This is a genomic window from Arthrobacter sp. MYb23 (assembly GCF_002979775.1).
Taxonomy (GTDB): Bacteria; Actinomycetota; Actinomycetes; order Actinomycetales; family Micrococcaceae; genus Arthrobacter.
Genome location: NZ_PCPR01000004.1, coordinates 1 through 111397, shown reverse-complemented (window position 1 = coordinate 111397; position 111397 = coordinate 1). Strand labels below are relative to the sequence as shown.

Here is a 111397-nt window from a genome sequence, read left to right as displayed (position 1 = left end):
CAAAGCGCCTAGCCATCGCCTGAAAGGCAAAACCCATGTCAACTGCACCAAAGACGGTCCAGTCGAAAGAAACTCCAGGCCTGAGTGAAAAGGGACTGAAGGCCGGATCGGTGGGCCTGATCGGCGCCGTCGTGATCGGTGTTTCCTGCATCGCACCCGCCTACACACTCACTGCGGCCCTTGGCCCCACCGTGTCCGAGGTGGGCGTGCACCTTCCCGCCATCTTCCTGGTGGGTTTCATCCCGATGCTGCTGGTGGCGCTCGGCTACCGCGAGCTCAACAACGCAATGCCCGACGCCGGTACTTCCTTCACGTGGGCGACGCGCGCCTTTGGTCCGTGGATCGGTTGGATGGGTGGCTGGGGGCTGATCGCGGCAACCATCATTGTGCTATCCAACCTTGCCGCCGTCGCCGTGGACTTCTTCTACCTGATGCTGGCGCAGATTTTCAGCAACCCGGCATTGGGGGAGTTGAGCAAGATCCTGCCCCTGAACATCGCTACTACGCTGGTGTTCATCGCGTTGGCCTGTTGGATTTCTTACCGCGGCATGGAAACCACCAAGGGCGTTCAGTACGTGTTGGTGGCCTTCCAGTTGCTGGTTCTGGGCTGGTTCGCGGTCTCCGCGTTCGCGCATGTGGCGAACGGCACGGCCTTTGATGCCACCACTATTTCACCCGACTGGTTCAACCCGTTCGCCGTGGACTCCTTCTCGCAATTCGCTGCGGGGGTGTCCCTCTCGATCTTCATTTACTGGGGTTGGGACGTCACCCTCACCATGAACGAGGAAACCAAAAATCCAGAGAAAACCCCGGGCCGTGCAGCCACCATCACTGTGCTGGTCATCGTGATCATCTACATGACTGTTGCACTGGCTACCTTGTCCTTCGCAGGCGTTGGCGAGACCGGGTTGGGGGCCGGCAACCCGGAGAACCAGTCCAGCATCTTCGCCGTTTTGGCTGGTCCGGTGATGGGCCCGTTCGCGATCCTCATGTCCTTGGCCATCCTGAGCAGCTCCGCCGCCTCGTTGCAGTCGACATTCGTTTCGCCCGCCCGGACCATGCTGGCCATGGGTCACTACCGCGCGATCTCGCCCAAGTTCGGCAAGATCAGCCCCACCTACAAGTCGCCCAGCTTCGCGACCATTGCGGCCGCGATCGCCGCTGCCGCGTTCTATGTCATCACCCGGACGGTGTCAGAGAATGCGTTGTGGGACACCATCACCGCCTTGGGCATGATGATCTGTTTCTACTACGGAATCACGGCGCTGGCTTGCGTCTGGTTCTTCCGGGCATCGGCGTTTAGCGGTGTCCGTCCGTTCTTCTTCAAGTTCCTGGCGCCCCTTGTGGGCGGCGTGATCCTGCTGGTCATGTTCGTCAAGACGGCCATGGACTCGATGGACCCGGAGTATGGCTCGGGCTCATCCGTTGGCGGTGTGGGCCTGGTGTTCGTGCTTGGAATGGGCGTGATTCTGCTCGGCGTGGTGGTGATGCTGGTGATGTACCGGCTGCGGCCCGAGTTCTTCAAGGGCAAGGTCCTGACCCGGGCCTAGGCGCTCCACCCGCTCCGCCTCTGCCCGCTCCGCCTCCGCCGAGGTGGCACAGGTATTAACTGTCATCTCGGCGCGGGGAGAGCTGGCGCGGGGACTCCTGCCGCCCGTTCGGCCACTGCGAGGGCTTCCGCGAGACGCTCGACGGCGGCACGGTAGTCGGTCCCGGCTGTCACCTTGCAGTACTCGGCCTCCCGCATGGCCCGCGTCAGCGCCGCTGTTTCGGCAGTCCTGACGTCCGTCATTGCCGGAAAGTCGATGGTCCGCGCAGGGTCGAGTTCGTAGCAGCGCCACTGTTCCAGAATGTGCTCGTGGCGGGCAGCATCGTCTGAAAAACCAGCACGACGGCGCGGCTCAGCTGCGTGGATCCGCTCCACTTTGCGGAGGCTCACCAGCGTCGCTGCTGCCGTGGCCATGCCGACGAAAACCATGATGAGCCCGGCCGGAGACCATTGCACTGTGGGGACGAGGATGGCCGGCACTATGACAACGAGCCCCCCGAAAACGTCCCAGAAGACGCCGTCAGGCTCCGGCCCACGCCCATAGGTGAGTTTCCTGTGCAGGACATACGTGGTTGCTGCGGTTGCAAGAACCAGAGCTGCACCCCACAGGAGCATCATGGCGGGCATCGGACCACCTCCAGGCGAATTCGCTGCTTTGCCTTCAGTATGCGCCAGAGCCTGCGTGGGCGACACCTTCCGCGAGACAATTCACCACCGCGCGCACAGGTGAATTGTCCGGATGAGGGTGAATGCTGCCCGGGACTCTGTCCGCCCCTGGGCGTAGCCTAGGCACCATGAGACTGAAAATGTGCAGCATCCACGTCAAGGACCCCGCAGCGGCCCATGTTTTCTATACCGAGACACTCGGATTCGAGACCTTGATGGCCATGCCCGAGTACAACTTGTTCATCATCAAGGATCCCGGCGCGGACAACAGCACTTCGCCCGGGCTTCTGTTGGAGCCCAGCGACAACCCCATCGCATCCAACTACATGAATGCCCTGCATGAGTCCGGCCTGGCTGCCGTTACCTTCGGTGTCCCCGACGTCCAGGCGGAATATGAGCGTTTGCTCGCCGCCGGTGTGAAGTTCCAAGGCGAACCCTCAGAGGATCCCTCCGGCGTCAGTGCAGTTTTCGACGACGGCTGCGGCAACTTCATCCAACTCCACCAGGACTAGCTCGTCTTAAACACCTGTGGCCGGGACATAGGTCCCGGCCACAGTCAGTGAAAGCTACGCGTGATCGCGCTTGGAGGTCTTCGGAGCATCGCGCTTGGCGGCCGCGTTGTCCCGGGCTTCCTTGGTGGCGGCCTTCTTTGCGGCTTCGTCCTTGACGCGCTGCGCTTCGGAGCGGACAGCAGCGTGCGTGGCGCGCTCGGTGACCAGCCACTGCGGCGGAGCCTGCAGCAGCTCGGCGATGTCCGCCGTCGTGAGCGCATCCTCAACACCGCCGCGGGCGAGGCCGCTGATGGAGATGTTGAGCTTGTGCGCGACTACAGGCCGCGGGTGCGGGCCGTTGCGGCGCAGTTCGGCGAGCCACTCCGGCGGGTTGGCCTGGAGTTCCGCGAATTCCTCGCGGGAGACGGACGAATCCTGGAACTCCTGGGGTGTCGCGGGCAGGTAGATGCCGAGTTTCTTGGCAACTGTTGCCGGCTTCATGGACTGGGAGTTCGAGGACGTCATGCTTCAAGGGTATCTGGCCGGTACTGTGAGTGTGTGCCAGACGCTGAAGATTCCGCCGAAACAACCGAACCCCTAGCAGGCCTCCGCTTTGCCTATGTGGCGGGTGTGACTCCTGGGAAATGGATCCGGCGTTGGGAAGAGCGGATGCCCAACTACCCGTTGCACTCGTTCATGTCCGACGACGCCGCCCAGGTTTCGGTGTTGCGTGACGGTTCCGCTGACCTGAGCTTTGTTCGCTTGCCCGTGGACCGGGAAGGCCTGAACGTCATCCCCCTTTATGAAGAGCAGCCTGTGGTGGTGGCTCCCAAAGGGCACGAGATCTCGGTGTTTGAGGAAGTCGCGCTGGACGACCTCGCCGAGGAGAACTTCCTTGACATCGATGAAATGGGTGGGCCGGACATGGCCCTCCAGGTGGTTGCATCCGGTGCTGGGCTGGCGATCCTGCCCATGTCCGTTGCGCGTCACCTGAACGTAAAAGACACTGTGATGCGTCGCCTGACCGGTGCCCCCGTGACGCAGATCGGCCTGGCTTGGCTGGTGGGAACGGACAGTCCCGTGATCGAGGAATTCATAGGGATCGTGCGCGGGCGGACGGCTCAGAGTTCACGCCAGCCTTCTGCCAAGCAGGAAGCGCCTAAGAAAGAACCCAAGCCCGACCGCCGTGGTGGTGGGCCCAAGAAGCCCGCAGTCGCGCAGCGTTACGCCCCGAATCCTGACAAGGGCCGTGGCAAGGGTTCACGCAAGAAGGGCAAACGCTGACCGCTGACGCTCCTGCCCAGTTAGTGGGGCGGACATGCCGGATGTTGCGGGCAGGTCGCTGGTTTTTTTGCTCTTTAGTGTGAGGCAACCGGGGAGGAACGCGGCCTATTCCGGGCCTACTCGCCGTGGATAGCGCTTTGCTGCTGCTCTGAACGGTTGAGGTAGGCCAGGAGAAGGTCCCCGGCGCGCTCGAGCTCGCCAGCTTCCAAGGCTGAGCAGATCTGCTCATTTTCCTTCAACCAGTCGCTGTAGAAGTGCGCGTTCATGGTGGCTTTGTGGAAGTAGAGCCGCATCTCAGCCAGGATCTGCGCCATGATCGTGTTCAACCGGTTGCTCTCGGCCAGGGCGACGATTGCACCGTGGAAATGCTGGTTTGCGCTGCCCAGGCCTTCGTTGTCGTTGGCTTCTGCTGCCCGCTTGCCTTCCTCGACGGCGGCCCTGACGGCGGCTATGCGGTCCGGCGAGCCACCCGCGCGGATGGAGCTGACCTCGATTGCGCGGCGAACCGTGTAGACGTCGTGGATGTCGCCTGCTTCAAGGGTGGCCACAAAGACGCCCTTATTGGGCTGGCGGAGGAGTAGGCGTTCACCGGCAAGCTCGGCGAAAGCTTCGCGGACGGTGTTCCGGGAAACTCCCAGATCCTCGGCAATGGTGGCTTCGGTGAGTTTGGCGCCCGGGACCAGGAATCCTTCGGCCAGTTGGTAGCGCAGTTCCTCGGCGACTCTCTCGGCCACGGACGGAACTTTCATCCGGACCCTGGCCCGCGCACCATCAATGCCAGCGTGTTCGCTCTTTTCCTGATCTGCACTGGCCATGACACCAAAAGTACACGATTGCCGAAAATCAGGATCGCTGGATCGTTGAACAATCCAGCGAAATAGTGCATGCTGGATGTAACGCACATCACGAGGCAGGGATCACATCATGGCAATCATCGATCTGAACAGCGACGTCGGAGAGTCTTTCGGGCGCTGGACGCTCGGTGATGACGCGGCCATGTTTGAGTCCGTGTCCAGTGCCAACGTTGCGTGTGGATTCCACGCTGGCGACCCCAGCGTCATCCGCAGCACCTGCGAAAAGGCGGTTGAGGCCGGCGTCGTTATTGGCGCCCATGTTGGCTACCGTGACCTCGCTGGATTTGGCCGCCGCTTCATGGACATCGATCCCGGTGAACTGGCCGATGACGTGGTTTATCAGATCGGTGCGCTTCAAGCTCTGGCGGCCACTACGGGAGCCCGTGTCCAGTACGTCAAACCGCACGGCGGCCTCTATAACGCGATTGTGAAGCACACCGCCCAGGCACGCGCCGTCGTCGATGCTGTGAAATCGGTTGACCCCAACCTTCCGATCCTTGGCCTCCCCGGCTCCGAGGTCCTGCGCCTCGCTGAGGAAGCCGGCCTTCGGGGCGTCTCCGAAGCGTTCGCAGACCGTGCCTACAACCCGGACGGCACGCTGGTTTCCCGCTCACAACCGGGCGCCGTTCTCCATGACCCTTCGGACGTGGCTCAGCACGTCCTGCGCATGGCTACCGAACAGACCGTCAGGACCATTGACGGTTCCATCCTGAAAATCCGCGCAGAGAGCATCTGCGTGCATGGTGACTCACCCGGAGCCGTGGCAATGGCTACCGCAGTGAAGTCCGCTCTGGGCGATGCCGGCGTAACTGTCGGCTCGTTCCTCTAGCCCACCCCGGGCGCCCCGCACCATCCCTCATCCCCCCGGAGGACATCATGACCAGCACCAACAACGCAGCCAAGGCAGTGACAAGGAAGCCACCGCCCGGTGCCATCAAGGCGTACGTCGCAAGTCTCACCGGAACTTCGCTTGAGTACTATGACTTCGCTATCTACTCGGTGGCCTCGGCCCTCGTGTTCCCCAAGATCTTCTTCCCCGGCAACGACGAATTCGTGGCGTTGCTCCTCTCCTTCTCAGCATTTGCAGTTGGTTACTTGGCCCGGCCGATTGGTGGCGTGATCTTCGGTCGCCTGGGAGACAAGATTGGCCGTAAGTACGTCCTGGTCTTCACGCTCGTCCTGATCGGCGTTGCTACGGTCCTCATTGGAGCGCTGCCTGACTACTCAGTGATCGGCGTCGCAGCCCCCACCATTCTTGTGTTGCTGCGTTTGGCGCAGGGCATTGGCGTTGGTGGCGAATGGGGCGGTGCAGTGCTGCTGTCCAGCGAATTCGGCGACCCCAACAAGCGCGGCTTCTGGTCTTCCGCGGCCCAGATCGGCCCGCCCGCCGGCAACCTCATGGCCAACGGTGTTCTCGCCATTCTCGCTGCCTCCCTGAGTGAAGAAGCCTTCCTCTCCTGGGGCTGGCGTGTAGCCTTCCTGGCATCCGCACTCTTGGTTGGCTTCGGCCTGATCATCCGGCTGAAGCTTGAAGAAACCCCCGTATTCAAGGCTATCCAGGCCCAGGGTGACCGTCCCAAGGCTCCCATCAAGGAAGTCTTCACCACGCAACCCAAGGCGTTGGTGGCCGCGGCTCTCTCCCGTGTTTGCCCTGACATCCTCTATGCGCTGTTCACCGTCTTCGTGGCCGTTTACGCCACCAAGGAACTGGGCATGACCACAGGCAACGTACTGTCCGCCATCTTGATCGGCTCTGCATTCCAGCTCTTCCTGATCCCCGCGGCCGGTGCGCTGACGGACCGTTTCAACCGTCGATGGGTCTACGGCATCGCCGCAGCTGCAACAGCGGCTTACATTCCCCTGTTCTTCCTGATGATCCAGGGCAAGTCCGTAGCCATGCTGACAGTCGGCACCGTGATCGGCCTGGCACTCCACGCCTTCATGTACGGACCGCAGGCGGCATTCATCACCGAGCAGTTCCCGGCCAGGCTCCGCTACGCCGGCAGCTCGCTGGCCTACACCCTGGCGGGTGTCATTGGTGGAGCCGTTGCTCCCATCATCTTCACCGCGCTGTACGGCGCGGCAGGTGGCGGCTGGTACCTGATCGCCGTTTACATCCTGGTGGCCGCTGTTGTCACCATCGTCGGCATGCTCCTCGGCCGCGACCCCGAGCCGGAAGAAGATGTCCGACTGATGCAGGGGACGCACGCTCAGCCGGCGGCGTAACGAAAAATGGAAACCGTGATGCACACAGCTACAGCCAAGAGGGTTCGCTCCGTCAGGCCCGTCGGCACCCGCGCCGTGCTGGCCGAACTGGACGGGTTGCAGGACGTCCTCGCCCTGCAGGACCTGCTCAACAAGTCCCCGCTGCCCGGGCAGGTGGACGTTCTCGCCGCCGCAGAAACGGTGATGGTGGTGGGTGAGTCTGCGGCCGCCACCCGCGCCATCGGTGCACGACTCATGGAATTGGAATTGTTTGCTCCGGAGGTCACTGACTCCGGGCTGGTGGTCATCGATACTGTGTACGACGGCGACGACCTCGCCGATGTCGCGGAGCTCACCGGACTGAGCAAGGAGGGCGTCGTCGCGGCGCACACGGGCCAGGTCTGGACCGTAGCCTTCGCTGGCTTCGCGCCCGGGTTTGGATACATGGTGGGCGAAAACGAGGTCCTCACGGTTCCACGGCGCTCTTCCCCAAGGACTGCCGTTCCCGCTGGATCGGTGGCTCTGGGTGGACAGTATTCCGCGGTCTACCCCCGCAGGTCTCCGGGCGGTTGGCAGTTGATTGGCCGTACCGGGGCGCGGATGTGGGATCTGGACCGAGCCCAGCCAGCGCTTGTCAGACCCGGCGATCGGGTTCAGTACCGCGCGGTCCGCGAGGTTGTGACGGCTGGAGCTTCGGAGGCCCGCGAGCCCGAGAAGGAGCGCCACGCTGAGTCCGGTCTTCGGATTCTCCATCCAGGTGCGCAGAGCCTGATCCAGGACCTCGGGCGTCGGGGTTACGGTCCGCTGGGTGTCTCTGCCGCCGGGGCCCTGGACAGGGCATCCCTGCGGCGGGCCAACCGGCTGGTGGGGAACGCTTCTTCAGCTGCGGCCATCGAGTCGGTCAATGGCGGGCTCACCGTTGAGGCCGTCGGAGACCAGGTGATTGCCGTGGCAGGTGCGCCGGCAGCGCTGACTATCGAGTCGCCGTCGTGGGTTGGGTCCGACGACGGCGACGTCCAGCCGGGTGCGACGCGGACCGTCCCCATGGCCGCACCGTTCGCGTTGCTCGACGGCGAAGTGCTCACCCTGGGTGCTCCCGAGTCGGGATTCCGGAACTACGTGGCGATCCGTGGCGGGGTGGACGTGCCGGAGGTGCTGGGTAGCCGTTCGGCGGACACTATGAGCGGAATTGGGCCAGCCCCGTTGGTCATCAGGCAGGTCCTCGCTGCAGGCGATCACACCGCGTCCACTGTGGTTGGTGCGCCCGAGTTGCAGCCCGAGTTCCCCGGTACTGGCGTCACGGTGCTGGACGTTATCCCCGGGCCGCGTGCTGACTGGTTCGACCAGAAAGCGCTCGATTCCCTCTGCGACCAGGAATGGCTGGTGACGCCGCAGTCCAACCGCGTGGGCATGCGCCTGGATGGCACACCGCTGAAGCGCACGCGGGAGGGCGAACTGCCCAGCGAGGGCACCATGGCCGGCGCCCTCCAGATTCCGCCTGCTGGACTGCCCGTCCTGTTCCTGGCAGACCACCCCATCACCGGCGGTTATCCGGTGATTGGCGTGGTGCGCGATGAACATCTCGATCTCGCCGCGCAAGTGCCCATCGGCGGAAAGATCCGCTTCCGGCTGGTTCCGGATTCCCCAGACTTCACCACAACGAAGACCCCAGAGAAGTGAGTATTTGATGCGCAAGGTCCTGATCGCGAACCGTGGCGAAATCGCCGTCCGCGTCGCCCGAGCATGTGACGACGCCGGCATCCTGTCCGTGGCTGTCTACGCAGACATCGATGCCGATGCCATGCACGTTGGCGCTGCCGACGAAGCCTTCAGCCTGGGCGGAAATTCGCCGGCTGACACGTACTTGAACATTGGAAAGCTGCTCGCCGTTGCGGAGAAGTCCGGCGCGGACGCCGTCCACCCCGGGTACGGTTTCCTGTCCGAGAACGCCGAGTTTGCACAAGCAGTGCTCGACGCCGGTCTTGAGTGGATCGGTCCGTCACCGGAGTCGATTCGTCAGTTGGGCAACAAGATCACGGCCCGCGAAATCGCCGTCCGCGCGGGAGCTCCGTTGGTTGCCGGCAGCGACGGTCCCGTCTCCTCTGCGGCGGAAGCGCGTTCCTTTGCCGAGGAACATGGTCTTCCGCTTGCCATCAAGGCTGCCTTCGGCGGAGGTGGACGCGGACTGAAGGTGGTCCGCGAACTCGCCGAAGTTGAGGAAGCGTTCGATTCCGCGGTCCGCGAAGCTGTAGCTGCCTTTGGTCGTGGCGAATGCTTCGTGGAGCAGTACCTTGACCGGCCGCGGCATGTGGAAGCACAGATCATCGCGGACAAACTCGGCAACGTGGTTGTGGTGGGCACGCGCGATTGCTCGCTTCAACGCCGTCACCAGAAACTCGTGGAAGAGGCTCCGGCTCCGTTCTTGAGCGATGATCAGCGGCAGCAAATCTATGAGGGCTCCAAAGCCATTATTCGCGAAGCCGGTTACTACGGGGCCGGGACGGTGGAGTTCCTGGTCTCAGCCGATGGCGCAGTGGCCTTCCTCGAGGTCAACACACGCCTCCAGGTTGAGCATCCCATCACCGAGGAAACTGCCGGGATTGACCTCGTGCAGGAGCAATTCCGGATTGCCGCCGGACTGCCGTTGAGCATCACGGAGGATCCCGTAGCGCGGGGACACTCGTTCGAGTTCCGTATCAACGCTGAGGATGTGGGCCGCGGGTTCTTGCCGTCCCCAGGCACAGTGGCTTCCTTTGAGGCGCCCACTGGTCCTGGCATCCGCTTAGACACCGGAGTCCGGTCCGGCTCGTTCGTGGCGCCGCAATTCGACTCCCTGTTGGCCAAACTGATCGTCACCGGGGCTGACAGGCAGCAGGCCCTGCGCCGTGCCCGGCGTGCCCTGGCCGAAATCAACATCACGGGCCTGGCCACCGTTCTACCATTCCACCGCGCCGTTTTGGAATCTGAGGACTTCACCTCCGTAGCCGGCCTTCGCATCCACACCCGGTGGATCGAAACCGACTTCGCAGACCAGATCCCCGTGGATCCTGGCTACACCGTGGTGGCCCCGGAAGGGGAGCGGCGGACCATCACCATCGATGTGGACGGCAAACGGCTGGCTGTGGGCCTTCCGGCTGACCTTTTGGATGGCTGGGCTCGTTCCGGCCAGGGATTGCCGGCCGCCTCCGACGTGACCGGGCTGCCGGGCTCAGGTACGGGTGACTCACCAGCCGAGTCAGCCCTCGTCTCCAGCATGGCCGGCACTGTTGTGAAGTGGCTCGTTGAACCTGGCGCTGACGTAGCTGCCGGTGACCCTTTGGTGGTCCTGGAAGCCATGAAGATGGAAACGCAGGTGTCCGCGCACCGCTCAGGTACGCTCTCCGAAGTCCTCTCGGCACCCGGTGGCGTGGTCACGGCTGGGGCAGTCCTGGCTCACATCTCGTAAAACCCGCTCATCCGTTGCCAACCCTCTCTTCCGTTGCTGCCCAGCGACGGAACAGCGGGTTGGCAACGTGATTGAGGGCTAGGACGTAACGGCAACGCCCATAACGCTGTCCAGCAGCTCATTCCGGAATTTACCCGAAGGATCGTTGGCCTGAACCAAAGACCGGAAGTCCTCGAACCGCGGGTAGAGCGCAGCGAAGTCGTACTGTCCAGGCGTGAAGAGCTTGCCCCAATGTGGACGCGCACCGAACTGACGCAAGGCCTCCTCGAGCTCGGGCAGCACTGCTTCCACCTCGGGCTGCATCGGCTTCCAGGTGAAGTGGAGTGCCACGCTTTGCTGCTGATAGAACGGGCTGAGCCAAAACTCATCTGCTGCCACAGTGCGGATTTCCGAGACGAACAGGAGCGGCGCAAGTTTGTGGGCGAGATCCCGCACAGCCTGAAGTGCGGCCGGAGCCTGGTCCAGTGGCAGGAGGAATTCGCTTTGCAGTTCCTCGCCGTTGCTCGGCGTGAACTCGTGACGGAAGTGCGGCAAGCGGTCCAGCCACTTCCCTGCGACGTCCAGCTGCTCGGTGCAGTTCTCCGCAGACATGTCCGGCAGGGGATGCATGGCTGCCGTCGCAGGGGTTGCTCCGAACAGGTCCGGCAAGGGGGCCTCGGTGTCCAGTGCTTTGAGCCAGACCTGGGGAATGGTATCGCCGGTGTAGTTGGTGAAGAAGCTGACGCTGTAGGCACTGGACGCGATGGCCTGGAAGTTCGCCAAAGCATGCTCCCACGACAGGTTGGTGAGCACGCGCTGCCGCACCTCGTAGCTCGGCCGGACCGCGAGTTCCAGCCCTGTGACGATGCCAAGTGCGCCCATACCCACAACGCTGGCGAGGAATTCGTCGTCGTCCGCTGTAAGGGTCACCAGCTCGCCGGAGGCCCGCACCAGGTCAACGCTGACGACGGCGGCAGCCAGCGAGGGGTTGTTGACTCCACTGCCGTGCGTGCCGGTTTGGATAGCGCCCGCAACGGAGATGTGCGGGAGGGAGGCGAGGTTGTGGATCGCGAAGCCCTGGTCCTCAAGTGCGCGGCCCAGAGCCCCGTAGCTGATGCCACCACTAACCTTGACCGTGCTTTTCGCGTTGTCCAACACCACCTCCTGGGGGAGGGCATCAAGGAGGATGTGAGTTCCGTCGGTGTCTGCAACGGTGTTGAAGGAGTGCCGGGAACCCAGGGCCTTGATCCGGGTCGCATGAGTTACGAGTTCGCGCAGCTGATCCACGGTGGTGGGCCGCTGGACGTCCGCTGACGAGTACTCAAGATTTCCTGCCCAGTTCTTCATCGAATGATCTCCCGCTTGTATTTGTAGACTCCCGCAATTGTTAACGTTCACAACTAATTGCGTCAAGAGGAGTCCAGCCCGGCAGTCCATCCGGCAGCGGATAGAGTTCAAGAAATCCGCTGTCTACCAGGAGTTGCGACGTGAGCAAGGGATCCAAGCCCACCATTCGGGATGTGGCGAAGGCAGCGGACGTCTCGCTGACCACTGTGTCCTATGTGCTCTCCGGTCGCCATGGCGGCACCACCCGGATCAGCCAGCCCACGCAGGACCGCGTTTTGGCAGCGGTCAAAGAACTAGGCTATGTGCCGAATCAAGCCGCGCGAGGGATGCGTCGGGGCAAGACGGACGTAGTGGCTGTGGCCATCGGAAACCTCGAATGGCCCTGGGACCGTGCCCTCGCCACCGCCGCAGCGAGCATCCTGCCCCAGCACGGCTACCAGCCCGTGATTCTGTTGGGCGACGACTGGCGGAAGTTCATGATGTCCGGCGGCGCCGATGGCGTCATCATCGGATACTTCCCGGAAGCAACGTCCGAGGACCAGACAGTCACCGAGCTGGCCCGGCGAGGCGTTGCCCAAGTAGTGATCTCAGGGACCATGAAGCCTGCTGGATTCGACGTCCTTGCTCCTGAGGCCGACTCCGGGCTTGCCGAGGGCATGGATTTCCTCACGGCGTCGCACCGCAGAATCGGCTGCATCAGGAGAGCTGACCCCACCGGCCGGCCGAAAAGCCGCTTTGCGGCCTACGCAGCTGGGCTGGAGAAGGCGGGGATTCCCTTGGACGAGGCCCTGGTCAGGACGTCGCATCACCGCCCGGCCGCTGCGTATCAGTCCGCTCTTGAACTGCTCCAGCTGGGGGACAGGCCCACGGCCATCCTATGCACCGACGACATGGAGGCGCTGCAGACGATCCGTGCCGCCTACCGCCTTGGGCTTCGCGTGCCCGAGGATGTCCAGATTGTGGGCGTCGGGAATTCCACTGAGGGGCAGGACTACGATCCCGCCCTGACTACCGTTGGTCCGGACCCGATCTTCGAGCAGGTTGTCCGCATGTTGCTGGATCGACTCGCTGGAACCACCCCAGCTTCGGGCATCCGGGTGGCGTCGCCGTGGAAGTTGCACAGGCGCGGCACAACTCTGAGTGGCTAGTCCTTCAACGGACGGCGCGCCAGCCAGGCAGCCACGATCGCACCCGAGATGTTGTGCCACAGCGAGAAAACGGCCGAGGGCAGCGCCGCCAAGGGACTGAAGTGTGCCGTGGCAAGGGTCGCTGCAAGTCCTGAGTTCTGCATGCCCACCTCGAATGCCAGGGCGCGGCGTGCTTTGTCATCCAGACGGCCGAGCTTGCCGGCAAGGTATCCAAGGCCCAAACCGAAGCCGTTGTGGAGGACTACGGCCAGGAACACGATGCCCCCCGCGGCGACGATCTTGCTGGCGCTTCCTGCCACGACGATCGCGACAATCAGGGAAATCACGACGGCGGAGGCCCAGGGAAGTGCCGGAAGCACCTTCGCGACGAGCTTCGAGAGGAAGAGCCTCGCCAGGAGGCCTGCAATCACCGGCAGCAACACAGTCTTCACGATGTCCAGCACCATGGCACCGGCATCGATGTGCAGGAAGGATCCGGCGAGGAAGAGCGTCAGTGCGGGGGTCACAAGAGGTGCGATCAGCGTGGAAACCGAGGCCACGGCCACAGAAAGGGCAACGTCACCCTTGGCCAGGAACGCCATGACGTTGGAGGCGGTCCCGGAAGGAGCGCAGCCAACGAGGATCAGGCCGACCGCCAGTTCCGGTGGAAGCTGCAGGAGGACCGCAATGAGCCAGCCTGCGCCGGGCATGATCACGTAGTGCGCCACGATTCCCAACGCCACAGCCCATGGACGGCGGGCCACAGAGGCGAAGTCAGGCGGGGTCAGCGTGAGGCCCATGCAGAACATGATGACGCCCAGCAGGTAAGGAACAGCGACTCCCATGGGCTTGAAAAGATCGGGAATCAGGAAGCCCAGAACACCGGCAACCACCACCAGAAGCGGGAACACTGTGACGGCAATACGCGCGATCTTGGCTTCAGCGGCCAGCGCGGGATTGACGGGGGCAGCGGGCTCTTCGGTTTTCGAGGGGGAATTGGTTGCCTCAAGCATTCATCCATGCTCACATCCGGCGCCCAGGAGGAGCGAATTCGTTACATTCGCGGGAGTGTATATGTCAGACAACCGCTGTTCTCACCCAACTGGGTAGCAGCTCACGTCGTTTTGAGGGCTCAGAACGACCTGAACTGCTACCTAGTTGGGGGAGGAGGAGGGGGCTAGGAGTTGAGCTTCCCGGCCAGCCGCTCGCGCATTCGAACACTGGCCTCATTGAGCCCGATGAACTCGACTTCGCGCCCGTGATTCCGGTACTTCTCCGTCACCGAGTCCAGCACAGCAACTGTGGAAGCATCCCAGATGTGCGAGCCGTGCAGATCGATAATCACCCGATCTATGCCGTCTGAGGAATCTTTCGCGTAGTCGAACTGCGTGTACAGATCATTGGAGGAAGCGAAGAACAATTCGCCGTCCACGGTGTACGTGGCAACAACTTCACCGTTGAGTTCGAGTTCCGTCCGCTCAACGGTCGCGAAATGGGCCACCCGCCGAGCAAAGAGCACCATGGCGGTCAAGACGCCGACGCCGACACCCACCGCAAGGTTATGCGTCACCACCACAGCGGCAACGGTAATGATCATGACGACGGTTTCAGATTTTGGTAGCCGTTTGAGGGTGGAGATCCGGACGGAGTGCCAGTCGAAGGTGATCAGTGAAACGAAGATCATCACGGCCACCAACGCCGCCATGGGGATCATCCCCACAACATCGCCCAGGACCACCACCAGTACCAGCAGGAAAACGCCGGCCAGGAACGTGGAAAGCCGGCTTCGAGCCCCTGAGCCCTTGACGTTGATCATGGTCTGGCCAATCACCGCGCAACCACCCAGGCCACCAAGGAAACCAGTGACGATGTTCGCGGCACCCTGGCCCCAGGAGACGCGGGTCTTATTGGAACGGGTGTCAGTGATGTCATCCACCAGCTTGGCGGTCATCAGGGATTCCAGCAGGCCCACCAGCGCCATGGACAACGCGAAGGGTGCAATGATCTGGAACGTCTCCAGATTCAACGGAACGTTGGGCAGGAAGAAACCGGGGAGGCTGTCCGGGAGTTCGCCCTTATCGCTGACAGTCGGAACGTCGATGCCGCCCACCACTGTCACCAAGGTGATGAAGACAATGGCCACCAGTGGCGCGGGTATGGCCGAGGTCAAGCGGGGCAGCCCGAACACGATCACCAAGCCCACAACCACAATGGGGTAGACCATCCATGGCACGTTGAAGAGCTCCGGCATCTGGGACATGAACACCAGGATTGCCAAGGCATTCACGAAGCCGATCATCACGGACCGCGGGATGAAACGCATCAGCTTGGTGACGCCCAGAACGGCCAGGATGATCTGGAAGACGCCCGCGAGGATGATGGTGGCAATGAGGTAGTCGAGCCCGTGTTCCTTCATCACCGGTGCGATGACCAAAGCAACAGCACCGGTGGCCGCGGAGATCATGGCGGGACGCCCGCCCACTATTGCAGTGACCACGCCCATGGTGAAGGAAGCGAACAGTCCGATCCGGGGATCCACTCCGGCAATCACTGAGAATGCGATGGCCTCGGGGATCAGCGCCAAGGCCACCACAAGCCCCGCAAGGGATTCCGTCAGCAGGCGGCGGGGCGAGCGGAAGGTCGCCCGCAGTGACATGAGTTGCTCGGGTGCCATGGGTCCTTACAGTGCGGGCTTTACAAAGCAGTCTGGCGGTAGCGCTCAATCTGCTTAAGACGCCGCAGGAGGCTGTCGCGCCGCGGGTGCGGGACGACGTCGGGCGCCTCAGCGGTGAGATCAAGGTGTTCGGTCCCGTATTGCCACAGCAGGAGGTCATCCAGGAGGCGGTCCGGGCCGGGGGAGTAGCGGTGGTCCAGGGCTTTTCGGACCTCGGTGATCCGGTTGGCGCTGAGCAGTCCTGCAAGCTCCACGGTCTTGGTGAGTCCGTGGGCGGCGAGCAGTTCGGCAGCCCATCCCCAGTCATCATCAACTTTACGGTCAACGTGTGGCAGAAGCGTACGCCAGACGTCGCGGACCCGGTTGGGCGTCAGGGGCAGACCGCCATCGCCTTCGAGATCCCAGTAGCCGCGGACTTCCTCGTACCGTTCGTGAAGATCGGCGAAGGCACTTTCCACGGTTTCCAACATGGCCGCGGTGGCTGTGAACTGGCGGTCAAAATGCGGTGTCCAAGCGCGCGGGTCTTCGGCCTTGAAACGGATGTCGTGCTCGATCTCGCTCCAGGCGTGCGCAAACACGGTACGGATCTGGCATTCGAAGAAGTAGCTGCCATTGGCGGGCATGTCCGGGTTGAAGACGTGTTGGTATTCCTTCACGGCCTCGTTCTGGATGGTCCGCAGAATCAGGTGGCGGCTGGAATATCCGTAGGTTCCGGACTCGATGGAGCCGATGTCCTTCTCGCGGTCCCCGCGGCAATCAAAGAGTTGGCGCTGCCGCTTGATGATGTTGGCCACCGCCGCGTTTTCCGCCGGCAGTTTGGTGATGACGCGGATGCCCACCATGTCATTCAACGTGCGGAACGGGTCCGGGAACTTCAGCACCCGCGGACCGCCCGGCTCCAAGGGATCATCCGTGCGGGAAATCTTTTCGCGGAAAGACTCCACGGTTTTGGTCCGTCCCGTGACAAACAGGGGAGTGACCTCGGCGTCGTTCAACATGTCCCGCAAAGTGAGCAGAACATCCCGTGTGACCCGCTTCAATGCAGGGCGAACACGCTCATAGAGCGCCACGTTCGCATCCACAGCGTCGCGCTGAGCCTGGTCCAGGCTGTCCCAATTGCTTGCCATGCCCCCAGCTTACGGGGCGGGTCCGACACTGAACCGAGCCACCCGCCGTCGGGGTGCCTCTAGCCAAACTTGTGAAACGTCACGATAGGCTCAGTACAAAGGAGGGCGCAATGTTGCGGCACAAGTACAGCTACGGCGAACACCCCAGCCAATGGGGCGAACTCTTCATACCTGAACCGTCCAACGGAAACCATCGCGGCGCGTCCAGCGTGGCCGGTGGAATCGCTGTTGTGATCCATGGCGGCTACTGGCGCTCACAGTATGGCGCTGAGCTCGGGGAGCCCCTTGCCCGGGACCTTGCAGCGCATGGAATCACCGCGTGGAACCTCGAGTACCGGCGGGCCGGCAATGGTGGTGGTTGGCCCCATACTTTCGAGGACATCCTCGCCGGAATCGACCACCTGTCCCACATCGCCGGCGACCATGACCTCCAACTCGGCAAAGTAGTGGCACTGGGCCATTCGGCCGGAGGCCACTTGGCCGTCTGGGCTGCCGGGCGGCAGAAGCTATCCTCCATTGGAACGCCCGACGCCGACCGTCAACTTCAGCGCGGATCGGAGGACAACGCCGTGCACCTGACCGGTGTGGTCAGTCAGTCGGGCCTCCTGAACCTTGCTGCGGCGGAGAAACTCAACCTCAGCAACGGTGCCGTCTGTAACCTCATGGGCGGCGATTCCCATAGATTCCCTAAACGGCATAAATATGCGGACCCCATGAGTTCGTTGCCCATCAACGTCCCCGTTTATGCCGTTCATGCCACGGATGACGAGGACGTTCCTGCAAGCCAGTCCGAGGCGTACGTGGCGGCTGCAACGGCGGCCGGAAGTGCCGCCCAGTTGCTGCGCGTCCCCGGCGATCATTTCGACCTCATCGACCCCAAGGCCGTGGCTTACAAGAAATGCCGCGAGCTGGTGCAACGGCTGCTCTCGTAATCTGTGGTTGGTAAGGGCCTGCCTCTGGCAGAGTGGTCCCCATGCTGACAGTCATTGGTGAAGCCTTGGTGGACGTCGTTCAACGCTCCTCGGGAATTGAGGCGCACGTGGGCGGGAGTCCACTGAACGTTGCCGTCGGCTTGGCACGGCTGGACCACCCGGTCCAGTTCATCGGACGCTACGGTCGGGACGCGTATGGCGATTCCATTGCTGCGCACCTCCGTTCCAGTTCGGTGATGGTTCCGCTTCCGCCGGACGAGAAGCCGACCAGCGTGGCCACCGCGCAGATCGACGACGACGGCGCCGCCACCTATGCGTTCGACCTCGCCTGGGAGCTTCCCGGGCTTGTGGGACGGTTGCCGCTCATGCTGCAGGGCTCAACTCTGCTGCACACTGGTTCCATTGCCACCTTCCTGGAGCCGGGCGCCACGGAGGTGATTGCCGCTGTCGAGCATGCCCATCCGAGCAGCACCATCAGCTTTGATCCCAACTGCCGGCCCAGCATCATCACGGATGTTGAGTATGCACGAACCCAAGCTGAGCGCTTTGTGGTGCTGTCTGACGTCGTGAAGGCCTCGGACGAGGACCTCGAATGGCTGTATCCCGGCGTTGATCCGGTGGAATCCGCGCGCCGCTGGCTGTCCTTGGGCGGTGAAGAGGGACCGGCTTTGGTGGTGGTGACGCGTGGTTCACGTGGTCCGTGGGGCATCACCCGGGCAGGAGAAACCCAGATTGCCGCGCCAACCGTGAACGTGGTGGACACTGTGGGCGCAGGGGATTCGTTCATGGCAGGGCTGCTGTCCGCCATTGTGGATCATGGCTTGGAGGGCGCGCAGAACCGGTCTGATCTCCGCGCGATGCCAGTGGAAACCCTGGCAGCCATCATGGATCATGCCACTCGCGCTGCCGCTGTCACGGTGTCGCGGGCGGGCGCGAATCCGCCCACGCGGGCTGAGCTCAACCACGGAGCGGCATAGGTCCTAGCCGGCCCCGTGCCCTTCAGCCACTTCCTCACCGGCTTTGACGGGTCCCGGCGGAGTGCCGTCTCCGAATGGGCTGCCGCCGAGGGATTCCCGTCCGTGATCGGTGAGCCAACCGGATAGATCAGGGCCGGCAGGGACGATCTTGGTGGGGTTAATATCCTCGTGCACCATGTAGTAGTGCTGCTTGATCTGCACGAAATCAATGGTGTCCCCGAATCCCGGTGTCTGGAACAGATCCCTGGCATATGCCCACAGCGCGGGCATTTCGCTGAGCTTGTTGCGGTTGCATTTGAAGTGCCCGTGATAGACGGCATCGAAACGGGCCAAGGTGGTGAAGAGACGGACATCGGCCTCGGTGATGGAATCACCCACGAGGTACCGTTGGCCGCTCAGCCGCTCCTCCAGCCAGTCCAAGGCAGTCCACAGCCGGTTGTAGGCGGCCTCGTACGCTTCCTGGGATCCGGCGAAGCCGCAACGGTAAACGCCGTTGTTGACCTCGGTGAAAACGCGCTTGTTGACCTGGTCGATTTCCTCGCGCAGGTGCTCCGGATAGAGCTGTGGTGCTCCCGGACGGTGGAATTCCGTCCACTCAGAGGAGAAGTCCAGCGTGATCTGGGGGAAGTTGTTGGTGACTACTGCTCCGCTGGGGATATCCACCATGGCAGGGACGGTGATACCGCGGGGGTAGTCCGGGAAGCGGCGGAAGAACGCGTCCTGAAGTCGTTCGATTCCAAGCACCGGGTCCTTGCCGTCCGGGTCCAGATCGAAGGTCCAGGATCTGGCGTCGTGCGTGGGGCCGGGCTGGCCGAGGCTGATGACATCTTCCAAACCTAGAAGCCGGCGCACGATCACCGCACGGTTGGCCCACGGGCAAGCCCGCGCGGCAATCAATCGGTAGCGGCCAGGCTCTACGGGCCAGCCAGGCTCACCGTTGGGCCCGGCCGCACCGTCACGGGTGATCCTGTCCTCGATGTAATTGGTGTCGCGGTTGAACTCGCCACCAGTGACGTATGCCCCGAGGGTGCTGTGTTCTTCGACTTCGCTGGTCTTCTCAGTCATGCCTTCACACTATGCCGCGCTCCCTGAACCGCGCGACCTTGGCACCGCCTTCCCGCGACCTTGCAGGCCGTTGCACCCACGTAGACTGGCCTGATGCGGCTCGTAGCAAGCGATATTGACGGAACCATCCTCGGTCACGACGGCAAAATCAGTGACCGGACCATCAAGGCATTCCAAGCGTGCCGCGACGCAGGGGTGGAGCTCGTCTTCGTCACGGGTCGCCCGCCGCGCTGGTTGTACCCGCTCCAGGAGCAGCTGGGTCACAGCGGGATTGTGATCTGTTCCAACGGGGCCGTGGTGTGGGACCTCGAATCAGAGAAGGCCCTGTCCTCCTGCGTCCTGGACGCCGAATCCGTCTTTGAAGCCCGCCGCATCATCAAGGACATCCGGCCTGACGCGCTGTTTGCTGTTGAGACCCTCACGGGTTTCCAGCTGGAACCGGGCTTCATCGAGAACGAAACCAGCGAGCTGCTCGCGGAGTTCACCCCCAAACCGCTGGCCGAGACGCTTACGGCGGATGACGCCGTCGTGAAGTTCCTGGCGATCACCCGCAAGGGGACGCCGGATGAGTTCCTCGCGGAAGTGCAGCCGGCCGTCGCGCACTTGGTGAGCACGACGCACTCAGCGCCTCGGACCGCGATGCTGGAGATGTCCGTTCCCGGCATCAACAAGGCCGTCACGTTGGCCCAGTACGCCGGGTCCTTGGGGATCGAAGCCGCTGATGTGGTGGCGTTCGGGGACATGCCCAACGACATTGAGATGCTTCGCTGGGCCGGTCATGGTTATGCGATGGCCAGCGGACACCCGGAAGCCATCCTCGCCGCCGGGCAGCAGGCCCCGCACTTCGACGACGACGGCGTGGCCCAGATTCTCGAGGCAAAGCTTACGGAGCAGCGGGTCTAGTCAGTACCGCACTGGTGATGTCCGATTCCCGCCAGCCGGATCCCGCGCTGGCTGGTGGAATGTAGTCATGAACTCCGAACACCACCAGACAGCTGCTCATTTCCGATCCCTCCACACCAGCCAAAAGCCACTGGCGCTGAGCAATGCCTGGGATGTGGCCAGCGCCGTGATCACAGAAGCTGCAGGCGCAACGGCCATTGCCACTACCAGTGCGGGAGTCGCCTGGTCCTTGGGTTTTCCCGACGGCGACCGACTGGACAGGGCGCGTGCCATGGCCGTGGTTGCCAGCATCGTGAGGGCCGTCAACGTGCCTGTTACGGCGGACATTGAGGGCGGCTACTCAGAGACGCTGGAGGGAATTGCAGCCACAGTCATCGAGCTTCTTGAGGCCGGCGCAGTGGGCATCAACATGGAAGACGGCTCCCGGGACCCCAGCGTCTTTGCACACCGGATCTCGGCTGCGCGGGATGCCGCACGGACCGCCGGCCAGGACTTGTTTATCAATGCAAGAACCGACGTCTTCCTGGCAGGAGCCGGAACAGCGGAGCAGCAGATAACCGAGGTCCTGGCCAGAGCTGAAAAGTACGTGGAAGCAGGAGCCGACGGAATCTTCGTTCCGGGAGCCTCAGATGCAGGCACTATTGCAGCGCTGACCGCCGGGATATCTGTTCCCGTCAACATCATGGTGGGTGCGGGATCGCTGAGCGTCGGCGAGCTCGGAAGGCTTGGCGTCTCCCGGGTCAGCCTCGGGTCCAGCATCGCCCAAGCCGCTTACGCCGTCGCTCAGCGAGCAGCCGAAGAGTTGCACACGGCCGGCACGTACACGGCAGTGGCGGACGCCGTGGACTACGGACTCCTCAATGGGCTGTTGGACCCGGCGAACAAGAACTAAGGGCGAAAGGGCCTCCCATTGCTATGAGCGAGGCCCTTTCTCCAGCGTGGAATCCAGCAGCGCACTGAATCCCGGTATCGCTGGAACTCGGCCCCGAACCGCTTTTCCAGGTCTGCCTCTTCGTGCGGCCGGACAGCGTAATTCCACAACAGCGAGCCAAGAACCGCGTAGGCGACCACCAGCCACGAACCCAGCATCAGGCCCACAGCTGCTCCTTGGGAAATTCCTGCCACGGCCATGGGATTCCTCAGCCGCTTATACGGCCCGGCGATGACCAGGCGGTTGGGCATCGCGGAGGGCAAGGGGGTGCCGCCTCCGGATGAGGACATGGTCACCGCGGAAGCAATACCCAGGGCACTGGCCAATATCAGCACCACGAGGCCGGCGGGCGCTGCCGCAGAGGGGAACGGCACAGAAATGTGCCATCGCTGCTCGAACCACCTAATGACTGACGGAAGAACCACCAGGAAGAATCCCCAGAAGAGGATCAGTTGGCCCATGGTTGCTCCCACGTTGCCTGCTGTGCCGCCACGGTTGGACGCCGGACGGAACGCGAAGGGCCCCCGCACCATCAACTCCGTGGGGACGCGGCCCTGCACCATAAAGAACAGCGCAACCACTGAACATGCGGCGGCGGCCAACATGATCAGGACGCCCCATCCCGCCTCGGTAGTGATGGTTCCGTAGGCGGCCAAAGAGACCGCAACCAGACCCGTCCATCCGGTGGCCACGGCTGCTGCTGCCCTGACGCCGAGTGCCGCGACACCTGAGCTGATGACGAACAGGGGAATGTCGAAGACTGCCACGGCGACGGGGTCCAGGCTGCCCAGAGTGGCAGTGCGTATGGCGGGTGACAGGAAAACTCCCACCCACCACACCAGCCCGGCCATGGCTTGTACAGCGAAGTAGGCCCGGCCCCACCCTTGCGCCCGCGCAGCGGCAGGACCGTCCCGTTTCACGGGTGCCGCACGCCCTCGCCGGCGAGCAAAGCGCGGTAGCCCTCTTTGTACGTGGGGAAGGTGAGCTCGAATCCGGTGGCCCTTAACCGTGCGTTGGAACAGCGTTTGTCGCCGGGGCCGGCGTCGGACGCGCTGTCCGGTGCCGCCGTCGTGGGTTCCGGACACCCCATCTCTGAGGCGAGGAACCGCAGGACGTCGCCCATTTCGGCAGCGTGGTCGTCAACGCCCACGTAAACCGGATCCGGGGCGGCTTCCATGGTGGTGAGGTGGACGATCATGGCCGCGGCGTCGTCCCTGTGAACGCGATTGGTATGGCGGGGCAGGGGCGGGATGACAGCCTTGCCGCTGCGGACTTGGTCGATCAGCCGAGTGCGTCCCGGCCCGTAGATTCCGCCCAATCGCAGGGAGATGGGCTGCGTGTTGGTACCGCGCGTCCGGGCGAACAAGAGGTCTTCGGCTTCCACCAGGACCTTGCCGCTGAACCGGGTGGGCTCCGTGGGCGTGGACTCGTCCACAACAGCTCCACCGGAATCTTTATACACAGCGGTGGAGGAGACGAACAGGATTCGTCGCGGCTCGATCGATTGCCGTTCCAGCGCATCCAGCACGTTCTTCACGCCGTCCAAGTACGCCGCCCGGTAAGCGTCTTCGGTGGACGCATCGGCGGCGATGGCCACCACAACAATGTCCACATCTGTCGGCAGTTCCGGCAGCTCAGTGGAGAGGTCCGCGAACACGCCGTGGATCTCTGCCGGCAACTTTTCGGGGGACCGGCGCAAGCCCACCACGTCATGGCCTTCAGCTGCGAAGCGCAGTCCAACTTCGGTTCCAAGGTCGCCGCAGCCGGCAATCAACACAGTCATGCCCCTAGTTTGTCAGCCCTGCAGTGTCATCTTGTTCCCAGCTTCCATACAACCTGCGTTCAACTTGCCTCCGTAGGCTTCCAGCCAAGACCCGTTCGCACGGTTTATCTGTCTCATTGAATTTGTAGGGGGAACCATGGCTAAGCGTCGGATCAACAACGTCAACACCGCTCCTTTGCGGCGCATCGAACCGGATCATCACTGGCGTTCGCTGCGCCAGGGAGACCGCGTCAACGTCACCCTGACTCCTGGTTTCCAGTCCGCAGGCGTTGTGGACGCCGTGACCGGCGACGCCACCGCGGTGTGGGTGGAGCTCGACGACGGTCGCGGACGGACGCTGGTCCACGTCAGTGACGGCGTGGCGATCGTTCCGCAAACAACGACGGCGGCCCTCCCGCAGGAGGGCTAACCGCACCCTTGCGATGGGCTACGCTACGGGAGTGACGCTGCCCTATTTCCTCCGCAAGGACGGTTCAGTGGGCCCTTTGGCCTTCGCCCACCGGGGTTTTTCCTTGGATGGTCTGGAGAATTCCATGGCCGCATTCCAAGCTGCAGTTGAGCTCGGGACCATGCACCTCGAAACCGATGTCCACACGACGTCCGACGGCGTACTGCTGGTGTTCCACGACTCCTCCTTGGACCGTGTGACCGATTCCGTGGGCAAGGTTTCTGAGCTGACCGCTGCTGCGGTGGCTGCGGCACGTATTGGCGGGGTGGAGCCGGTACCAACTTTCGATGAACTGGTGACCTCGTTGCCCCACGCCCGGCTGAACCTGGACGTCAAAGACTGGAACTCCGTAGGCCCCATGGCTGCGGCGATCGAGAAGCATGGCGTCCATGACAGGGTTTTGGTCACCAGCTTCTCGGATAAGCGCCGCAGGGCAGTTCTGGCCAAGCTGTCCCGCCGGGTGGCCTCCTCGGCAGGCAGTTCACTCACCGCGCTCTTCGTTGTTCTGGGGCCCGTACTTCCGGTTCCTTTGGCGCGCAAGCTGCTCTCCGGCGTCGACGTTTTCCAGGTTCCCGTGCGCTACGGCCGGCTGCCCGTGGTGACGCCCGGGTTCGTTCGCCGCGCTCACCGTCTGGGTAGGCAGGTTCATGTGTGGACCGTCAACGATCCGGCGGAGATGGAGCGCTTGTTGGACCTGGGTGTGGACGGGATCGTGTCCGATCGACTTGATCTCCTCAAGGAAGTCCTGGTGCGCCGGGGCGAGTGGGTCTAACCCCCTCCCCAGGCGCGGTTAGCCGCGCGTTTCGATCGCGGCGGGCCGGACTTGGCTGGCGCGGATCCTCTCCAGATCAAACTTATTGCTGCGGTCGAAGGTGAAGATGCCGTTCTTCTCCTGGAACACGTCCGTTAGCTGGGTGTAGCAGTAGCCAAACATGTCCGGGTTATCCAGCAGCACAGAGCAGAGTCCGTCGAACCGGGTGTAGAACTCTTCCTCGCTGCTGACCCGCTGACCGTAGCCCCATGACGTGGCGACGTCGCTTCCTTCCACAGCCTGACGGGCCTCGACTTCGTTCCACCAGATGCCGCCGAACTCAGAGACGAAGTAGGGCTGGCCGGCATACGGCACGGAGTACTCTCCGCCGTCTGCTTTCCGGTTGATGTAGGGCTTCCCTTCGGCGAGGCCCTGCTGCTCAATGCGGAAGCGGTCCGGGTCTTGCTCGTAGGAGTGGGAATCGTAGATGTCAGTTTCCCGGATCCGGTGTGCGTAGCCGGACGCGTCGATGACCGGACGGGTGGGGTCAGCGAGCTTGGTGGCCAGGAACATGGCTTCGGTGACGTCGTCCAGCACCGTCAGGCGGTCGTGCAGAACTTGGTGCGTTTCATTCAGGGGGCACCAGCCGATGATGGACGGGTGGTTGAAGTCCCGTTTGAGAACCTCGAGCCACTGGGCAACGAAGCTCGCTGTTGGCTGTTGGTTATGCCCCACGGTTCCGCCGCCGGAGACACCCCAGTCGCCGAACTCACCCCACACCAGGTATCCGAGGCGGTCTGCGTGGTAGAGGAAACGCTCCTCGAAGACCTTCTGGTGCAGACGGGCGCCGTTGAAGCCGGCGGCCATGGACAGCTCGATGTCCTTGACCAGCGCAGCCTCATCCGGCGACGTCATGAGTGACTCCGGCCAGTAGCCCTGATCGAGGACGAGCCGTTGGAAGACGGGCTTGCCGTTGATGCGAACCACCTTGCCGTCCAGCGCAATTGACCGCACTGCTGCGTAGCTGCTGATGTGGTCCACAACTTCACCCGAGCCGTCCCGGACCGTCACTTCGAGGTCATAAAGGAAGGGATCCTCGGTGGACCAGGGGCGCAGGGATTCCGCGGGGATTTCCAGCCGAAGGGAGGGCGTGAGGTCCAGGTCAGCCCGGGCAGCGGCCTCAATGCGGCCGTCTGAACCGTCAGTCAGGACCGCAGTAACCGTGTGCCCGCTCCGGTTCCGGCTGATCGGCACCTCCACGGTGATGCTCGAGTCCGCCAGGTTGGGAGTCATCCTCAGGCGCTTGATGTGAACCTCAGGGACTGCTTCCAGCCACACGGTCTGCCAGATTCCTGTGGTCCGGGTGTACTGGCAATGGGTGTTGTTGTACCAGGTGGCTTGCTTGCCGCGTGCCTGCATTTCGTGCCGCGAATCCCTGGCCCGCACCACGATCACGGCTTCCGTCCCGGGCTCAGCGATGCCTCCGAGGTCCGCAGTGAAGGGCGTAAAGCCGCCTCGATGCCGGGCAACCTCAATTCCGTTGACCCACACGGTGGCGTCGTGGTCCACAGCGCCGAAATGGAGGAGGACACTGTGGCCCGCCCACTCTTGCGGAATCGCCACGGTTCGCCGATACCAAACGGCCTCCATGAAATCCACGTGTTCGATCCCGGAGAGCACTGACTCCGGTGCAAAAGGAACCAGAATCTCACTGGCGAGTTCACGGGTAGCGAGCCCGCGCTCCAGGCCGGAGTCACCGGCGTCGATCTCAAAACCCCAGGTCCCGTTGAGGTTCATCCATTTCTCGCGGACCAGTTGTGGGCGGGGATGCTCGGGCTTGGGCACGGTGGAGTTCACATTTTGGCTCACAGTCAAAAACCTAACGTGAGATGGGGTTGAGTACCACCGGGCGCCGCGCAAGGATGAATAGCGTGACCCTATTCCGTTTAGCCATCCTTGATGATTACCAGCAGGTCTCCGGCGATTACGCCCCGTGGGATTCACTGCTCGACGACGGCGTGAAAGTGAGCGTCTTCAGCGCACCTTTCGTCTCGGAAGAGCAAGCAGTGGCCGCCTTGGCACCTTTCGACATCATTGTGGCGATGCGCGAAAGGACCCGTTTTCCACAGGACGTCCTCGAGGCCCTGCCGAACCTGAAGCTGCTGGTGACCACTGGCATGGCCAATGCCGCGATTGACCTGGAGGCGGCTGCGGAGCGGGGGATCGTGGTATGCGGGACGAGTGGATCGCCGGCTGCGGCACCTGAACTGACATGGGCGCTCCTGATGGCCTTTGCCCGGAACCTCACGGTGGAGGAGAACTCGCTGCGCGCAGGCGACTGGCAGACCGGCGTCGGGTTTGAACTCGAAGGCAAGACGCTGGGAATCGTTGGCCTGGGCAAGATCGGCAAACGCATGGCAGCGTACGCGAAGGCCTTCGGGATGGATGTCCTGGCGTGGAGCCAAAATCTTACGGCCGAGGCTGCCGCTGATGCGGGCGCGCGCAAGGTGAGTAAAGAGGAACTGTTCCGCGAGTCCGATGTCGTGACGCTGCACCTCCGGTTGTCTGAGCGGACGGAGGGGATTGTGGGTTCCAAAGAGCTGCGTCTGCTGGGTCCGGAAGGTGTGCTGGTGAACACCGCGCGTGGACCCTTGGTGGACGAAGCGGCCCTCATCCAAGCCCTTGAGGAGGGGTGGATCCGCGGCGCCGCACTGGATGTGTTCGACGACGAACCCCTTCCCGCCGGGCACGCACTGCTTCATTCCTCGCGGACAGTGCTCTCGCCGCATATTGGCTACGTGACCCACGAGAGCTACCGGCAGTTCTATGGCGGAGCCTTCGAAGATGTGAAGGGCTGGCTCGCGGGATCGCCCGTGCGGGTGCTCAACGGCTAGTTCGGCGTAGCTCGCTGCGGCAAGGACCGCACCCGTTTGCGCCGCCCGCACCCGTTCGGCGTAGGCGGCGCACCCTTTCGCGCGGATCGCACCAGAGGTTACGGGGGCGCTTGGCGGCAGCGGGCGCGCGATGGCCCGGAGTGACCTTGAAATGCGCGTCGGGAAAGGCTCGGGCACCTGAATCAGCCGCTACATTACGCGCTGGGCAAGCGCTTTCCCAGCGAAGCTGGCAAGATAGGACCCATGCGTATCCTCATTGCCCCGGACAAGTTCAAGGGATCCCTCACCGCCGCCGAAGCCGCGTCGGCCATGGCCGAAGGCGCCCTGCGCGTTTACCCGGATGCCGTGACCACCCAGTTCCCTGTTGCCGACGGCGGCGAAGGCACCTTGGACGCTGCCATAGCGGCGGGTTACGAGGAACGGAACAACGCGGTTGTGGGCCCCATTCTCAAGCCTGTAGGAGCATCCTGGGCCATCCGCAAGGACGCTTTCGGCGGGGCCAGCGCAGTCATTGAGACCGCGATGGCCTCCGGGCTCGCCCACATGGAGCCGACGCCTGAGAATTCGCTGCGAGCCCATAGCTACGGCTGCGGCCAGCTCGTCGCAGCCGCCCTCGACGCCGGTGCCACCGAGATCGTGCTCGGCCTGGGCGGCTCGGCGATGTCCGACGCCGGCAGCGGCGCCTTGCGTGCCCTCGGGCTCAAACCCCTTGATGCGGCCGGCAATGTAGTGCCCCTTGGCGGCGGCTCCCTTGCCGACGTCGTTGCCTTGGATGACTCCGAGCTGGATCCCCGGCTGTCCGCCGTAAAGTTCCGGATCGCCGTCGACGTTCAAAACCCGCTGTACGGACCGGAAGGTGCCGCGCACGTTTTCGGCCCCCAGAAGGGTGCGGATGAGGACGCCGTTGAGAAACTCGACGCCGGTCTCCGCAATTGGGCGTCGCTCCTTCGGGAGGCCACAGGCCGCGATGTCAACGTTCCGGGAGCTGGAGCAGCAGGCGGTTTCCCCGCGTCGTTCCTGGCGTTCACTGACTCCGCGTTGGAAGGCGGCTTCGCACTGGTGGCCGGGCTTACGGGCCTCGCGAAGCACCTGGGCGAGGCCGATCTGGTGATCACCGGTGAAGGCTCCATGGACGAGCAGTCGCTCACCGGCAAGGCGCCCATTGCACTGGCTGACGCCGCGAGCGTACACGGCATCCCGGTGATCGCGGTGGCTGGACGCATCACGGTCACGCCTGAAGACTTGGCGAAACACGGCATTGTTGCTGCAGCACAGTTGCTGGACGTGGCGCAGCGCAAAGATGGCGTCCCGGACGTCGCCGACGCCGTGGCTAACGCTGCCAAATACCTGGCGTGGGCCACCAGTCAGGTGCTTGAAGGAGCGTAGTTACTGCCGGTAGCCCTCAACTTCGCTGATGGGGCGCGGTTCAGCGCTGTCCGGGTTCTCCCCGGCATCCCGCTTCGCCCTGCGCTGGCGGAGCAGATCCCAGCACTGATCGAGCTGGGCTTCCAGGTGAGCCAGGCGTGCCGTGCTGTCGCCGCCGTCGTCGTCTGACCCGGCAGCGTCGCGGAGGCGGTGCTCTTCCTCAACAAGAGACTGAATTCTTTCCAAAAGGTCCTGCTCGTCCATATTCCCTCTCCTTGCTTCACACTGGGCGTACGTTGAACCTAGCCCTGCTGATGGGGTGCGTCCAGCGGTAGCCGGCGGCATACTGAGGACATGAAATTTACAACCACCATTGTGGGCGAAGGCAACAAGGCGGGCATCGAAGTTCCGGACGAGGTAGTTGAGGGACTCAGCGCAGGCAAACGGCCGCCCGTGGTGGTGACCATCAACGGCCAAAGCTACCGCAGCAGCATCGCGGTGATGGGCGGGAAATACATGGTGGGCGTCAGCTCGGCCAACCGCGAGCTGACAGGCGCCGCAGCGGGCCATACCGTGGAGGTGGGCCTCGAGGTGGACACCCAGCCTCGAGTTGTGGAGGTGCCGGAGGATCTTGCGGCTGCTCTGGACGCCGAGCCGGAAGCGAAGGCCTTCTACGGAACGCTCAATTACAGCGCTCAACGGCGGTATGTTGAACCGATCGGTGAGGCGAAGACGCCCGAAACCCGCGCACGGCGAATCGCCAAGGTGGTTACTGATCTGAAGGCCGGCAAGAAGTAGCCCTTTTGGCTGAGCAAAAGATTAATGCTCTGATCCATGTCACGTTTCGCCTCGCAGCATCACTACTTAGTTGTGACAGGCTGCCGGGTGCATTTCGGATGCGGAACCGCAGCCACGGCTGACGAGAAGACGAGACCCTTTCGTCGGCCGGTCACGGCGCGCGAGCAGGGCCCCTCTTTTGGCCGGCCGGCCGTGCGTATGTCCGCTCGCTCTAGCGGACAGTGTGGCCGGTTCTGACTTAGACCCCCTGGGCCGGCCACACACCCCCCGGTTTGGTGCGCCCCTCGGGGTGCTAACTCAGATGCATTCCAGAGGTTCACGCTGATAGGCGTCGTGTAGGAGACTTACAAGCTCGAGGCTCGCTGCCAGCCGCTGGCCACCGATGCTCCGCACTCCTATTCCGGGGCTCCAGGAATTAAGCACAGCGGCAGACGTTGCTTCAGCAATTGAGGCAGCGGTCATTTGCCGAGTCTCCTGCACGACACCTTGGGCACGAAGCTGTCTCTGGAGAATCTGCATGGTGACGCCGTGGAGGATGTCCGCCTTGGGCCATGTCACTCCTGTGCCGTCCCAGAACGCGAGATTCCAAATAGTTGCTTCGCTGAGCCGTCCGCTGCGATCCATGAACGCTGCGTCGTCGAAACCGCGTTCCTTTGCGTGGCGAAGAAGGAGCGTTTTAGACACTTCTCCCACATGTTTCACTAGTGCCACATGGCGTTCGTGCTGCACAAGATCCAGCGCCAGGGGAGTTGGCGGCGGTGTCACAGGATCCGCAATTTTCACTAGTACATTAAGGTCAGGTTGGGCGGCGAACCTAAATTCACCTGGCGTGGAGCTGATGTAGACCATCAGTGAAGAATCCGCGGAATCGGCGGCAGTGAGAGCAGCACTCATATTTCCCAAGATCGATGAGTCGGGGAGATGATGCCCGAAGAGCAGATCACTTCCCTCCCTGAGGCGGCTAAGGTGTAAATCCAAGCCACGAACACGCCCGCCTCGAACCTGCATTGCTGTGAAATGGGCATAGCCTGCGAACGCCAAAGGGGCGAGGTCCTCAGCTGTCGGGGTACTGCCGTTGAGATACGTCGTCGAAATTGTCATGGAATCGAACGTAAGAGGTGACACCAGTGTCAAAGGCGAGCGAGTCAACGCTCCGGGTGGGTGACCTGTCAGTCCTGACCGGTGTGGCACCACGCCTGCTGCGCTACTACGAGGGCCGTGGACTTCTGTTCGCCGATCGATCCCCAACCGGACAGCGACTGTTTGGGCCTTCCGCGGTGGAGCGGGTTCAGCATATTCGCTCACTGCTGGCAGCCGGACTTCCCACCAGCGTTATCCGTGAACTGATTGACTGCATTTACCAGCCGGGGAGGTTGGAGCGTTGCGCGGTTCCCACGTTGATGGCCCACGTTGAGGACTATGACAACCGCATCGCAGATCTTGTCAGCACCCGCGCTGCCCTTCAGGGTCTGATCGACTCTTCGACGGAGTAGCCCGCAGCATCATTCCGCCTGCACGTCGGAACCAGCCACCCGCCGTCGTGCATTTTCGCGCGCATCCACCATCAGCGTCCCGGTCAAAACCCCTGAAAGTCCTCGCGATCTGGTGAGCGGAACGGCCACGAGCGCCACGAGCAGCAACAGGCTGTTCAGGAAACCGAAGCCAGCCGACGGATACAGCCCATCCAGGAAAGTCAGAGCGGTGTACAGCCCGCCGGTGACGCTCGCCCGGAGCAATGCTCGACGTCGGGCGGCCGGCCACTGCGGCTGGAGCCACACTGCGCGCTGGCCGAGGGAGGCGCCCGAACCCACGATCGCCGGCAGGTAGAACACAAGGAAACCGGGTACTAGATGCATGAGAATGAGCGAGGTGCCGTCGCCATTGGCGGGAAGTTCCGCGCCGAGAGTGAGCAGCGCAATCCTGTAGCTCACCACGAACGCGAAACCGAAGAACGCCAGGGCCGCGTAGTCGATGATCATGCCGAGCCAGCGACGCCAAACAGTGACGGGGCGGCTCTGGCCGCGGGATGCCCGAAGCTCCCCTCGTTGAGGCATGAACCAGAGGACAAGAGGTGCGATGAGTGCGCCAATCAGGGCACCGAGCGTGTTGGTGATGAGATCGTCCACATCGGCTACGCGATACGAGCAACCGTAAAGTCCCCACAGGCCGGTGAATTGTGTGGCTTCGATAAGCCCGGACGCAAGGGCCCCGGTGAGGACTGAAACCGGCATGCTCCACGAGAGATACTGCCGCGCGATCACGCCCCACGGTATGAACAGGACCACGTTGAACACGACTTGCAGCGTTGCGCGGCTGGCCAGCGTTCCGGTGATCCCGAGCCCGGCTGTTTCCCGCTGGATGTCATCCAGGAACTGAAGTGGGACGGCCTGGAACGTACTGCCACCCGGCGGGCATTGCAGAAGCGTGGGGTCCGGGAGGGGCAGTAGCGTGTACGCCACGAGTGCCACACCGTAAACACTCAGCCCCGCCGCGCCCAGGAATCTACGCCACGTAAACCGGCCATACATCCTGTACTGGACCGCAACGATCGGCACCATGAACACTCCGAAGAGGAGCACTCCTCCCAGCACACCCACATACGCAGGCCACACCCATTCCCCCATGATTCCCTTTCGCTCTTCACGTCCATGGTTTCAGGTGTGGGGGTTCAATTTCTCCGTCTGCGCGGTGATGTTGCTCGCCACCGAGTAGTACTTAGGGCTGGTTCTGCTGAGATTCGGGACCGATCGCGTAGTGAATTCCCGCGTGGCGCCACATAACCACCGAGACAGCAATGGCGCTTGGGGGACTGTTGATGGGGCAAAAGGACTGCCGGAACAACCACTGCCTGGAGGGGTGGATCTGGAAGCAAATGGGCGAGTTCCCTGACGGGCCATGCCCGGATTGTTCGGGCGGGGATGGGCCTGCTAACCCGGACCAAACCCTCTACACTGACCGACCCATTAAGCCCGGCAATTGGCTGCGCAGAATCCTACGCAGGTGAGCCTGTCTCCGAGGCGACTGCCGCCGTCGTCGACGCCTTCCGCGCTATCAGCCAGGTTCCCGCCGCCGACGCAAGGAAGACGGCACCCAGGATGCCCCAGCCCAGCGCGCCGTGTTCGACGACGGTGGCGGTCACCACGAGCGGTGCGAGCATGGCCCCCAAAGCGGAACCCATCCCGAACATGCCTTGGTAAGCGCCTGCTTGGAGTGGGTTGGCGAGCTCGAAGCTGAGTCCCCAGGCTCCCGCTTGCGAGAGGATTTCCGCGAACGCATGCAGCAGGGCAGCGCCGCACAGCAGGGCGATGGCGGCGATGACCGGCGCCCCGCCTGCCGAGGCGTAGAGCACGCAGGCTACGGCCATGAGCACCCCACCTGTCATCACGATCTTTCCTGCACGGCGAGGGTGGTCGGTGCCCCGGGAGAGCGGCACTTGCAGCAGGACGACACACAGGGTGTTGATGACCAGGATGACGGATATCAGGACCTCCGGGGCGCTGGTGTCCTGTGAAATCCACAGTGGAACGCCCATCTCGGCGAGCCCGAACTGCATGCCAAAAATGCCGGACAGCACGGTCAGCAGTACGTAGCGACGGTCCCTGAAGGGGGAGATTCCGCGCTTCTGTGCAGGGGTGGCGGGATCGCGACGCGGTGCGTCCACACGCTTGGGGAGGCGGCGCAAGTGCAGCGCGCTCAGGATGTAGACCACGCCGGCGCACAGCATCATTCCCCGGAATGCGTCGGCGGTTCCGGCCAACAGTGCGAGTCCGGCAATCATGCCTCCAACGGCAATGCCGAGGTTGGTGATGGTGCGGAGGACTGCGCGCGCATTCACGCGGTTCGGGCCGTCGAACGCCCGGGCGATGATCGCGGAACGCGTGGCGTTCGCGCCCCGGTTCACTCCCACAGCGATGCAGGCAATCACGACGGCGGTGCTGAAGTTCCCGGCGAATGTGTAGCTCGCGATGGCGAGACCTTCGATGGCAACCATGCCCACCAGGAGTCGACGTGCTGAGAAGTGGTCGGCTAGCCGACCGCCGATATAGGACGTGGCAACGCCCACCCCGCTGGACACCGTGAGGATCACGGCGATTTCCACGGCGCTCAATCCCACGAAGCGGCTGAAGTACAGCACGGTGAGGGTGAGGAAGATGCCCCGTCCCACTGTTGCTACGAGGATGGCGGAAGCCAGGATCTTGAGGGTGGGATCTGAGAGCGCGACGCGGAGGCTAAGCTTTTGGGCCGGTGCGGTGTCTGCGAGGGATTTAGTCACACCTGCAGTTCTGCCATCCCCTGCCAGCGGTTGGTATTGATGTAGCGTAGTGCTTCATGTTGAGGTACGAATTGTCAGACGCAGATCTGGGCGGCGTGCGCTTTGGCATCTCGCCTCTCTGCGAACTGGGGCTTTCCCTGAGGGCTATCCGCGACCCGAGTCAGTATCCACTTCAGCTGCCTTGGCTGCGTCGGTCCGAAGAGGCCCGCTCACGCTTGGACCTGGATGGATTGCTGGCGCTGGTGGATGACCGATTGTGGACACCGGACTTCCTGAACCCGCGGCCCGAGTCCCCACTCACCCGGATCGATGACGAGTTTGCGGCACTGGAGCAGATTTCGGCCACCCAATTTCATGGGGACCTGATCCGGGTGCACGGCGCAGTTCCGTCGATCTTTTCCGGTCCTGCTGCTCCAGCTATCCGGCGAATGGTCCGAATCCTCCGGGAGTTCTGGGGCGCCTGCTTCGCACCGCACTGGCTGCGCATGCGAACCATCCTGGAAGCGGACATCGTCTACCGCGGCCGGCAGATTGCGCAGGGTGGGCTATTTACTATGCTGAACGACTTGTCCGGCGCTGTGGAATTCGATGGCCACGTGATTTCCGTGAGGTTGAAGAACCCGGCGTCGCGGACCGAAAAAACGGACGGCCTGGGGTTGACCCTTGTTCCCACCATGTTCACCCGCAGGGCTTCTGCTCCCGTGAACCATGGCGACCCGCCGCTGCTGATGTACCCGGCCCGAGGCCAAGGTGCCATGTGGGAGGCGGAGCGGGTCACGAATCCGGCCGCGATAGTGGCCGTGTTGGGAGAGGTCCGGACCAGCCTGCTCACGGCCCTGGCGGCCCCGGCCTCGTCCACCGAGTTGGGTCTTCGTTTCGGCGTCACCACGTCCGCCGTGAATCAGCATCTCAGGGTGCTCCGAGATGCCGGACTCGTGACCTCAACCCGTTACGGCCGCAGCGTGCTCTACTTCAGGAGCGAATTGGGTGCGTCGTTGCTGCTGGGGTGATCAATGAGGCGGCCCGACGGCGGCAGGCGGGTGGCGCCGTCGTGCGTTCAGTCTTTGCGCAGACTGTACGTGCTGACCACGTTGCCTTTGCTGGTGGCGTACTGGTTCTCCAGGACGAGCCGGTGCAGGGGATCGCCGTCTTCAAAAAGTCGCCGCCCACTGCCGGCCACCACCGGGTGCGTCATCAGGGTGAGTTCGTCCAGGATGCCCGCGAACAGCAGCTGGCGGACCAGGGAAATGCTGCCGCAGACCGCGATTTCGCCACCGTCCCGCGACTTCAGCTCGGTGAGGAACTGCTCAACATCACCCTCGATCAGGTGCGAGTTCTCCCATTCAAGGGGCTCGGCGAGGGTTCGGGATGCAACGAACTTCTCGATCGGGTTGATGAATGCTGCAAAGTCGTCGTCTTGCTGCGCATTCGGCCAATAACCGGCCCATTCCTGGTAGCTGACACGGCCCAACACCACGGTGTCCACGGTATTGATCATCTTGGTGAGTCCCGTACCGAGTTCGTCGTCGAAGCTGTCGAACTGGAACTTGAACGGGTCCTGAACTACGCCGTCCACTGAGTGGAAAAGGCCAGCGGTAACTTTGCGCATGTGGATCTCCTGTTGGACGGCGGGTGTTTGACTTGTTGGTCTTAGGCGGCGCGGCTGGCGGTCTGGAGGCCCCGGGATGGAAGTGCAGTCACGTTGCTGAAGTCTGCCGCGAGGCGTACCGGAACAGCGTGGAGTGCGGCGTAGCCCCGCAGTTGTTCCAGTGCGTCCGGGTCAATGGTCGCTTGGGAAAGGTCCATCTCAACGCCGAGCCCGCCGCCCAAACTCTTGGTGCGTTGGACCACCGGGTAAAGCCCCTGGAGGCTCGAGGTGGTCACTCGACCTGTTGCTGCGATCTGGATCTGTTCGCCGTCAACGTCGACGCGAACAACTACGGAGAGCTTGTCGCTGGCCAATGTACTGCCTTTCATCCTTGCTGCCACGCTGCAGCGTCCCCCAGCGTATGCGTCGAGTGTGACCTGCGCAACATTACGACGGCGGAGATGCCGCCCTTGCTGCGGGGAGGGCGCCCGGCTGCCATCATGGGCACACCTGCCCATTTTGGCCCCTTGTCTGCGCTGATAGTTTGGCCATATTCGTTCAGGCCTATGTGGGGAGAGACCATGAAGCATCAAAAAACCATTGCCCGTGTCGCAGCAGCGATCGCACTTGCCGCCGGAGGCCTCGCGGTTGCGGCGCCCGCGCAGGCTGCGGGCTACACCTACCTGTACCCGACAGACTTCAGCTCACAGTCCTCGTGCAACACGAAGCGCCTCACCATGAACTCCTCCTGGACCCGCGCAAGCCAGTGCTTCATCATGACCGACACCGGGAAAGTCGTGTGGAAGTTCTCCGTTACTGTGCGTGGATAGTCTCGCTACCAAGCCTTCAAGCCACGAAACGCCAAGTGCCGCCGTCGTACTTCTTGTAAAAGTACGACGGCGGCACTTGCCGTATGTGGGTGGGTGACCGCTAGGCGGTCTGGCCTGCGTGCTGGCCCTCGGAGATTTCCTCCACAAGCTTGCTGTTGAAGGCGGGGAGGTCGTCCGGGTTGCGGCTGGTGACCAAGCCTTGGTCGCACACCACTTCTTCATCAGTCCAATTGGCGCCTGCATTCTTCAGGTCCGACTGGAGCGTGTGGAACGAGGTGACGTTGCGGCCCTTGATGACGCCGGCGTCGATGAAAATCCACGGACCGTGGCAGATGGATGCAACCGGCTTGTGCTGTTCGAAGAACGCGCGCGTGAAGTTCTGGGCATCCTTATCCACACGGAGGTTGTCCGCGTTGACGACGCCGCCCGGGAGGACCAGCGCGTCGAAATCGGAGGCGTTGGCGTCGGCCACGGCAAGATCGACGTCGAAGGTGTCACCCTTCTCCTCGCCATTGAAGCCTTGGAGCTTTCCCTTGGAGGGGGCCACGAGCGTTGGCTCGCCGCCCGCGTCCTTGACGGCCTGCCATGGGCTGGTGAGCTCCACCTGCTCCACGCCGTCCGTCAACAGGAATGCGACCTTCTTGCCTGCGATGTTGTGTTCTGACATTGTTCCTCCTCGTTGCGCAGTGGAATGCTTTTTGGGCGTGGACCGCCGCTGTGAGAGTTGTTTGTCTGACCTGTTCCAGCCTAAGGAAAGAGGCTTTAGTAAGCAAGCTGACTAATTCTGAGAGCTTGCTGCATGTTGCTTAAGTATCGAATAACGATAGAATCAGGTTGTTGTTCGATAAAGGAGTCTCATGGGAAAGCTGACAATCCTCGCGCTGCGGATAGTAATCGCGATGGTGCTGGCCGGTTCGTTGTTTGTGCAGGTACGGATGGTCCCGCTGCTCTCGGCCGACCTGGTTGAGGCCGGGGCCCCCGACGGCCCTCGTATTGCCCTGCTCGCGATTGTGGTCCTGGGGATTCTGTGTGTCCAAGTGGTAACGGTCTGCGTGTGGCGATTGCTGACGATGGTGCGCCGCGGGACCGTGTTCTCCAACGGGGCTTTCCGGTTCGTGGACATCGTCTTCGGAGCCATCGCTTTCGCGGCGGTACTGATGTTTGGCATCGCAGTGATCCTGGCGCCCGGCGAGATTGCCCCAGGAGCCGTGCTGCTGATCTGTGGGGCGGCGTTGATGATCGGGGGAGTGGCGCTGGTTGTGCTGGTGATGCGAACCCTCCTCGCCCAGGCCGTGGCGCGGGACGTCGAAGCCGCTGACCTGCGGGCCGAGCTGGACGAGGTGATCTAATGCCCATCATCGTGGACATTGACGTCATGCTGGCCAAGCGCAAAATGCCTGTAGGAGTGCTTGCTGAGAGGGTAGGCATCACGCCGGCCAACTTGGCTGTTTTGAAGAATGGGCGGGCCAAGGCGGTCCGATTCACTACTTTGGAAGCACTCTGCGAGGTGTTGGAGTGCCAGCCAGGGGATCTGCTGCGGTGGGAGGCTGAGGATCGCTAGGGCAGCGGAGACGCATCTGCAGGCGAGCCTCGTCCAACAGTTCCCTCGTCCCAACCGACGACTCAGGAGTCATGAACGGGCTCTCGGTTAGTGCGGATTGGTGACCGTACGTGTTCCCTGGGTGCTAGCGTTCGAAAGTGCATTTTGTTGAGCACGGGGCAGGGACCCCGATACTGATCATCCATGGCTTTTGCGTCGATCATCATGTGCTGCTTGGGCTCGACCCAGCGCTCGCCGCGAATGGTGAATGGCGGCGGGTGTACCTTGATTTGCCGGGTATGGGCCAGTCCCCGGCAGGTCCGGAGATCGACAGTGCCGACGCCGTCGCTGACGCGGTCGTTTCCTTTGCCCGGAGGACCTTCGGCGACGAAAGGTTCGCGGTCCTCGGTAACTCCTTCGGAGGCATGATCGCCCGCCACCTGGCGGCCGAATTCGGGGAACAGGTACTGGCTCTGGCGCTCCTTTGCCCGGTGGTCGTTGCGGATCACGAGGCGCGAACTCTGCCCGCCAAGACTGTCCTGCGTTCAGATCCTGAGCTGATGGCGACCCTGAGCCCGGAGGGCAGATCCGACTACGAGGAGATGGCCGTGGTCCAATCCAGCCAGAATTGGTTGCGATTCCGCGAAGCCGCCTTGCCGGGCTTGAGGGCGTTTGATCAGGTTGCCACAGTTCGGATCTCCAACAACTACGCGCTCACTACTGAGCCGGAAGCTCGCTTTGAGACTTATCAGGGGCCCGCCCTCATCGTGGCCGGGCGCCAGGACCATGTGGTGGGTTATCAGGATCAGATGGATCTGGCTGGCAGTTATCCGCGGGCCACGGTTGCAGTCTTGGACCACGCCGGCCATAACGCGCACCTGGATCAACCGCAGCTAACGGCGGCCCTCCTTGGTGAGTGGTTGGATCGGGTCGAGGAATGGAAGAAGACACCAAGCTGACATTCCGCTAATCGCGTACAATTAGAAGCGATTAGGAGGCCCTGATGCAATTACAGAACCCGTTGAGAGCGATTTGTCCGACGCTTGAAGCCGATGTCCTCATGGCGTTGGCGAACGGTCGCCCGAGCACGCCCGGGCGTCTGGTTCGGGAGCGTGGCATCAAGGCCTCGGTGTCTGGCACCAGGCGATGCTTGGAGCGCCTCGAGGAGAGCGGCATAGTTCTGGGTATCAGGGTAGGAAATCGGATCGAGTACGCCCTGAATTTATCCCACATGCTTGCTGGCGTCATTGCTGAGGCGTCCCAGGGCAGAGAACGATTCACGCGTTTTATTTCCCGCGCAATAGCTAAATGGCACGAGGAGCCGTTGCAGGTAACCCTTTTTGGTTCAGCGGCACGCGGAGACATGCGCAATGACTCTGATATCGACTTGCTGTTCATCATTGATGACGGAGCTGGCGATGAGCTATATGAGCAAATTGGAAACCTGGCCTTGGACGTCTACCGCCTCACCGGTAATGACGTTCGTCCGATGATTTACGAAGCGGCCGAAGTGCGGGCGGCGCCGATATTCGACTCGATTTTGAGGGAAGGCGTCCACGTTCACGGTGACCGTCATTGGTTGTCGCGCCGCCTGCCTGATGCGGCGGCTGCCTAATGACGGCGAGGTCCGATGCGAGTGCGCGACTAGAGGATTCGCAAGCCTTCCTCGAGGCGGCCGATACGATCAACACGCTAAATTCCGGAGAAACCTATGCGGACGTCATTGCTACTTTGGCGATCCATGCAGGCATAGCAGCAGCCGACGCATTTTGCTTGCTGGCGCTCGGTCGTCACTCCAAGTCAGACAATCATGCTGATGCTATAAAGGTGCTGAAGGAAGCAGGGGGCGAAAATGCCATTCTTGCTCGCCTCTTGGGTGAGAAGACAAAGGCCGGGTATAACGTTTCGAGTCTCACCCGGGCCAAGTCCAGCAAGTGCATTGAGTGGGCCTCGAAATTGGTTATTGCCGCTGAAGCAAAATCTTCCCTGTCGTGAAAGACGTCAGTACCCCAGCTGCTCCCGCAATGCCGTGAGCTGGTGCGACGATTCCACGGCCTGCTCGTGATCCACGGAGACCAGCGCCTGGACCAGGACGTCGCTCAGCACGATCGACGGCAGCGCCTCCGTAGTCATGCCTGTCGGCGTGTGCGGGGCGAGGATCACAGCGTCAGCCAGGTCGTGCAACGCCGACTCGGGTTCATCCGTTAGCAAGACGATGGACGCACCAACCGAGCGGGCGCGCTTAAGCAGCACTTCGACGTCCACCGTTACTCGTCCCGGGGCGAAGACGACCACAACATCCTGGCTCCCGAGTTGGAGCAGATCATCCGCGAGCCGGAATCCGTCGCTGGAGATGCACCGAGCGCGCCTGCCGATTCTGTTACAACGCAGCGCCAGGTTGAGGGCGGCAATTCCGGACGCCCCCACCCCGTAGCTGACAATCGTGGAGCCCCTCATGAGAAGTTCGACGGCGGGAGCGATCGACTCTGCGGGGTCCGCGCTGGAGGCGAGTTCCAGCCTGTCCATGGCCTCGGACCACACGTTGTGCCAGATGTCTTCGATGCTGGCACCCATATGGTCGATGCGCTGCTGCATGCGAACTTCTGGGGCCACCGTTGACGTGAAAGGGGTAGCAATGTCCCTTTTGAGCTCCTGCAACCCCGAATACTCCAGCGACTGAACCGTCCGGACCACGGTTGCACTGCTGGTTCCACTCTCGGCGCCGAGCTCCTGCGCGCTCGCGTAAAGGAGTCGCTCGGGAGAGCTGTTGGTGAGGAACGTGCTCACTGTCCTCTCGGCTTTGGAGAGCTTGTCCCAATGTTCGCGGACACGACCGCGCAGATTAATCATGCCCCGATTTTTCGTAACGTCTGTTACAGAAGTCACATTGGATGTACTATTCATTCTAAAGAAGCCCTCACTTGTAACGGTTGTTCCAAAGATACCCCTTCCAACAGCGGATCACAGTGAGACCCAACCGAATGAAAGGCCCCACGGATATGAGCAACACATCCTTAAGGATTGTGGAGATCTCCGGACCTCCGCTGGAACGCGGGCGTCAGTACGGCAGTGCTGCCGCAGACCTGATCACCAAAGCCATTGATTTCTACACCGAGGCATTCCAGCAGCAGACGGGACTCACGTGGGATCAACTGCGCGGCCGGGCCGAACGCTGGATGGGGCTGTGCACCGAAACGGCCCCTGATCTGGTTACGGAAATGCGCGGCATCGCTGAAGGCAGCGGCCGGGACGTCCTGGACATCATGGTGCTGAATCTCCGCGGCGAGATCATTTACGACGCCGGTTTCGCGAAAGCCCCCGAACCTGAAGAACGTGACGACGTGGACGGATGCACCTCGTTCGTTTTGACGGACGGAGCCTCCGGCGACGGCCATATGTACGTTGGCCAGAATTGGGACTGGCGTTTCGGCGCCCAGGAAACTGTGATGATCCTGCGCGTGGTCCAGGACCCCAAGCCCACGCTGATCATGCAGGTTGAGGCTGGCCAGATCGGTCGCCACGGGGCAAACTCCGCGGGCATTGCCCTCAATGCCAACGGACTGGGAGGCAGGTTCAACGACGAACTCGGCATGCCACAGACCTTCATCCGGCGCATGGTCCTGGATCAGGCCGAACTGCCGGATGCGCTGAATACGCTCTTCCGCCAGAAACCGCACATCGCCAGCAACGCAGTGTTGTCCCACCGTTCCGGATTCTCCATTGACGTGGAAACCACGCCGGGAAGCAACGGCTGGATGTACCCGGACAAATCCGGAGTGATGGTCCACGGAAATCACTATGAAGCCTTCATGCCGGTACAACTGGCAGCCACCTATCGGCCGGTCTCCGTGGATTCCCTCTTCAGGGTTCCCCAAGCGAGGCGCGGGCTGGAGCGGGTCAGTGCCGCCACAAGCACCGGGCAAGCCAGAGAGCTCATCAAGTCAGCCATGTCAGATCACCTGGGTTACCCCGAATCTGTGTGCACGCACCCGGATGAACGACGCCCCCGAGTACGCCAGTGGTCCACGTTGCTCTCCAGTTGCGTGGACCTCACCACCGGCGACTACCTGGTCACCGACGGAACACCGTGCGACCACAACTACGAACAAATGCCCTGGAACCTCTACGACGGGCCTGGTTCCGCCCACGACTCCTTCAACCGCACCATTGCAGAGGTATCACTGTGAAACGCAACGATAGATTCAAGCCGTTTGCCCGAACCGGCGTGATCGCCGGTGCAGCCGCTTTCACTCTGGCGCTCAGCGCCTGCAACGCAGCAGGTCCGCAAGCCCAGAGCACCCCCACGGACGTTTCCTTCGGTCCAACCACCTCGGAAGCCGCCGGCAAGATCGGCTCCTTCACGTGGATGATCACTCAGGAGCCAGCAACCTTTGACTTGGATGTCGACAGCGCAACAGCTGAAAACACCATCATGTCCAACGTCTGCGAACGGCTGATGCAGCTCCAGCCGGATCTCACTACTACGCCCCATTTGGCCGAGAAAGCCGAATGGACCTCGGACACCACGGTGGTCTTCACCCTCCGGAAGGACGTGAAGTTCCACGACGGCAGTCCCATGACGGCTGACGACGTGCTCTGGAGCATGCAACGGCACGCCGCCAAGGGTGCCGATGAGTCCGATGAATATGCCAACGTCACCGACATGGCAAAGACTGGTGACAACCAAATCACCGTCACCATGAAGCAGCGGGACGCCATCTTCCTCCAAGCCATGGCCGGCAACGGCGGCATCGTGCTGAACCGGAAGGTTGTGGAGGCGCAGGGCGCGAACTATGGGTCGCCGTCGGCCCCTGACGCTTGCTCGGGTCCTCTCAAACTGGACAAGTGGTCAGCCGGTTCCAGCATCACGCTCACCAAGGCCGCTGACTACTGGGACGCCGACAACGCCGCAATGGCGGACACCATCACGTTCCGTTGGGCTGATGACAACGCGATCGTGAACGCCCTGACCAGCGGCGAAGCCCAAGGTGCGTACCTGGACAGTCCAGCGACGGCGGGACCGCTGCAGAAGAGCGACAAAGTCCAGATCGCCCAGGGCCCGTCCACCAACGTCTGGTCGCTCATTGCTACTGAGCGGGGCGCCTTGAAGGATGAACGGATCCGTCAGGCATTGTCGCTGGCATTGAACCGGCAAGGCGTGGCCCAGGCCGCGTTCGGCGGACTGGCCAAACCTTGGAAGGCACCTGTTGGTCCGGGTTCTTGGGGTTACGAAGAGCCAACCTTCAGCGCGGCTTACGAAGCCTTGGCAGGTGCACCGGCCCAACCGTCCAATGAGGACCTGGACAAGGCCAAAAAGCTGGTGCAGGAAGCGGGCGCGCCTGCGGAACCGATCGTGGTGGCCAACAGTGGCGACTCCATCCGCAACGTCATCTCCAGCGCACTGGTTGAAGCGGCACAGAAGATCGGCCTCAAGGCTGAAATCGTCACGATACCGCGCCAACAGTACGGCGACTTCTACTCGGATGCCTCCCTGCGAGCCCAGGCGGATCTCTTCTCGGACGAGTACTACATCTCCAAGAACGACCCCGTTGGCTTCTACAAGAATGGTGCCTCCACAGCGAAGGTGAACTTCGTGAAATTCGCCAGCGAGAGTTACGACAACAAGGTCAAGGAAGCCCAAGCCACCACGGATGACGCGGCCCGGGCAAAGCTTGCCATCGATCTGGAGAAGCAGTGGACGGACGCCGTCGTCTGGATTCCTGTGGCTCACACACCCGCAACCATCGCAATGTCGAAGGACATCAGCGGGGCACCGTCGTCGGCGTCGTTCCTTTACTACCCGTGGGCCGCGGACGTCGGCAGCAGCAAGAAGTAATGCCATGATTCGTGCAGCAACCCGCATCGCGGGAATGATCCTGACCTTGGTGGTGAGCTCGTTCGTCATCTTCGCCGCAATGTATGCGGCGCCGGGGGATCCGGTCACCTTCCTGATCGGCAACCCGGAGAACATCACCCCCGAACGGGTCGCTGAAGTAAAGGCACAATACAACCTGGATCAGCCGCTGGTAGTTCAGTACTGGCTGTGGGCATCCCAAGCCTTCGTCGGCAACCTCGGCACGTCCTTCCAGTATCACCAACCGGTAGCCGAGCTGATGGCCACACGACTTCCAGCAACCTTGGGCTTGGTAGCCATCGCCTCCGTGCTGTTCATCGTGGCCGGCGTCGGACTGGGCATCCTGTCCGCGCTGCGCCAAGGCAAGAAGACTGACTCCACCATCACGGCAGCCACCACGCTCGCGGCCTCCGTTCCTTCATTCGTGATCGGGCTTCTGTTGGTGTCCATCTTCTCCGTGCAACTGGGATGGTTCCCCGTTTCCGGTGCTGGCGAAGGCTTCCTGGACCGGCTGCACCACCTTGCGCTGCCCGCAGTGGCACTGGCCGTCGGCGCCGTCGCCATCGTCAGCCGGGTGACCCGGCAATCCATGGTGGAGCAGCTATCCATGGACCACGTGGAAGCGGCCCGGAGTTTCGGGTTGGCTCCGGCCAAACTGATCCGACGGCACGTCCTGCGCAACGCCTGGGGACCCATCCTCACCATGGTGGCGCTTGTGGTGGCCAGCATGCTGGCCGGAACCGTCGTCGTCGAAAGCGTCTTTGGCATCAGCGGCGTAGGCAAGCTGCTGGTGGACGCCATCAACACCCACGACTTCCCTGTGGTGCAGGCCGTGCTCCTCTACATGGTGATCACGTACATGGTGGTGACCACGCTGGTGGACCTGGTACACCCGCTGCTTGATCCGCGCATCAAGGCAAAGGACAAGAAATCATGAGCTCCCTCTCGACGTCCACGTTGGCGTCCACCCCGGTTATCGGCAGGAAGAAGCGCGACGTTGCGTATCTGGTGAGCCTTGGCTTCCTCATTGTTGTGGTGGCCGCGGCACTGCTGGCGCCGTGGGTGGCTCCCTATGCCGCCAACGCGGTGGACTTCACCGCAATCTGGCAGGCGCCGGGCGGCGCCCACTTGCTCGGCACCGACCAAGTGGGCCAGGACTTGTTCTCCCGGCTCATCCACGGCGCCCGCGAATCACTCCTCGGACCGCTGGCCCTGCTGGCGTTGGCTACGGTTTTTGGTGTGACCATCGGAACCGTTGCCGCATGGAACGGCGGCTGGATAGACGTGGTGCTGGCTCGCATCACCGACGTGATGTTCGCTTTCCCCGGCCTCCTGTTCGTAGTGCTGGTGATCGCCGTGTTCGGCAAAGGACCGGCGACGGCCATCGTCGCCCTCGCATTGGCCTACGCCCCCGTCATTGCCAAGTTCACCCGATCCCTGGCGCTCGCAGAGATGGCCCGGCCGTATGTGGACGCGTATCGGGTGCAGGGTGTGGGCGGCTTCTTCCTCTGCGTCCGGTACATCATCCCCAACCTGACTCCGCCGCTCCTGGGCTACCTGGTAGTGCTCTTCGGTGAAGGGCTCATGAGCCTGGCAACGCTCAGCTTCCTGGGCTTCGGCGCCCAACCGCCCAGCTCTGAATGGGGGCTCATGGTCCAGGAAGGCCAGTCCGGCATCATTCAAGGCCACATCTGGCCGACGCTGGTTCCCGGCGCAGCCATCGCTGCCGTTGTGGTGGCCGTCAACGTTGTGGGCGTGAGGTTGTCCGACCGCCTGAACTCACGGTTTGAGAGGTAGGAAAATGCTGCTCGACATAGAAAATCTCAGCCTGACGATCACCGCGAACGGCCTGGTGAACCCGATCCTTGATGACGTGAGTCTCACCGTTGACGCCGGGGAAGTGGTGGGACTGGTAGGCGAGTCCGGTTCGGGAAAGTCCACCACAGCGCGAGCCGTGCTGAGGCTGTATCCCGAAACGGCCGCCGTCGAAGGCTCCATCACGGTGGGCGAGACAGAGGTTCTTGCTGCGTCCCGCGCTGATCTTCACAGGGTTCGATCCTCGGAAGTTGCCATGATCCATCAGGATCCCCGCGCTGCGCTCAATCCGGTCAGAAGGATTGGTGACTCTCTGACGGAGCGGCTGGTTCATGTGCTGGGCGTGAGTCGCTCCGAGGCTGCGGCCGCTGGGCTGGAGCTTCTTGAGGCTGTGGGAATCCGTCAGCCGGAAGAGCGGATGCGTCAATATCCGCACGAGCTTTCCGGTGGCATGCTCCAGCGCGTTGTTATAGCTGCCGCGCTCACCGGTCAGCCGAAACTGCTGCTGGCGGACGAAGCCACGAGCGCCCTGGACGTGACCACGCAGGCTGAAGTCCTGGCAATTCTGCGTGACCTTCAGTCGCGGCGCGGCTTGGGAGTCCTGCTCATCACCCACGATCTCCATCTGGCCGCCGCCTACTGCGACCGCGTGTACGTGATGTACCGGGGGCGGATTGTGGAAGAACTGCGCGGCAGGGACCTCTTCCACGGCGCGCAACACGAATACACCCGGCAGTTGTTGGCAGCCGTCCCGGCCATCGGCCATCTTCCCACTTCAGAAAGCAGGGCATCATGACCGGTCACGTTCTGGAGGTCGCGGGTCTGCAGAAGGCATTCCGCGTGGGTGCGGGCAACGTGGTTGCGTGCAACAACGTCAGCTTCGTCATCCCGCCGGGCGGCTCCATGGGGTTGGTGGGGGAGTCGGGTTCGGGTAAGAGCACTATCGCCCGTATGTTGGTGGGCCTTGAAGCGCCCGACGCCGGCAGTATCCACGTGCGGGGACGGCAGCTCGGGACGCGGGAACGGGGACGTGCAGCCCGCCTGCGGCGTGCCAAGGAAATCCAGATGGTGTTCCAGGATCCATACGGCTCACTGGATCGTCGCCTCACTGTGGCGCAGTGTTTGGACCAGGCGATGAAGTTGCACGGGCTTACTTCCGGGGCTGCCCGGGTGGCTGAGCTGCTTGATCAGGTGGGTTTGTTGGCCAAGCACGGTGATTCCAAGCCGCATCAACTCAGCGGTGGTCAGCGGCAGCGGGTGGCGATCGCCCGGTGCCTGGCGATCGAGCCGTCGGTGATGGTGCTGGACGAGGCTGTGTCAGCTTTGGATGTCTCGGTCCAGGCGCAGATCCTGGCACTGTTGAACGAGATCCGGGCTTCTTCGGGCATTGCACTGTTGTTCGTGAGCCACGACCTCGCCGTGGTTTCCGAGGTCACCGACGACGTGCTGGTCATGTATCGGGGGTCCATCATGGAGCAGGGGCCTACGGGACGAGTGCTGAATGCGCCGGAGCACAGTTACTCGAAGCTGCTGATCTCCTCGATGCCCGGTCCGGGGTGGGATCCGAAAGACGTGCTGCAGCGGCGGGCGGCATTCCTGGAGGAGGTGGGGGTGTGAGTTTGCCGGGGGACGCGTGTCCGGAATCCGGGGACGTGGACTGTCCGGATTGCCCCTACTTCCCCTTCTTCCCGCCCCGCTTAGCCGCAGCGTTCATCGCCGACTTCACCGCAGGCGGCAGCCCGGCCGTCTCGGTTTCCGGCTCAGCGACGGTCCCGCGCCAGCGAGCCAGCCCCTTCATGCCGTGGTAAATCACCAGGGCGGCCGCGGAACCAAGGGCGATGCCGGTGAACTTCAGCTCGCCAATGGTCCAGGTGTAGTCAGCAATGCCGATAATCAGAGCAACAGCAGCGGTGGTCAGGTTGATCGGGTTGGAGAAGTTGACCTTGTTCTGCACCCAGATCTTCACGCCGAGCACACCGATCATGCCGTACAGCATGGTCGCAGCGCCGCCCAGGACACCGGCGGGGACGGTGGCGATCAGTTCGCCGAATTTCGGGGAGAAGCTCAGCAGGATGGCGAAGATACCGGCCACCCAGTAGGCCGCCGTCGAGTAGACCTTGGTAGCGGCCATAACGCCAATGTTCTCCGCATAAGTCGTGGTACCGGAACCGCCGCCGAACCCGGCAAGTACGGTCGCGGCGCCGTCGGCCATCAGCGCGCGGCCGGAAACGCCGTCGAGGTTCTGGCCGGTCATCGCGGCCACCGACTTCACATGCCCTACGTTTTCAGCCACGAGAACCAGCACCACGGGCACGAACAGCCCCACTACGCCGATGTGGAATTCGGGCGTCTGGAACAGCGGCAGGCCAATCCACGCGGCGGCGTCCATCTTTTCGTAGGACACCTCGCCGCGCATCATCGCCACAAGGTACCCCACCACAACACCCACCAGGATGCTCAAGCGCCCCAGAATTCCGCGGAAAAGAACAGAAACCAGGATGATCGTCACCAGCGTGATCAGCGCGGTAACGGGTGCGAGGTCGAAGTTCGCCTTCGCGGCCGGAGCCAAGTTCAGGCCGATCAGCGCCACAATCGCGCCGGTAACGATCGGCGGCATGAGCCGGTTGATCCACTCGGCGCCGAACTTCTGGACTACCGCACCAATAAGCGCCAGTACGACGCCGGCAAGCACCACGCCGCCCAACGCGCCACTCACGCCGTACTGCTGCTGGGACGCCATGATGGGGGCGATGAACGCGAAGCTGGAACCCAGGTAGCTGGGCACGCGGCCCCTGGTGATCACTAGGAACAGCAGCGTGCCGATGCCCGAGAAGAGCAGGGTGGTTGCCGGCGGCATGCCCGTGATGATGGGGACCAGGAAGGTGGCGCCGAACATGGCAACCACGTGCTGCATGCCGATGCCGATGGTCAGGGGCCAAGCCAGCCGCTCGTCGGGAGCCACCACGTGGCCGGGGCGGATGGACTTGCCGTTGCCGTGGAGCTTCCATTTGGTGCCGAGCATGCTCATGGCGGGGCCTTCCTCAGAAGAGTTATGGGATTCGGTGCAACATTACCGCCAAATGCCCACCCGTATGCGGCGGTAGTGGCCTCCTTAGCGTGGAACCAGCCGGAAGAGGAACTTGGTTTTGACCATCACCCACAGCGTGGCGAGCAACACGACGTACACGGCCGTGTTCAGCCAGAGGTTTCCGTCCCGCAAAGCAGGGATATTGGCAATGGCCACAATGAAGAACACATGCATGATGAACACGTAGAGCGTAGCTTGGCCCAGGGGGATGAAGAACCAGCCGACCGCGCGTGACAGCGGCTTCCAGAAAGCGCTCAACAACGCGTACAAGGCGATGGTGATGAGGAAGACGTTGAGCACCCGTCCTGGCCCAAGGTAAGTCCGGCTGAAGAAGGTGTCGTAGACAAACCGGAACGTCGTCTCAGGGATCAGCGCGAGCCGAACGTCCAGCTGATTGGTCAGATAGGGGCCGCTCCAAGAGAAGACAGCACAGGCTGCTGCCAGGAAAATACACAATCCGAGAAGGAGGCGTCGCCGCGGGTCGCCGAACCACTCAATGATCTGACGGCGATAGAACCCGGCGGTCATCCCCACAACGAACAGAAGCTGCCAGACGAGGAGCGGGAAGGAATCCTCGAACTGCGAGGGCAGCAGACGGAAGCGGAAGACTGATCCTGCAATGTAGAGGCCAACGCTGAGGGTGAGGACCAGCCACGTGAACCCGCGGGAAAGCGCCACGAGGATTAGCGGGCTGATGAGCAGCAGGACCACGTAAAGCCCCATGATGTTGAACTGCCACGGTCCAACCTGCAGCAAGAGCAGGGCCGGGATGAGCCCCTGCGGGACGGGGAACTGGAGCAGTCCCTCCATTCCGGCGTAGAGGTCGTACGTTGTGCCCGCAGCTGCGCGTCCTGCCCCGCCGGTTCCTTGATCGGTAAAGGTTGTGACCGCCGCGGCGTTGATGAAGGGAAGCAGGCTGAGCCCGTACACGATCAGGACCACGGCAAGTGCTGTGAAATACAGCTTCCAGGCACGCTTGGTGGTCCCATCGACCACGTCACCGAGTTCGGTGGCGATGCGGGGCCCGTACACCATGCCCAGAACTACCCCGGAGAGCATCACGAAAAGCTCCGCCCCGGAAACCACCCCCAAGGTCTCTTGGCTCAGCAGTTGGAATACGGAGTTGATGCCCACGTGGTTGACCACCACAAACACGATTGCCAGGCCCCGGAGCATGTCTATCCGCGCATCACGCTTGCCCGTGCCGGTGTAGGCCCATTTGTTGGCGAAGGCCCGGGAGGACAACAGCCACAACGCCGCGACAGCTACCAGCACAGACCCGGCCGAAGTCCACGCGGCCCCGCCCTGGATGACGGTCCCCGTCTTCGGCTGCGGAGCTTCAACGCCGGGCACGTTCTCCAAGCCCTTCTCAGTAACGGACCCTATGGTGAGGCCTGAGGTGTCCAAGGAGGTTCGGAACGGGTCCGCCAGTGAAGGCTCCGCAGTGGTCCTCCAGTCGATGGAGACCCGGCCCGGTTCGCGTACATCAGTGGTTTCGTTCCAGACCACTGCCCGGACAGCCCCATTGCCGGGTTCCGCCACCGAGGCGAACACCTGGTGCCACCACGTTTGCTTGACATCCAGCTCAGCCGCGCCACCCATCCCAGGCGAGAAGAAGGCCCCGGTTTCAACCATGAGCGGCTTGCTGCGGGCTTGTACGTAGGTGCTGTAAAAATTGTCCGTTCCGGCGCTACTGGAGGCCCCGGCACTGGACGCATGCAGCGCGTCATTGAACTCGCCCGCCGTCGGCAGGGTATTGCTTGCCGCGCCGGCGCCCGTGGTGTCGTGATAGACGGACAGCCCCACCCAGTCCACTACGTCATCGCCGGGGTAGTACGGCTCAAAGGCGGAATCGTCCTGGTCCCACACGCCGTTCCCGCTGGTGTCCACCGAGGCCAAGGGCACACCCTTGGGTGGGGTGGACGTTGCTATTTGGAAGGGGTAATCCTTTTCGGCTGTCGGAGACCACACCATCACGGGATCCGGCAGGGTGGCCCTGAGCGCGGCAGCAACTTTGTCGAAAGCGGCCCGGTAAGCTTCCGGCTCCTGGCCCCAACTGACCCACGGCGCGTTCATTTCCGGTGCGAAGCGGACGAAGACCTTCCCCCGAAAGCCAGCAGCCGCCGTCGTGATCTGGCGGGCAAAAGCGGACGCGACGTCGTCGTTGATGTCCTTCAGGTCAATTCCGGGGCGAACCGTGAGCAGCGCATGCGAGCCTTGGTCCGCGATCTGAGAGAAATAGCCTTTCAGGTATTCGCGGCCACCGTCGTCCATGGGCATGGACACGTTCTGACCGTAGAGTGCCGCGGGCGCGCCGAGTCTTTGGGCGTATTCGGCGGCTGAGTCCTTGTCCCAGTCCAGCAAGGCGCCGAAGAACCTCGTTCCAGGATCCTCGACGCCCGGCTGCTGCTGCTCGGAAGGTCGAGCCTGCGCAGAGCCCCAAGCCTGCCCTGCTGACATCAGGAACATCCCCAGAAGCAGGACAAGAACAGCCAGCGCCCGCTGACGGGACGCTAGGGGAAAGGTAGGCATCAGGCCCCTTCTGGTGTCGTCATTCCCGCGGCTGGCAGGCATTCGCCGAAGGGACGGCGGCCTGTACTCATGATGCTACCTATTTACGCGCTGTGCCCAACGTCACGGGCCGTCACGGGAAGAGGACAAGGGAAGTTGAAGTTGGAACCATGGAAAGCAGAAGTGCCCGGCCGGTTCAGCGCATGGGCCAAGCGAAAGGTTTACGAATGACGATCGCCCACGAAGAAGCAGTCATTGACGCCGCAGCAGTCGACGCCATTTTTGCCGAAGCCCGCACTGCCAACAGCTTCGCCGGTGAGGTCACCGACGAGCAGGCCCGCGCCATCTACGAGCTCACCAAGTTCGGCCCCACCGCCTTCAACTCCCAGCCGCTCCGCGTGACCTACGTCCGCTCGGACGAGGCCCGCGCCAAACTGGTGGACACCCTTTCGCGCGGCAATCAGGCGAAGACCGCATCCGCTCCGCTGGTGGCCATCCTGTCCTACGACACCGACTGGCATGGTCAGTGGGACAAGTTCCTTCCCGCCTACGGCGCGCCCAAGGCCATGTACGACGCCGACCCCGCTTTCGCCGCTGCCACGGGCAACAACAACGCTCATTTGCAGGCAGGCTACTTCATCCTGGCTGTGCGCTCGCTTGGTTTCGCAGCTGGCCCCATGACCGGTGCCGACTTCTCCGCAATCGACGCCGAGTTCTTCCCGGCCGGCGATCAGAAGAGCTTCCTGGTGGTCAACATCGGCCAGCCCGGCCCGGACGCCTGGGGCGAAGCCAAGCCGAAGTTCGCTTACGACGACGTTGTTCGCACCGTCTAAGTTTTTAGGCAGCAAAAAACGCCCGCTCACTTTCCAGTGAGCGGGCGTTTTGCCTTAACAAATTTGCCTTTTCAGGAGGCTAGGAAGCTTCGTCGAAGTCGTCGATGCCGGCAGCTTCCGCATTCTGGCGGCGCTTCACGCGCGACGGGACCACCAGTGATGCAAGCAGGGCAAGTACGCCAACCCCTGCCGAAACCCAGAAGCCGATGGTGAAGGCATCATCGGAGGGTGCGCCCTGCGGCGTGACGTTGGAGGAGATCAGCGCTGCAATGACGGCCGTGCCGATGCTGCTGCCGATGGTCCGCAGCACGGTATTGGCGCTGATGGCCTCGCCGGTCTGCGTTGCGGGCACACTCTCAACGATCGCATTGGAGGTCGCCGCGAGGGCCATCCCGATGCCGATGCCGGTGAGAATGCCGGAGACCACGATCTGCCATTCTTCGCCGTGCCCGAGTGCGGGAATGACGAAAGCTACGGTGACAGCCACGGCACCAAGAATCATGGGGACCTTGGGCCCCACCTTGCGGATCAGTGCGCCTGCAACGACGCCGGAAATCACCATGGCCACGACGGTCGGCAGCAAGTAGATGCCGGCTTCACTCACGGTCTTTCCAAAGCCGTAGCCAAGGACCGTGGGCAGCTGAAGGATAGTGGGCACCAGTACAAACGTGCCGAACATCGCGAAACCGAAGGCCAGCGCAACGATGTGGGCGGTCCACACTCCACGGTTGCGGAACAGCCGTACGTCGATCAGCGGTTCTGCCACTCGCAATTCCACCAACACAAATGCGATCAAGGCGAGGCCGCCACCGATGAGCAGGCTAACCGTCTTGCCGTCGCCCCACCCCCATGTCTGGCCTTCGCTGATCGCGAGCAGCACGGCAACCAGGCCCACCGAAAGGATTCCGGTGCCCAGGATGTCGAGCTTGCCGGGAGTTTTGACCGGAGACTCGGGCATTCCGAAGATGGCGCCAAGGAGAGCGATGAGCACGAGTCCGGCAGGCAGCCAGAACAGCCAGTGCCAGGAGAGGGCTTCAACGATGGGCCCTGCGGCAACGATTCCAACACCGGCGCCGATGCCGAAGATGGCGGACAGCAAACCGATGGTGACGCTGACCCGCTCCTTGGGGAGTTCATCGCGCACGATCCCGATGGATAGGGGCATCACCGCACCCGCGGCACCTTGGAGTACCCGGCCGATGATCAGCACAGTCAGGTTCGGCGCCAGGGCTGCCAGTACGGTGCCCACCAACAGCAGGGAGAGCACCACGATGAGGACTTTCCGCTTACCCACCATGTCGCCCAGACGCCCCAGGATCGGGGTCAGTACAGAGGCGGACAGCAGATAGGCCGTGAGGACCCAGCTCGCATCGCTCGTTGCGACACCGAGATCCTTGCCGATGGTGCCAAGGGCCGGCGCCACGAGCGACTGCAGGACGGCGAAGGACAGGCCACCCAGGGAGAGATAGGCAATGATCGCGGTGCCCCGTTTGCGGTGAGCCTCCTGACCCGGTGCCGGCGCGCTTTGAGGGCGCTCAATGGTGCTGGACATGTTTCTCCTCGGGATGTAAACGATTGATTACTTAGACGGTAAATCAAGATAGTTACCCATGTCAACAATCGTTTACTTGCGTATTTTGCGGGCTAGAGTGGGGGAGTGGGCAACGAAGTGCAGGAATCAAAGACTCCCGACGGCGCGGCATCGGTGGCAGACGACGAACTGATCCGCTCGGGTCGGGACGCGGACGTCACGCGGCGTGCGCTGGTTCGCGCTGCCCGCAGGCGCTTCGCCACCGAGGGCTATCGCGCCACCACGGTTCGCCACATCGCAGCGGACGCGGGCGTCAACGTCGCGTTGATCAACCGATACTTCGGCTCCAAAGAGGGCCTCTTCGAGGCATGCATGAACCGCACAGTTGATGAGCTGGATCCCCAAACCAGGGTTCGTGCGGCCAGTGTTGACGAGGTCATCGCCCGGCTCCTCACACACGTCGTCGAAGCCCCCAACGCCGACGATCCCCTGCAGCTCCTGCTTCTGCTCCGTTCATCAGGCGATGAGAACGCCGACGCGATCCGCCGCAGGACCTTGGAACGCTTCACCGAACAACTCGCTGCCGCAGCAGGGTGGAGTGCGGAGGTCCCCGCGTCGCAGCCCTTGCTCCTTCGTGCCCAGATGGCCATCGCCCTGATGCTCGGTCTGGTGATGCTGAGGACCGCCACGGAGGTGCAGCCCCTGGCTTCAGCCTCCGCCGATCAACTCACGGAGCCCCTGGAGCAAGTTCTCCGAGTGCTGCTGGACACCCGGACCTGATCCCCCACATCGAGGCATGCCAGGCGTCCCGGCAGACCAGAAGGGCTACGCCAATTTCGTGTGGCCACCACCAAAAAGGGACGCTCGGGCCATGAGTCCATGCCAAGGGTCGGCCCGTGGTCTTTGCGTTCCCGCATTGGTCGTAGGCTTGCCGTGGAGCGCGGGACTGGACATGGCCGCCGCGTCGGAGCTGCAGCAGAGTGGCTCCGTAGGCCTTGCCCGATGGTCGGTTTGATCCGTTTCCTGGGTCGTGTCCGAATCGGGGACTGGTATGGGCAACATAGCTCCACTGGACGGCAAATTTTGCGACGAGTCCACCACCAATGACAGTGACGATGTGCTGGTCTCACGAGTCCGGGCGGGGGATAACGAAGCCTTTGAGGCCTTGTTCGAACGTCATCGTTCGATTGCCCTGCACATAGCCTCCAGGCAAGCCGATAACGTCGCAGACGTCGAGGACATTGTGGCCGAAGCATTTATCGCTGTGCTTCAGTACCTCACTGCAGGAAAGGGCCCTGACACATTCTTCCGCGCATACTTGCTGACCACAGTAAGGAGAATCGCGTACAAGGCGAATCAAGCAGGCTCCCGGACCCGGCCCACTGAGTCATATCTCCTGGATAGTGCGGAGCATCATCATGATTCAATCCTGGCGGAGTTCGAATCCACAGCTGTAGCGCAGGCTTTCACGTCTCTGCCCGAGCGCTGGCAGGCCGTTCTCTGGTACGTGGACATTGAAGGAATGAAGCCAAAAGCGGCATCGTCGATGCTCGGCCTGAGCCCCAACGGGGTTTCGTCACTGGTCCTTCGCGCCAGAGAAGGCCTTCGTCAGGCATATCTGCAAAACCACATCTCAACGTCCGTTGGCAAGGGATGCGAGGAGTACTCTTCCCAGCTCGGTGCGTACGCCCGTCAAGGCCTCAGCGCACGATCCGAGCGAAAGGTCCGGGCGCATTTGGACGGATGCCCGAAGTGCACTGCAGTGCTGCTGGACCTGGATGATGTCCAATCGGCGATGCGGGCCGCACTCTTCCCCCTCATCACCGGCATCGTATTCACCGCGTTCACCGCGGCCGTTCCGCACTTGGCCGCTGCTTCGGCTGGTGCCGGAGCCCTGACCGTTTCGCATGGTGAGCGTTCACTCTCAACGCCGATTCCGACGATGTGGAAGATTCGATCAGGTTCCCTGACGATTCGTGAAGATGAGTGGGATATTCATTTGGCTATGACGGCCACCGGGGCTGCGAACCGTCACAAGCCAGCGGATCCAGCCCACCACAGGGCGGAAACCACCCGCTCAAGCCATCGTGACGGGTCCCAGCGAGCCCGGAAGAGCGGGTGGTTTGCCCGTCTTCTGGGACACTGAGATCTTCCGGGCCACTGAGGCGACGTGCCGTCCCTACGCAATAACCCCGTCTACCAGCGCCTTCGCTTCTTCCTGCACCTGCGCCAAGTGGTCCGCGCCCTTGAAGGACTCGGCGTAGATCTTGTACACATCCTCGGTGCCGGAAGGGCGGGCCGCGAACCAGGCGTTCTCCGTGACAACCTTCAGGCCGCCAATCGAAGCGCCATTGCCGGGAGCCTCGGTGAGTTTGGCCGTGATCTCTTCGCCGGCCAGTGAAGTTGCGGTGACATCGGCGGCGGAAAGCTTGCCCAACTTGGACTTCTGCTCGCGGGTAGCAGCGGCGTCAATGCGGGCGTAAACGGGTGCGCCGAACTGATCGGTGAGGCCCTTGTAGAGCTGCGAAGGAGATGACCCGGTGACTGCCGTGATCTCGGAAGCCAGCAGCGCCAGCAGGATGCCGTCCTTGTCCGTGGTCCACACACTGCCATCGAGCTTGTTGAAGGATGCGCCGGCAGACTCTTCGCCGCCGAACGCACCTTCGCCGGACAGAAGCCCCGGGACGAACCACTTGAAGCCAACCGGAACCTCAACCAGCTTGCGGCCCAGCCCGGCCGCAACGCGGTCAATGATCGAGGAAGAAACAAGCGTCTTGCCCACCACGGACTCCGGGTTCCAGCCGCTGCGGTTCCGGTACAGGTAGTCGATGGCGACGGCGAGATAGTGGTTCGGGTTCATCAAACCGCCGTCCGGTGTCACGATGCCGTGGCGATCGGCGTCGGCGTCGTTACCAGTAGCCACATCGTAGGCGGCGGTGCCGTCGGCGCCAGCGGCCATACGCTGGATCAGGGACGCCATGGCCGACGGCGACGAGCAATCCATGCGGATCTTCTCGTCCCAATCCAGCGTCATGAAACCCCACTGCGGATCAACGGTGGGGTTCACAACAGTGAGGTTGAGCTGATGGCGCTCGCCGATTTCGCCCCAGTAGTCCACAGAGGCGCCACCCATGGGATCGGCGCCGATGCGGACGCCGGCGTTGCGGATCGCCTCAAGATTCAGCACGGAAGGGAGATCGTCCACGTAACTGCTGAGGAAGTCGAACTTGCCCGTGGTGTCAGCGGCAAGGGCATCATTCAGCGGCATGCGCTTGACGCCGCGGAGGCCGTTCTCGAGCAGCTGGTTGGCGCGGTCCGCGATCCATCCGGTGGCGTCGGTGTCTGCCGGACCGCCGTGGGGAGGGTTGTACTTGAAGCCACCGTCGCCTGGCGGGTTGTGGCTGGGGGTGACCACGATTCCATCAGCCTGGGGCGTACCCGGCGCGGCTTCGCGGTTGTACTTGAGGATGGCGTGGCTCAGTGCCGGGGTTGGGGTGTAGGCGTGGCGGGCGTCCACGAGGACGGTGACGCCATTGGCAGCTAGTACTTCCAGTGCGGAGTTCTGTGCCGGCTCACTGAGGGCGTGGGTGTCGCGGCCGATGAACAGCGGCCCTGTGATGCCCTGGCGGCCACGGTATTCCACGATTGCCTGCGTGATCGCGAGGATGTGCGGTTCGTTGAAGGACGCCTTCAGGCTGGATCCGCGGTGCCCGGACGTACCAAACGCCACGCGCTGGGCAGGGTCGCCCACATCCGGAGTTACGTCGAAATACGCATCCAGCAAGGCTGTGATGTCAACAAGGTCCTGGGGAAGGGCAACTGTGCCCGCTCGGCTAGCCATGGGGTCCAGCATGCCAGACCATGGGGGCTGCTGACACGAAATGTCCGCCGATCCGGCCCCTGTGACGCCGAATGGCGTTGTTACGTCAGGACAAAAACCGCCAAGTCAGCAAAGATTCATTCCCCGTTCAGACCGCACCGGGGTGCACCCGTTCCCGCCTGGCGCGCCACTCGTTGACCCGCGGCGCACCCTTTCGCGCCATTCGCTCCAGAGGTTACGGGTGCGATCGGGGGTAACGGTAGCGAACAACGCGGCGGGGGCGACAACAGCAGCTAGACGGCGGTGTAGCCGCCATCGACGAGTACATAAGAGCCGGTCATGAAGCTGGCCTTGTCGGAAAGGAGGAACGTTGTGACGTTCGCGATCTCCTCCGCCGTGCCCAGTCGGCCAAGCGGGTGCTTTGCTTCGAGACCGCTGATGACCTCCTTCGGCGCTGCAGCCAACAGCGGAGTATCGATGTAGCCGGGTCCAACCGCATTGACCCGAAGCCCCTGGGCTCCGTATTCAGCAGCAGCATTTTTGGTCATGCCCACTACGCCGTGCTTGGCTGCGGTGTACGCGGCGTTGCCGGGGGCGGCCACGGCACCGTGAATGGAGGCCATGTTCACAATGGCACCCTCGGATGCGCCTGCGGCAAGGATGGCCGGGACTTGGTAGCGCATTCCGTAGAGGACGCCGCTCAAGTTAATGGCGATGACCCGGTCCCAGTCTTCGATGTCGATTTCTCCCACAGGAGCGCTGGCCCCGCCGATGCCGGCGTTGTTGACGGCGTAGTTGAGCGCACCGTAGGTCTCCACTGCGAAGTCGACTGCCTTCTTGCTGTCCTCGGTCACAGCTGTGTTGCCTTGGAACGGTACTGCCCTGCCGCCGTCGGCCGTGATCTCTCCGGCCACCCGTGTGGCGGCGTCGAGATTGACGTCCACAACGACTACGTTGACGCCGTTCTTCGCGAGGTCCTTGCTGATTGCTTCCCCGAGGCCGGAGCCCCCGCCGGTGACGAGCGCGGTTTTGCCTTCGAAGTTACCCATGATTCCTCCTTTGCGGGACGGGTCCCGCAGATTTCGTTGGTGAGCGATGTTGAGGTCGCTATTACCGAAAACCAAGTCCGGCTCGAAAATATTCCATGCGTATGCATGAATGTGACCCTCCTCGCAGTGGTGGCACACACGCGGGGCACGCGCTACCTTATGTGCCGCCCCCGGCGGCGGTAGTGTTGGGACCAAAGACCAGATCCAGGGGGATACCTATGTCAGACCAGCCATCCAAGGACAACGAGGACAAGCCCGCGGGCTACGAGCCGCCGCAGTACGTCCCGCCCGCACAGTTCAGCGCGCCCGAGCCGGGCACGCCCAGCCAGGGCCCGTCCGCCGAAAATGCACCTGAACAGGGCGCACCTGGGTACGGCGCCAACGCCACCCAGCCGCTCCCGCCCTACGAGCAGGGCGCGCCCGGGCAGAGCCCATACACGCCGGGCGATTACAGCCAGCAGCCCCCTTCGCCCTACGGTCAGCCGCCGAGCCCGTACCAGCAGCAAGCGTTCAACCAGCAGCCATACGGCCAGCAACCCTACGGTCAGCCGCAGTCACCCTACGGCCAGCCGCAGTCACCCTACGGCCAGCCCGCCTACTACGCCATGCAGGCCGAGCCCAAGGGCCTGAGCATTGCCAGCATGTGCTGCGGCATCGCCGTGTACATTGGCTTCGGCTTCTTCATCCTCCCGCAGATCGCCGCAGTGATTCTGGGCCACCTCGCCCTGAAGCGTGAGCCCGCCGGCAAGGGCATGGCGATCGCCGGTTTGGTGATGGGCTACCTCGGCATCGCTCTGGCGGTCATCTTCATCATCTTCATCATTGGCGTTGGTGCCGCAAGCAGCGGAAGCCGCTACAACTACTAGTGCACGTACGACGGCGACCCTTGCGTCAGGTGGGAATCCCACCGGGCGCAAGGGTCGCCGTCGTTAATTGCGTGCCGTTAGGCGAGCGGGCTAGCGGACGCCGCCCATCAGCTTCTTGATTGCCGGCGAGGCCGCAGCCAAGCCAACGGCCAAGACAACTGCCACGCCGCCGATCCCCAGGAAGTACGGGAGTTCATCCTCGGGGTTGTAGAGCCCGGCGAGGATGCCGGCCAGTGTGGTGCCGAGCGAGACGGACAGGAAGAACAGCGCCACCATCTGGGTGTGGAAGGCCTTGGGTGCGAGCTTGGTGCTCACGGACAGGCCGATGGGGGAGAGGAACAGCTCTGCCAAGGTGAACATGAACAGGATGCCCACCAGCGCCAGCAGCGGGGTCTTGCCCTCGCCGGCCAGCGGGATGAACGCCAGGAATGCCAGGCCCATGATCAACAGGCCCGCGGAGAACTTCAGCGGTGAGCTGGGCTGTTTGGAGCCCAGCTTGGTCCAGAGGGCAGCCATGACACCGGCGAAAATGATGATGAACACCGGGTTGATGGACTGGACCCAGGCCGCCGGCATTTCCCAGCCGAACAGGTTGCGGTCCAGCTTCTCCTGCGAGTACACGGCGATGAAGGTGAACTGCTGCTGGAACAGTGCCCAGAACCCGGCCGATGCGACGAACAAGGGGATGAAGGCGATAACGCGCTTGCGCTCCACGCCGGTGACCAGCGGGCTGCGGAAGATCAGGAACAGATAGATCACAGCGGCGCCGATTGCGGCGTAGGCCATGCTGCTGGCCAGGTTGTTGGCGTTGACGAGCCCCGTGCCGAGCAGGACGCCAATGACAACCAGGATGGCCAGGAAAATCAGGCCGTACTTGGTGCGGTCTTTCGCCGGCAGGGGGTTGGGAACGCGGTGGGCTTCCTCGGGGAGCCTCTTGCGGCCCAACGAGTAGATGAACAGGCCGATCGCCATGCCCACCGCTGCAGCGCCGAAGCCGATGTGGAAGCCGTAGCTTGTCTGCAGCCAGCCGGTGACCAGCGGGCCAATAAGGCCGCCCAGGTTGATGCCCATGTAGAAGATGGAGAAGCCGGCGTCGCGGCGCTCATCCTTCTCGCCATACAGGCTGCCCACCAACGCGGTGGCGTTCGCTTTCAGGCCGCCGGAGCCAATACCTACCAACACCAGGCCTGCGATCAGGCCTGGAATGCCCGGCAGGAGGGCCAGTGCGATGTGGCCCGCCATGATCATGATGGCCGAACCGAAGAGGACCTTTTCGGAGCCGAAGAGACGGTCGGCGAGCCAGGCGCCGAGGATCGTCGACAGGTAAACGCCACCACCGTACGCGCCCACCAAACCAGCGGCGAGCCCCTGGTCAATGGAAAGTCCGCCCTGCTCGGCGGTGAAGTACATGTAGTAGAGCAGGATTCCCTGCATGCCGTAGAAGGAGAATCGCTCCCACATTTCCACGGAGAAGAGGCTGGCCAACATCTTTGGGTGGCCGAAGAATGACGTATCGCCCGCTGGCTTTGCGGGCTCAGCCGTGGTTTGAGGTGTGCTCATTTTCTCAATGCTGGCACTGACTGCGGGCATTGTCACATCGATGAATGCCCGGGGCAACCACTTTCCATATGTTAGACGCGGGTCTTAGTGGGTCTCGAGGACTGCTGCGAGCTGGAGAAGCAACAGTTCAGATCCGGGCTTGCCAATCAACTGAATACCCATCGGCAGGCCACCCGGCGTTGTGTGCACCGGAATGCTGATGGCCGGGAGCCCGCACACGTTCACCATGGAGGACCACGGTGCATACTCACACTGCCGTTTGTAGTCCTCGTCAGCATCGCCGGCCCACTCGCTCGGCCATTGTTCACCGCTGTGCCCGCCGCCCGTGAACCAGCCGATCGGCCGCGGTGTCTGCGCCAAAGTGGGCATGAGGATCAGGTCCCACTCCGCGTACTGCGCCACGGTATCGTGCTCGAACTGCCGCAGGAATCTCAGCGCTTCATTGACCTTCAAGGCGCTCCGCTGTTGCGCCCGACGCCGGAAGGTGCGGGTCAACGGCGTCAGCAAGGCTTCGCGCTGGGGTGCTATCCGGGCACTCCCGACGCCGGCAGTCCAGGCCGTGGTGAATGATTCGGGATAGCGGTTGTCATACCGGATGTCGGCTTCGCTGACGTGATGGCCGGCTTTTTCAAGCAGCTTCGCCCCCAGCATGAGGGCGTCCATCGCTTCCGGCGCGATCTCGAACGGATACACGCCAGCCCAGGGGCTGTCCAAACTCACGCCGATGCTCAGGGGATCCGGCGCCAACCCCACATTGGCGAGGTATCCGCCGTCGGGCGCGTGATCCCGGGGGACCAGCGCGTCCATCAGCAGCGCTGCGTCTGCCGCGGTCCGGGCGAGCGGCCCGGCAACCACCAACTTGGCGGCATCGCCCGCGCTCGCGCCCGATGGCACCACGCCCCGTCCCGGCTTCAGCCCCACCAGTCCGCAGGCACCTGCTGGAATCCGGATGGAGCCACCGCCGTCGGTCCCCGGCGCAAAGGGAACAAGTCCCGCAGCCACGGCGGCGGCGCTACCGCCCGAGGATCCGCCGGAGCTGCGTCCCAAGGCATGCGGATTACGCGACGGCGGCGCCACCCGGTTTTCGCTGTAGGCCGTGAGTCCGAATTCCGGAACTTGGGTCTTGCCCAGTGAGATGACACCCTGCCCTTTCAAGGTTGCCGCGAGAGCGCCGTCCTCCGGCGCCGGCTTGTGCTCAAGGGCTGCGCTGCCGTGCGTGGTGCGAACTCCGGCAACATCGGTGAGGTCCTTGAACGCGATGGGCATGCCGTGAAGGGCGGGGAGCTCTTCGCGGCGTCCCTCCCGGGTCAGGCGCGCGTGCAGCCCGTCTGCAGCCTCGGCGTCCTTGAGCGCCTGCTCGGCTGTGACGGTGACAAAGGCGCCCAGCTGCTTGTTCCGCGATTCGATCACCCGAAGAAAATGCTCGGCGGACTCTCGGGCAGAGAGTTCCCCCGCAGCCAGCGCGTCGCGGAGCTCAACAGCCGTCAACAAGGACAAGTCATGCAGGTAAGGATCAGCCAAGGAAACGTGGCTCCAACCGTTCCTCCACAGCAACAGCGTCCACGCTCTCACCGGCGCCGGCGGTCACCCGGAAGGCAGCCTTGTTCTTCACCTCGGACACCACCTCCACAAGTTCCGTTCCCCGATAAACCAGCCCGACGCCGTCGTCCGTGCAGTGGGTCTCGCCGAGCGTGCCGTTGGCCACCAGCTTGTGGATGGCCGGCGCACGCCGCAGTTCGGAGTCGTAGTGGACGCCGTTGGCATAAGGGAGGAAGCCTAGCGCATTGCTGACAGGTTTGAGTTCCGGACCAAAGGAGTCGGTCACACCACCTTGATACCAACAGATGGAACCCGCTGAGACGCCAGCCAGCACCACTCCGCGTTCCCAGGCCTTCCGCAAGATTCCGTCCAGTCCATGTGCCCGCCAAACGGCCAGCAAGTTCACCACCGAACCACCGTTTACCCACACAACGTCCTGCTCCAGGAGGTGCTCTTCCGGGTCCTCGATGTTAGGCATGGTGAAGAGGTTGAGATGACTGAAATCGAACCCCGCAATACGCGCTGCCTGGTCCATTTCCGCAGCCCACCAGCGCTGGTCACCGGATGCTGTGCCGATGTGTGTCACCCGGGGAGCGCGGCCGGAAGCGCCGGACAGCTCCACTGCGTAATGCATCAGGTGATTGAACTCGATCCTGGTCCGCTCACCTGGCTTGTAGCCGCCGGATGTCGCGAGGATCGTTGCTTGCCCAGTAGTCATTCGGGTACTCCTCACAGGCCGATTGCAGGGGTGCGCTCCTGTCCCAGTCTTAACGTCCGCGCGCCGGGAAGCAAGGGCGGGGCTCTCCTCAACGTTGCTGTGTCCGGTGAAGTTACGGTGTCGCGCCCCGGGGACTAGGCTGGATGCTGGACCTTATTCGATGGAAGGGAACGCCATGAGCGACTTCGATACCGTACCTGTGGGCGACATTCCGGCAGACGCCAGCATCCTGGACGTCCGCGAAGACTACGAGTGGGTGGCCGGGCACGCGGAAGGTGCACGGCACATCCCCATGGACCAGCTGCCGGCACGCCTGGACGAGCTCGATCCGGATGATGACCTCTTTGTCATCTGCCGCACCGGAGGCCGGTCATTCCGCGCTGTCCAGTGGCTCGTGGGACAGGGCTATTCTGCCGTGAACGTTGCCGGTGGCATGGACATGTGGTTTGAGACCGGGAAGTCCATGGTTTCGGATAACGGGCTGAAGCCGGTTGTTCTGTAGCACGCGTATATAACCAGCAAGGAATATCTCCAATGTCGGCAGTTACTTACACGTTCCTCGGTCCCGAGGGCACCTTCACCGAAGCCGCCCTCATGCAGGTTCCGGGAGCTGCTGACGCCACCCGCATTCCGTGCACCAACGTCAACACAGCGCTGGATCGGGTCCGAGCCGGCGAGGCTGACGCGGCCATGGTGCCCATCGAGAACTCGGTGGAGGGCGGGGTTACAGCCACCTTGGACGCGATTGCCACAGGCCAGGAACTCCGGATTATTCGTGAGGCCCTTGTCCGCGTCACCTTCGTGCTCGTGGCGAGGCCCGGCGTCGAGCTTTCCGACATCAAGCGGATCTCGACGCACGGCCATGCTTGGGCGCAATGCCGTCTTTGGGTGGACGAGAACCTCCCGGGCGCCGATTACGTCCCGGGATCCTCGACGGCGGCGTCCGCCATGGGCCTGCTGGAGGATGATGCTCCCTATGAAGCGGCCATTTGTGCCCCGTTGGTTGCTGCGGGACAACCCGGCCTCAACGTCCTCGCCGAAGACATTGGCGACAACCCTGACGCGGTCACCCGGTTCATCCTGGTAAGCAAGCCCGGCCTCCTTCCGGAACGTACGGGCGCGGACAAGACCACCGTGGTGGTGCCGCTGCCTGAGGACCACCCGGGAGCGCTCATGGAAATCCTGGACCAATTCGCGTCCCGCGGCGTAAACCTGAGCCGCATTGAATCGCGGCCCACGGGACAGTACCTGGGCCACTATTTCTTCAGCATTGACGCAGACGGGCACGCCACCGATTCCCGCGTGGCGGACGCCTTGGCCGGACTGCACCGGATCAGTCCGGCAACCCGGTTCCTGGGCTCCTACGCCCGCGCGGACAAGCAGCCGGCCGTGGTGGCACCGCATACGTCGGACGCCGCTTTCGCCTCGGCACATGCGTGGGTTGACTCGCTCGTGAACGGCTCATAGCCGCCGTCCACAGGCCGCAATCGTTGCCCTTTCGCAAGGATGCTTCTGTGCGTATGCTTGCCTGATCCATAAACGATGGATGAATGCCAAACGAAGGGGAGCGGTCATGACTGTCCACAGCGATGACAAAGACGGCCAGGGCATGATCGTCAATCCCAAGCCTTCAAGTGAAAACGAAGCTGACTGGGACGGCGATGAAGCGGATCGTGCGGATCGCCTGCGTTTTGAAGAAGAACAAGCCATGATCAAGGAGCAGTCCGAGGCCCGGGCTGCTGCCAAGGCGGCGGCTGAAGAAGCAGGGAAGAACGCAGCGCAACCCGAATAAGGGCGCTGTTTAGAGGGTCTTGGCTTTCGGTACGCGCACCAGCAACGACCCTGGCTCCACCTGAACAGTGACTTTGGTTGCTTCACCCGACGGGTCGCCGTCGAGCTGTGTGGCCATGGGTTCCTGGCTGCGGATGGTGACTTTTCCGGAGCGGTAGAAGCTCATCATGGGCAGGTTCGCATTGTGCTTGAACAGAACCTTCGTGTACATGGCGAGCCAGCCGAAAGCGCTGCGCGGGCTCATCACCACAATGTCCAGCATTCCGTCGTCGATCATGGCCTGAGGGATGAAGTCGATCCCGCCGGGGATCAAACCACAGTTGGCGAACAGTACGCTGCGGATTTTCCGTGCTTGCTCCGGCTGGTCATCCATGGTGATGGTGACGCGTTTGCGGCGCCCAGGCAGGTGGCGGACACCGGCCTCCGTGTAAGCGAGCCAGCCAACGCTTTTCTTCAGGTCTTCCTTGGTGTCGCCAAGAACCTCGGCGTCCAGGCCCATGCCTGCGATCACCAGGAAGGTGTGCTCGGCGGACTCGCCCGTGATGTCGTTGTCCACGCCCATGGTGGCGGTATCGATGTAGCGCTGATGCCCGAACAGAGCCACTTGGATGCAGTCCGCCAGGTCCGTAACGTCCAAATCCACGTTGCGGGCCAGCAAGTTCCCGGTGCCCAGCGGGATGAGGCCCATGGCAACGTTCTTGTGCGCCAGCGACTCTGCCACAACGCGTACTGTGCCGTCGCCGCCGCAGGCCAGAACGACGTCGGCTCCGTAGGCCAGCGCTTGGCGCGACTGACCGTAGCCGGGGTCCTCCACGGTGGTTTCAAAGAACTTGGGCGCGTCCCAACCGGCGAGATCGCAGGCGTCAATGATGGCTTTGCGGGCCTCGTCGGCGTTGTTTTTTACCGGATTGAGGATCACCGCCACGCGCTGGTCCCCCGGGCCTGGCCTGTGTGCGTCCTCCCGGACCGCGCTCCTGATGTGGCGGGCTTTCAATCGGCGCACACCCCACCAACTGGAGACGGCAAACGCCACGCCCCCAGCGAGAATCAGGTACAAGATCCAGTCGCTCATGGTGCTCCAACACTATCCTCCTGGGCAGTCCCCTCTTTGCCGCGCATCCGGGGCGGACGGGCTTTGCCCGCTGCGGGCCGGAAATCCGCGGCAGATTCGAATACTCTTGTCTGGTGATCGACGTAAAAGACCTCAGCGAAAATCCGGACAAGTTCCGTGCCAGCCAGCGCGCCCGTGGCGCCGACGAGTCCGTTGTGGACGCGATCATCTCCGCTGACTCTTCCCGTCGTGCCGCGCTGATCCGCCACGAAACCCTCCGCGCCGAGCAGAACGCTTTCGGCAAGAAGGTGGCGCAGGCCAAGGGCGAGGAAAAGCAGGCCCTGCTGGCGGAGGTCAAGGAACTCGCCAACTCGGTCAAGGCCGCGTCTGCTGAAGCCGCAGCTGCCCAAGCCAAGCAGGAGGAACTGCTCCGCGTCATCCCCAACCTGGTGGTGGATGGTGTTCCCGAGGGCGGCGAGGATGACTACGTTGTGGTCAAAACCGTGGGTACACCCCGCGAATTCACCGACTTCGAGCCCAAGGATCACCTTGAAATTGGTGAACTGATCGGCGCAATCGACATGGAACGCGGCGCCAAGGTTTCCGGCTCGCGTTTCTACTTCCTCCGCGGCGTAGGTGCGCGTTTGGAAATGGCGCTGCTGCAGATGGCCATGGAGCAGGCCATCGACGCCGGCTTCGTCCCCATGATCACCCCCACTTTGGTGCGTCCGGAGACCATGCAGGGCACCGGTTTTGATGTAAAGCACGACGCCGAGATCTACCGTCTCGCCGAAGACGACCTTTACCTCGTGGGAACCTCGGAGGTGGCCCTCGCCGGCTACCACGCAGACGAGATCCTGGACCTCTCTGCCGGCCCCATCCGCTACGCAGGCCAGAGCTCCTGTTACCGCCGCGAGGCCGGATCCCACGGCAAGGACACCCGCGGCATCATCCGTGTGCACCAGTTCAACAAGGTGGAGATGTTCATCTACACCACCGTTGAGGAAGCGGCTGCCGAGCACCAGCGCCTGCTGGCTTGGGAAGAGGAAATGCTGGCCAAGTGCGAGCTCCCTTACCGCGTGATCGACACCGCTGCCGGCGACCTCGGCATGTCCGCGGCCCGAAAGTTCGACTGCGAAGCCTGGGTTCCCACCCAGAACGCCTACCGCGAGCTCACGTCAACGTCCAACTGCACCACGTTCCAGGCCCGACGCCTCAACATCCGCGAACGCGCGGTCAATGACGATGGTGTTGCCAAGGGAACCCGCGCCGTTGCCACGCTGAACGGCACGCTGGCCACCACGCGGTGGATCGTTGCCATCCTTGAGCACCACCAGAACCCGGACGGCTCAGTCAACGTTCCCAAGGCGCTGCAGAAGTACCTTGGCGGACTTGAGGTTCTGCCGGTTCTCTAGTCCCTGCTTGCACCCTCCGACGGACAATTCACCCTTGCGTGCCCTGGTGAATTGTCCGTTTGGCGGTGTTCCTTAGCGGAGTCAGTCCAGCCGCGAGGAGTTTTGCCGTGAGCAGGGCTGGATTGTTAGCGGTGGCCCAGTCCCAGCGCACCACCTTGAACCCAAGAGCACGCAACCGGTCCTCACGTTTCTTCTCGGCGAGGACCGCTTCCCGGGCGCTCTGTCCACCCAGATATTCGTCCCTCAAGTACTTTGCATCGCCGTCGAACTCTCCGATTACTCCTTGGTCCCGCCAAAAGAAGTCCGTACGGGCAACAAACCCCATGGCATCGCGGAACTCGTACTGTAGCTCCGGAACCGGGAAGCCGAGAAGGTGCATCTGTGCACGGCTAAGCGACTCACCCGCAGAGCCGGAATTCTTGTCAGCGAAGCCAAGAATCTCGTCCACGCGTTGTCTCTTGGCCTCGGAGGCAAGGCCCTCGGCTGCCGTCCCGAGGGTCGCCCTGCTCATGAAAAGCGAGGGAAACCTGGCTGCGCTGATTGCGTGATCGGCCAAGACAACGCCCTTGGTGAAGGAACTTCTGGCGAGGACATCCACGGCCGTTTGCGCCAGCCCCGTGAGCCGCAAACCGCGCAGGTACACGGTGTCGGTTGAATAGTAGTGCCGATAGATTCCATAGCCCCGAATTCTTTCAAGTCCTGTAGCGCCACTTGGCCCAAGGGCCGCTGCCTGGGTGTTCGGGCTTCGCGACCCCGCATGCCCACGCGAAGCGTTGGCGAGGTGGATGTGAGTTGGAACGCCGAGTATGTGGAGTCCCCAGAACAGCGCGGCTGTTTCGAAGCAGAACTCCGCGGACGGGTTCTCCGCAGCCAGGGCCCGGGCGGTTGCGGAGTATCGGTCCCAGGGTTTGAGCCCGAGCCAATGTTCCTTGTCCACGTAGACGCCTCTGCGTACCCGGACAAGTTCGCCCTTCTTGTACCTTCGGCTGAGCTGCCGTTCGGATCCTGATTCGAGTCGGTGCCGGGCGGCCACTATGAATTCGTTCTGGTAGTCCATGCACCACTGTTGCTGTGCGGGGGATCAGTTGGCTGGCACTGAGTGGGGCTATGTGGATAGTGCCCCGGTTATTCACCGTTATGTGGACAAATCACCCGTGGATGCGGGGGTGAGAAGTCCGGGACAAGGTGTGAGGCGCCACCAGTATTCACCGTCCGTTAATCCACAGCTGTGGCGCCGGTCCTAGTTCAGCGTCGGAGGTGTCTGCTCTACTGTAAGTATGACTATTTTGACTGATACTCCAGTTGCTGGCATCGATGACCAGCCAAATAACAACAACAAGCTCATGATCGCCTTGGATGTCGACGGCACACTTGTGGACCACGATGGCCACATGTCCCCGGCTGTTCGCTCCGCTGCGCAAGCGGTGGTTGCCGAAGGTCACGACGTCATGATTGCCACGGGTCGTTCGCTCAACGCGACGCTTCCCATCATCCAGCAGATCGGTCTCGAGCGAGGCTACGCTGTGTGCTGCAACGGCGGTGTGACCCTTCGCCTGGATCCCTCGTTGGAGAAGGGCTACGAGATCATCCACAAGGCAACTTTCGATCCTGCGCCTGCTCTGAAGGCCCTGTGTGAACGGCTGCCCAACGCCAAGTACGCGCTGGAAGATGAGGACGGAAATTTCCTCTCCACGGAGCGTTTTCAGGACGCCAGTTTCGGCGTGGAGTCCATCGGCGTCGACTTCCAGACCATGTTGGATGCCACAGCAGTTCGCGTAGTGGTCTTCAGCAGCGAAAATACTTCGGACGAGTTCAACGAGGCCATCAGGCACATCGGACTTTCCGGCGTGACCTACTCGGTGGGGTGGACGGCTTGGCTGGACATCGCTGCCGAGGGCGTGACCAAGGCAAGTGCACTGGAGGTCCTGCGCCACAAGCTCGGCACAGACCTTGCCAACACGGTTGCCGTTGGCGATGGCCGCAACGACATCGAGATGCTCACCTGGGCAGGCCGGGGCATTGCCATGGGCCAGGCTCCCGATGAAGTAATCGCCGTTGCGGATGAGGTCACCGCCTCAGTGCTCGACGACGGCGCGGCACACGTATTGCGCAACCTGCTGTAACAGCCCACTCGCCTCAGTCGGCAGCACCGGAGTTCTTGGGTGCTGCCTAGACTGGGGCTGTGTTCTACGAAGAGAGTCCCGCGCCGCCGGGGTTGCAGCCGTTTGTCACCCGGCTATGGTTCGTCCGCGCCCAGCCTCAGGCCCGGTACGAGAAAATCCTCCCCGGACCGGAATCGCATCTGATTCTCAACCTCTCGGAGCCGTACCGCCTCATCAGACCTTCCGGAAACGCCGGCGAACCCACGGCAACGGAAGTGGCCACAGGTTTTTATGCCGGCCTGCAGGGCAGCTACATCATCAGTGAGAATCCGGATCAACTCTTCAACGTTGGTGCCCGCCTGACTCCCTATGGCCTTGCAGCGTTCACCAGCCAGCCGCCGTCGGGGTTTCAAAACCGCGTGGTGGATGCCGAGAGCATCTTCCCGGGCTTTACGGAACTGCGCTCGCATCTAACGGACGCTGAACCCGGGCAAGCATTCGCGGCCCTGGCAGGGTTCTTGGAACAACAGATCAGGCCTGGCTACCGAGCGGACCCGAGGACCATGCAGGCTGTCGAAACCCTTGCCAAGGAAGACGTGGAGATCAGCGTCCTGGCGGCAGGGCTGGGGGTTAGCGCCTCCACCTTGGAGCGAGTCATGATGCGGGACTGCGGGATCACCGCCAAGGCTTACTCGGACGTGTGCAGATTCAACAGGATCGTCAACCAGGCGGCAGCGCTGCCCAAAGGCGCGGTGCCGGGCCGTGAGCTTCTGAACCTGGCCGATTACTACGATCAGCCGCACCTGATCCGGGCTTTTAGGCGCTTCAGCGGCTTCACGCCCACGGAGTATCTGGAGGTGGTGCAGAGTTACGGTGCTGAGTACGCCACTTTCGTGCCGCTGGAGGAAGTCACCCGATAACCTGCGGGTTTTATACAAGACCCCACTCTTTCCCGGGCGTACGGTGCATTCAGGAACTTGCACACCTTGGAGAGGACCCCTCAATGGACCTTCAGATCAATTGGCTTGCGGTGTTGTTGGCTGCGCTAGCCACTTTCGTGGTGGGTGGGCTTTGGTACTCGCTGCTGTTCGCCAAGCCGTGGCAAAAGGCGGCGGGTGTCAGCGATGAGCAACTGAAGTCCGGAACGGCACGAGTCTTTGTGGGGTCGTTCATCCTTGCCGTGGTGATGGCCGTTTTCCTGGCAGCGTTCATTGGTGGCGGCGGCTTCGCGTTCGGAACCTTTGCCGGCTTGGCCGCTGGATTGGGATGGGTAGCAACGGCGCTGGGCGTCAACTATCTGTTCGAGCGCCGTAGCCTGACGCTGTTCGCCATTAACGGCAGTTACAACGTGGTCACTTTCACGGTCATGGGCTCCATCATCGGCGCGATGCAGGCCTAGCCGCCGGGCTGTCACCTCAAGCGAAGTTACTTGAAGTACGTCTGAACCGGCCCTCCGCCTGCGGATTCAACGATGGCCTGCGCCACCGCACGTAGCTTGACGTTCCGGTTGCTGGAGGCCTTCTTGATGAGTTCCATAGCCTCCTGTTGGGTGCAGCGGTTCTGGGCAATGATGATGCCGGTTGCCACGTCGATCACGGTGCGGGATTCCATGGCTGCCCGCAGGTTGTTGGCGGTCTGGCTGTGTTCGGCAATCAACACGGCCAGGCGCAGGCCTTTGGATGCCTGCTGGACGTAGTCGTTGGCGCGTTGCACAGCGGCTTGATCAAAGGCGTTGGCATGTTCGGAGTAGAGGTTGAGTCCCGCCCTGGCAGCATCTTCGCTGAGGGGGAACGGTACGGCCAGGACGGACCGTATGCCGTTTTCGGTGACGATCTTGTTGTACTCCGGCCAAGTGTTGTCCTTGGCGAAATCCGGTATGTGCACTTGGGTGACTTCACGGCAGGCGCGGAGGCACGGTCCGTCGTCGAAGTTGTACTGCAATTCATCCAGTATCCGGGCGCGCTCGCTGCTGCTTGCCACCGTCCCTGCGGAGTGATGCCGCATCAGGGTGATGCCACAGTAAACCTCGTTGCCAGGGGTGCTGAACATGCCGGCTGAGTGTCTGGCGAGCTCCTCCAGGAACGCTTCAACGTCAGGAGAATCGAGCAGCAGGTCCTGAATTTCGGCCACCACTGAGGTGGGCTCGGCGAGCTGCGGGTCTTCCATGGGGAACTCCGATCCCTGATGTGGGTACCTTTCGAGACTAACCCCGTGGACCCGTTGAAAGCCAATAGTAAGTGTGCTTTCCTTTTTAAGGAGTCTTGCCGTGGGCTCACCCTCTCCAGTCGGTTAAGAATTGAAGCCCATGCGTCAAACCCGACCCCTCAACGTCCCTGCACGGACGGCCGCATGCAAACCCGAAGGCAGCATTCGGCAGAGTTTCCAGGACAGCCTGGTCCTGGACCACCTCAATCTGGCCAAGTCCATTGCCGCCAGATACTCCGCCCACACTCACGACCTCGACGACGTCAGGCAGGTCGCGTACATGGGCCTCATCAAGGCCTCCCGCGGCTTCGACGAGTCCAAAGGCGTGAGCTTTCCCGCTTACGCCGCCCCCACCATCGCCGGGGAGGTTAAGCGCTACCTCCGTGATCATTGCTGGGTGGTGCGCCCTCCGCGGACCATCCAGGACATCCGCCGCCAAGTGCTGGCCCGGACGGAGGAACTGACCCAAACTCTGCAGCGCACCCCTTCGCCGGAGGAGGTGGCCGAAGATCTGCATCTTGAACCGTGTCAGGTCCGCGAAGCGCTGATGGCAGGCACCAGCAAGCGACCGGATTCCCTTGACGCCCCGACGTCCGATGGGCGTGACGGCCTCCAGGGTGCGCTTTCAGCTTTCGGATGCCCTACAGACCGGCTCGAGGACGTGCTGGCTCTGCGGAACGCCATCCGCAGCCTGAGCGCAGAGGACCGGCATTTGCTGTACCGCCGCTATTACCGCGAGGAAACGCAGTCCACTATCGCGGAGGCGTTGGGAATGTCGCAGATGCAGGTGTCGCGCAAGCTCTCCAAGATCCTGGTGTCCCTCCAAACGCAACTGTTGGAGGAAGAAGCCCACCTGCGGGACGGGACGGCACCGTAAAACAGGGACCCATGACCGCGCACAGCAGCGCCAACTAGCAGCGCAGACCCTCCACGGCATCCAAAACGTCGCGGACGCTGACGGCCAAGAGCGCAGGATCAGGATCGGCTGAGAACACATCACCACGGCGGAGTCCGACGGCGGTCAGCACCACATGCGGTCCGGGCGGCGGTCCCCACTCTTCCGCGGGCGCGGGGCCGAACAGCACCACCGACGGGCGTTCGTAAGCGGACGCCAGATGCGCGGCGCCGGTATCGGCGGAAACCACAAGGCGGGCGTCGGCTATGGTGGCCGCAAACTCGGCCAGCCCTTGCCGCCCGGCCAGCAGTCCGTCGTCGAGGTTTGCTCCTTTGAGCTTGGCCAAGGCGGCCGTATCCTCAGCGCGCCCGCGCTCGGACGTGCCACCTGTGAGCACCACATCATGGCCGGCCGCAGTCAGTTCCGCGGCAACCTCCGCGAACCGCTCCACCGGCCACAGCCTGCTGCCGTAGGCCGCCCCCACATGTATTACCGTGGCGCCGGGACGCTGCGCCGGAACGGCGGGACGGTTCAGACGGTAGTCCAAAGGGTCGGCATCGATGCCGTGCCAGGTGAGCAGCCGCGTCCAGCGCTCGCGTTCCGGGATGCCGGTGGTCCACTCCGGCCCGTCAGTGCCGTTGGAAGCATGCGCCACTACACGGCTGGCTTGGAGTTCTGCAATCCGTAAACGGCTTTCGGCCCCGTTTCCGTGGAGGTTGACGGCGATGTCCACGGCTCCACGCGGGACGGTCAGGGGAGCGTCGAGCCCAGGGGTTGGCAGGTGGTGAATGCCGCCCACAAGCTCCAAAGCCTCGGCGATCCAAGCGGGTGCGGCGTAGAGAATCCGGTGCTCGGGGAACGCCCGGCTCAAACCCCGGAGCGCCGGGACGGCAACCAGCAAATCTCCCAATTTCAGGGCGCGCAAGGCCAGCAGAAGGGGCTGATCGTTGTTGTTGTGACTGTCCAAAGCTGTGTCCATGGTGGCCTCCCGCTAGGAGTCTAGCCGCACGAAACTTCTCGCGGCCGCACTGTTTAGCGTCCGGAGAACTGGGCACGTTGCGGGTATGGGAGGAACCGGAACGTTGAAGGCGGTCCTGTTTGACCGCGATGGAACACTGGTTGTTGACGTGCCCTACAACGGCGATCCGCAGCTGGTGAGGCCCATGGAGAGTGCCCTGTCCGCCCTCGCAAAGGTACGTCGGGCAGGGCTGGCCACGGGAGTGGTGACCAACCAGTCCGGGGTTGCGCGTGGGCTGTTGACGTTGGACCAGATGCACGCCGTCAACCAGCGGGTGGATCAGCTGCTGGGTCCGTTCGATGTGTGGGAAGTGTGCCCGCATGGGCCGGAGGACGGCTGTAACTGCCGCAAGCCTGAGCCGGGAATGATCCTCGAAGCGTGCAACTCCCTGGATATCAAACCGGAGGAGGCCGCCTTCATTGGAGACATCGGCGCGGACATGGAAGCGGCTTCTGCTGCAGGTGCCAGGGCTGTGTTGGTGCCAACGGAAATGATCCGCCGCGAGGAGATCGAGGCTGCCGGCAGTGTGGCCCAGGACCTGGACCATGCCGTTGAGATCCTGCTAGCCGGGTCTTTGGACTGGACTCCGGACGGGGAAACGGACAAAGCTCTGGATGAACAGGATGCCCCTGCATGAGCCGCGTCCTGGTAGCCCGCTTGGACAGCATGGGCGATGTCCTACTCTCAGGACCTGCCCTGCGCGCCGTGGCAAATGGAAGTCGCCCCGATGGCAGCCGGCCCAATGATGTGGTTCTGCTCTGCGGTCCCGAAGGATCCAGCGCTGCGGAGATGTTGCCCGGAGTAACGCAAGTGCACACCTGGGCGTGCCCGTGGATTGTGAACCCGGCGCCCCCTGTCACTGACGAGATGACCCGGGGCCTGATCGACTTTGTCCGCAGTTCGCGGATTCAGGAAGCCGTTATCCTCACGTCCTTCCACCAGTCCCCGCTTCCCCTGGCGATGCTCCTGCGCCTGGCCGGCGTCACAAAGATCACGGGCGCATCAACGGACTACGCAGGCTCACTCCTGGACGTCCGGCTAAAACCAGGTGAGGACTTCCCGGAGGACCAGCCCGAAGCGGTCCGGGCGCTCACCATCGCAGAGGCCGGCGGCTATGTGCTGCCCGACGGCGACGACGGAAAGTTGCGCATCACCTCCGGCCCGGATCCCGAAGGGGTAGCTGACGCACTGGCTGACGAAGGACCGTACATTGTGGTCCACCCGGGATCCGCTGCTCCGGCGAGGGCTTGGCCCGCGTTGCACCATGCAGCAACCGTGGAACTTTTGGAGGCGTACGGGCACCGGGTGGTGGTGACAGGTGGCCCGGGCGAAACCTCACTCACGGCAACAGTGGCCGGCCCTGCCGCCCGGAACCTCGGCGGCGGAACCAACCTCCGGACGCTCGCAGCGATACTGGCCGGAGCCGCCGTCGTGGTCACCGGCAATACCGGCCCCGCCCATTTGGCCGCTGCGGTGGGAACACCCGTGGTGTGCCTGTTCGCCCCGGTGGTTCCGGCCATCCGTTGGGCGCCCTACGGTGTTCCGCTGGAACTGCTGGGAGACCAAGAGGCGCCTTGCAAGAACTCCCGGGCCCGTGTTTGTCCGGTCCCCGGACATCCCTGCCTGAGCTCGGTAACACCGGAGCAGGTTGTGGAAGCCGTTGAACGGCTCCTGGGAGGCGTGTCCTCCTTGTCCACTCGACGAAAGGTTTGGAAACCATGAGAATTCTCGTGTGGCACGTCCACGGCGGATGGATGGAGGCTTTCGTCCGTGGCCAGCATGAGTATTTGCTACCGAAATCGGCCGACGGCGGCGCGTGGGGTTTGGGTCGAGGTGGCCGTGAGTGGCCTGCCGCCGCAGTGGAAGTGGACTTGGAAACCCTGGACCCGGGCAGCGTGGACGCTGTGGTCCTGCAAAGGCCTGAAGAGATCGCAGCCGTGACCCGCTCACTGGGCCGACGCCCGGGCGCTGACGTTGCCGCCGTGTACCTCGAGCACAACACCCCCAAGGGCGACGTCCCGTTCACGCTGCACCCGTTGGCGGACCAGAGCACCATCCCCGTGGTCCACGTGACCCATTTCAACCAGCTTTTCTGGGACACAGGCACGGCAATCAGCTCGGTGATTGAACACGGCATTCCGGATCCCGGACCCCTGTACACCGGGGAGCGGGAAGAAATGGGTGTGGTGGTCAATGAGCCTGTCCGGCGCGGGCGGGTCACAGGAACCGATCTCCTGCCCGGATTCGCGGCTGTGGGGCCGCTGCGGGTCTTCGGTATGGGAACGGAGGCTTTGCCGGAAGCCCTGAACCTCAAGGGATTGGGCCTCAGTGAGGAAAGGCTCCGCATAGCCGGCGACGTCCCCGCCCCGAAGCTCCACCAGGAACTGGCCCGCTGCCGGTTGTACCTCCACCCGCTCCGCTGGACCTCATTGGGGTTGGCCCTGCTGGAAGCCATGCACCTTGGCATGCCCGTCCTGGCTCTGGCTACCACCGAGGCGAGCCGCGCCATTCCGCACGGCGCAGGCTTGGTTTCCAACGACGTCGACGACCTCCACAGGTTCGCCCGGCGGCTGCTGTATTACCCTGACGACGCCTACGCCATGGGCATGATCGCCCGCGAGGCCGCGCTGCAGCGCTACGGACTGAACAAGTTCCTGAGGGCCTGGGACGAACTCCTGGCCGAACTCCCCAAGGGCACGCACCGGGGAAGCCACGCGCAGTTGGGCACAGCTTGCCCCGGCCCTGACACCAACGCCCGCCAAGAAACAGAGAGGACGCACCCATGAAAATCTCCATGGTCTCCGAGCACGCCAGTCCGTTGGCCGCTTTGGGAGGCGTTGACGCCGGGGGGCAAAACGTCCACGTGGCGGCGCTTTCTTCGGCCCTGGCGGATCGCGGTCATCAGGTGACGGTGTACACGCGGCGTGATGACCCCGATCTTCCAGGGCAGGTTCGCGTGGGTCCGGGACTCACCGTGGTTCACGTGGACGCCGGTCCCGCCCGCCGCATCCCCAAGGACGATCTCCTGCCGTATATGGGAGAACTGGCCGACGGGATCTGCGCAGACTGGGCCGGTGACCTCCCGGACGTGCTGCACGCGCACTTCTGGATGTCCGGACTCGCTGCCATCCAGGCGTCCCGCCGGGCAGGAGCAGCCGACCCCGTTCCCGTGGTTCAGACCTTCCACGCCCTGGGCTCGGTAAAACGCAGGCACCAGGGCGCAGCTGATACCAGCCCGCCTGCCAGGGAATGGCTGGAGCCGTGGGTGGGACGCACCGCCGACTGGGTCATCGCCACCTGCCCGGACGAGGTCTTCGAACTCAAAGCCCTCGGCATCAGCCGGTCCAAAGTTTCCATCGCACCCTGCGGTGTGGATCTGACCTTGTTCCCCGGAACGTCCGACGCCGAACCCAAAACCCGCACGCATCGGATCCTGAGCGTGGGACGCCTCGTGCAACGCAAGGGAGTGGACCTCATTATTCAGGCCCTGCCCTTCCTGGCGGAGGCGGGCTTCAACGATGTTGAGCTGCTGATTGTTGGCGGTTCCGGCGATGCCCTGACACTCGAGGAAGACCCGGAAGCTCAACGGCTCCATGCGCTGGCGAAAGAGCTGGGCGTCGAGGACAAGGTGACCATGCGGGGCCAAGTGCCTCGCGACGCCATGCCCGGCATCTTCCGCAGTGCCGACGCCGTGGTTTGCGCACCGTGGTACGAGCCGTTCGGCATCGTGCCCCTTGAAGCCATGGCATGCGGTGTACCGGTGGTGGCGGCAGCTGTGGGCGGACTCCGGGAAACCGTGGTGGATCAGAAAACCGGACTGCACGTCCCACCGCGTGATCCGGAAGCCCTGGCGGAGGCGCTGGGGAAACTGCTGGCAGACCCGGGTCTTCGCGCCGACATGGGCCGCGCCGGAGCACGGCGTGCACGCTCCCGTTACTCCTGGGAACGCATCGCAGCGGACACCGAGAAAGCCTACCGATCCGTTCTGGCGGCCGGACTGTCCCGGCAAGCCGTCGAGCGCATGGAACCACTGGAAGGAACGGCACTGTGACTGTCAAAGGCTCCGTAACTATCCAAGGCGCTGAAACCACCACCCACTCCAAGGCGTCCTCCGGTGTTCCGGACACTGTCCCGGCGCGGTGGGCTCCCGGCCTCACTGCCACAAACCACATCGACGAGGTCACCAAGCACCTGGACAACGTCCTGCCCGCGCTGGACTCCCTGCGCTCGCAGTCGGGCCGTTTGTCCGAGTGGGGAACCGTGCTGGCCCAGCGTCTCCTGTCCGGGCAACGTTTGCTTGCGGCGGGCAACGGTGGCTCAGCTGCTGAGGCCCAACACCTCACGGCCGAACTGGTGGGCAGGTTCGATGAGGAACGCGCACCCTTTTCCGCGATCTCCCTCCACGCAGAGTCCTCCGCCGTTACCGCGCTCTCCAACGATTACGGCTTCGAGGAAGTCTTCGCACGCCAAGTCAGGGCCCACGGCCGTGCCGGTGACGTCCTCATTCTTCTGTCCACCAGCGGCCGCAGCCCCAACCTGCTCAAAGCAGTGCGTGCCGCCAAGGAACGCGGCATCACCACGTGGGCACTCACAGGCCCCGGTCCCAATCCGCTGGCCGACGCGTGCGATCAAGCCATCATCATCGACGCCATCTCCGCGGACGCCCAGGAAGGCCACCTCATCGCCGTCCACGCAGTCTGCCGGGCATTTGACGCCGAGGTAGCCCGGCGGGCCGGATCGGGCCCAAACTCATTCGGAGCAGGGCAGCCATGAGGATCACAGTGGTGGGGGACGTTCTCCTGGACGTCGACATCAACGGGGCCGCCACCCGGCTCAGCCCCGACGCGCCGGTGCCGGTGGTGGACGTAGCCGACATCCGGCGTCGTGCGGGTGGCGCGGGGCTGGTGGCTACCGTGCTCGCGCAGGACGGTCACGACGTCGCGCTGGTCACCGCCCTCTCGGACGACGACGGCGCCAGCCACCTTAGGAGCGCGCTGACCGGTGTGCGTGTGCTCGCCGGAGTCCCGCTCGCGCCTACACCTACCAAGACCCGCGTGCGGATCGGGACACATCCCATGGTCCGGTTCGACCAAGGATGCGCGCCTGCTCCCGTTCCTGCCAGTACGGAAGAGATGCTCGCAGCCATTGCCTCGTCGGACGCCATAGTGGTGGCTGACTACGGCCGGGGCATCACCGCCAATACGGAGATCCGCGCTGCGCTCGCCGACGCCGCCGGACGTGTCCCGGTGGTGTGGGACCCGCATCCTGCCGGTTCCGAGCCCGTGGAAGGAGTCGCCGTCGTGACGCCCAACCTTGCCGAGGCGCTGGCATCCGCGAAGGCCGCCGGGCTGGAACCGAGACGTACAGGTGCCGAAGAAGCCGGCCTGTACCTGCTCGAAAAGTGGGGAAGTGGCGCCGTTCTGGTCACCAGGGGTGAAGACGGGGCGCTCCTGCTCTCCGTCGGTGACGCCGCGCAGGGCATCCCGGCGCCCAAGACCAACGTCAGCGATCCCTGCGGGGCTGGCGACCGGCTGGCCGGAAGCCTTGCCGTGCACTTGGGCCTGGGTCTTGACCTCGCGCAGGCGGCAACCAAGGCGGTTGAGGATGCGTCGGCGTTCCTTGCCGCTGGAGGAGCGGCATCAGCGGCGGTGGTGGCTGAAGCGGCAGCGTCGGTGGAAGAGCCCGGGCCGAGTCCCGTCGTCGAACTCAATCCCGAAATCGAGCCCAGCCCCCAAATCGAACTCAAGGGCCTGGAACTCGTTGACCCCGGTGAGTTGGAACCCGACGGCGTCCGGCTGGCTCACGCCGTGCGGTCCAGGGGCGGCTCGGTGGTGGCCACCGGTGGCTGCTTCGACCTCCTGCACGCAGGCCACGCGCGGACATTGGCCGCCGCGCGCAGTATGGGCGATTGCCTGATCGTGTGCCTGAATTCAGATGAATCGGTCAGGAGGCTCAAAGGCGCACACCGGCCAATCGTCAGCGCGGAAGACCGCGCCGAGTTATTGCTGACACTCGAATGCGTTGACGCCGTAGTGGTCTTCGGCGAGGACACTCCCGAGGCCTGCCTCAGCGAACTCAGACCCGATATCTGGGTCAAGGGTGGCGACTACACCCCCGAAGAACTGCCGGAAGCCCGCTTGGTGGCGGGCTGGGGAGGGCGTTGTGTCACGGTGCCCTTCCATCCGGCTCGCTCCACCAGCGGCTTGGCTGCAGCACTGGCCAAGGTCAGCTGACAACACGCACTCAACCAACCAATTGAGCAACCGAGAGGAACCGCATGAACACGCAAACACCCGGCCGCGTCATCGTCACTGGAGGCGGCTCCGGCCTTGGCGCTGCGATCGTGGAAGCCATCCGCGACGCCGGCGGCACGCCCTTCGTCTTTGACCGCGATGTCAGTAACGTGTCCGGTGCCAAAGCCTTGGAAGTGGACGTCTCCAACCGTGAAGCCGTGGAAGCCGCCGTCAAGGAGGCCGCCGAAACCCTGGGCGGCCTGGACGGTGTGGTCACAGCTGCAGGCATTGACCGCTGCGGCAAGTTGGGCGACGTCCCGGCGGAGGAATGGGAAAAGGTCATCGGAGTGAACCTCCTGGGCACGGTGTCCGTAGTCCGTGCGGCGCTGCCCTATCTGAAGGGATCCCGTGGCCGGGCCATCACCATAGCCTCAACACTGGGTCTCCGGGCACTCCCGGATGCCACGGCGTACTGCGCCTCGAAGTTCGGCGTGATCGGTTTCAGCCGGGCTTTGGCTGCGGAAACCGGGGGAGTCATCGGCGTCACCACCATCATTCCCGGTGGCATGAAGACCCACTTCTTTGACGATCGCGACGAACAGTACAAGCCGCAGGACGATTCCAAACTGAACGATCCCGCCAACGTGGCGCAGGCCGTGGTGTTCGCCCTCTCCCAGCCGTTCGGCAGCGAGGTCCGCGAGCTCCTTATCTGCCCCGCAGAAGAAGGCTCGTGGCCGTAAGGTCCAGCACGTCCTGAACAACATCGGCCACGGCGATGCCCTCAATCAGGGTGTCGTCGTGGCCGCAGTGGGGTGCCGTCCATCCCACCTGGGTGACGTCCGCTCCGCAGCGCGGGCAGTGCGTAACCCACGACATGCGGATGCGGTGGAGACTCCGGCCACGAGGCCCGGCATTCAGCACGTTGCCCACCCAGAAGATCCCCACCGTGGGCGTTCCCAACGCCTGCGCCAGGTGCCGGGGCCCGCTGTCGCTGGCGAGCATCACGGATGCGTCCGCCAGGAGCGCCGCCAGATCCCCGATGTCCAGCTCGCCAGCCACGGAGCGCACGGCGTTCTGGTCTGCTGCCGGCACTTGGCGGATCGCCAACTCCGCCACTTCCTGCGCCAAGGCCTTCTCTGACCGGTCGCCCACGATCAACACCTGGGCCCCTTCCGTCGCCAGTCCCGCCGCGGCACCAGCGAAGTACGACGCCGGCCATCGCCTTCGAGGATCGGTGGCACCCGGGTGGAGCACTACCAGCGACGACCGCTGCGGATCCCGTAATCCAACAATGTTCTGCTGATGCTCAGCCTTGGGGCGCACGGGCGGGGAAATAACGCCGGGAACTCCGGCAAGACCCGCCACCTCCAGCCACCTGTCCGATTCATTCTGGTAATAGACGTAATCAAGATTCCGCTCCAACGGCTTCGCATCCCTGGTCCGCGTGCCCACAGTATGCCGCGCCCCAAGCCGAAGCAGGAAAGGGTTGGAAAAGCGTCCGCCGCCGTGCATTTGGAACGCAACATCGAACTCCCTGGCCCGCATCGCCTCGAAGAACGCCTCTTGGGCCGCGACGTCCGCAGCATCGTCCCCAAAGCGCTCGCCGTTGCGGGGACCGTCATGGACTCCGCGCGCCACCGGCAACATCTCGACGTCGTCAACAGGACCTTCCGTAGCGGCCACCACCGCCGCATGGACAGGCGTGCCCAAAACCGAGATGGTGGCGTCGGGGTACGCGTTCTTCACAGCGTTGAGTGCCGGGTAGGTATAGATCAGGTCTCCCAATCCACCGCCCCTCAGGACCGCTATCCGCCTGACGCCGCTGAACTTTTCCAGCAAAGGACCCACGCCGTTACTTGGAGTCGTGATCGGATCTTCCATGGATGATTCCTTTCGCTGGCAAAGCGGCGCGCGGGTTCCCCTGGCACTTCGATTCCGGGCGGAAAGTCCGGCTCGGAAACTCCCGGGTCCGGCGTGTGAAGGCCGCGCCCCGGGGTACCTGAGGGGAACAGGAAACTGTAAGCCCAATCGGAAGGTACCCCATGGCACGCCTATCCAATCAAGACGGCCAGCACAGTCAAGAAGGCCATGCCAATCAAGCTGGCAGGGGAAATCAAGAAGGCTTGGCGAATCAACAAGGCCTTGCTGACTGGTTGCCAGGCCGTTTGGCCGAGGCGCGGCCTGTTGTGACTGTCATTGGTGATTCCATTCTGGACGGCTGGTGGGATGGAACCATTGAGCGGTTCTGCCGGGAAGCCCCGGCCCCTGTGGTCCAGGTCCAGCGCCGTGACTTCGCTCCTGGAGGTGCGGCAAACACGGCGATGAACCTGGCTGCACTGGGGGCGCAAGTGCGTTTTGCTTCACTCGTAGGAGAGGACACAGAGGGCCGCACGCTCCTTGAGCATCTAGAGTCGGCGGGAGTTGACGTCTCGCATGTGGTGTCCCATGCGGACATGACCACCACCACCAAATTCCGTGTGAGCAGCGGTGGGCAGGTGATGCTGCGACTGGATGACGCTGCCAGTGAGGTCCCAGCTGAGGGCCTCCGCCTGCTGGCCGCTGCCATTCCCGCAGCGATCTCCGGCTCCTCTGCCGTGGTCCTCTGCGACTACGGAGCCGGGGCATTGGACGGGGCCGCGCGGGAGGCGATCTTCGAGCATCTGGGATCGCAAAGCGAGGGGCCGCCGAGTGAGGGGCCGCAGGCTGTGGGGGAGGAGGCTGTGGGCGAGGAGGCCGGCTTTCCGGGGGACCGGAAAAACATGCTGGCAGCCCGGCAAAACAAGCTGGTAGTGGTGGACGCCCACTACCCGGGACGGTGGGCCCAGCTCCATCCAGACCTCGCTACCCCGAATGCGCAGGAAGCCGCCAGGCTGCTCGGCACAGAGTTCCCCGGCGGAGCCGCCAGGTGCCCGTTCGTGGAAACCCACTCGGACCAGCTCCTGCGCGCCTCAGGTGCGGCCGCCGTCGTCGTGACGTTGGACCGGGAGGGGACCCTGACCATCCGCCCCAACAGAAATTCTCAAGAGCCGGCTACCCACCGGACGTGGGCCCGGCCTCAGGCGGAGAAGCAGGCCTCGGGTGCCGGCGACACGTTCGTGGCGGCGTTGACTATTGCCCGTGCGGCGGGCTTGCCGTTGACCACCAGCGTGGATCTGGCGCAGGCTGCCGCGGACGTGGTGGTGCACAGGCCGGGCACCTCCGTCTGCACCACTGAAGAATTGGCAAAGCACCTCCGGGGGTTCGCCGATACGGCGCTGACGGACTCCGAGTTGGCCCGGCAGGTGGGGGAACACCGCCGGGAGGGCAAACGTATTGTGCTGACCAACGGGTGCTTCGATGTCCTCCACCGTGGCCACACCCGCTACCTCAACCAAGCCAAGCAACTGGGAGACGTACTGGTGGTGGCGCTGAACAGCGATTCGTCCGTGCGGAAGCTCAAGGGTCCGGACCGGCCGGTCAACCACGAGGCCGATCGCGCGGCAGTCATCGCCGCCTTGAGCTGCGTGGACCATGTCACGGTGTTCGATACCCCCACGCCAATACCGCTCATAGATCTCCTGCGGCCGGATGTTTATGCCAAAGGCGGCGACTACACGCCGGAGATGCTCCAGGAAACTGAAGCGGTGGAACGCTACGGCGGCACGGTGAGCATCTTGGATTATGTGCCTGAGCACTCCACCACAGCGGTCCTGGAACGCATCCGTTCCACGGGCGAAACCCCGCAGGCCTGAGGAGGCAGCCATGCGCATTGTGATCATCGGGGCAACAGGACACGGCGGTACGGAACTGCTGAAGCGGCTCCAGCGGGCACGTTCTGAAGAGGGCGCGGATCTGGAGCTGGTGGGGGTCGCCCGGCGGCAACCTGACCAGGACGCAGCTCCGTATCACGGCGTGGAGTGGCACACCCTGGACATCAGCGCCACCGAGGATCAGCCTGCCCTGGAAACCGCCTTGGCAGGAGCCGACGCTGTGGTTCATCTGGCGTGGCTGATCCAACCGAACCACAACCGGGAGATGCTTCGCCGGACCAATGTGGCCGGAACAGCCCATGTGCTCGCCGCCGCGCGACAAGCGGGAGTAGGACACGTGGTGTGCGCATCATCCGTAGGGGCGTACTCGCCGGCGCCCAAAGATCAGCGGACCAAGGAAGGCTGGCCCACGGGCGGCATCAGAGGCTCGCACTACAGCGTGGACAAGGCCGCACAGGAACGGCTCCTTGACGGTTTTGCCAAGGAAAACCCGGACATCGTGGTGGCACGGCTCCGCCCCGCGCTGATGTTCAGTGCAGATGGCGGGAGCGAGGTTGGCCGCTACTTCCTGGGACGGGTCCTGCCTCGGCTGGTTCCGCGTAAACCGTGGCTGCCGCTGCTCGCCATCCCCAAGGAGATGGTGTTCCAGGCAGTCCACACCTCTGACGTCGCAGATGCCTACTGGCGTGTGGTGGAGCGTAAGGCGGAAGGTGCTTTCAACATCGCCGCCGAGCCGGTGATCGACCCCAACGCCCTCGCGTGGATTCTCAATGCCAGGCGCGTGATGCCGTTCCCGCTGCCGGTGCTGCGCGCCGTCGTCGAGGTCAGTTGGCGGCTCCGGCTTCAGGTGACCGACGGCGGGTGGGTGGACATGGCGGCCAACGCGCCCATCATGGACACGGCCCGTGCTCACGCCCTGTTGGGCTGGTCTCCCAAGCATTCTTCGCTGGAGTCGCTGGCGGAAATGCTGGACGGGATTGGTGCAGGGAAGGGCCGGAAGGGCTCACCGCCGCTGAAACCGCGCTGACCCTTATTCGGAAGTCAGCATAACGGTGAGGATCCGGCGCAGGCTCATGGCCACCGAGGCCGGAGCGTTCACCGGGGATTGGTCAGCGGCGGCCTCGGCCACGGCGTCGCTGAGGGCGCTGATGCTGTCCTTGGCTCGCGCCAAGCGGTTGGCCAATTCACCGTTTTCGGCGTCGCGCCAATGATCCACGACGGCCGCCACGGACTCCAGGGCGTCTGCGAGGGGTGCCACCACGGCATCCGGGATGACCGTCCCTGCGCCCTCTTCCCAGATGGCGCTGGCCAGGACGTCGGTGATGTCCTGGACGTGGAACGTCAGCCGTTCAAGGGTTTTCAGTCCGGCAAGGTCGCCGGGCAGGCGGGTTGCACGACGACGGGACCGGGGGTTCGCTTTGGCGCTCAATTCAGCTTGATGCACCGCAGTCCGCACGCCTGCCGCTGTCAGCGAAAGTTCGTCACTGCGGCTGGCCCAGGCCTCATGGTTGGGTGGCCAGGACTCTTCCATGGCCCGGGCCATGTCTTTGAGTTGGCGGGACAACGCGCCTTGGTGCCCGGCGATGGCGGGATCGATGTCGTCGAGGTGAAGAGGCGGAAATATCAACCAGTTCACCGCAAATCCAACCGTGACACCCAAAGCCATCTGGAGGACGTACGCAAAGGAGAAGCCTTCGGCGTTTGAGTCTCCCAACACCAGGACGAACAGGGCTGCCATGGGAATCCATTCGGAAGCAGTGCCCAGCCGGGGAAGGCCGCCGATCAGCACCCCAAGTCCCACCACCAAGGCAACAGCCAAGGCCGTTGGTGCTGCCACGGTGGTGATGGCAAAGGCCATGCCGATGCCCAGGACCAGTCCCGCCAGACTTTGCAGCCCATGCTTGGCGGAGTCCGCCACCGTGGGGTGCATGCTGACCAGGGCGCCCAGCGGGGCGTAGTACGGATAGGCGGCTGCGGACCCTGGCATGAAGGGCGCGAGGTACCAGGCCAGGCCTGCTGCAACAGCCGTTTTAGCGGCGAACAGGAGGCGGTGGCGGGTCACAGTTTTTTGTAGCGCGGGAATCAGCCGTCGCCTGCTTGGCAGTTGGCTCATTAAACCTACGTTGACAGGTCTGCCCTCCAGTGTCGAGCGGAAAGAGGCGAAAGTGGGGCACAACATCTTTCGGAAATTCGGGCGATTAGAACCGGGGTAAGCGGGTACACACCCATTGATAGTAACGATACTTACTATCCCGGCTGCTGTCCGCAGCCTGCCAACTGTGGAAAGAGAGCGACAATGACTGAGAGCCAATCGCCGCAGGACGGAAGCTTCGCGGCGCCACGGACCGGAGCCCATGCAGGGACCGAGCCATTTTCCGGAAGCTACCTCGACTCGCCTGACATTGAGACTCAAACTGCCGGAACCACCGGAATCAGTGGAGCACCCACGGGTTCGGGAACAGGTTCTGACAGTTCCGGCAAGGTAGATACAGCCAAGGAAGAAGCTGCGGGAGTAGCCGGGGCAGTATCGGATGCTGCCGGTGGCGTAGTGGACACCGCTAAGTCCGAGGCCGGCCACGTAGCCCACGAAGTCAAGGTCAACGCCCGCCAGCTGCTCACTCAGACCAAGGGTGAACTCACAGATCAAGCCCAGGTCCAGCAGCAGCGTGTAGCCGAAGGCTTGCGGTCCATCTCCGACGAACTGTCCAGCATGGCCAACTCCAGCGAAAACGGTGGCGTTGCTACGGACCTGGTCCAGCAGGCAGCCCAGCGTTCTTCCTCGATCGCCCAGTGGTTGGAGGGCCGGGATCCCGGTTCGCTCCTGGACGAGGTCAAGGGCTTTGCACGCCGCAAACCTGGCACCTTCCTGCTGCTGGCTGCCGGGGCCGGAGTTCTCGCCGGCCGTCTGGGCCGAGGCATGGCAGACAACTCACCCGTGGGGGACACTCCCGGTGCAACCACCAGCACCACTGGGGCGCCGGGTGCCGTCTACTACCCCACGCAGGGTGGAGCAGTACCACCTCCCGCTGTGGACCTGCCCGGCCCAACCGCCACCACCGCCGGTTACAGCTCGGCCACCACCACGGGAGTAGCAACAGGTGGCGCGGCCACGGGGTACGACGCCGGTACTACGGGCGGATACGACGGGTCCACTCTCCCTTACCCGGAGACAGACGCCGGGGGAGTCAAGGCCCAGGGTGACCCGCTCGCGGGACCGATCGACCCGGCGAATCCCCTTGACCCGGACGATCCCCAGTATGGAGGTCCCCGATGAGTAGTCCCGCCGACCTGCCTCACGCAACAGCCCATGAGAAAGCGGAGAACCTTCCTCTTGGTGAGCTGCTGAGCGACCTGACACGCGACGTCTCAACGTTGATGCGCCAGGAAGTGGAGCTGGCCAAAGCGGAGATCAAGGATTCCGCAACCAAAGCCGGCAAGGGCGCGGGAATGCTGGGCGGTGCTGCGTATGCCGGGCACATTACCGTGCTGTTTCTGTCCATCGCCCTGTGGTGGGCCTTGGGCCAGCTGGTAGGCCTCGGTTGGTCCGCCGTGATCGTTGCGGTCATCTGGGGAATTGTTGCCGCTGTCCTGGCTGCCAAGGGGCGCAAGGAGCTGAACGCGATCAAGGGCATGCCCCAGACCGCGGAGACGGTCAAGGAAATACCTCCCGCTTTGAAACCAAACACTGAGGAGACACGATGACGCAGAACCCCGACGCCCTGCGCGCCGATATCGAAGAAACCCGCCGGCGGCTGAGCACCAATGTTGATGCGGTGGCTGACAAGGTCACTCCGTCACACATCGTCAACCGCCGGGTGGACAAGTTCAAGACTGCCGTCTTCGGTGCGCGTGACGATGTCCAGTACCGTGCCAGTGAAACCGCGCATCACGCAGGGGACGCCGTTTCCGGTGTGGTTTCGGACATCAGCGACGCACCGCAGGCAATCACACGCAAGGCCCAAGGCAGCCCTATTGCGGCCGGTCTCATCGCTTTCGGTGCGGGTTTGCTGGTCTCGGCCCTGATTCCGCCGTCAGACAAGGAACGTGAAGCTGCCCAGGCTCTGAAGGAAGCGGCCCAGCCGCTTACAGATGAGCTCAGCCACGCGGCCCAGGAAGTTGCCGAGCACCTGCGCGAACCCGCACAGGATGCCATGCAGAAGGTCAAGGACACCGCCACGGAAGCCGCAGCAAACGTCAAGGACGAGGGCCAGGCAGCCGCCGCCGACGTGCAGGACCGTGCGCAGACGGCCAAGGACAACGTCAGCAACCAATAACACCCCCGCCAACCCAACTGAGTCGCAGAAGATGCCGTTTTGAGCCCTCAGAACGGCGTTAACTGCGACTCAGTTGGGTTCAGTCCTGAGCGGGCGGGTACTCGCCCTTGATGAGGAAGTAGGAACCCCGGATAGTCCCGGCAAGCTTCGATTTCTGCCGTGCAAACTTGAACTTCGCTTCCAACTCGGCGGGGATCTCCATCCCATCGGCCAGCTTGAAACCAACCGCCCTTTTCCCGTCTTCGAGGCTGTACATCACGTTGATGGCCAGGCCTGACTCGTAGAAGACGTAGGCCATATGCAGGTCTTCAACCTGGAACGCAGTGGCCTCTACAGGGCGGGACTCAATAACAATGTCGCGTTCTTCGCGAAGGATCCGGCTGACGCGGTCCACCACGTCCGGAACCTCGCTTGCCGGGCTCACCACAAAAACGTGGTTGTACTTATTCCGGAAATAGCGGGCCTCGTTGGCGCGTAACCCGGCGGCAGCCTCGGCTACCGGCGACGATTCCAGGCCGACTGTAGAGACGGTCTTGAAATCAACGGTGTATGGCATGGGACCTCCTGGTCAGCGCTAATATCATCAGCGCACGTCGAGAATCATCTGTAGCAAGCGGGCGGCGGCCGGACGGGCGGCGTGTTCCTCTGCCCACTGTGCACGGGCCAGCGCCTTGCTCACTGCTTGAGTGGTGATGCCGAGCTCCTGGGCGACGGCTTTCTGCTGACCCCGGACACCCGGCGTGAGTAGATCCAACACCCGCCATTCGGCCGTGCTCCGGTGCTGCACTATGTGTCCGAGGAGCCGCAGCACTGCCTCCGCTTCCGAAGCAAGGGCGGCGAGGGGGCCGTCGACTGCCACGGGGACACGTTCTTTGCCGTTGCGAAGACGATCCACTGCCCTCCGGGCGTAAACGAGGCCATGCCCAGATGCGTCCTTGACCAGGTTGGGCAGGGGCTCGTTGATGGGCCCGACTCCGATGCCCACGTACCACTGGTCGGACCGTAGCGCGATCAGAGCCGTCTCCACAGCTTGGTGACTGCATTCCACGATGCCCTGGACCTCATCCTCAACCGATCGGTCAAAGTCGAGCCGCGCAGGAATGTGCCGCAGGTCCTTGAGCAATTGCGGCACAAGATCACCGTCGTGGCGGCTGTCGCGTTGGTTGATGGTGAGAGTGAACATAGTGGATCACATGCTACCGGCTGGTAGTCGGTCTGCAAGGGCCAAATTTGACCACAGTTGAGTGAAACCGCTCAGTCAAGCGCCGTTCGCCCCGTCAGTACGACGGCGGGCAGCGCACCTGCCGCTGCCCGCGCGGCATCGGGCATTCCAGCCGCATTCATGGCCTCGCGGATGGCGGCGGCCAGGGGAGCGGGGTCGTTGTTGGAGGCAAAGACCCAGAACGTGTCCCGGGCCTTGAAAACCAGGGCATTCCGCCCGCCCGCACCCAAGGAAACCTTCTGTCGGGCAGTCAGGCGACGATCCGGATCCGTACCGTCCAGCGTTGTCACGGCTTTGATGGTGCTGGGGACGATGTCATCCCAGGCAAACACCAGCCGGGTGCTCGACTGGGAGTATTTAGCCACGAGCCCGCCGTCGAAGACCAATAGTTTCCGGAAGCTCCCCAGAAAGGTCATGGACCACAGCAGCAGGCCGGTCAGGATGCTCGTTAGTGCAAAGAAGCCGGGGTCATTGAAGTGTCCGGCTTCCCGCGTGGAGCGGATGGGACTGACGAATTCGGCGATGGTCCCAAAGACGAAACCCACCACAAGGCAGGGGAGCAGGACCTTCCAGAAGATCTTGCGTGAGGAGGCTATGTAGCGGAGCTGCCCCAGCTCAGGACCGAGCCTGCGCTCAACCCGGCGAACCAGCCAGTTACGGCCGTGCATCCGGGCGCTGGCCGTAGAGGTTGGGCAGGTTCTGCCGCTCTGCCGCAGCCGCCTGCTCTGCCGCCGCTGCCTTGGGGTCCGGGATGGGCTGCTGACCTTGAGCGATTCCCGAGCGCCGGTCCATGGCTGCGAACTTCGGGTCCCAGGTGTCATCTCCGCCGCCGCTGATGGCGGAGGCAATGAGCATCACCACGAAGAACGGGAAGAAAGACCAGCAGATGGCCCGCCAACCGCCCAACCAGGCTCCCGCCGTCGTGCCGTTCTTGATCCGCACGGAGCGCATACCGGCCGCGGCGTCGCCTACGCTGCCCACGGATCCCCAGATCATGCCGTAAATAAACAGCCCAACAAACCACAGGACCACGTAGAGCGTCAGCCACAAACCGTCGTTGTATCCCAGGGCCGAACCGCTGCTCATCATGGCCTCGCGGACCACTGCGGCGATCACGGCCAGCACCATGTAGCCCACCAGGAACACCACGGCATCCAATACACGGCCCCAGAAGTGGGCTGTTCCGGAGGCTTTGACGAAGTACGCGCCGGTGTCGGTGTGGCGGCGGACAGCGCGTCCGGTCAGCGGATCCACCAAGCCGGTGGAGGTTGAGGGTTTCGGAGTGCTCATGAGGGGCTTTCAGCTCGACGGCGGGATGCGGCTTTGGGCGGCGCGTTCTTGGAGCGGAACGTCAGGCCAGGCCGGCCAGCCCGCCCAGGACGCGAGCCAAGGACGGGGCGGAAGTTTCCTGCAACTCGAAGGTCACGGATTCGCCCTGCTCCGGCAGATCGGATGTCGGTGAGCCCTCCACACGCGGCGTCAACACGTGGACGCCGGACGGGCCGGTGTAAACAGTGACGGTGGGGAATTCGTCGGTGTCTGCATTGAACGCCACCACGTTGCTGGCAGCTTGAGTGTCGGCCAAGGCTGTGGCGGCGTGGGCCTCGAACTGGGCTTCTGTGTAGAGGGCAGGCTCGGTGTCGCGGGCCGCGGCCTGCTGGGGGTCCACGAACTCCGCCAGGCGGGGAACCAGTTGATCGCGGGTGACTACGGTGAAGCCGTGCAAACCGCTTTCGTCCACTTCTTCCAACAGGACGCCGTCATCGTGAAGGTAGCCGTAGAGCCAGCGCTTGCCGGTGGAGACGGTACGTTCCACGGAGACAACGCTGCTGCCGCTGCGGCGGAGCGTGAGGGTGCCGGTGATTTCCTCGGTGGCGTGCAAGCGCGACGGCTCAGTTTCGCCCTCGAAGACCACCGGGTACACCAGTTCCTTGGCCAGCAGGCCGCGCAAGGCGATAGCGCACATCAGCTCCTTGCTGGCATCCTGGGCCGAAAGCCACGGCAGAGCTACCAACTGTTCGTGCTGAACGCCGTCCAGTGCCACAACTTCTTCATCGGTCAACGTGGGCAAAGGCGCGCCGATTGCGCTGGCACTGGCCAGGACCTTGGCTGCGGCCTCAACGTCCCGCTGGGTCCACTTCATGGTGCTGGTGGTCATCCGAATATCCCTCCGACAAAGTTTCCGACTGACTTGGCGGCGTCACTGACCCCGTCTGCCACCTTACTGCCTACGTCCTTTGCGAAGCCCGCCACCTCCTTGGCACCGTCGGCGATGTAGCTGCCGGGGTTGCGGGCGAAGTTGCTGATGGAGTCCCAGTTGTCGGCCACCAGATTGCCCAGTGCCCAAGCGCCCGCAACAATGCCGGCGCCGATGACGATCGGAGCACCGATCGGGCCAAGAAGCGCAGCACCACCGGCCGTCATGAGCATGATGCTGCCCACGCCGCCCACCACGGACAGCCCACCTGCCACACGGTCGCCGGTGCCTCGCCAGCCGTCGTGCTCCGGGTTGATCATGTCGCTGATGCCGCCCACAATGTTCAGCGGTGCGGCCAAGGCTCCAGCTACCCGGAGCCCCTTGGAGAACTTGCTGGCATCCTGGAACGCCTGGCTGTAGGGGATGTTGGCTTTGAGGTCGGTGAGGACATCAGTGACCTTCTCACCATTGCGCAGCGCGGTCATGGCGTCGCGGACCACGGTCCCGCCGGCCCGCCAGTTGGTCAGGACTTCGCGGGTCTTCACCCATTCGGCGTTGCCAAGCTTGAGGTATTTGTACGCCGTCCACAGCGGGGCACCCACGCCCTTGACGCCCATGGCCGTGTCATAGACGTCCTTGAGGACGCCCACAGATGTGCCCGAGCCGTCGTTGTGGCTGGCGAATTCCTGCTGGTTGGCGTGCTTCTTCAGTTGGCTCGCGTTCTCGCGCAACATGTTGGCGGCCTTGACCAGGCTCTGCCGATGCTGGGAATTCCAGTCGCCCTTGAACACCGTGGCGTCGCGGCCCTGCCACGCCGTGGTGGAGTTGATTGTGTTGGACAACTGTGTGCTTTGCAAGCTGATGGCGTCGGCAGCTTTGCCCATCACGCCTGCCAGACTGCGAAGCTGCCCTATATCCGCGCCGTAGAACCCAGCCAATGGAACCCCCTTTATACAAGCATCGAAAAGTCTCGTCCCAGCCTAGGCGGAGCAGCAAACCAGCGCGATGGGGAGACATGCCCATGTGCATAAACCGTTAAAGAACGACGGCGGTTGGTGTGGTTCGCAGGGAACCGCACCAACCGCCGTCGGGACCCAACTGAGTCGCATTAGTGCGCGTTTTGAGCGGTCAAAACGCGCTTAACTGCGACTCAGTTGGAGGAGGACTAGTGTGCTGCCGGAACGTAGCGCTTGATGGAAGCTTCCAGTTCGGCTTCGGCAGCGGCGCGGTCGCCCCAACCTTCAGCCTTGACCCACTTGCCGGGCTCCAGGTCCTTGTAGCGCGTGAAGAAGTGCTCGATTTCCTTGATCAGGAATTCGCTGACGTCGCTGACTTCCTGGATGTGGTCGAAACGTGCGTCAACGGGGACGCAGAGGACCTTGGCGTCTCCGCCGCCGTCGTCGGTCATGTTGAAGACGCCGATGGGGCGGGATTCAACGATGACGCCCGGGTGGAGGTCGAAGTCCTGCAGGAGCACCAATGCGTCCAACGGGTCGCCGTCTTCGCCCAGGGTGTTCTCAAAGAAACCGTAGTGCGTGGGGTACTGCATGGAGGTGAACAGGACGCGGTCCAGGCGGACACGGCCGGTTTCGTGGTCAACTTCGTACTTGACGCGCGATCCCTTGGGGATCTCGATGGTCACGTCGTGCTTCATGGAATGCTCCTTGACGGGGGTGGGTGGGGCGCGGCAGGCAAAAGCACGGCCGGCGCCGCCGACTACTATTGAGGATATAGCGAGAGGCCCGGGTTTCTTGAACCGGCGGGGACATTTCAGGACTGACAGGACCAAGCAACTTACATGATGGCCGTTAAAAATGGGGGTGCCCGCAAGCGGGTGTCCCCGGCGTGGGGGCGCTTTACCTGGCCGATATTACTGACCACAGTTTTGCTGTGCCTCGGCGCAGTAGTGGTGGCGGGGATGGTTCCGGGCCTGTTCAGCGCGCCAAAGCCTCCGCCTTCGATTCCCGCCTGGCAGAAGGTGCCGGACCGCCTGTCCGAGGTCAACAGTGTGCTTCCGTTGGACGCCCGGGCGCCCCTGCCCGTGCCTGCCCAGGTGGCGAAACTCCTCGATGCCACGCTCAAACCGGATGGTGCGGGCAGCATCAGCGGCGTGGTGCTGGACGCATCCACTGGTCAAGTTCTCTTCGACCGGGACGCCAACGCCAACCGCATCCCGGCCTCGAACATGAAGCTGCTGACCGCCGTCGCAGCCTTGAAAACGCTCGGTCCGGAAACCCGGTTCACCACCCGTGTGCTCGGATCCGACGACCCCTCCACAGTGGTTCTGACCGGTGGAGGGGATGTGCTGCTGGGTTCCGGCGCCTCCGAACCCACCGCCGTTCTTGGGCGCGCAGGACTCGCATCTTTGGCTGCGGACACGGCTGCCGCTTTGGCCGCGGCCGGGGTGGCGGGGCCGGTCACCCTTCGCGTTGACGACTCCCTCTTTACCGGCGCGCCCCTGAACCCGGCATGGAGCCTGGACGACGTCGCCGCCGGAGAAACCGCGCCCTTGTTCTCCTTGGCGTTGAACTCCGGGCGCTACAGCCCCGACGTTCTCACCGGACCCAGGCCCCAGGATACGGCCATCACCACCGCCCAGGCGTTCGCCGAGCAGTTGGCGGCTGCGGGCGTCGCGGTGAGTCCCGGCGTCGAACGCGGCAAAGGCACTCCCGCCAAAGTGTTGGCTGCTGCTGAGTCGGCCACCGTCAGCGAGCAAGTGGACCTCATGCTTGAGTCCTCGGATAACTTCCTCGCAGAAGCGCTGGGGCGCATGACCGCTTTGGCGTCCGGCCAGGCAGGGACGTACGACGGCGCCACTGCGGCCGTGCGGCAAAGGCTGGGGGAGTTGGGGATCGCCACGGATTCGATGCAGTTGGCCGACGTTTCGGGCCTTGCCTTGGAGAACCAGGTCACCGCCCACCAGTTTGCCGAGGTTGTTCGTGCCATCACCAGCGGGCCGGACCTTGCCCTGCGGACCGCGCTCGATGGTTTCCCGGTAGCCGGACTCACGGGGACCCTGGATGACAGGTACTTGGACGCCGGAACATCCGAGGGCGCCGGGCTGGTGCGCGCCAAGACCGGGACCTTGAATACCGTGATCGCGTTGAGTGGTTACGTGGTGGATGCTGATGGTCGGCTGCTGGTGTTCTCGTTCATTGGCAACGGGCTGGACCCCGGAGCCGCGGGCAACAAGGTGGCAATGGACCGTTCGGCGTCGGTGCTTGCCGCGTGCGGTTGCCAAGGCTGAGTCCTCCGCGCGGAGCGAACTTAAGGCTCACTGTCAGCCGCATGTGGTCTGATGGACGTATGGTGTCATCTGCCCGAGATTCGTCAGCAGGGGCCCCGTCCCTGATCAATTGGGACCTGGCCGCCTCTACGGCTGCCCGGCTTGCCCCTCCCGGTCCGGAGCTTAGCGCCGGGGAGATCGGCAAGGCCGTGGATAATCTGCGTTTTAACGCGGATGTCTCCGTCCCGCACGTCCACGACATCACCGGCTTGGAGGCCGCGAAGGATCTGCGTGATTCGCACGTTCTTGTAGTGGACCGGGCCTCGTGGTCCAAGGCCAACACGCAGAGTTTCGCCGTGATGCTCCAACCCGCGCTGAAAAAGATGCTGGACAGCCGCAGCGGAGTGTCCATGACCCCCGCCGCAGCGGCCGCCAGCGGTGCCATCACCGGCGCCCAGCTCGGCACAGTGCTGGCGTTCCTCTCCAGCAAAGTCCTCGGCCAGTACGATCCGTTTGCTGCCCTGGCCCCGGATTCCAACGTTCCCCCGGGCGGCAGGCTCTTGTTGGTGGCGCCAAACATCATCTCCGTGGAGCGTGAACTCAACGTCCACCCGGACGACTTCCGTCTCTGGGTTTGCCTCCATGAACAGACTCACCGGGTCCAGTTCGCGGCCGCACCGTGGCTCAGGCACCACATGCTGGACGAGATCGAGAAGCTCAGCGGCAACCTTCTGGGCAACATGGATACGTTGGTTGAACGCGCCGGCGCTGTAGCCAAGTCCCTGCGGGACCGTAACCCCACGGAGAAGACACCGGGCCGTGGCGCCATCCTGGACCTCCTCCAGAACCCGGAGGAAAAAGCGTCCCTCTCCCACATCACGGCCGTCATGAGCCTCTTGGAAGGCCACGCCAACGTGGTGATGGATGCCGTGGATTCGAGCATCGTCCCCTCCGTGAGGACCATCCGCCAGCGCTTCAACGAGCGCGGCAAGGACCGCGGCGTGGTGGAGAAGTTCATCCGCAACCTCCTCGGCCTGGATGCCAAGATGCGCCAGTACACCGATGGCGCCAAGTTCGTCCGCGAAGTGGTGGCTGTGGCCGGCATGGAGGGCTTCAACCGCGTGTGGGAGTCCGCCGAGTACCTGCCCACCGAAGAAGAGATCCACAACTCCAAGCTGTGGCTTGAGCGGATGGGGCTTTGAGCGTTCCTTCCGGTTCTGCTCCTGGTTCCGCTGGCGGGTCTGCCGTCAGTTCAGCAGCCAAGGGTCGACGTCGGCCCGGGCGTTTGGCGCCGGTCGTCGGCAAAGCGCGGAAGCAGTTGCAGAACGCTTTGGCCTCTGCGGGCTACCCCTCGCATGTGCTTGTTGCCTGCAGTGGCGGCCCGGATTCGTTGGCTTTGGCCGCCATAGCCGCCTACTTCGCCAGGCGGGGTCACGTGGACGGACACCCGGTGTCCGTTGCCGGTGTGGTGGTGGATCATCAGCTGCAGGCAGGCTCTGCGGAGGTCGCCTCCCGGACCGCCGCAGTGCTGCGTGAACTGGGACTGTCTCCAGTGGAAGTGCGCACCGTAGAAGTTGCAGCAACTGGTTTTGGGCCCGAGGCTGCGGCCAGGGATGCCCGTCATGCTGCGTTGGAATCCGCTGCATCCCGGCTTGGCTGTGACGCGATCCTGCTCGGCCACACACTGGACGACCAAGCCGAGCAAGTCCTCCTGGGGCTGGCCCGTGGGTCCGGAACACGGTCACTTGCTGGCATGAGGCACGCCCGAGGTCGCCTGCTCAGGCCCTTCCTCGGCCTTCGTCGTGAGGAAACGCTGGAAATTTGCCGTGTGGAGGAGCTCTCTCCCTGGCATGACCCCAGTAACTCCGATCCCGCCTTCGCCAGATCCAGGACGCGTGTTGAAGTGATGCCCGTTTTGGAAGAGAAGCTCGGCCCGGGGGTTGCTGAGTCGCTGGCCAGGACCGCTGCAATCCTGCAGCAAGACGCAGACTTCCTCGAAGACCTCGCCAACGAGACCTATCTCTCACTTGTCCAGCGCGAAGGCAGGGACGCCTGGCTTCCCGAAGACGCCGTCCGTGAGCTGCCCGCAGCGCTCAGGTTCCGCGTCATCGCGAAGGCGGCGGCCGACGTCGGCGGTCAACAACCCGGCTACGGGCGCCTTCACGCTGCGGAAGCGCTGCTTCGCCGGCAAGGGTCGGCGGGACCTGTGGAGCTTCCCGGCCACGTCAGTGTGTTCCGCTTGTCCCTCAATGATTTGGAGCAGGAACGCTTTGTTCCCGCGGGTGGTTCGTCAGCTGTTTCGGCGGGTGCTGCGGCTGACGGCGTTCCCCGACAGGCCTCCCCCTGTGGGAAGCTAGTATTCCGGCATCAGAAACCGTCCCAACAGTAGCCGCACCCGAGCATCAAAACAGGAGCCATTGGTGGATTCAAACGACGTCCAGGCAGATCTCAAGCACGTTCTTTACACCAAAGAGCAAATCCAAACGCGTATCGCGGAACTGGCGGCGCAGATCGACAAAGACTACGAAGGCCGCGACATCCTCATTGTCGGTGTCCTCAAGGGTGCGGTCATGGTCATGGCTGACCTCGCGCGTGCGCTGCACAGCCACGTCAGCATGGACTGGATGGCAGTCTCGTCCTACGGCTCGGGAACTCAGTCCTCGGGTGTTGTCCGGATCCTGAAGGACCTCGACACCGACCTCATGGGCAAGGATGTCCTGATCGTCGAGGACATCATCGACTCCGGCCTGACCCTGTCCTGGCTCAAGTCAAACCTTGAATCCCGTGGCACGGCAAGCGTCGAAATCTGCACGGCTTTCCGTAAGCCGACCGCCGCCAAGGTGGAAATCGACGTCAAGTACGTCGGCTACGACATCCCTAACGAATTCGTGGTGGGCTACGGCCTGGATTACGCCGAGAAGTACCGCAACCTGGACTTCGTGGGCACCCTGGCTCCGCACGTTTACGAGTAGGCCCTCTACTTCACACCGCCTTCGCCGCGCCCTTTTCCGCCATTTGCACCCGTGACCTCTGGTGCGTGTGGCGGGTTTGGGTGCGGTGTTGGTGCTTAAGGGGTGCGCTGGGCGGTAGCGGGTGCAGCTGGTGGCAGGGGGCTGATCGTGTTCCCTGTTTTGTCTTGGAGTGCGTTCGTGTCGCCGCGCCCTTTTCCGCCGTTCGCTCCCGTAACCTCTGGTGCGTGTGGCGGGTTTGGGTGCGGTGTTGGTGCTTTAGGGGTGCGCTGTGCGGTAGCGGGTGCAGCTATCAGGTTCGTGAACCCTGCCGCATCGCCGACCCTTCGCGCTAAACTGGACCATGACCGGTGCTCCTGCCCGTCTCTTGACGTGGCTCGCCGTCATGGCGACTCTCCTCACGGCCTGCACTCCTGCGGTCGATCTCACCGAGGCCGATGCCGGGCAGCCAATTGCGTCCTCTTCCGCTGCGCCAACAACGCGTGACGTCCAGGCAGTGCCGTCAACGAGCGCCACCCAAACTCCTGTGCCTCCTCCGCCCGCACCTCCGCAGCCCGCACCTCCGCCCGCTGTACCTCAGGCCTTCGCCCTGAACCTTTACCAAGAGGGGGACTTCGTCCCGCAGTACACCTTTGACTGGTGTGTCGCCGCGAGCATCCAAATGGCACACAACCTCATCGATGACACCGGCGGCGGAACATGGGCATCCTCCGCACAGCAAAGCGAGTTGTGGGAGATGGCCCGTGCACGTTCCTCGAATTCATTCAACGGTGCCAACCCTCGGGGCTGGGCGCAGGTGTTGACTGAGGTTGGAATGGGTCCGTACGCGGTGGTCAGCGTCGCAACCTACGAGGACACGTTGCAGACGGCGGCGCGAGCAATAGCCGAAACTGGCCGGCCGGTGGGGTTGGTCATGTGGAGCGGCCGGCACGCTTGGGTGATGAGCGGCTTTGAGTCCGTGGGTGATCCCGCGCAGTTCCCGGAGTTCCAGGTGACGGGGATTCGTGTCCTGGATCCGCTCTATCCTCACGGCAGCGGACAGTGGGGTCCCTCTCCGGAGCCCAACAGTCTGCTTACTCCGGAGCAACTGGCCACTCAGTTCGTGGTCCGTGAGCCCCGGCGCTGGAGCACTGACCTGCCCACTGGTTACTTACTGGTGCTTCCGGTCGCGGCCTGACTCAGCTGGGTGCCTTAAGCCGCGCGCAGGGAGTGAAGACCGCCGTCGTTCAAAATGCGTGCGAACACGCGTGGGTTCATCATGTCGGACCAGTCCCAGCGAACAACAGTGAGGCCTAGTGCCCGCAGCCCATTTTCGCGGGCCTTCTCTGCCATGATTGCCTGCTGGATGGTCTGGTTTCCCCGCAACTCATGTCTCAAGTATTTTCCTTGCCCATCGAATTCCCCCACCAGATCGAGTTCTGGCCACCAGAAATCAGTTCGGGCAGTTCGTCCGTTTCTCAGCGTAAAAGAGCCTTGGAGGCTGGGCATGGGGAAGTTGAGCAAGATCATTTGGGCTCGACTCATGGATTCACCCACTGATTCGGACTTTTCTGAAGAGAGTTCCAGAATCGATAGGGCACGTCGTCTCCTTGAGGCGCTGGTGAGAGCGGAAGTGGCTTCGGCCAGTTCGTCCATGCGCGCCGGTGGACCCCACGCCTTGTCCTTATTCCAATCGCCGGCCTCAAAAGCGTCGCCCAACCTTTGATTTCGGCGACTGGAGTCCACAACGGCCAAGGCCTCAGCAAAGTTCAGTGCGGCCGCCAGCTCTACTGTGGTGCGCGCCTTGTCCGTTACCTGAAAGTCGCCCAGTTGGGCCACCCCGCTATCAAGGGAGCCCAAGCTTCGCCGGATTCCGTGCTTTGACCTGCCGCCCCTTGGGTCATCAGTGACGGTGCATAAATGCTTCGGCACACTCACTATGCCCAGCCCCCACAAGAGTGCGGCCGTCTGCAAGTTGAAGAGGGGAGGTGTCTTGACCGCATTGACCAGTGCCGCTGCTTGAAGTCCGTGCCGCTGGCGCTCGTTCAATTCCGCCCAAGAGGCAGCGCGAATATATGCGCCCCGTCGAACCCGAACAAGCTCGCCACGTTTGGCCTGCTTCGCAAGGTGTCGGGCGTCCTGTCCAATGCGTGTCGCATCTGAAGCAAGTATGAGTTCCGGAATGGCCATAAGTTCCACGTTTCCCGGTTCTATGCGAAGACAAAAGTACCCGTCCGAGCTATGTGGAAAAACACCTCCGGGACCACGCGGGAGGAGCAAAGTAATGCACACCAAATTGCGTTGGTAGTGCGAACGCTCCTCCAAGGCCCGCACCCTTTTCCGCTGAGCGCGCCCTTTTCTCAACGTGCCCGCACCCGTTTCCGCCATTCGCGCCAGTGGTTACGGGTGCGGATGGCGGGAAGGGGTGCTGCGGCGCAAGGGTGGCGGGTTACGGGAGCGTCGGCGCGGGGTGGCGTGGCGGGTTACGGGTGCGGCTGGCGCGACGGGTTGTGTCGGTGGTTACGGGTGCGGCTGGCGCGACGGGTTGTGTCGGTAGCCAGCCAACACCGCCCCCGCACCACCTGAGCAACGCAAAACCCCTGTTCCAGCACACGCAACGCGAGTATCCTGTGTACGCCCAGAGGGAACTTTTGGACTTTCCGATGCGTGAATTACTGGGAACGGTGTATAGCTTGAAACTGAAGCAGCACCACTCGCGCGCAGAAGTTGCGCCTTGCAGCACTACCAGGAGGGACGGGGCAAAACCCCGATCAGATGAAAGCTAAGAGTTTCTTCAAGGGCCCGGGCATCTGGATTGTTGTCGTCGTTGGCTTGCTCCTGGTGGCATTCGCAACGCTGGCTCCGGGCGGTTCCACGCGCATTGACACCAAAGATGGCCTCGAACTCCTTTCCCAAAGCGGGAAGGTTGAGCAGGCCAAGATTTTCGACGCTGAGAACCGCGTTGACCTGGTGCTTAAGGACAACCTGAACCTGGATGGCCAGGACAAGGGCAAGAACGTTCAGTTCTTCTACGTCACGGATCGTGGTCCGGACGTGGTCAAGGCTGTCACCAACGCCAACCCGGACAAGGGCTTCACGGATCAGCCGGTGGAGAACAACTGGTTCTCCGGCCTGTTCTCCCTGCTCATCCCTGTGTTGCTGCTCGGTGTCCTGTTCTGGTTCCTGCTTTCCCGCATGCAGGGCGGCGGCTCCAAGGTGATGCAGTTCGGCAAGTCCAAGGCCAAACTGGTCAACAAGGACATGCCCCAGGTGACCTTCTCTGACGTCGCCGGTGCTGACGAAGCCGTGGAAGAGCTCCAGGAAATCAAGGAGTTCCTCCAGGAGCCGGCCAAGTTCCAGGCCGTTGGTGCCAAGATTCCCAAGGGTGTGCTGCTCTATGGCCCTCCAGGTACCGGTAAGACGCTGCTGGCACGCGCTGTTGCCGGCGAGGCCGGCGTTCCCTTCTTCTCCATCTCCGGCTCGGACTTCGTTGAAATGTTCGTCGGCGTTGGTGCTTCACGTGTCCGCGACCTCTTTGAGCAAGCCAAAGCAAGCTCCCCGGCCATCATCTTCGTTGATGAAATCGACGCCGTTGGACGTCACCGTGGTGCCGGCATCGGCGGCGGCAATGATGAGCGCGAGCAGACCCTGAACCAGCTCCTCGTTGAGATGGACGGCTTCGACGTCAAGACCAACGTCATCCTCATCGCGGCCACCAACCGGCCCGACGTCCTGGACCCTGCGCTGCTGCGTCCGGGCCGTTTCGATCGCCAGATCACCGTGGAAGCACCGGACATGATCGGCCGTGAACAGATCCTCAACGTCCACGCCAAGGGCAAGCCGATGGCGCCGGGAATCGACCTCAGGGGTGTTGCCAAGAAGACCCCCGGTTACACGGGTGCGGACCTGGCCAACGTCCTGAACGAAGCTGCGTTGCTGACTGCGCGTTCCAATGCCAACCTGATCGATGACCGCGCACTGGACGAGGCAATCGACCGCGTCATGGCGGGCCCGCAGAAGCGCAGCCGCGTTATGAAGGAACTCGAGCGCAAGATCACCGCGTACCACGAAGGTGGGCACGCACTGGTTGCTGCCGCACTGCGTAACTCCGCTCCGGTCACCAAGATCACCATCCTTCCCCGTGGGCGTGCTCTCGGCTACACCATGGTGATCCCTGAGGATGACAAGTACTCGATCACCCGCAATGAACTGCTGGACCAGATGGCCTACGCCATGGGCGGGCGTGTTGCGGAGGAAATCGTGTTCCACGATCCCTCTACAGGAGCCTCCAACGACATCGAAAAGGCCACCTCCACGGCCCGGAAGATGGTTACCCAGTACGGCATGAGTGAACGTGTTGGGGCCGTGAAGTTGGGCCAAGGCGGCGGTGAGCCGTTCCTCGGCCGCGACGCCGCGCAGGAGCGCAACTTCTCGGACCAGATCGCTTACGTTGTGGACGAGGAAGTGCGTCGTCTGATTGACCAGGCTCACGATGAGGCGTACGCCATCCTCACCGAGAACCGCGACGTTTTGGACCGTCTGGCACTGGAACTGCTGGAGCGCGAAACTCTGAACCAGCAGGAGATCGCGGAAATCTTCCATGACATCCGGAAGCGTGATTTCCGTGAAATCTGGCTGTCCAAGGAATCCCGTCCTGTCCAGTCCATCCCGCCCGTGGAATCACGCGCCGAAAAGGCTGAACGCGAAGCCCAGGAAGAGGCCAAGAAGGCCCGCTTGGACGAGCCTTTGGACGTCGTGGCCCCGCATGCCCAGGGGGTCAGCAGCCAGGAGTCATTCCAGGCCCCGCAGCCCGACGGCGGCAACGACCACCCGCATCACGGCTAAGCTTTCTGCTGTGACTCATTTCGACGACGACGACGACCTCGCCGCCGCCCACGGTTCCGCCGCGGGCTCCACGCACAGCCACAAGGTGGACCGGCCGCGCATTGAAGCGGCTGTCCGCGAGATCCTCCTGGCAATAGGTGAGGATCCTGAGCGTGGAGGCCTCTTGGACACGCCCAAGCGCGTGGCCAAGGCTTACGCCGAGGTCTTTGCAGGTCTGCACCAGCACCCTGCGGATGTCCTTTCCACCACGTTTGACCTCGACCATGAAGAGCTTGTCCTGGTAAAGGACATTCCCTTTTATTCCACGTGCGAGCATCACTTGGTGCCGTTCCACGGAGTGGCGCATGTTGGTTATATTCCGTCACATGACGGCAAAGTGACCGGCCTGAGCAAGTTGGCACGACTGGTGGATATCTATGCCCGGCGGCCTCAGGTGCAGGAACGCCTCACTACGCAGATTGTTGAGGCGCTGGTGAAGCACCTCAACCCGCGCGGCGCGATTGTCGTCGTCGAATGTGAACACATGTGCATGTCCATGCGCGGCATTCGCAAGCCTGGCGCAAAGACCGTCACCAGTGCGGTGCGCGGTCAACTCCATGACCCGGCCACCCGCGCCGAGGCCATGAGCCTCATACTCGGAAGGTAAAGCACTATGGACTCCCTCGCTGCAGCACCCGGAACCGGCCCGGCCACAAGCCCGTTGCCGATTCTCCGTAAACCGCGCCCCGCGGCCAGGTTCGAGGACCTGCCGACGGATCGCACGCTCGTTATGGGAATCCTCAATGTCACCCCGGATTCTTTCAGCGACGGCGGTACTCACCGGACACCGGACACTGCCATCGCCCTCGGCCTGCGGATGTTTTACGCGGGCGCGGACATCATTGACGTCGGTGGTGAATCCACCCGATCGGGTGCCGAACCGGTTTCTCCTGAAGAAGAGCAGCGTCGCGTCATCCCCGTGATTCAGGCGCTGGTGAAGGCCGGTGCGCTGGTCAGCATCGACACCATGCATACGTCCACCGCGGCGGCTGCGATTGAGGCGGGGGCGGCCATCATTAACGATGTTTCCGGCCTGACGATTGAACCGGACATGCCCGAGCTCGTTGCCCGGACCAAGGTTCCCTACATCCTCACGCACCGCCGTGGCGACGCCCTCACCATGGACAGTCTCACGGATTACGGCAACGTCACCGAGGACGTGGTGGCGGAGCTCAGCGGCGTCCGCGACAAGTTGTACGCAGCAGGTGTTGCGCCGGAGCAGATCATCATCGATCCCGGCGTTGGCTTCTCCAAGAATGAAGAGCAGAACTGGGAAATCCTCAGGAACCTTGATCAGCTTTTCTCGCTGGGCCACAAGGTGATGGTTGCCGCTTCCCGTAAGCGCTTCCTCGGTTCGCTCCTCACAGTGGCTGGAAAGTCCGCTGCGCCCTTGGAGCGAGACGCCGCGACGGCCGCCATCACTGCTTTGAGTGCCACCAAGGGTGCCTGGGCTGTCCGCGTTCACGACGTCGGCCCCAGCCTTGACGCCGTCAAGGTTTCCGCCCGCATTTCCCGCTGATTGGATACCGCTGTGGACAGGATCACGCTGACCGGCGTCACCGCCGTCGGTTATCACGGAGTGTTCGATTTCGAACGCCGTGACGGCCAGCCCTTTGTTGTGGATGCCGTGCTGCACACGGACTTCACCAAAGCTGCTGAGACGGATGATCTGCAGTACACGGCTCATTACGGTGAAGTGGCTGAACTGATTACCAAGCACATCGAGGGCGAGCCCTTGAACCTCATTGAGGGCCTGGCTGTCCGGATTGCCGAGGGCATCCTTGAGAACTACAACGTAGCCGCCGTCGATATTACGGTTCACAAACCCAAGGCGCCTATCGAGGTCCCGTTTGGCGACGTTACTGTCAGCGTCCACCGGGAGCGATCATGACGTCCGGCTATACCAAGGCCGTCCTGGCCCTTGGCAGCAACCTGGGGGAGCGCAACGACACTTTGTCCACAGCCGTCGCGGATCTGGTGGACCCGCCGGAGGTGCGCCTTTTGGGTGTTTCGCCGGTGGTGCAGACCAAAGCCGTCGGCGGTCCCGAGGGCCAACCTGATTTCCTGAACATGGTCATGGCTGTGGAGACCACCCTGACTCCTATGGAGCTCCTGAAGCATTGCCATCGCGTGGAACAGAAGCATCTCCGCACCCGCGAGGTGCATTGGGGTCCAAGGACGCTGGACGTGGATGTCATCGTGTTCGGAGATGTCGTTAGCAGCGATCCCGTTCTGACCATTCCGCATCCGCGGGCAGCTGAACGCGCTTTCGTGCTGTATCCGTGGTCCCTCCTGGAGCCGCACGCCACACTGAACGGCCGGAGCGTGGCTGAACTCGCCGCCGTCGCCGCTGACATGCCGGACATCCGGCGCTTCGACGGTTTCGGTGACGTGGCCGGTGTTCCGGCGACCGGGGCAGTGGAGCAGCCATGAAAGCAATGCGCCCGGTAGTTCTTTTGCTCATCGCCGTCATCGCTGCCGTGATTGGTTGGTTGGCTACGCTGACTACCAACCGTTTCAGCATGCCAACACCTGTGTTGCCGGTTTCGGCGCTGATCACCATGGCCGTCATCGCCGGGCTGACGCTGATCATGGGCATCCGTGTGCTGCGTTGGCGCAACGGCAAGAAGAAGAACATGCTCAATCCGATCCTGGCGGCAAGGACGTTGATTCTGGCCCAGGCCTGCGCTTACGCCGGGACTTTGCTTCTTGGCTGGCATGCGGGGATCGCGGTGGATCTTCTCCGTATTGGCGGGTTGCGCGGAGGCGAGGGCGTTCTGTGGAACGCCCTGTTGATGGGTGGCGGTGGCGTGGTGATGGTTGTCGTCGGAGTCGTGGTGGAGCGGTTCTGCCGGATCCCACCCGAGGATCTCGATGGTGGTACCGCCGGACCGGAAACCCGTCGCGGCGAAACTAAAGGTGAAGGCGAATATGCATACCGAGGCGATTGACCCTCCCGGCGTCCAGTGGCTGCGGGTGTCCCCGAAGTACGTCACTGTTCGTTTGGTGGAGTGGGCAATCGGCAATGTCATCATGCTGGCGGTCCTCAGTTTGCCTCTGATTTTCGTGTTGCTCGGTTGGTGGAGGTGGCCGCCGTTGTGGCTTGCCATCACTGTCCCCGCAGTGATGCTGGTGTTGGCTTTGTGGCGGCTGGTGCTGATTCCCCGCCAGGTTCGGTCCATCGGGTACGCGGAGCGCGACGACGACCTCCTCATCCGCCGCGGCATCTTTTTCCAGCGAACCATGGTGGTCCCTTACGGCCGGATGCAATACGTGGACGTAGCGGTCGGTCCCGTTGAACGCAGCCTGGGGCTGTGCACCCTCAAGCTCCATACGGCCTCGGCGGGAACCAACGCGCACTTGCCTGGGCTTCCCTCAGCAGAAGGGGCACGCTTGCGCGAGCAGCTTTCGGCTCGCGGAGAAGCCAGGTTGGCCGGGCTGTGAGCCTGGAGAACGACGCCACTGAGAGCCTTCCGGCCAAGCCGGAACCAACGGTCGACGGCGACTGGAACCGCGTCCACCCTGCGTCACCGTTCGTTCGGGGCTGGGTGGCGCTTGCCGCCGTCGGGTTCTTCTTTGGCCGTGATGCTTTTGAGCGGATGCTGCAGGGCCGGGATTTCATGGATCCGAACCTCAGCGGCCGGGTGCCGTGGCTCCTGGCCGGCGGCGCCGTGGTGTTGCTGTTGACGGTAGGCGGTTTCATTCTCAGCTGGTACTTCACCCGCTATCAAGTGGCTGAGGGGTATGTCCGCGTCAACACCGGCTTCCTGTTCAAGCAGCAACGGCAGGCCAGGCTGGACCGCGTTCAGGCAATTGACATAGTGCAGCCGCTTTTGGCGCGCATCTTCGGGCTCGCTGAACTCAAGTTTGAAGTGGCCGACGCCGGCGAATCGGCCGTGCGCCTGGCTTACCTTCCGCTGGACAAGGCCAAACAGCTGCGTGCCACCATCCTTGCGCGGGCGGCCGGTGTGGTCAGCGGACCCGAGACGACGGAGGAAATTCCGGAAGCTCCCGAGCATGTTGTGTTGTCCGTGCCGCCGTCCCGGCTCGTCGGGTCCTTGCTTCTCAGCGAGCAGACCGTTGGAATTCTGGCGGGCGCGGCCGTGGTGGTTGCAGTCTCCGTTTTCACGCAGAACCAGACGCTTTTTCTGGCGCTTATCCCCGGCGTCCTGGGAATCGGCGCAGCGTACTGGAGCTCCTTCAACAAGGGTTACAACTTCACAGCGGCCATTTCGCCGGACGGTATCCGGCTCCGCTACGGTCTCTTGGATACCCAGGCGCAGACTGTGCCACCCGGACGTATTCAGGCGCTCATGGTGACGCAGCCGCCGCTGTGGAGGATATTCGGTTGGTACCGGATCCACGTGAACGTCGCGGGGTATGGAGTGTCAGGGAGTACCGAAGGTGCAGCCCGCACCATGCTGCTGCCCGTTGGCCTGAAGCCGGACGTTTTGCGGATGATGTCCTTGGTGTTGCCTGATCCTGGAGTTGAGGATCCGGAACGGGTATTCACTGCAGGGCTTGACGGACTGGGGCCAGTGGAAACCGGCTCATCGACGAGCGATGGCTTCACCACCACACCCCGCCGCGCACGCTTGCTGGCCCCGCTGGGCTGGCGACGCAACGGATTCCTTGCCACCAAAACGGCGTTGCTGATCCGTTCCGGTCGCTGGTGGCACACGCTGGTGATGGTTCCGCATCAGCGGACCCAATCCATGGCCCTGCACCAAGGACCGTTGGCGCGCCGCTTCGGTGTGGCCGATCTTGTCCTCCACACCACTGCCGGTCCCGTTTCTCCACGGGTGTTCCAAGCGGGCGTAGAGCAGGCTGTGGAGCTTTTCGATCAGCAGTCTGCCCGGGCACGGGAAGCACGGAAGCGGCAAACCAGCGAACAATGGCTGGCTCAGGTGGCCCCGCAAGCCCCGGAGGTCGCCGCCACTCTGACAGGAGAACCCGCGCAGCCAGAACCAGACATACATCCCCGGACTTCACCACCACAGGAGGAACGCCACCATGGCTAGGCCAGGACGACTCGGAGTTGGCATCATCGGCGCCGGCAAGGTGGGTGCCGTCCTTGGTGCCGCTTTGCGCGCAGCCGAGCACGCCGTCGTCGGGGTTTCTGCGGTGTCCGAGGCGAGCCGCGAGCGGGCGGAGACCCTGTTGCCCGGCGTCCCGGTCCTGGAAATCCAGGACATCGTGGAACGCTCGGAGCTCGTTCTGCTGGCTGTGCCTGACGACGCCTTGGGCGAGTTGGTCGAGGGACTGGCCAAGCTCGGTGCCTGGCAACCCGGTCAGCTGGTGGCGCATACGTCAGGCCGGTTCGGCGTCGGAATCCTCAACCCGGTCCGGGCGGTCGGCGCGATTCCGCTGGCGCTGCACCCGGCCATGACCTTTACAGGCATGAGCTTGGACCTGACCCGGCTCTTGGACTGCACGTTTGGTGTCACCGCCGACGCTGCCATGCTTCCTATCGCCCAGGCGCTGGTGGTGGAGATGGGTGCGGAACCCGTGGCCATTGCTGAGGCCGATCGCACGCTCTATCACGCGTCCCTCGCGCACAGCTCCAACCACATGGTGACGCTCGTGGCGCAGGCATCGCAGATGTTGCGCGAGATCGGCGTCGAAAACCCTGAGTCCATGCTTGGCCCGCTGTTGCGTGCGACGCTGGAGAACGCGCTTGCGTCCGGCGAGTCCGCGTTGACCGGTCCCGTGGCGCGCGGGGATGTTGGCACCGTTTCGGCGCATGCCCAGGCGCTGACGGAATACGACGGCGGTGCTGGCGGCGATGTTCTCGCGGCCTACCAGGCCATGGCGCAGGCCACTGCCCGCCGGGCGGTAAACCGCGGACTGCTGCGCCCGGAACAACTGAATGAGATTGACGAAGCATTGGGCGCCGAACCCAAGGCGCCGGAAGGAAACTGAACAGCATGGCCATCAAAATCGTGACCACTGCGGCGGAACTGCGCGCCGAAAGTGCCCGGCTCCTGGCTTTGAAAGGCGGACAGTCCCAGGGCTTGGTGCCCACCATGGGCGCGCTGCACTCAGGCCACGCCCAACTGGCCCGGACCGCCGTAGCGGAGAACGACGTCGTTGTAGCAACCATCTTCGTCAACCCCCTGCAGTTCGGTGATGCTGTGGACCTGGACCGCTACCCACGCACGCTCGACGCCGACATGGCCCTGCTTGATGCCGAAGGCGTGGACTTGGTTTTCGCACCGTCCGTGGACGAGGTGTACCCCGGCGGCCAACCGCTGGTGCGGGTGACGTCCGGCCCGCTGGGTGAAAAGTGGGAAGGCGCGTCGCGCCCCGGGCACTTCGACGGCGCCCTCACCGTGGTGGCAAAGTTGCTGCACTACGGACTCCCGGGAGGCGCGGCTGCGGACGGCACGACGGCGGCCTACCGGGCCTACTTTGGCCAGAAGGACGCTCAGCAGCTGGCTCTGGTGAAGCGCATGGTCTCGGACCTGAATTTTCCCGTGGAGATTGTGCCAGTGCCCATCGTTCGGAGCGACGACGGCTTGGCGCTCTCCAGCCGGAACCGGTTCCTTTCCGACGAAGAACGAGAAGCAGCACTGGTGCTGTCACGGGCTTTGCGCCTCATTGAGTCCCGCGCGAACGCGCACCAGCCGCTGGACCTCGATTCCGCCGTCGCGCTTGTCCAATCCCAGCCGCTGGTGGAACTGGACTATTTCGACGTCGTTGATCCCCTCACGCTTGAACCGCTCGCCGAGAACTGCAAGGAGACCCCTTTCCGCGGTGAGGGGTTGGCGATCATCGCCGCCAAAGTGGGCCCGGTGCGGCTCATCGACAACGCTCCGTTGTTCTCCTAGAGTTAGGAATTTTTCTACTGACGGGAATTGGATGGGCGTTTAGACTGTTTTAGTCTTCACCGGCATAGATCGCCGGACACCAAATCCAAACCTTGGGGAATCCTCATGTCTACCGACGTCACGTCCGACGCCAACGGCAAACCAGCATCGGACGCTTCCGGCTCCGTCACCTCCGCAGAGGCGGCGCCCCCGGTGGTGCCGGCGTCACAGGCGCCGGCCTCGAGCGCCCCGGCGTCACAGGCGCCGGCCTCGAGCGCCCCGGTGTCCGGGAAGATGTCCCGTGAATCCGTAACGGTCATTGTCACGCTGCTTGTTGCTACCTTCGTGGTGATCCTCAACGAGACCATCATGAACGTCGCCCTCCAGCGACTCATGACAGACCTTCAAGTCAGTGCCTCCACCGTGCAGTGGCTGGCCACCGGCTTCATGCTGACCATGGCCGTCGTCATCCCCACCACTGGATTCATCCTGCAACGGATGAGTACCCGCGGTGCCTTCATGCTGGCCATGGGACTATTCAGCGGTGGAACCTTGTTGGCCGCACTGGCACCGGGTTTCCTCGTGTTGTTGCTGGCACGCATCGTCCAGGCCGGTGGTACGGCCATCATGCTGCCGCTGCTGATGACCACCATCCTGACGCTGGTGCCGATGTCCAAACGTGGTGCCGTCATGGGCAACGTGAGCATCGCCATCTCGGTTGCTCCTGCTATGGGCCCCACAGTTTCCGGCATCATCCTGGACCATTTCTCCTGGCGCTTCATGTTCGTGTTCGTGTTGCCCGTTGCCTTGGCCGCTTTCGCGATCGGGGCCAAGTACCTCACCAATGTGGGGGAACGCGAGAAGACCACGTTGGATGTTCCTTCGGTGATCCTCACCGTGCCCGCATTCGGTGGATTGGTTTACGGCCTGAGCCAGATCGGCGGCGCGGACGCGGGCGTTGTTCCCGTCATCGCACTGGTGGTCGGCATCCTCTGCCTGGCATTGTTCGTCTTCCGGCAACTCAAGCTCCAGAAGTCCGACGCCCCGCTGCTGGACCTTCGCGCCTTCAAGTTCCGCATGTTCACGGTGTCCACCCTTTTGATGGTGGTTGCGATGATGGCCCTGTTCGGTGGCGTGATCCTGCTGCCGCTCTACCTCCAGAACACGCTCCACCTTCAGCCCTTGGAGACCGGACTGGCTCTGCTGCCGGGCGGTTTGGCCATGGGCTTGTTGGGGCCTGTCATCGGGCGGATCTTCGACAAAGTAGGTCCGTTGCCGCTGACTGTCACAGGTTCAGTGCTGATGGTTCTGACGCTGTGGCAGTTCTCCCGCTTGGATGAGGGCAGTGCGCTCGGCTGGGTTATTGCCCTCCACGTCACCCTGAGCCTTGGCCTGGCCCTTCTCTTTACGCCGGCCTTCACCACTGGCCTGAACCCACTGCCGCCGCACCTCTACTCCCACGGCTCCGCAATCATCAGCACCGCGCAGCAGGTTGCCGGTGCGGCTGGTACGGCACTGCTCGTGTCCATCTATGCCGTGGTTTCGGCGTCGTCCGGTCTTGTGGCCGGCATGCAGGCAGCATTCCTGGCCGCGACCATCATTGCCGTAGCCGCGGTAGTCCTCGGCGCCATGATGCGGAAGACCGAAGGGGCCGGAGGGCACGGGGGTCACTAAGCCTCCGTTGGCTCCGCCGGAGGCGGGGGTCATCCCTCGGAACTGATCGACCTTTGCGCGCTCGCTCCTTCGTCGCTTGGACGCGCGCTGCCGGACGACCCCCGCCTCCGCCTCTTTTCCCGACGCTCTTTCATATCCCTCGGGTTTGGGCTGGACGCTCGCTCACGTTCCTGGGGTTTGGGCTGGACGCTCGCTCATGTTCCTCGGGTTTGAGCTGGACGCTCCTTCACTTGTGGTGGGGGAGCGTTGGTGTTTTAACGGCGGGTGGTGGTTGTTTGGTTTTGGGTGTCGACGGCGGCGTGTTGGTTGTTGGGTTTTGCGGCCGGTGTCCGGTGGTTGGTTTGTGTGACGGGCTTCACCGAAATGGGTTGGTGGTGTTTTGGGGTGGTTTTGGGGTGTGGTGGGGTTGTTTTCCTTGTGTTGGCGGGGTTTTTGGGTGGTGTTGGTGTGGATTTGGTGTGGGGGTTGGGCGCGTGTAAAGTTATTCGAGTCGCCGCCGCTGATGCGGAAAGATAGCGACCGACTCCCTTTCAATTCACCGTTTTCGGTAGTGCTTTTGTGTGCTTCTGGTGGGTGTGGGAGGCCCGGGTTCTGGTTTGCTTTGTGCGGCTGGTTCGGGTAAGTTTGAAAAGTTGCTCCGGAGCGATCCTGTCCCTTTGTGGGGGTTTGGTGGTGCCGGGTGTGTCTGTTGTTT

General features: G+C 63.0%; 113 protein-coding genes (1 of these 113 cut by a window edge). 72 read left to right on the top strand and 41 right to left on the bottom strand.

Annotation, left to right across the window (positions count from 1 at the left end; genetic code table 11):
• Both CQ020_RS06955 and CQ020_RS06950 read left to right on the top strand, forming a co-directional pair.
• Positions 1–12, top strand: partial view of a universal stress protein gene (locus CQ020_RS06955; RefSeq protein WP_105691174.1) — the final stretch only. The gene continues 921 nt to the left of window position 1, outside the view; the window shows 12 of its 933 coding nt (coding positions 922–933); the start codon falls outside the window, past its left edge; the stop codon is at positions 10–12.
• Between the two features lie 23 nt (positions 13–35).
• A complete protein-coding gene (locus tag CQ020_RS06950) occupies positions 36–1550 on the top strand; it encodes an APC family permease (RefSeq protein WP_105691173.1) in 1515 nt (504 codons plus the stop codon).
• 62 nt (positions 1551–1612) lie between these two features.
• Here the strand turns inward: CQ020_RS06950 and CQ020_RS06945 are convergent, their stop codons facing one another.
• Positions 1613–2176, bottom strand: coding sequence for a hypothetical protein (locus CQ020_RS06945; protein ID WP_105691172.1), 564 nt, complete (start codon positions 2174–2176; stop codon positions 1613–1615).
• A gap of 167 nt (positions 2177–2343) precedes the next feature.
• Between CQ020_RS06945 and CQ020_RS06940 the strand changes: the two genes are divergently transcribed.
• Positions 2344–2727 carry a VOC family protein gene (locus CQ020_RS06940; RefSeq protein WP_105691171.1) on the top strand — a complete coding sequence of 128 codons (384 nt, stop codon included), beginning with the start codon at positions 2344–2346 and terminating at the stop codon, positions 2725–2727.
• A gap of 54 nt (positions 2728–2781) precedes the next feature.
• Here CQ020_RS06940 and CQ020_RS06935 read toward each other — a convergent pair whose 3' ends face one another.
• Positions 2782–3231: a DUF5997 family protein gene (locus CQ020_RS06935; protein WP_105691170.1), complete on the bottom strand. Its 450-nt coding sequence runs from the start codon at positions 3229–3231 to the stop codon at positions 2782–2784.
• 33 nt (positions 3232–3264) lie between these two features.
• Between CQ020_RS06935 and CQ020_RS06930 the strand changes: the two genes are divergently transcribed.
• Positions 3265–3990, top strand: a complete 726-nt coding sequence (locus CQ020_RS06930; protein WP_105691169.1) for a LysR family transcriptional regulator substrate-binding protein — start codon at positions 3265–3267, stop codon at positions 3988–3990.
• 116 nt (positions 3991–4106) lie between these two features.
• Here the strand turns inward: CQ020_RS06930 and CQ020_RS06925 are convergent, their stop codons facing one another.
• The gene (locus CQ020_RS06925) at positions 4107–4805 is read right to left on the bottom strand and encodes a GntR family transcriptional regulator (protein WP_105691168.1); all 699 of its coding nucleotides are present in this window, start codon (positions 4803–4805) and stop codon (positions 4107–4109) included.
• 109 nt (positions 4806–4914) lie between these two features.
• Between CQ020_RS06925 and CQ020_RS06920 the strand changes: the two genes are divergently transcribed.
• Genes CQ020_RS06920 through CQ020_RS06905 form a run of 4 tightly spaced genes read left to right on the top strand, consistent with a single transcriptional unit; the run spans position 4915 to position 10494 of the window.
• Positions 4915–5673 (top strand): LamB/YcsF family protein, encoded by a 759-nt coding sequence (locus CQ020_RS06920; RefSeq protein ID WP_105691167.1) that lies wholly within the window; start codon positions 4915–4917, stop codon positions 5671–5673.
• A gap of 47 nt (positions 5674–5720) precedes the next feature.
• The gene (locus CQ020_RS06915; protein ID WP_105691166.1) at positions 5721–7070 is read left to right on the top strand and encodes an MFS transporter; all 1350 of its coding nucleotides are present in this window, start codon (positions 5721–5723) and stop codon (positions 7068–7070) included.
• 6 nt (positions 7071–7076) lie between these two features.
• The gene (locus CQ020_RS06910) at positions 7077–8729 is read left to right on the top strand and encodes a 5-oxoprolinase/urea amidolyase family protein (protein ID WP_105691165.1); all 1653 of its coding nucleotides are present in this window, start codon (positions 7077–7079) and stop codon (positions 8727–8729) included.
• A 7-nt stretch (positions 8730–8736) separates the two neighbouring features.
• The gene (locus CQ020_RS06905; protein WP_105691164.1) at positions 8737–10494 is read left to right on the top strand and encodes a biotin carboxylase N-terminal domain-containing protein; all 1758 of its coding nucleotides are present in this window, start codon (positions 8737–8739) and stop codon (positions 10492–10494) included.
• A gap of 78 nt (positions 10495–10572) precedes the next feature.
• Here CQ020_RS06905 and CQ020_RS06900 read toward each other — a convergent pair whose 3' ends face one another.
• On the bottom strand, positions 10573–11820 hold the full coding sequence (locus tag CQ020_RS06900) for a D-arabinono-1,4-lactone oxidase (RefSeq protein WP_105691163.1): 1248 nt from the start codon (positions 11818–11820) through the stop codon (positions 10573–10575).
• 140 nt (positions 11821–11960) lie between these two features.
• Here CQ020_RS06900 and CQ020_RS06895 point away from each other — a divergent pair, with 140 nt between their 5' ends.
• Positions 11961–12968: a LacI family DNA-binding transcriptional regulator gene (locus CQ020_RS06895; RefSeq protein WP_105691162.1), complete on the top strand. Its 1008-nt coding sequence runs from the start codon at positions 11961–11963 to the stop codon at positions 12966–12968.
• On the opposite strand, the gene CQ020_RS06890 is transcribed toward CQ020_RS06895, so the two are convergent.
• The 3 genes from CQ020_RS06890 to CQ020_RS06880 form a co-directional block, all read right to left on the bottom strand.
• Positions 12965–13960 (bottom strand): bile acid:sodium symporter family protein, encoded by a 996-nt coding sequence (locus CQ020_RS06890; RefSeq protein ID WP_105691161.1) that lies wholly within the window; start codon positions 13958–13960, stop codon positions 12965–12967. The genes CQ020_RS06895 and CQ020_RS06890 overlap by 4 nt on opposite strands.
• Positions 13961–14124: 164 nt before the next feature.
• On the bottom strand, positions 14125–15621 hold the full coding sequence (locus CQ020_RS06885) for a SulP family inorganic anion transporter (RefSeq protein WP_105691160.1): 1497 nt from the start codon (positions 15619–15621) through the stop codon (positions 14125–14127).
• Positions 15622–15641: 20 nt separating this feature from the next.
• The gene (locus tag CQ020_RS06880) at positions 15642–16748 is read right to left on the bottom strand and encodes a GTP pyrophosphokinase family protein (protein ID WP_024818899.1); all 1107 of its coding nucleotides are present in this window, start codon (positions 16746–16748) and stop codon (positions 15642–15644) included.
• A gap of 110 nt (positions 16749–16858) precedes the next feature.
• Between CQ020_RS06880 and CQ020_RS06875 the strand changes: the two genes are divergently transcribed.
• Positions 16859–17680, top strand: a complete 822-nt coding sequence (locus tag CQ020_RS06875; RefSeq protein ID WP_024818900.1) for an alpha/beta hydrolase — start codon at positions 16859–16861, stop codon at positions 17678–17680.
• Between the two features lie 41 nt (positions 17681–17721).
• Positions 17722–18657, top strand: coding sequence for a carbohydrate kinase (locus CQ020_RS06870; protein ID WP_105691159.1), 936 nt, complete (start codon positions 17722–17724; stop codon positions 18655–18657).
• 3 nt (positions 18658–18660) lie between these two features.
• On the opposite strand, the gene CQ020_RS06865 is transcribed toward CQ020_RS06870, so the two are convergent.
• Entirely contained in the window at positions 18661–19722 is a 1062-nt protein-coding gene (locus CQ020_RS06865) for a glutathione S-transferase family protein (protein WP_105691158.1), read from the bottom strand.
• Between the two features lie 93 nt (positions 19723–19815).
• Between CQ020_RS06865 and CQ020_RS06860 the strand changes: the two genes are divergently transcribed.
• Both CQ020_RS06860 and CQ020_RS06855 read left to right on the top strand, forming a co-directional pair.
• Positions 19816–20625: an HAD family hydrolase gene (locus CQ020_RS06860; RefSeq protein ID WP_105691157.1), complete on the top strand. Its 810-nt coding sequence runs from the start codon at positions 19816–19818 to the stop codon at positions 20623–20625.
• Positions 20626–20692: 67 nt separating this feature from the next.
• Entirely contained in the window at positions 20693–21517 is an 825-nt protein-coding gene (locus tag CQ020_RS06855; RefSeq protein ID WP_105691156.1) for an isocitrate lyase/phosphoenolpyruvate mutase family protein, read from the top strand.
• Here the strand turns inward: CQ020_RS06855 and CQ020_RS06850 are convergent.
• The gene (locus CQ020_RS06850; RefSeq protein WP_374955179.1) at positions 21514–22407 is read right to left on the bottom strand and encodes a methyltransferase family protein; all 894 of its coding nucleotides are present in this window, start codon (positions 22405–22407) and stop codon (positions 21514–21516) included. The two genes, CQ020_RS06855 and CQ020_RS06850, sit on opposite strands and share 4 nt — an antisense overlap.
• 65 nt (positions 22408–22472) lie before the next feature.
• The gene (locus CQ020_RS06845) at positions 22473–23339 is read right to left on the bottom strand and encodes an SDR family oxidoreductase (protein ID WP_105691154.1); all 867 of its coding nucleotides are present in this window, start codon (positions 23337–23339) and stop codon (positions 22473–22475) included.
• Between the two features lie 136 nt (positions 23340–23475).
• Here CQ020_RS06845 and CQ020_RS06840 point away from each other — a divergent pair, with 136 nt between their 5' ends.
• Together CQ020_RS06840 and CQ020_RS06835 are read left to right on the top strand one after the other, a co-directional pair.
• Positions 23476–23748, top strand: coding sequence for a hypothetical protein (locus tag CQ020_RS06840; RefSeq protein WP_105691153.1), 273 nt, complete (start codon positions 23476–23478; stop codon positions 23746–23748).
• A 13-nt stretch (positions 23749–23761) separates the two neighbouring features.
• Positions 23762–24559 (top strand): glycerophosphodiester phosphodiesterase, encoded by a 798-nt coding sequence (locus CQ020_RS06835; RefSeq protein WP_105691152.1) that lies wholly within the window; start codon positions 23762–23764, stop codon positions 24557–24559.
• An 18-nt stretch (positions 24560–24577) separates the two neighbouring features.
• On the opposite strand, the gene CQ020_RS06830 is transcribed toward CQ020_RS06835, so the two are convergent.
• Entirely contained in the window at positions 24578–26335 is a 1758-nt protein-coding gene (locus CQ020_RS06830) for a glycoside hydrolase family 2 protein (RefSeq protein WP_374955178.1), read from the bottom strand.
• Between the two features lie 125 nt (positions 26336–26460).
• On the opposite strand from CQ020_RS06830, the gene CQ020_RS06825 reads away from it, so the two are divergent.
• Positions 26461–27432 carry a D-2-hydroxyacid dehydrogenase family protein gene (locus CQ020_RS06825; protein WP_105691150.1) on the top strand — a complete coding sequence of 324 codons (972 nt, stop codon included), beginning with the start codon at positions 26461–26463 and terminating at the stop codon, positions 27430–27432.
• Between the two features lie 243 nt (positions 27433–27675).
• Complete coding sequence (locus CQ020_RS06820; RefSeq protein ID WP_105691149.1) at positions 27676–28818, top strand: glycerate kinase; 1143 nt, start codon at positions 27676–27678, stop codon at positions 28816–28818.
• Here CQ020_RS06820 and CQ020_RS06815 read toward each other — a convergent pair whose 3' ends face one another.
• Positions 28819–29061, bottom strand: a complete 243-nt coding sequence (locus tag CQ020_RS06815) for a DUF2630 family protein (protein ID WP_105691148.1) — start codon at positions 29059–29061, stop codon at positions 28819–28821.
• Positions 29062–29151: 90 nt separating this feature from the next.
• On the opposite strand from CQ020_RS06815, the gene CQ020_RS06810 reads away from it, so the two are divergent.
• Positions 29152–29595, top strand: coding sequence for a YdeI/OmpD-associated family protein (locus CQ020_RS06810; protein ID WP_105691147.1), 444 nt, complete (start codon positions 29152–29154; stop codon positions 29593–29595).
• 297 nt (positions 29596–29892) lie between these two features.
• Here CQ020_RS06810 and CQ020_RS06805 read toward each other — a convergent pair whose 3' ends face one another.
• Positions 29893–30696 (bottom strand): aminotransferase class IV, encoded by an 804-nt coding sequence (locus tag CQ020_RS06805; RefSeq protein ID WP_105691313.1) that lies wholly within the window; start codon positions 30694–30696, stop codon positions 29893–29895.
• A 26-nt stretch (positions 30697–30722) separates the two neighbouring features.
• On the opposite strand from CQ020_RS06805, the gene CQ020_RS06800 reads away from it, so the two are divergent.
• A complete protein-coding gene (locus tag CQ020_RS06800; protein ID WP_105691146.1) occupies positions 30723–31088 on the top strand; it encodes a MerR family transcriptional regulator in 366 nt (121 codons plus the stop codon).
• A 9-nt stretch (positions 31089–31097) separates the two neighbouring features.
• On the opposite strand, the gene CQ020_RS06795 is transcribed toward CQ020_RS06800, so the two are convergent.
• The gene (locus tag CQ020_RS06795) at positions 31098–32219 is read right to left on the bottom strand and encodes a VanZ family protein (RefSeq protein ID WP_105691145.1); all 1122 of its coding nucleotides are present in this window, start codon (positions 32217–32219) and stop codon (positions 31098–31100) included.
• Positions 32220–32587: 368 nt separating this feature from the next.
• Positions 32588–33868 (bottom strand): MFS transporter, encoded by a 1281-nt coding sequence (locus CQ020_RS06790; RefSeq protein WP_105691144.1) that lies wholly within the window; start codon positions 33866–33868, stop codon positions 32588–32590.
• Positions 33869–33924: 56 nt separating this feature from the next.
• Between CQ020_RS06790 and CQ020_RS06785 the strand changes: the two genes are divergently transcribed.
• A complete protein-coding gene (locus CQ020_RS06785) occupies positions 33925–34878 on the top strand; it encodes a DUF5937 family protein (RefSeq protein WP_105691143.1) in 954 nt (317 codons plus the stop codon).
• 47 nt (positions 34879–34925) lie between these two features.
• Here CQ020_RS06785 and CQ020_RS06780 read toward each other — a convergent pair whose 3' ends face one another.
• Both CQ020_RS06780 and CQ020_RS06775 read right to left on the bottom strand, forming a co-directional pair.
• On the bottom strand, positions 34926–35477 hold the full coding sequence (locus CQ020_RS06780; RefSeq protein WP_105691142.1) for a dihydrofolate reductase family protein: 552 nt from the start codon (positions 35475–35477) through the stop codon (positions 34926–34928).
• 41 nt (positions 35478–35518) lie between these two features.
• Positions 35519–35845, bottom strand: coding sequence for a hypothetical protein (locus tag CQ020_RS06775; protein ID WP_105691141.1), 327 nt, complete (start codon positions 35843–35845; stop codon positions 35519–35521).
• Positions 35846–36037: 192 nt separating this feature from the next.
• On the opposite strand from CQ020_RS06775, the gene CQ020_RS06765 reads away from it, so the two are divergent.
• Positions 36038–36286: a hypothetical protein gene (locus CQ020_RS06765; protein ID WP_105691139.1), complete on the top strand. Its 249-nt coding sequence runs from the start codon at positions 36038–36040 to the stop codon at positions 36284–36286.
• Between the two features lie 100 nt (positions 36287–36386).
• Here CQ020_RS06765 and CQ020_RS06760 read toward each other — a convergent pair whose 3' ends face one another.
• Positions 36387–36953, bottom strand: coding sequence for a type 1 glutamine amidotransferase domain-containing protein (locus CQ020_RS06760; protein WP_105691138.1), 567 nt, complete (start codon positions 36951–36953; stop codon positions 36387–36389).
• 190 nt (positions 36954–37143) lie between these two features.
• Between CQ020_RS06760 and CQ020_RS06755 the strand changes: the two genes are divergently transcribed.
• From CQ020_RS06755 to CQ020_RS06735, 5 genes are all read left to right on the top strand, one after another.
• Complete coding sequence (locus CQ020_RS06755) at positions 37144–37635, top strand: DUF2975 domain-containing protein (RefSeq protein WP_105691137.1); 492 nt, start codon at positions 37144–37146, stop codon at positions 37633–37635.
• Positions 37635–37847, top strand: a complete 213-nt coding sequence (locus tag CQ020_RS06750) for a helix-turn-helix transcriptional regulator (RefSeq protein WP_105691136.1) — start codon at positions 37635–37637, stop codon at positions 37845–37847. The genes CQ020_RS06755 and CQ020_RS06750 overlap by 1 nt, the downstream gene beginning before the upstream one ends.
• Before the next feature lie 137 nt (positions 37848–37984).
• Positions 37985–38785 (top strand): alpha/beta fold hydrolase, encoded by an 801-nt coding sequence (locus CQ020_RS06745; protein ID WP_105691135.1) that lies wholly within the window; start codon positions 37985–37987, stop codon positions 38783–38785.
• Positions 38786–38829: 44 nt separating this feature from the next.
• The gene (locus CQ020_RS06740) at positions 38830–39441 is read left to right on the top strand and encodes a nucleotidyltransferase domain-containing protein (protein WP_105691134.1); all 612 of its coding nucleotides are present in this window, start codon (positions 38830–38832) and stop codon (positions 39439–39441) included.
• Positions 39441–39821 carry a hypothetical protein gene (locus CQ020_RS06735; RefSeq protein ID WP_105691133.1) on the top strand — a complete coding sequence of 127 codons (381 nt, stop codon included), beginning with the start codon at positions 39441–39443 and terminating at the stop codon, positions 39819–39821. The genes CQ020_RS06740 and CQ020_RS06735 overlap by 1 nt, the downstream gene beginning before the upstream one ends.
• 6 nt (positions 39822–39827) lie before the next feature.
• Here CQ020_RS06735 and CQ020_RS06730 read toward each other — a convergent pair whose 3' ends face one another.
• Entirely contained in the window at positions 39828–40676 is an 849-nt protein-coding gene (locus CQ020_RS06730) for a MurR/RpiR family transcriptional regulator (RefSeq protein ID WP_105691132.1), read from the bottom strand.
• A 149-nt stretch (positions 40677–40825) separates the two neighbouring features.
• On the opposite strand from CQ020_RS06730, the gene CQ020_RS06725 reads away from it, so the two are divergent.
• From CQ020_RS06725 to CQ020_RS24440, 6 genes are read left to right on the top strand one after another with little or no spacing between them, the layout of a single operon-like run.
• Positions 40826–42013: a C45 family peptidase gene (locus CQ020_RS06725; RefSeq protein ID WP_219844477.1), complete on the top strand. Its 1188-nt coding sequence runs from the start codon at positions 40826–40828 to the stop codon at positions 42011–42013.
• Positions 42010–43662 carry an ABC transporter substrate-binding protein gene (locus CQ020_RS06720; RefSeq protein WP_181151793.1) on the top strand — a complete coding sequence of 551 codons (1653 nt, stop codon included), beginning with the start codon at positions 42010–42012 and terminating at the stop codon, positions 43660–43662. Before CQ020_RS06725 ends, CQ020_RS06720 begins: the two co-directional genes overlap by 4 nt.
• Positions 43663–43666: 4 nt before the next feature.
• Complete coding sequence (locus CQ020_RS06715) at positions 43667–44617, top strand: ABC transporter permease (protein ID WP_105691130.1); 951 nt, start codon at positions 43667–43669, stop codon at positions 44615–44617.
• A complete protein-coding gene (locus tag CQ020_RS06710; protein WP_105691129.1) occupies positions 44614–45477 on the top strand; it encodes an ABC transporter permease in 864 nt (287 codons plus the stop codon). Before CQ020_RS06715 ends, CQ020_RS06710 begins: the two co-directional genes overlap by 4 nt.
• Positions 45478–45481: 4 nt before the next feature.
• Positions 45482–46291: an ABC transporter ATP-binding protein gene (locus tag CQ020_RS24445; RefSeq protein ID WP_105691128.1), complete on the top strand. Its 810-nt coding sequence runs from the start codon at positions 45482–45484 to the stop codon at positions 46289–46291.
• A complete protein-coding gene (locus CQ020_RS24440) occupies positions 46288–47112 on the top strand; it encodes an ABC transporter ATP-binding protein (RefSeq protein WP_105691127.1) in 825 nt (274 codons plus the stop codon). Before CQ020_RS24445 ends, CQ020_RS24440 begins: the two co-directional genes overlap by 4 nt.
• A gap of 55 nt (positions 47113–47167) precedes the next feature.
• Here the strand turns inward: CQ020_RS24440 and CQ020_RS06695 are convergent, their stop codons facing one another.
• Positions 47168–48523: a uracil-xanthine permease family protein gene (locus CQ020_RS06695; RefSeq protein ID WP_105691126.1), complete on the bottom strand. Its 1356-nt coding sequence runs from the start codon at positions 48521–48523 to the stop codon at positions 47168–47170.
• Between the two features lie 84 nt (positions 48524–48607).
• On the bottom strand, positions 48608–51115 hold the full coding sequence (gene opgC, locus CQ020_RS06690) for an OpgC domain-containing protein (RefSeq protein ID WP_105691125.1): 2508 nt from the start codon (positions 51113–51115) through the stop codon (positions 48608–48610).
• 206 nt (positions 51116–51321) lie between these two features.
• Between opgC and CQ020_RS06685 the strand changes: the two genes are divergently transcribed.
• Complete coding sequence (locus tag CQ020_RS06685; protein ID WP_105691124.1) at positions 51322–51927, top strand: malonic semialdehyde reductase; 606 nt, start codon at positions 51322–51324, stop codon at positions 51925–51927.
• Between the two features lie 79 nt (positions 51928–52006).
• Here CQ020_RS06685 and CQ020_RS06680 read toward each other — a convergent pair whose 3' ends face one another.
• Positions 52007–53479, bottom strand: a complete 1473-nt coding sequence (locus CQ020_RS06680) for an MFS transporter (protein ID WP_105691123.1) — start codon at positions 53477–53479, stop codon at positions 52007–52009.
• A 105-nt stretch (positions 53480–53584) separates the two neighbouring features.
• Between CQ020_RS06680 and CQ020_RS06675 the strand changes: the two genes are divergently transcribed.
• The gene (locus tag CQ020_RS06675; RefSeq protein WP_219844476.1) at positions 53585–54238 is read left to right on the top strand and encodes a TetR/AcrR family transcriptional regulator; all 654 of its coding nucleotides are present in this window, start codon (positions 53585–53587) and stop codon (positions 54236–54238) included.
• A gap of 271 nt (positions 54239–54509) precedes the next feature.
• A complete protein-coding gene (locus CQ020_RS06670; protein WP_105691122.1) occupies positions 54510–55604 on the top strand; it encodes a sigma-70 family RNA polymerase sigma factor in 1095 nt (364 codons plus the stop codon).
• Positions 55605–55637: 33 nt separating this feature from the next.
• Here the strand turns inward: CQ020_RS06670 and pgm are convergent, their stop codons facing one another.
• Both pgm and CQ020_RS06660 read right to left on the bottom strand, forming a co-directional pair.
• Positions 55638–57299 (bottom strand): phosphoglucomutase (alpha-D-glucose-1,6-bisphosphate-dependent), encoded by a 1662-nt coding sequence (gene pgm / locus CQ020_RS06665; protein ID WP_258141742.1) that lies wholly within the window; start codon positions 57297–57299, stop codon positions 55638–55640.
• 272 nt (positions 57300–57571) lie between these two features.
• Complete coding sequence (locus tag CQ020_RS06660) at positions 57572–58327, bottom strand: SDR family NAD(P)-dependent oxidoreductase (RefSeq protein ID WP_105691120.1); 756 nt, start codon at positions 58325–58327, stop codon at positions 57572–57574.
• A gap of 218 nt (positions 58328–58545) precedes the next feature.
• On the opposite strand from CQ020_RS06660, the gene CQ020_RS06655 reads away from it, so the two are divergent.
• On the top strand, positions 58546–59193 hold the full coding sequence (locus CQ020_RS06655) for a DUF4190 domain-containing protein (RefSeq protein WP_105691119.1): 648 nt from the start codon (positions 58546–58548) through the stop codon (positions 59191–59193).
• Positions 59194–59283: 90 nt separating this feature from the next.
• On the opposite strand, the gene CQ020_RS06650 is transcribed toward CQ020_RS06655, so the two are convergent.
• Genes CQ020_RS06650 through CQ020_RS06640 form a run of 3 tightly spaced genes read right to left on the bottom strand, consistent with a single transcriptional unit; the run spans position 59284 to position 63010 of the window.
• Positions 59284–60783 (bottom strand): peptide MFS transporter, encoded by a 1500-nt coding sequence (locus tag CQ020_RS06650; protein ID WP_105691118.1) that lies wholly within the window; start codon positions 60781–60783, stop codon positions 59284–59286.
• Between the two features lie 54 nt (positions 60784–60837).
• Entirely contained in the window at positions 60838–62274 is a 1437-nt protein-coding gene (locus tag CQ020_RS06645) for an amidase (RefSeq protein ID WP_105691117.1), read from the bottom strand.
• Positions 62267–63010, bottom strand: coding sequence for a peptidase E (locus CQ020_RS06640; RefSeq protein ID WP_105568159.1), 744 nt, complete (start codon positions 63008–63010; stop codon positions 62267–62269). The genes CQ020_RS06645 and CQ020_RS06640 overlap by 8 nt, the downstream gene beginning before the upstream one ends.
• Positions 63011–63185: 175 nt before the next feature.
• Between CQ020_RS06640 and CQ020_RS06635 the strand changes: the two genes are divergently transcribed.
• From CQ020_RS06635 to CQ020_RS06625, 3 genes are all read left to right on the top strand, one after another.
• Positions 63186–63512 carry a rhodanese-like domain-containing protein gene (locus tag CQ020_RS06635; protein ID WP_105691116.1) on the top strand — a complete coding sequence of 109 codons (327 nt, stop codon included), beginning with the start codon at positions 63186–63188 and terminating at the stop codon, positions 63510–63512.
• Positions 63513–63544: 32 nt separating this feature from the next.
• Complete coding sequence (gene pheA, locus CQ020_RS06630; RefSeq protein WP_105691115.1) at positions 63545–64477, top strand: prephenate dehydratase; 933 nt, start codon at positions 63545–63547, stop codon at positions 64475–64477.
• A 106-nt stretch (positions 64478–64583) separates the two neighbouring features.
• Positions 64584–64802, top strand: coding sequence for a hypothetical protein (locus CQ020_RS06625; protein ID WP_024818943.1), 219 nt, complete (start codon positions 64584–64586; stop codon positions 64800–64802).
• A gap of 9 nt (positions 64803–64811) precedes the next feature.
• On the opposite strand, the gene CQ020_RS06620 is transcribed toward CQ020_RS06625, so the two are convergent.
• Positions 64812–65873, bottom strand: a complete 1062-nt coding sequence (locus CQ020_RS06620; protein WP_105691114.1) for a diacylglycerol kinase family protein — start codon at positions 65871–65873, stop codon at positions 64812–64814.
• Between the two features lie 113 nt (positions 65874–65986).
• On the opposite strand from CQ020_RS06620, the gene serS reads away from it, so the two are divergent.
• Entirely contained in the window at positions 65987–67267 is a 1281-nt protein-coding gene (gene serS, locus CQ020_RS06615) for a serine--tRNA ligase (RefSeq protein ID WP_105691113.1), read from the top strand.
• Between the two features lie 28 nt (positions 67268–67295).
• On the opposite strand, the gene CQ020_RS06610 is transcribed toward serS, so the two are convergent.
• Positions 67296–68324, bottom strand: coding sequence for a type IV toxin-antitoxin system AbiEi family antitoxin domain-containing protein (locus CQ020_RS06610; protein WP_105691112.1), 1029 nt, complete (start codon positions 68322–68324; stop codon positions 67296–67298).
• Positions 68325–68544: 220 nt separating this feature from the next.
• On the opposite strand from CQ020_RS06610, the gene CQ020_RS06605 reads away from it, so the two are divergent.
• The 3 genes from CQ020_RS06605 to CQ020_RS06595 all read left to right on the top strand — a co-directional run bounded on the left by CQ020_RS06605 (position 68545) and on the right by CQ020_RS06595 (position 70768).
• Complete coding sequence (locus CQ020_RS06605; protein WP_105691111.1) at positions 68545–69390, top strand: HAD family hydrolase; 846 nt, start codon at positions 68545–68547, stop codon at positions 69388–69390.
• A gap of 59 nt (positions 69391–69449) precedes the next feature.
• Entirely contained in the window at positions 69450–70289 is an 840-nt protein-coding gene (locus CQ020_RS06600; RefSeq protein WP_105691110.1) for a helix-turn-helix domain-containing protein, read from the top strand.
• A gap of 83 nt (positions 70290–70372) precedes the next feature.
• A complete protein-coding gene (locus CQ020_RS06595; RefSeq protein ID WP_105691109.1) occupies positions 70373–70768 on the top strand; it encodes a DUF1761 domain-containing protein in 396 nt (131 codons plus the stop codon).
• 26 nt (positions 70769–70794) lie between these two features.
• On the opposite strand, the gene CQ020_RS06590 is transcribed toward CQ020_RS06595, so the two are convergent.
• The gene (locus CQ020_RS06590; RefSeq protein ID WP_105691108.1) at positions 70795–71535 is read right to left on the bottom strand and encodes a GAF and ANTAR domain-containing protein; all 741 of its coding nucleotides are present in this window, start codon (positions 71533–71535) and stop codon (positions 70795–70797) included.
• Positions 71536–71674: 139 nt separating this feature from the next.
• Between CQ020_RS06590 and CQ020_RS06585 the strand changes: the two genes are divergently transcribed.
• The gene (locus CQ020_RS06585) at positions 71675–72451 is read left to right on the top strand and encodes a sigma-70 family RNA polymerase sigma factor (RefSeq protein ID WP_105691107.1); all 777 of its coding nucleotides are present in this window, start codon (positions 71675–71677) and stop codon (positions 72449–72451) included.
• 34 nt (positions 72452–72485) lie between these two features.
• Here the strand turns inward: CQ020_RS06585 and CQ020_RS06580 are convergent, their stop codons facing one another.
• Complete coding sequence (locus CQ020_RS06580; protein WP_105691106.1) at positions 72486–73448, bottom strand: glycosyltransferase family 9 protein; 963 nt, start codon at positions 73446–73448, stop codon at positions 72486–72488.
• Between the two features lie 85 nt (positions 73449–73533).
• Between CQ020_RS06580 and CQ020_RS06575 the strand changes: the two genes are divergently transcribed.
• From CQ020_RS06575 to CQ020_RS06545, 7 genes are read left to right on the top strand one after another with little or no spacing between them, the layout of a single operon-like run.
• Positions 73534–74124 (top strand): HAD-IIIA family hydrolase, encoded by a 591-nt coding sequence (locus CQ020_RS06575; protein WP_105691105.1) that lies wholly within the window; start codon positions 73534–73536, stop codon positions 74122–74124.
• On the top strand, positions 74121–75209 hold the full coding sequence (locus CQ020_RS06570; RefSeq protein ID WP_105691104.1) for a glycosyltransferase family 9 protein: 1089 nt from the start codon (positions 74121–74123) through the stop codon (positions 75207–75209). Before CQ020_RS06575 ends, CQ020_RS06570 begins: the two co-directional genes overlap by 4 nt.
• Positions 75206–76273, top strand: a complete 1068-nt coding sequence (locus tag CQ020_RS06565) for a glycosyltransferase (RefSeq protein WP_105691103.1) — start codon at positions 75206–75208, stop codon at positions 76271–76273. Before CQ020_RS06570 ends, CQ020_RS06565 begins: the two co-directional genes overlap by 4 nt.
• Positions 76270–77538 (top strand): glycosyltransferase, encoded by a 1269-nt coding sequence (locus CQ020_RS06560; RefSeq protein ID WP_105691102.1) that lies wholly within the window; start codon positions 76270–76272, stop codon positions 77536–77538. Before CQ020_RS06565 ends, CQ020_RS06560 begins: the two co-directional genes overlap by 4 nt.
• Complete coding sequence (locus CQ020_RS06555) at positions 77535–78260, top strand: SIS domain-containing protein (RefSeq protein ID WP_374955177.1); 726 nt, start codon at positions 77535–77537, stop codon at positions 78258–78260. Before CQ020_RS06560 ends, CQ020_RS06555 begins: the two co-directional genes overlap by 4 nt.
• A complete protein-coding gene (locus CQ020_RS06550; RefSeq protein ID WP_105691101.1) occupies positions 78257–79720 on the top strand; it encodes a PfkB family carbohydrate kinase in 1464 nt (487 codons plus the stop codon). Before CQ020_RS06555 ends, CQ020_RS06550 begins: the two co-directional genes overlap by 4 nt.
• A 44-nt stretch (positions 79721–79764) precedes the next feature.
• Entirely contained in the window at positions 79765–80460 is a 696-nt protein-coding gene (locus tag CQ020_RS06545; RefSeq protein WP_091464488.1) for an SDR family oxidoreductase, read from the top strand.
• Here the strand turns inward: CQ020_RS06545 and CQ020_RS06540 are convergent.
• Positions 80426–81601 carry a glycosyltransferase family 9 protein gene (locus CQ020_RS06540; RefSeq protein ID WP_181151792.1) on the bottom strand — a complete coding sequence of 392 codons (1176 nt, stop codon included), beginning with the start codon at positions 81599–81601 and terminating at the stop codon, positions 80426–80428. The genes CQ020_RS06545 and CQ020_RS06540 overlap by 35 nt on opposite strands.
• Before the next feature lie 161 nt (positions 81602–81762).
• On the opposite strand from CQ020_RS06540, the gene rfaE2 reads away from it, so the two are divergent.
• Together rfaE2 and CQ020_RS06530 are read left to right on the top strand one after the other, a co-directional pair.
• Positions 81763–83451, top strand: a complete 1689-nt coding sequence (gene rfaE2 / locus CQ020_RS06535) for a D-glycero-beta-D-manno-heptose 1-phosphate adenylyltransferase (protein ID WP_258141741.1) — start codon at positions 81763–81765, stop codon at positions 83449–83451.
• Between the two features lie 10 nt (positions 83452–83461).
• Positions 83462–84496: an NAD-dependent epimerase/dehydratase family protein gene (locus tag CQ020_RS06530; protein ID WP_105691099.1), complete on the top strand. Its 1035-nt coding sequence runs from the start codon at positions 83462–83464 to the stop codon at positions 84494–84496.
• 3 nt (positions 84497–84499) lie between these two features.
• Here CQ020_RS06530 and CQ020_RS06525 read toward each other — a convergent pair whose 3' ends face one another.
• Positions 84500–85582: an aromatic acid exporter family protein gene (locus tag CQ020_RS06525; RefSeq protein ID WP_258141740.1), complete on the bottom strand. Its 1083-nt coding sequence runs from the start codon at positions 85580–85582 to the stop codon at positions 84500–84502.
• Between the two features lie 183 nt (positions 85583–85765).
• On the opposite strand from CQ020_RS06525, the gene CQ020_RS06520 reads away from it, so the two are divergent.
• Genes CQ020_RS06520 through CQ020_RS06510 form a run of 3 tightly spaced genes read left to right on the top strand, consistent with a single transcriptional unit; the run spans position 85766 to position 87743 of the window.
• Positions 85766–86743 carry a hypothetical protein gene (locus CQ020_RS06520; RefSeq protein WP_181151791.1) on the top strand — a complete coding sequence of 326 codons (978 nt, stop codon included), beginning with the start codon at positions 85766–85768 and terminating at the stop codon, positions 86741–86743.
• Complete coding sequence (locus tag CQ020_RS06515; RefSeq protein ID WP_105691097.1) at positions 86740–87171, top strand: phage holin family protein; 432 nt, start codon at positions 86740–86742, stop codon at positions 87169–87171. The genes CQ020_RS06520 and CQ020_RS06515 overlap by 4 nt, the downstream gene beginning before the upstream one ends.
• The gene (locus CQ020_RS06510; protein ID WP_105691096.1) at positions 87168–87743 is read left to right on the top strand and encodes a DUF3618 domain-containing protein; all 576 of its coding nucleotides are present in this window, start codon (positions 87168–87170) and stop codon (positions 87741–87743) included. The genes CQ020_RS06515 and CQ020_RS06510 overlap by 4 nt, the downstream gene beginning before the upstream one ends.
• A gap of 79 nt (positions 87744–87822) precedes the next feature.
• Here CQ020_RS06510 and CQ020_RS06505 read toward each other — a convergent pair whose 3' ends face one another.
• The 7 genes from CQ020_RS06505 to CQ020_RS06475 form a co-directional block, all read right to left on the bottom strand.
• On the bottom strand, positions 87823–88299 hold the full coding sequence (locus tag CQ020_RS06505; RefSeq protein ID WP_105691095.1) for a phage tail protein: 477 nt from the start codon (positions 88297–88299) through the stop codon (positions 87823–87825).
• Positions 88300–88326: 27 nt separating this feature from the next.
• Positions 88327–88926: a hypothetical protein gene (locus tag CQ020_RS06500; RefSeq protein ID WP_105691094.1), complete on the bottom strand. Its 600-nt coding sequence runs from the start codon at positions 88924–88926 to the stop codon at positions 88327–88329.
• Positions 88927–88997: 71 nt separating this feature from the next.
• Complete coding sequence (locus CQ020_RS06495; protein WP_105691093.1) at positions 88998–89633, bottom strand: hypothetical protein; 636 nt, start codon at positions 89631–89633, stop codon at positions 88998–89000.
• Positions 89620–90255: an RDD family protein gene (locus CQ020_RS06490; RefSeq protein ID WP_105691092.1), complete on the bottom strand. Its 636-nt coding sequence runs from the start codon at positions 90253–90255 to the stop codon at positions 89620–89622. Before CQ020_RS06490 ends, CQ020_RS06495 begins: the two co-directional genes overlap by 14 nt.
• Before the next feature lie 61 nt (positions 90256–90316).
• Positions 90317–91123 (bottom strand): hypothetical protein, encoded by an 807-nt coding sequence (locus CQ020_RS06485; protein WP_105691091.1) that lies wholly within the window; start codon positions 91121–91123, stop codon positions 90317–90319.
• On the bottom strand, positions 91120–92100 hold the full coding sequence (locus CQ020_RS06480; RefSeq protein ID WP_105691090.1) for a hypothetical protein: 981 nt from the start codon (positions 92098–92100) through the stop codon (positions 91120–91122). Before CQ020_RS06480 ends, CQ020_RS06485 begins: the two co-directional genes overlap by 4 nt.
• Positions 92101–92327: 227 nt before the next feature.
• Complete coding sequence (locus tag CQ020_RS06475; protein WP_024818962.1) at positions 92328–92816, bottom strand: inorganic diphosphatase; 489 nt, start codon at positions 92814–92816, stop codon at positions 92328–92330.
• A gap of 147 nt (positions 92817–92963) precedes the next feature.
• Between CQ020_RS06475 and dacB the strand changes: the two genes are divergently transcribed.
• From dacB to CQ020_RS06450, 5 genes are all read left to right on the top strand, one after another.
• Positions 92964–94409 carry a D-alanyl-D-alanine carboxypeptidase/D-alanyl-D-alanine-endopeptidase gene (dacB, locus tag CQ020_RS06470; protein ID WP_105691307.1) on the top strand — a complete coding sequence of 482 codons (1446 nt, stop codon included), beginning with the start codon at positions 92964–92966 and terminating at the stop codon, positions 94407–94409.
• A 59-nt stretch (positions 94410–94468) separates the two neighbouring features.
• A complete protein-coding gene (locus CQ020_RS06465; protein ID WP_105691089.1) occupies positions 94469–95590 on the top strand; it encodes a zinc-dependent metalloprotease in 1122 nt (373 codons plus the stop codon).
• Between the two features lie 116 nt (positions 95591–95706).
• Positions 95707–96777 (top strand): tRNA lysidine(34) synthetase TilS, encoded by a 1071-nt coding sequence (tilS, locus tag CQ020_RS06460; RefSeq protein ID WP_105691306.1) that lies wholly within the window; start codon positions 95707–95709, stop codon positions 96775–96777.
• A gap of 31 nt (positions 96778–96808) precedes the next feature.
• Entirely contained in the window at positions 96809–97360 is a 552-nt protein-coding gene (gene hpt, locus CQ020_RS06455) for a hypoxanthine phosphoribosyltransferase (protein ID WP_011772910.1), read from the top strand.
• A 340-nt stretch (positions 97361–97700) separates the two neighbouring features.
• Positions 97701–98534 (top strand): hypothetical protein, encoded by an 834-nt coding sequence (locus CQ020_RS06450; protein ID WP_105691088.1) that lies wholly within the window; start codon positions 97701–97703, stop codon positions 98532–98534.
• Positions 98535–98548: 14 nt separating this feature from the next.
• On the opposite strand, the gene CQ020_RS06445 is transcribed toward CQ020_RS06450, so the two are convergent.
• Positions 98549–99196, bottom strand: a complete 648-nt coding sequence (locus CQ020_RS06445) for a hypothetical protein (RefSeq protein WP_258141738.1) — start codon at positions 99194–99196, stop codon at positions 98549–98551.
• Between the two features lie 915 nt (positions 99197–100111).
• Between CQ020_RS06445 and ftsH the strand changes: the two genes are divergently transcribed.
• The 11 genes from ftsH to CQ020_RS06390 all read left to right on the top strand — a co-directional run bounded on the left by ftsH (position 100112) and on the right by CQ020_RS06390 (position 110703).
• Positions 100112–102181, top strand: a complete 2070-nt coding sequence (ftsH, locus tag CQ020_RS06440; protein WP_105691086.1) for an ATP-dependent zinc metalloprotease FtsH — start codon at positions 100112–100114, stop codon at positions 102179–102181.
• 10 nt (positions 102182–102191) lie between these two features.
• On the top strand, positions 102192–102827 hold the full coding sequence (gene folE / locus CQ020_RS06435) for a GTP cyclohydrolase I FolE (RefSeq protein ID WP_105691085.1): 636 nt from the start codon (positions 102192–102194) through the stop codon (positions 102825–102827).
• A 6-nt stretch (positions 102828–102833) separates the two neighbouring features.
• Entirely contained in the window at positions 102834–103739 is a 906-nt protein-coding gene (folP, locus tag CQ020_RS06430) for a dihydropteroate synthase (RefSeq protein WP_105691084.1), read from the top strand.
• A 12-nt stretch (positions 103740–103751) separates the two neighbouring features.
• A complete protein-coding gene (gene folB / locus CQ020_RS06425) occupies positions 103752–104111 on the top strand; it encodes a dihydroneopterin aldolase (protein WP_024818972.1) in 360 nt (119 codons plus the stop codon).
• Complete coding sequence (folK, locus tag CQ020_RS06420) at positions 104108–104653, top strand: 2-amino-4-hydroxy-6-hydroxymethyldihydropteridine diphosphokinase (protein ID WP_105691083.1); 546 nt, start codon at positions 104108–104110, stop codon at positions 104651–104653. Before folB ends, folK begins: the two co-directional genes overlap by 4 nt.
• Entirely contained in the window at positions 104650–105171 is a 522-nt protein-coding gene (locus tag CQ020_RS06415; RefSeq protein WP_105691082.1) for a DUF3180 domain-containing protein, read from the top strand. The genes folK and CQ020_RS06415 overlap by 4 nt, the downstream gene beginning before the upstream one ends.
• Positions 105152–105664, top strand: a complete 513-nt coding sequence (locus CQ020_RS06410; RefSeq protein ID WP_024818975.1) for a PH domain-containing protein — start codon at positions 105152–105154, stop codon at positions 105662–105664. The genes CQ020_RS06415 and CQ020_RS06410 overlap by 20 nt, the downstream gene beginning before the upstream one ends.
• The gene (locus tag CQ020_RS06405; protein WP_105691081.1) at positions 105661–107241 is read left to right on the top strand and encodes a PH domain-containing protein; all 1581 of its coding nucleotides are present in this window, start codon (positions 105661–105663) and stop codon (positions 107239–107241) included. The genes CQ020_RS06410 and CQ020_RS06405 overlap by 4 nt, the downstream gene beginning before the upstream one ends.
• The gene (locus CQ020_RS06400; protein WP_105691080.1) at positions 107234–108142 is read left to right on the top strand and encodes a Rossmann-like and DUF2520 domain-containing protein; all 909 of its coding nucleotides are present in this window, start codon (positions 107234–107236) and stop codon (positions 108140–108142) included. Before CQ020_RS06405 ends, CQ020_RS06400 begins: the two co-directional genes overlap by 8 nt.
• A gap of 5 nt (positions 108143–108147) precedes the next feature.
• A complete protein-coding gene (gene panC, locus CQ020_RS06395) occupies positions 108148–109050 on the top strand; it encodes a pantoate--beta-alanine ligase (RefSeq protein ID WP_105691079.1) in 903 nt (300 codons plus the stop codon).
• Positions 109051–109155: 105 nt separating this feature from the next.
• On the top strand, positions 109156–110703 hold the full coding sequence (locus tag CQ020_RS06390; protein ID WP_105691078.1) for a DHA2 family efflux MFS transporter permease subunit: 1548 nt from the start codon (positions 109156–109158) through the stop codon (positions 110701–110703).
• The last annotated feature ends 694 nt before the right edge of the window (positions 110704–111397 follow it).

Excerpts from the sequence above, each read along its gene's own strand:
- CQ020_RS06950 (WP_105691173.1), top strand. The coding sequence starts at position 36 with ATGTCAACTGCACCAAAGACGGTCCAGTCGAAAGAAACTCCAGGCCTG.
- CQ020_RS06945 (WP_105691172.1), bottom strand. The coding sequence starts at position 2,176 with ATGCCCGCCATGATGCTCCTGTGGGGTGCAGCTCTGGTTCTTGCAACC.
- CQ020_RS06940 (WP_105691171.1), top strand. The coding sequence starts at position 2,344 with ATGAGACTGAAAATGTGCAGCATCCACGTCAAGGACCCCGCAGCGGCC.
- CQ020_RS06935 (WP_105691170.1), bottom strand. The coding sequence starts at position 3,231 with ATGACGTCCTCGAACTCCCAGTCCATGAAGCCGGCAACAGTTGCCAAG.
- CQ020_RS06925 (WP_105691168.1), bottom strand. The coding sequence starts at position 4,805 with ATGGCCAGTGCAGATCAGGAAAAGAGCGAACACGCTGGCATTGATGGT.
- CQ020_RS06920 (WP_105691167.1), top strand. The coding sequence starts at position 4,915 with ATGGCAATCATCGATCTGAACAGCGACGTCGGAGAGTCTTTCGGGCGC.
- CQ020_RS06915 (WP_105691166.1), top strand. The coding sequence starts at position 5,721 with ATGACCAGCACCAACAACGCAGCCAAGGCAGTGACAAGGAAGCCACCG.
- CQ020_RS06910 (WP_105691165.1), top strand. The coding sequence starts at position 7,077 with ATGGAAACCGTGATGCACACAGCTACAGCCAAGAGGGTTCGCTCCGTC.
- CQ020_RS06905 (WP_105691164.1), top strand. The coding sequence starts at position 8,737 with ATGCGCAAGGTCCTGATCGCGAACCGTGGCGAAATCGCCGTCCGCGTC.
- CQ020_RS06900 (WP_105691163.1), bottom strand. The coding sequence starts at position 11,820 with ATGAAGAACTGGGCAGGAAATCTTGAGTACTCGTCAGCGGACGTCCAG.
- CQ020_RS06890 (WP_105691161.1), bottom strand. The coding sequence starts at position 13,960 with ATGCTTGAGGCAACCAATTCCCCCTCGAAAACCGAAGAGCCCGCTGCC.
- CQ020_RS06885 (WP_105691160.1), bottom strand. The coding sequence starts at position 15,621 with ATGGCACCCGAGCAACTCATGTCACTGCGGGCGACCTTCCGCTCGCCC.
- CQ020_RS06880 (WP_024818899.1), bottom strand. The coding sequence starts at position 16,748 with ATGGCAAGCAATTGGGACAGCCTGGACCAGGCTCAGCGCGACGCTGTG.
- CQ020_RS06875 (WP_024818900.1), top strand. The coding sequence starts at position 16,859 with ATGTTGCGGCACAAGTACAGCTACGGCGAACACCCCAGCCAATGGGGC.
- CQ020_RS06870 (WP_105691159.1), top strand. The coding sequence starts at position 17,722 with ATGCTGACAGTCATTGGTGAAGCCTTGGTGGACGTCGTTCAACGCTCC.
- CQ020_RS06865 (WP_105691158.1), bottom strand. The coding sequence starts at position 19,722 with ATGACTGAGAAGACCAGCGAAGTCGAAGAACACAGCACCCTCGGGGCA.
- CQ020_RS06860 (WP_105691157.1), top strand. The coding sequence starts at position 19,816 with ATGCGGCTCGTAGCAAGCGATATTGACGGAACCATCCTCGGTCACGAC.
- CQ020_RS06855 (WP_105691156.1), top strand. The coding sequence starts at position 20,693 with ATGAACTCCGAACACCACCAGACAGCTGCTCATTTCCGATCCCTCCAC.
- CQ020_RS06850 (WP_374955179.1), bottom strand. The coding sequence starts at position 22,407 with ATGGCCGGGCTGGTGTGGTGGGTGGGAGTTTTCCTGTCACCCGCCATA.
- CQ020_RS06845 (WP_105691154.1), bottom strand. The coding sequence starts at position 23,339 with ATGACTGTGTTGATTGCCGGCTGCGGCGACCTTGGAACCGAAGTTGGA.
- CQ020_RS06840 (WP_105691153.1), top strand. The coding sequence starts at position 23,476 with ATGGCTAAGCGTCGGATCAACAACGTCAACACCGCTCCTTTGCGGCGC.
- CQ020_RS06835 (WP_105691152.1), top strand. The coding sequence starts at position 23,762 with ATGGGCTACGCTACGGGAGTGACGCTGCCCTATTTCCTCCGCAAGGAC.
- CQ020_RS06830 (WP_374955178.1), bottom strand. The coding sequence starts at position 26,335 with ATGAACCTCAACGGGACCTGGGGTTTTGAGATCGACGCCGGTGACTCC.
- CQ020_RS06825 (WP_105691150.1), top strand. The coding sequence starts at position 26,461 with ATGAATAGCGTGACCCTATTCCGTTTAGCCATCCTTGATGATTACCAG.
- CQ020_RS06820 (WP_105691149.1), top strand. The coding sequence starts at position 27,676 with ATGCGTATCCTCATTGCCCCGGACAAGTTCAAGGGATCCCTCACCGCC.
- CQ020_RS06815 (WP_105691148.1), bottom strand. The coding sequence starts at position 29,061 with ATGGACGAGCAGGACCTTTTGGAAAGAATTCAGTCTCTTGTTGAGGAA.
- CQ020_RS06810 (WP_105691147.1), top strand. The coding sequence starts at position 29,152 with ATGAAATTTACAACCACCATTGTGGGCGAAGGCAACAAGGCGGGCATC.
- CQ020_RS06805 (WP_105691313.1), bottom strand. The coding sequence starts at position 30,696 with ATGACAATTTCGACGACGTATCTCAACGGCAGTACCCCGACAGCTGAG.
- CQ020_RS06795 (WP_105691145.1), bottom strand. The coding sequence starts at position 32,219 with ATGGGGGAATGGGTGTGGCCTGCGTATGTGGGTGTGCTGGGAGGAGTG.
- CQ020_RS06785 (WP_105691143.1), top strand. The coding sequence starts at position 33,925 with ATGTTGAGGTACGAATTGTCAGACGCAGATCTGGGCGGCGTGCGCTTT.
- CQ020_RS06780 (WP_105691142.1), bottom strand. The coding sequence starts at position 35,477 with ATGCGCAAAGTTACCGCTGGCCTTTTCCACTCAGTGGACGGCGTAGTT.
- CQ020_RS06775 (WP_105691141.1), bottom strand. The coding sequence starts at position 35,845 with ATGAAAGGCAGTACATTGGCCAGCGACAAGCTCTCCGTAGTTGTTCGC.
- CQ020_RS06765 (WP_105691139.1), top strand. The coding sequence starts at position 36,038 with ATGAAGCATCAAAAAACCATTGCCCGTGTCGCAGCAGCGATCGCACTT.
- CQ020_RS06760 (WP_105691138.1), bottom strand. The coding sequence starts at position 36,953 with ATGTCAGAACACAACATCGCAGGCAAGAAGGTCGCATTCCTGTTGACG.
- CQ020_RS06755 (WP_105691137.1), top strand. The coding sequence starts at position 37,144 with ATGGGAAAGCTGACAATCCTCGCGCTGCGGATAGTAATCGCGATGGTG.
- CQ020_RS06750 (WP_105691136.1), top strand. The coding sequence starts at position 37,635 with ATGCCCATCATCGTGGACATTGACGTCATGCTGGCCAAGCGCAAAATG.
- CQ020_RS06740 (WP_105691134.1), top strand. The coding sequence starts at position 38,830 with ATGCAATTACAGAACCCGTTGAGAGCGATTTGTCCGACGCTTGAAGCC.
- CQ020_RS06735 (WP_105691133.1), top strand. The coding sequence starts at position 39,441 with ATGACGGCGAGGTCCGATGCGAGTGCGCGACTAGAGGATTCGCAAGCC.
- CQ020_RS06730 (WP_105691132.1), bottom strand. The coding sequence starts at position 40,676 with ATGATTAATCTGCGCGGTCGTGTCCGCGAACATTGGGACAAGCTCTCC.
- CQ020_RS06725 (WP_219844477.1), top strand. The coding sequence starts at position 40,826 with ATGAGCAACACATCCTTAAGGATTGTGGAGATCTCCGGACCTCCGCTG.
- CQ020_RS06715 (WP_105691130.1), top strand. The coding sequence starts at position 43,667 with ATGATTCGTGCAGCAACCCGCATCGCGGGAATGATCCTGACCTTGGTG.
- CQ020_RS06710 (WP_105691129.1), top strand. The coding sequence starts at position 44,614 with ATGAGCTCCCTCTCGACGTCCACGTTGGCGTCCACCCCGGTTATCGGC.
- CQ020_RS24445 (WP_105691128.1), top strand. The coding sequence starts at position 45,482 with ATGCTGCTCGACATAGAAAATCTCAGCCTGACGATCACCGCGAACGGC.
- CQ020_RS24440 (WP_105691127.1), top strand. The coding sequence starts at position 46,288 with ATGACCGGTCACGTTCTGGAGGTCGCGGGTCTGCAGAAGGCATTCCGC.
- CQ020_RS06695 (WP_105691126.1), bottom strand. The coding sequence starts at position 48,523 with ATGAGCATGCTCGGCACCAAATGGAAGCTCCACGGCAACGGCAAGTCC.
- opgC (WP_105691125.1), bottom strand. The coding sequence starts at position 51,115 with ATGCCTACCTTTCCCCTAGCGTCCCGTCAGCGGGCGCTGGCTGTTCTT.
- CQ020_RS06685 (WP_105691124.1), top strand. The coding sequence starts at position 51,322 with ATGACGATCGCCCACGAAGAAGCAGTCATTGACGCCGCAGCAGTCGAC.
- CQ020_RS06680 (WP_105691123.1), bottom strand. The coding sequence starts at position 53,479 with ATGTCCAGCACCATTGAGCGCCCTCAAAGCGCGCCGGCACCGGGTCAG.
- CQ020_RS06670 (WP_105691122.1), top strand. The coding sequence starts at position 54,510 with ATGGGCAACATAGCTCCACTGGACGGCAAATTTTGCGACGAGTCCACC.
- pgm (WP_258141742.1), bottom strand. The coding sequence starts at position 57,299 with ATGGCTAGCCGAGCGGGCACAGTTGCCCTTCCCCAGGACCTTGTTGAC.
- CQ020_RS06660 (WP_105691120.1), bottom strand. The coding sequence starts at position 58,327 with ATGGGTAACTTCGAAGGCAAAACCGCGCTCGTCACCGGCGGGGGCTCC.
- CQ020_RS06655 (WP_105691119.1), top strand. The coding sequence starts at position 58,546 with ATGTCAGACCAGCCATCCAAGGACAACGAGGACAAGCCCGCGGGCTAC.
- CQ020_RS06650 (WP_105691118.1), bottom strand. The coding sequence starts at position 60,783 with ATGCCCGCAGTCAGTGCCAGCATTGAGAAAATGAGCACACCTCAAACC.
- CQ020_RS06640 (WP_105568159.1), bottom strand. The coding sequence starts at position 63,010 with ATGACTACTGGGCAAGCAACGATCCTCGCGACATCCGGCGGCTACAAG.
- CQ020_RS06635 (WP_105691116.1), top strand. The coding sequence starts at position 63,186 with ATGAGCGACTTCGATACCGTACCTGTGGGCGACATTCCGGCAGACGCC.
- pheA (WP_105691115.1), top strand. The coding sequence starts at position 63,545 with ATGTCGGCAGTTACTTACACGTTCCTCGGTCCCGAGGGCACCTTCACC.
- CQ020_RS06625 (WP_024818943.1), top strand. The coding sequence starts at position 64,584 with ATGACTGTCCACAGCGATGACAAAGACGGCCAGGGCATGATCGTCAAT.
- CQ020_RS06620 (WP_105691114.1), bottom strand. The coding sequence starts at position 65,873 with ATGAGCGACTGGATCTTGTACCTGATTCTCGCTGGGGGCGTGGCGTTT.
- CQ020_RS06610 (WP_105691112.1), bottom strand. The coding sequence starts at position 68,324 with ATGGACTACCAGAACGAATTCATAGTGGCCGCCCGGCACCGACTCGAA.
- CQ020_RS06605 (WP_105691111.1), top strand. The coding sequence starts at position 68,545 with ATGACTATTTTGACTGATACTCCAGTTGCTGGCATCGATGACCAGCCA.
- CQ020_RS06595 (WP_105691109.1), top strand. The coding sequence starts at position 70,373 with ATGGACCTTCAGATCAATTGGCTTGCGGTGTTGTTGGCTGCGCTAGCC.
- CQ020_RS06590 (WP_105691108.1), bottom strand. The coding sequence starts at position 71,535 with ATGGAAGACCCGCAGCTCGCCGAGCCCACCTCAGTGGTGGCCGAAATT.
- CQ020_RS06585 (WP_105691107.1), top strand. The coding sequence starts at position 71,675 with ATGCGTCAAACCCGACCCCTCAACGTCCCTGCACGGACGGCCGCATGC.
- CQ020_RS06580 (WP_105691106.1), bottom strand. The coding sequence starts at position 73,448 with ATGGACACAGCTTTGGACAGTCACAACAACAACGATCAGCCCCTTCTG.
- CQ020_RS06575 (WP_105691105.1), top strand. The coding sequence starts at position 73,534 with ATGGGAGGAACCGGAACGTTGAAGGCGGTCCTGTTTGACCGCGATGGA.
- CQ020_RS06570 (WP_105691104.1), top strand. The coding sequence starts at position 74,121 with ATGAGCCGCGTCCTGGTAGCCCGCTTGGACAGCATGGGCGATGTCCTA.
- CQ020_RS06565 (WP_105691103.1), top strand. The coding sequence starts at position 75,206 with ATGAGAATTCTCGTGTGGCACGTCCACGGCGGATGGATGGAGGCTTTC.
- CQ020_RS06560 (WP_105691102.1), top strand. The coding sequence starts at position 76,270 with ATGAAAATCTCCATGGTCTCCGAGCACGCCAGTCCGTTGGCCGCTTTG.
- CQ020_RS06550 (WP_105691101.1), top strand. The coding sequence starts at position 78,257 with ATGAGGATCACAGTGGTGGGGGACGTTCTCCTGGACGTCGACATCAAC.
- CQ020_RS06545 (WP_091464488.1), top strand. The coding sequence starts at position 79,765 with ATGAACACGCAAACACCCGGCCGCGTCATCGTCACTGGAGGCGGCTCC.
- CQ020_RS06540 (WP_181151792.1), bottom strand. The coding sequence starts at position 81,601 with ATGGAAGATCCGATCACGACTCCAAGTAACGGCGTGGGTCCTTTGCTG.
- rfaE2 (WP_258141741.1), top strand. The coding sequence starts at position 81,763 with ATGGCACGCCTATCCAATCAAGACGGCCAGCACAGTCAAGAAGGCCAT.
- CQ020_RS06530 (WP_105691099.1), top strand. The coding sequence starts at position 83,462 with ATGCGCATTGTGATCATCGGGGCAACAGGACACGGCGGTACGGAACTG.
- CQ020_RS06525 (WP_258141740.1), bottom strand. The coding sequence starts at position 85,582 with ATGAGCCAACTGCCAAGCAGGCGACGGCTGATTCCCGCGCTACAAAAA.
- CQ020_RS06520 (WP_181151791.1), top strand. The coding sequence starts at position 85,766 with ATGACTGAGAGCCAATCGCCGCAGGACGGAAGCTTCGCGGCGCCACGG.
- CQ020_RS06515 (WP_105691097.1), top strand. The coding sequence starts at position 86,740 with ATGAGTAGTCCCGCCGACCTGCCTCACGCAACAGCCCATGAGAAAGCG.
- CQ020_RS06510 (WP_105691096.1), top strand. The coding sequence starts at position 87,168 with ATGACGCAGAACCCCGACGCCCTGCGCGCCGATATCGAAGAAACCCGC.
- CQ020_RS06505 (WP_105691095.1), bottom strand. The coding sequence starts at position 88,299 with ATGCCATACACCGTTGATTTCAAGACCGTCTCTACAGTCGGCCTGGAA.
- CQ020_RS06500 (WP_105691094.1), bottom strand. The coding sequence starts at position 88,926 with ATGTTCACTCTCACCATCAACCAACGCGACAGCCGCCACGACGGTGAT.
- CQ020_RS06495 (WP_105691093.1), bottom strand. The coding sequence starts at position 89,633 with ATGCACGGCCGTAACTGGCTGGTTCGCCGGGTTGAGCGCAGGCTCGGT.
- CQ020_RS06490 (WP_105691092.1), bottom strand. The coding sequence starts at position 90,255 with ATGAGCACTCCGAAACCCTCAACCTCCACCGGCTTGGTGGATCCGCTG.
- CQ020_RS06485 (WP_105691091.1), bottom strand. The coding sequence starts at position 91,123 with ATGACCACCAGCACCATGAAGTGGACCCAGCGGGACGTTGAGGCCGCA.
- CQ020_RS06475 (WP_024818962.1), bottom strand. The coding sequence starts at position 92,816 with ATGAAGCACGACGTGACCATCGAGATCCCCAAGGGATCGCGCGTCAAG.
- dacB (WP_105691307.1), top strand. The coding sequence starts at position 92,964 with ATGGCCGTTAAAAATGGGGGTGCCCGCAAGCGGGTGTCCCCGGCGTGG.
- CQ020_RS06465 (WP_105691089.1), top strand. The coding sequence starts at position 94,469 with ATGGTGTCATCTGCCCGAGATTCGTCAGCAGGGGCCCCGTCCCTGATC.
- CQ020_RS06450 (WP_105691088.1), top strand. The coding sequence starts at position 97,701 with ATGACCGGTGCTCCTGCCCGTCTCTTGACGTGGCTCGCCGTCATGGCG.
- ftsH (WP_105691086.1), top strand. The coding sequence starts at position 100,112 with ATGAAAGCTAAGAGTTTCTTCAAGGGCCCGGGCATCTGGATTGTTGTC.
- folP (WP_105691084.1), top strand. The coding sequence starts at position 102,834 with ATGGACTCCCTCGCTGCAGCACCCGGAACCGGCCCGGCCACAAGCCCG.
- folK (WP_105691083.1), top strand. The coding sequence starts at position 104,108 with ATGACGTCCGGCTATACCAAGGCCGTCCTGGCCCTTGGCAGCAACCTG.
- CQ020_RS06415 (WP_105691082.1), top strand. The coding sequence starts at position 104,650 with ATGAAAGCAATGCGCCCGGTAGTTCTTTTGCTCATCGCCGTCATCGCT.
- CQ020_RS06410 (WP_024818975.1), top strand. The coding sequence starts at position 105,152 with ATGCATACCGAGGCGATTGACCCTCCCGGCGTCCAGTGGCTGCGGGTG.
- CQ020_RS06400 (WP_105691080.1), top strand. The coding sequence starts at position 107,234 with ATGGCTAGGCCAGGACGACTCGGAGTTGGCATCATCGGCGCCGGCAAG.
- panC (WP_105691079.1), top strand. The coding sequence starts at position 108,148 with ATGGCCATCAAAATCGTGACCACTGCGGCGGAACTGCGCGCCGAAAGT.
- CQ020_RS06390 (WP_105691078.1), top strand. The coding sequence starts at position 109,156 with ATGTCTACCGACGTCACGTCCGACGCCAACGGCAAACCAGCATCGGAC.